Here is a 112,652-nt window from a genome sequence, read left to right as displayed (position 1 = left end):
CCAGCACGTGCCGCGCCCGCTGGCGGCGATGGCCCGCGACCTGCCCGACGGGCACCACATCCCCCCGCACCACCACCGCCGGGCCCAACTGATCTACGGCACCAGCGGGGCGATCACCGTCGTCACCGACCGGGGGACATGGGTGGTGCCGACGACCCGGGGCGTCTGGGTCCCGGCCGGTGTCGTGCACGCGATGACCTGCACCGGGCCGGTCCGGATGCGGACCCTGTACATCGAGCCCGGCGCCGCACCCGGCCTGCCCGACACACCCACGGTCGTCGCGGTGCCCCCGCTGCTCCGGGAACTCGTCGACGCCGCCACCCGCATCCCGCTCGACTACCGGGTCGACGGCCGCGACGGCCGCCTCGTCGACCTCCTGCTCCTCGAACTCCGGGCAGCGCCCGGGCGCGACCACGGAGGAGTCCGCGCAGATCAAGGCGATGAAGAAGGAGATCGCCGAACTCAAGCGCGCCAACGAGATCCTCAAGGCGGCGGCGAGTTTCTTCGCGGCCGAGCTCGACCGGCCGCACCTGCGCTCGTAGCGTTCGTCGACGAGCACCGGGGCCGCTTCGGCGGCGTCGAGCCGATCTGCCGCGTGCTCACCGAGCACGGGTGCAGCATCGCCCCCTCCACCTACTGCGCTCACCGCAAGCGCCTGGCCCCGCCTTCCGCCCGCACTGTGCGCGACGAGGAACTCAAGGAGCTCATCAAGGAGGTCTACGACGCCAACTACCGTGTCTACGGGGCCCGGAAGGTCTGGCGGGAGCCGGGACGGCAGGGCCGCTCGGTGGCCCGCTGCACCGTGGAGCGCCTGATGCGCGAACTCGGCATCTCCGGTGCCGTGCGCGGCAAGAAGGTCATCACCACCATCGCGGACCCAACCGCCGAACGCGCCCCGGACCTGGTGGACCGCCAGTTCGTCGCCAACGCGCCGAACCGCTGCCGGGTCGCCGACTTCACCCACATCGCCACCTGGGCCGGCGTCGTCTGCGTCGCCTTCGTCGTGGACACCTTCTCCCGGCGCATCGTCGGCTGGTCGGCCGCGACCTCCAAGGGGACGCGGCTCGTCCTGGATGCGCTGGAGATGGCGCTGTGGCAACGCGACCGCGACGGATTCCCCTACCAGCGAGGCGAGTTGATACACCACTCGGATGCCGGGTCGCAGTACACGAGCTTCCGGCTCGCCGAGCACCTGGACGCCGCCGGCATCGCAGCCTCGATCGGATCCGTCGGCGACGCCTACGACAACGCCCTGATGGAATCCGCCATCGGCCTCTACAAAACGGAGCTGATCAAGCCCGGCCGGCCCTGGAAGACCCTCTCCCAGATCGAGCTCGCCACAGCCGAGTGGACCGACCGGTACTGCCACCGGCGACTCCACGGTGAGATAGGCCACGTCCCACCCGCCGAATACGAGACCGCCTACCACCTCACAACCACAAAGACCCAGGTCAAAGCCACAACCTGAGATCTCTACCGAACCCGGGGCGGTTCAGACGAAGATGCCGGCCGCCTGGAGGCCGCGGGCGGCGAGGGCGATCTCGTGCCCGAACGGGAGCGGCACGCGGCTGGCGAGTTCCTGGGCGAAGACCTGCTCGATGCGGGGGCGGCCCAGCGCGGCCAGCAGGGCGCCGACGAGGCTGCCGACCACGCCGTGCAGGGACTTCTTGCCGTCCAGCAGCGCGCGGGCGAAAGCGGCGAACGCGTCGCAGCCCTTGCCGCGGTGTCGCTCGACGAGGGCACTCCAGGTCTCTGGGGCCACGTAGCGGACGGCCTGGGCGGCGATGACGTCGCCGCCGCCTCCGCCGACGAGTTGCGCGCATGCCCGGACGGCGCTGTCCGTCTCGGCGCGGCTCACGACCCGTGGCGGGCTCGGAGCCTGACGGGAGGCGGTGCGCTGGGCCGGGATCCGGGGTGTCCTCGACGGCGGTGCGGGGCGTGCGCTCGAAGAGGGGCGGTTCACCGCGGAAGCGGGCCGGCCAGGCCTCCGGCCCGCCTGCCTCGCGGGTGCGCCGCTCGCTGCCCGCCTGCGTGGGGACGGACCGATGGGTCGCGGGCCGGCGGGAAGTCCATGATGCAGATGGCAGCGGATCCCGGGACGGGAGACCCGGTTCCTGCAGAGCTTCCTGTCCTTCTTCATCGCACGGCACCTGTTGACCATCCACAGAGAGTGACCAACACTGCACCTTCAGGAAAGAGGACGAGGACCGTACCGGTTCGATCGGGTCATCCCGGGCAGCCCTGTGACCTCCGGGGTCGGTCGCTCCCGGGCTGCGGGGCAGGTCATGGGTGTACCTCTGCCGCGGGAGGTTGCCCCGATCCGTTCGGTCACCCGTTCACCCTGCGGCGCCGCACCTGGACCGGGCCGAGCGCCGGCCCGGAGACTGTCGTCGGCGGTCCTTCTCCGGCCGGGAGCAGAGTGGTGGGGCCGGGGCGCTTCGTACCCGGCCCCACTGCTCTGTGCGGCGCGGGGATCGTTCAGCGGCGGAAGCCGCGGTGCGGGTCGCGGGTCTTCACGTTCCCGAACGGGTCGAACCAGGCCGCCACGCGCAGGTCGCCCATGCCGATCTGCTGGTTGGTTTCGCCGTCCGGGTCCTCGATGCCGTCGAAGCGGGCGTTGTAGAGCATGAGGACGTCGGTGTCCTGGAAGAACATGTCCGTGCAGGCGTCGAAGTCGTAGTCGTCGCGATGGACCGGCAGTGGCGTGTGGGCGGCGTCGTCCGTGTCGTCGAGTTCGTCCTGGAGGTCGCGGGCGTCGTCGAGGGCGAAGTGGAGGGCGAGTTCCTCTGCGGTGCAGGTCGGCTGCGGCCACCGGCCGTGTTCGAGGTCGTCGGCGAGGTCGTCGGCGGCGCGGGCGAACCGGCGGCGCCATTGGAGGTCCGCGGCGAAGGTCAGCTTCGGCATCCGTGCGAACACGCCCCAGTTGCCTTCGTGTTCGCCTTTCACCAGGCGCTTGTCGCCGAGTTCCTCGGCGTCGTCGTACGCCTCGTCGGCGAGGACCGTGAGCGCGGTGTGGAGCAGGTCGGCGGTGCGGGGGGTCAGCTGCCACAGGCAGCCCTCGTCCTCGCACTCGGGGTCGTCGCAGTGGAGCGGCTCCGCCGCGAACAGGGCGGCGAAGTCCACGCGCTCCTCAGACGGGTCGCTGTCGCCGGGCTGGTCCGCGGCCCGGTGCAGCCAGCCCTTGCCGAAGTCCTCCACGACGGGCTCCGGGCTCCACTGGGCCACCTCGTGGCCCTCGTCCGACCGCAGCCGGTGCGCCTTGCCGAGGTCGAGGAGGCTGTCGGCGCCCTCGACCTCGACTCCGGAGTCGGCGAGCCACATCACCGCTCCGACCACGTCGTGCGGGTCGTCCTCGTCCAGTTCCTCGGCCGGCAGCGGGTTCCAGCCCTGGTCGGTGGCGGCGTCCAACAGGGCCTTCCGGTCGTGGACGTGGAACTCCCTCAGCACGGCGAGGCGGACGACCGGGCCGACGAGATCGCGCAGCCGGGCATCATGGGGCGTCCGCATGGCCCGGCCGCCGCTCTCTTCCTCCTCCGCGCCGTCCAGGTCGACATCCCGGTCGTCGACGGGCTTCCGGCCGCCGAAGCCGGCCGAGTGCTCGGGCCAGTCGAGGAGTGATCCCACGGCGGCCGGCCAGGTTCCGGCGCTCACGTGGGCCACCGCCTGCCGCAGGGAGGCCGCCGGCGCATCGGGGAGCCGTCCGCACAGGTCCTCGACGTGTTCCTCCGACGGGGTGTCGGAGCCCGGACGCAGAGCGCGGAGCAGTTCGGCGGCACGGTGGGCGAGTTCGGGCTCGCGGCAGGTGAGGACGGCCTGGAGCGAGTCCGGTCCGCCCTGGTGGCCGACGAGGACCAGGACGCGGCTCTTGCTGGGGGTGTGCTCGCAGAAGAAGTCGCGGAGCACAGCGGTGGGACGGTGCTGGGGCATGCGGAGGACTCCGGAGGACGGGGGTGGGCAGGTGGTGCCGCACAGGCGTGGAGTTCCGCTGGTGGACGCGCTGCTGGCGCGTCCCCGGACGGTGGTGAAGACGATCGGCCTCGGCTGGTTCCGCCGATGCTGTCGGCGGCCCGGACCCGGCTCTGTCCGACACCGTACCCGAGGGGCCGAGTCGTTGTCCTCGACCGGCGAGGATTCCATGGGCGGACCAGCCGCGCAGCTGGGACGGGATCCGCGCAGGGGCGCGGGCGTGGGGGTCCCTGTCAGGACGGCAGGGCGAACACCCCGATCCCGATGATGCTGCCGACGACCAGAGCGGTCGCGGCGGGAAGCCCGAAGCGGGTGTCGGTACTGCTCTGTCTCCGGGCGGCCCTGGCGGCCCGTCGGTTCCCGCGGTCGGGTGCGGACATGAGGGTGCTCCTCTACCGGGCCGGAAGTCCCTGGCGGGGGTGCCCTTGCCGACCGCTCACTGTGGAGGATCCTGGGCCGGCCGGGCCGGTCCGTCCGAGGGGCCGACGGTCCCCGTCCCCGTGCCGACGGTCCCGGTCCACCCGGCCGGGAGTCCCGGGTCCCGGGCCCGGCCCCGCTGCGAGGGCCCGGGCCCGTCGCGGCCGGCTCGTGCGCGAACCGCGCGGGCCGGATCCCCGAAGCCGGTCGGGGCCGGGACCACCGGCCCGTCGCCGGGTCCTTCGGTCCCTTCCGGAAGCGGGTGCCCGGACGGGAGATTCAGGGCACGCCCCGGCGCCGGATCCCCGGCCCGAGCCCTCGGCGTCACGAAGGGAAGCCACGATGACCCGCTCCGTCCTTGCCGGAATCGACGGATCACCGCAGAGCGAGGCCGCGGCCCTGTGGGCGGCCGCCGAGGCCCACCGCCGGGGCTCCGCGCTCCGGCTGCTGCATGCCTGGCCCTGGCTCGACGCCGGGGACGGCAATGCCTCGTGGCCCGGCGACCTGCGGTCGAAGGCCTTGGACGCCGTCCGAGAGCTCGCCGACCGGATCCGGCGCGACCGGCCGGGCCTGCCGGTGGAGACCGCGATGATCTCGGACGACCCCGTCGACGGGCTGGTGGCCGCGGCGAAGGAGCAGGATCTGCTGGTGCTCGGTTCCCGCGGGCTCGGCGGGTTCGCCGGCCTCCTGGTCGGCTCGGTGGGACTCGCGGTGACGGCACGCGCCACCATCCCCACGGTGCTGGTCCGCTTCGGGCAGGCGCCTGTCGAGCGGCCCGCGACAGCGGCGGCCGCCCGCGAGGTGCTGGTCGGTCTCGACGCGGGTGAACCCGCTGACGCCGTCCTCGAATTCGCCACCGCCGAGGCCGAGCTGCGCGGCTGCCGGCTGCGCGCCGTCCACGGCCGGAGCCTGCCGCCCTCCTGGTCCCTCGCGGGCCCGGTACCGCCTCAGGCCTACCTCATGGAGCAGGAATCCGCCGAGGGGGCCCTGGTCTCCCGGTCCCTCGCCGGGCTGCGGGCGAAGCACCCGGGCATCGACACCATTGCCGACGTCCGCCTCGGCGGCGGCGCCCAGGCGCTGTTGGACGCCTCGGTCCACGCCGAGTTGGTCGTCGTCGGCCGGCGGGAGCGCCGACACCACTTGGGACCGCACCTCGGTCCGGTGGCCCATGCCGTCCTGCACCACTGCGCCGCCCCGGTCGTCGTCGTCCCCCACCCGTGAGCCGAGCGCTCCCCTCACCACGGCCCGCCCGAGCAGCGACAAGGAGCACCGCCATGAACAGCACCCACCGGGCCGAGGGCCCGCCCGCGCCGCCGTGCGGCCACCTGCGCCGTGCCCTGGGACGGGAGCGCAACCCGCTCAGCAGGCCCATCGACCGGGCCCGGAGCCTGGCCCTGGTCCTCACGGCTCTCGGAGTCGTGCTCGCCGCGCTGCTCGGGGTCGGAGCCTCCGCCCTCCGCCTCGCCGCCGAACAACAGCGGACCGCGGTCGCGACCGCGGTCCTGCACCACGTCGAGGCCCTGGTGGAGGGCTCCGTCCGGAAGGCGGAGGCCACCGTCCTCGGCGGGAAGACCGCCTACCGCGCGGACGCCGCGTGGAACTACCCCACTGGGCGGAGCAACACCGGCACCATCGATGTCCCGCGGAACACCGAGCCGGGCGCCACCGTCGGGATCTGGGTCGACCGGGACGGCCACGTGGCGGCCACGCCTCCGAGCACCGCCGACCTCGTCGCCGACACCGTGTGCGTGGGCCTGGTCCTCTTCGGCCTGCTCGGTGTTCTCGCCGCCGCCGGGCTCTGTGCACGGCTGGGTGCCCTCGACCGTCGGGCCGACCGGGCGTGGACGCGGGCCTGGGCCCGGCTGGAGCCGGTGTGGAGCGGCCGCACCCCGCGCGACAGCCACCAGGACTGATCCGGGGCGGTACCACGGCCCCTTCGGTACCGGCCGCTGCCCCCGGCGGAACTCGCCGAGTTCGCCCACAAGAGAGGTGCGGGGCGCTCCTGCCCATCCGGATTCCCCGTGCGTCTCCCGTCCCAACCCCTTGCCGCTCCCGGTGCCCCAGACGAAACAGGGCCGTCCGGCCCTATCGCAACCGCCCCCGGTCACGCCAGACTTCGCGGTGGTTCCACACGACCCGCCACCGGGGCGGGCCCACGGGGTTGGAGTGGTGATGACGGAGAGTCCGGCGGGCGGGGCGCGCGGCCCGGTCAAGGTGTTCCTGATGGACGACCACGAGGTGGTCCGCCGGGGCGTTCACGACCTGCTTGACGCGGAGCCCGACCTCCAGGTGGTCGGCGAGGCCGGCACCGTCGAGCAGACGCTCGCCCGTGTCCCCGCGCTGCGGCCGGACGTCGCGATTCTCGACATGCGGCTGCCGGACGGCGACGGGGTGACGGTCTGCCGCGAACTGCGCTCACGGATGCCCGACCTGGCCTGCCTGATCCTCACCTCCTTCGACGACGAGGAGGCGCTCCTGGACGCCATCATGGCCGGGGCCTCCGGCTACGTCCTCAAACAGATCAGCGGCACCGACCTCGTCTCCGCCGTACGCACCGTCGCCTCCGGCCAGTCGATGCTCGACCCCGGCGCCACGACCCGGCTGATGGCCCGCCTGCGCGGCGAAGCCGCCCCCGCGCCGAGCTCCGACCTGCCCCAGCTGACCGACCGCGAGCGCGAGGTCCTGGCCCTGGTCGGCGAGGGACTCACCAATCGCCAGATCGGCCAGCGGCTCTACCTCGCCGAGAAGACCGTCAAGAACCACATCTCGCGTCTGCTGGCCAAACTCGGCGTGGAACGGCGCGTCCAGGCCGCCCTGATCGCCACCCGGCCCCCGGCCGACCCCACCCGTCCCACCGGGCCGGCCGGCCGCTGAACCGGCCGGACCGGGAGACCCGGCCGGGCAGGTCCGGTCGGCAGCGTGACCGGGGACCAACGGCCTCTCCCCCGACGCCGGGCGCGGCGGCACCATCGGTGTCATGACACCTCACTCCACGACGCTGGACGAGTGGGAATGCCGACGACGCCTCGCCGGCCTCACGGTCGGCCGGGTCGTCTACACCGTCGACGCGCTGCCCGCCGTCCAGCCTGCCCGTTACAGCCTCGGCGCCGATGGCAGCGTGCTGCTGAACGCCGGTGCCGGGTCCGAGCTGGTCCGCGCGGTGTCCGGCGCGATCGTCGCCTTCGAGGCAGGAGAACTCGACGCCACCGAGGGCAGCGGCTGGAGCGTGACCGTCCTCGGCCGCGCCGATGTGATGCCGGACCGGGTGGCAGCGAACGGTCCGACCGACACGGTCACCGTCCGCATCCTTCCCGAACTGGTGAGCGGCCGCCTGTTCGCGTCGACACGCCCGGACAGGCTCTGACCGGACCTCGGCATTCCGGGCCCCGAACGCCCCGCACCGGGAACTGGCTCAGTGAACCAGGGGCACCGACCAGGCCAGCCTGGTACCGCCGGACTCGGGGCTCGCCAGCTCGAACGCTCCCCCAGGCTCTCGGCGCGCTCGGCGAGGTTGCGCAGCCCGCTTCGCCGCCCCTGCTCCGCGATGCCCACTCCGTCGGTCCGTGAACGCCGCCTCCGCCGTCCACCGCGCCAGCAGTAGCACGCCGTCCACCGGACCGCCCGCCCGGCCCAACGGCACGGCCACCGCCGGTCCGAGACCGTCGTACCGCCACGGCCCGGCCGGGAACCGCGGATCGCCGGCCAGGTCCACCGTGGCCGCCGGAGTGCCCTGCACGCACGCCTCACCCGCCAGCGTGCCCTCCAGCGGCACGTCCAGGCCCAGCCTCCCGGCCGCGTTCCCGCCCAGCGCCAGCTCCACCCCGCATCGTCCCGGTCCCCGGAACGGGCACCGGGACGTCCGAGAGCTCGGCGACGGTGATCTCCCGAGCCCGACGCGCGATCAGCTCGACCACCTCCGAACGGGACCCTCCCGACAGCAGACCGCGGGTGATCTCCGTACTGGTACCGAGCCAGCGCTGCTGACGCTGCGCCTCCTCGCACAGCCGGGCGTTGTCGATCGCCCCCCCGGCCGCCACCGCCGGCGTGGAGATCACCGACTCGTCGTCGGTGTCGAACTCCTCGCCGGAGCGCTTGTCGGTCAGGTACAGGTTGCCGAACACCTCGTCACGCACCCGCACCGGCACCATATCGCGGCCGCTTCCACGATGCGCCGGAGCGCCTGCGTCAGGTCCAGCTCCCGGCCCACCGACAGCACGACCTCCAGCAGGCTGTGCACCCGGTCCCGGGTACCCCGGGCCGCGTCGATCCTCGCCTGCAACTCCTCCAGCAGCTCGTCCAACCGCAGCTGCAGGATCCGCGACCGAACCTCGTCCCCACCACGCGAGCCTCCTCGTCCCCTGCCATCGGCCGGTCGATTCTGGCCGACGACGGTTACGGCGTGACAGCGCCCAAGCCCCGCTTCCGGTCACCCGGCGACACCTGTCCGGTCCGGCACCGGGTCCGGGCAGGTCGACGACCGCCGTCCGGACGGGGCGGGCTGCTCCGTCGGACCTGCCCCCGACGCTCCTGGGTGACCCGGCCGGGCCAGGCGGGGCACCCGGCTTGCGTCCGGTCCACCACGCCGCAGGCTGGGTGGTGGCCGGCGTGTCACGTGGCGCAGGACACCAGTTCCTAGCGTCGCCCCCGGCCCTCCCCCCTCCACGCCCCGAAGAGGTGTACCCCGATGCTTCGTCGCCCAGCCTTCGTTCTCGCCGCAACCGGCCTCACCACCGCGCTGCTCCTGCCCGTCTCGGCCACGGGAAGCGCCGTGGCGGCGCCGCTCCTCACTGCGGTGACCTGCACCGGGCAGTCGCAGATCAGCTACTCGCCTCCCCTCACGAACACGGCCAAGCCCACGGCCATCACCGCGCACGGTGACTTCGGCGCCCTGGCGAGCCCGGGGCTGTGTCTCGGCGTCGGCACCTCCGTCACCTCCGCCCACTACGACGAGAGCTTCAGCAACCCGTCCCAGTCCTGTTCCTCCGGCATCGCTACCCAGAGCGGGACCCGGGTCTTCACCTGGAACGACGGACAGACCAGCACCTTCCCGTACACGACGACCCTGACCAGCATCGGCGGGCAGAGCGCGTCGGTCCGCACGGGCACGATCTCGGCCGGGCGCTTCGCCGGCCTGGCCGCCGAGCAGATCACCATCGTGCCGAGTCTCGACCCACTGGCGTGCGACGGCGACGGCATCGCCCACACCACCTCCCGGACGACTCTCAGCATCGGCCCCTGACCGAACCCGCACGCGACGGCCGCCGTCCGCCGGCTCCGAACCGTGGACGGGAGCCTCTCCGGAGCACGGCGGCCGGTCGGCCGACGACGTCTCACCGGGCACCCGGCAAACGGGCGGGCCGGCCGCGACGGAGGTCGCGGCCGGCCCGGGGGCGGTGGTGGTGCACGGACGTCAGCGGAGCCAGGCGTTGTCGCGGACCACCGGCAGCTCCGCCCAGCGGCGACCCAGGCCCCAGGTGGCGCCGGAGCCGGTCACGGCCAGGACGACCAGGACCAGGGCGTAGAGGACGTGGTAGTCGAGCAGCGGATTGGTGGATCCGCTCGCGGCGCCGTCGGCCAGGTGGCGGGCGGGCGGCCACTCGGCGGCCCACATCAGGGCGAGCAGGGCGGTGCCCCCCACCGCGGCGATCCGCAGCCCGACGCCGCCGATCAGCGCGAGACCGAGGCCGAGGAGGCTCAGCATGAACATCCAGTCCACCCAGGCCTGGCCGGCCATGGCGTGGAAGGTCCCGCGGAACGGCCCCGCCGCGACGTGGCTCAGGAAGCCCTTGGCGGGTGAGGCTCCGTCGATCCAGGCGCGGCCGTCGGCGGTGGAGTAGCCGAGGCCGAAGGTCTTGTCGAGGAAGGCCCAGAGGAAGAGCGCCCCGAGCGCGATCCGGACGGTCGCGAGAGCTGCGGCCGTGGCCGACACGGTGTGTGCGGCGCTCTGCCGGGCGGCGGTGCGACGGAGGGTGGCGCGGCGGGGCGTCAGGGGCGTGTGGGCGTGCTGGGTGGCCATGATCGGTTCTCCTCCGGTGGGGGTGGTTCGTCGGTGGTGGTCCGTTCGAGCCGGTGCGCCTGTGCGCCCGGTTCCGACTCGGGTCGAGCAGAATTTCGGGGTGGTCCGGGCCGAGCGCCCGTGGCAGTGCCGCCTGCGGTGAGGAGGGCGGCGCGGACGACCGTTTCGATCGCGGTCCCGGCATCTGCTCAAAGCGTGCACCGTCGGTGACGCGCCGGTCTGCGGGCCGTTGGTCCCGGCTGCCGGAACGACGGTCCCGGTGCGGCCGGCACTCCCCGGGAGCACCGGCCGCCCCGGGACCTTCGGTACCGAGGTGGGGCTGCTCGGCCCCTGTGGCCGGGCCATGGGCCGGCGGGACTCTGGTCGCCGGACGGGACCGTGCGCACCGGCGCCACGGCCGGCCGGGGACCAGGGAGGTCGTAGTCATGTCGCACGGTGTGGTGGTGGGGATCGACGGTTCGGCGCAGAGCGCGGCGGCGGCCGCGTGGGCGGCCGGGGAGGCCGAGCGCAGGGGGCTCGGGCTGCACATCGTCCACGTCGCGGGTACGGAGTTCGACGCCCTGGAGCGCGACCTCGGCGGTGACACCGTGGTCCCGCAACCGATCGCGGAGATCCGCGACCGCGTCGCGGCCGCGCTGCCCGGGTTGGCGGTGTCCTTCGAGATCTGGCCCGGGAATCCGGCGGAGACGCTCGCCGCCGTCGGCGGGCGGGCGGAGCTGCTGGTCCTCGGGTCGCGCGGCCTCGGCGGCTTCACCGGCCTGCTGGTCGGCTCCGTGGGACTGCGGACCGCCGCCCGCACCGGCTGCCCCGTCGTGCTGGTCCGCGCCGGGGAGGACGGACCGGGGGGACCGTCCTCCGACGTAGTCGTGGGCGTGGCGGGCGACCGGCCGTGCGACGCCGTGCTCGAATTCGCCTTCCGGCACGCGGCCGACACCGGTTCCGCAGTGCGGGTGGTCGAGAGCCGGACCACGTCGCACGGCCCGTACTCGACCGAGGCCCCCGTCGACCAGCAGCAGATCAGGGAGTCGCTGGCGGCCGCCGAGCAGCTGCGCCTGCGGGACGCCCTGTCCCGTTGGCGGGAGAAGTACCCCGACGTCCGTACGGAAGCGGAGGTCTGCGCCTGGAGCCCCGCGCGGGCCCTGGTGGAAGCCTCCCGCAGCGCCTCCCTGGTCGTGCTCGGACGGCGTACACCCAAGCACCAGGTGGCGGCGCCCCGGCTGGGATCGGTGACGCAGTCGGTGCTGCACCACGCGCACAGCCCCGTCGCCGTCGTACCGCACGACTGAACGACTGAACGACTGAACGACTGAACGACTGAACGACTGAACGACCGTGTCGGCGTCGGCGGTGCCGCGTCACCGTGGCGGCACCACCGCCGACGCCGTCCCGGAGACCGCACCACTTCCCGCGACGGACGGCCGGGCCGGCACCGACTGCGTTCCGCAGCAGGGACCTTCGGACCGGATCCGGGTCCCGAAGGGCCGGTCCGCCCCCCGCCCCGCACGAGCAACCCTTGAACAGAAGGCGCCCGCGGTCCCGCCGGCGCCCGGCAGTCGGACGATGACCCGGAGAGGCAGTCCACCATGTCCCCTCGCCCCACGAACGAGGCCGAACAGTCCCCCGCGAGCAACCCGCCCACCCGTCCCGGCGCAGTCGAACTGCTGGTCGCGGACGCCCTGACGGCCCTGCGGGAGTACGCCTCCTTCACCCAGGAGCAGGTCGACCACATCGTCAAGAAGGCTTCGCTGGCCGCGCTGGCCCGGCACACGGCGCTCGCGGTCCTGGCCGTCGAGGAGACCGGGCGCGGGATCTTCGAGGACAAGGCGGTCAAGAACGTCTTCGCCTGCGAGAACGTCACCCACGTGATGGCCCGGACGAAGACGGTCGGGGTGGTGTACCGGGACGAGATCGACGGCATCGTGGAGATCGCCGAACCGGTCGGCGTCGTCGCGGGCATCACTCCCGTGACCAACCCGACCTCGACCGTGATCTTCAAGTGCCTGCTGGCGCTGAAGACCCGCAACCCGATCGTCTTCTCCTTCCACCCCTCGGCGCAGCGCTGCTCCGCCGAGGCGGCCCGGACGGTCCGGGACGCGGCGGTCGCGGCGGGGGCTCCGGCGCACTGCATCCAGTGGATCGAGAAGCCGTCGATGGCGGCCACCGCCGAACTGATGAAGCATCCGGACGTCGCCACCGTCCTGGCCACCGGCGGCAACGCGATGGTGCGGGCCGCGTACTCCTGCGGGAAGCCGGCCCTGGGTGTCGGTGCGGGCAACGTCCCCGCGTACGTCGAACGGAGCGCGGACCTCCAGCAGGCGGTGAACGACATCGTGCTGTCGAAGACCTTCGACAACGGCATGATCTGCGCCTCCGAGCAGGCGGTGGTCCTGGACGCGGAGATCCGCGACGCGGCGCTCGCCGAGTTCCACAAGCTCAAGGCCCACCACGCGAGTGCCGAGGAGAAGGCGCTGCTGGAGCGCTACCTGTTCGGCGTCGAGGGCGGCGAGGCCTGCTCCGGCGGACGGCTGAACGCGGCGGTGGTGGGCCGCTCGGCCGCGCAGATCGCGGAGGCGGCGGGCTTCGGGGTGCCGGCCGACACCTCGGTGATCCTGGCCGACTGCGAGCGGGTGGGCCCCGCCGAGCCCCTGACCCGGGAGAAGCTCTGCCCCGTGCTGGCCGTCCTGACCGCGGGCTCACGCGAGGAGGGCGTCGAACTGGCGGCCTCGATGGTGGAGTTCGACGGGCTCGGCCACTCGGCTGCGGTGCACACCCGGGACGCGGCGTTCGTCGAGGAGTTCGGGCACGCGGTCAAGGCCTGCCGGATCATCTGGAACGCGCCCAGCTCGCAGGGCGGCATCGGCGACGTCTACAACGCCTTCACCCCCTCGCTGACCCTGGGCTGCGGCAGCTACGGGCACAACTCCGTGGCCGGGAACGTCTCGGCGCTGAACCTCCTCAACATCAAGCGGGTCGGGCGGCGCAACACCAACATGCAGTGGTTCAAGGTCCCGCCGAAGATCTACTTCGAGCGCAACTCCGTCAAGTACCTGGCGAGCATGCCGAACGCGCACCGGATCGTCGTCGTCACCGACCACACCATGGTGGCGATCGGCCACCTGGAGCGGATCCGGGGCGTGCTCGACCGCCGCCGGGAGCCGGTCGAGGTGCGGGTGATCGACTACGTCGAGCCCAACCCCAGCATCGACACGGTGCGCAGGGGCGCCGAGCTGATGCGGGAGTTCGAGCCGGACACCATCGTCGCGCTCGGCGGCGGCTCGCCGATGGACGCCGCCAAGGTGATGTGGCTGATGTACGAGCACCCCGAGGTCGAGTTCGCCGACCTCAAGGAGAAGTTCTTCGACATCCGCAAGCGCGCCTTCACCTTCCCCGATCTGGGTGAGAGGGCGAAGCTGGTCTGCGTCCCCACCACCTCGGGCACCGGCAGCGAGGTCACCCCCTTCGCGGTGATCACCGACACCGCCACCGGCCAGAAGTACCCGCTGGCCGACTACGCGCTGACCCCGAGCGTGGCCATCGTCGACCCCGCGCTCACCACCCTGCTGCCGGCAGACGTGACCGCCGACACCGGCTTCGACGCCCTGACGCACTGCGTCGAGACCTATGTCTCGGTCTACGCCAACGACTTCACCGACGGACTGGCTCTCCAGGGCATCCGGCTGATCTTCGAGAACCTGGAGCGGGCCGTCACCGACGGCCCGGACGACCCGCAGGCCCGGGAGAGGATGCACAACGCCGGGACCATCGCCGGCATGGCCTTCGGCTCGGCCTTCCTCGGCGCCGTCCACGCCATGGCGCACACCCTGGGCGCCACCTTCCACGTCGCCCACGGCCGCACCAACGCGCTGCTGCTGCCGCACGTCATCCGCTGGAACGGCTCCGCACCGACCAAGGTCACCGGCTGGCCGAAGTACCGCAGTTACGTGGCCCCCGAACGCTACCGGGCGATCGCCCGGATGCTCGGCCTGCCCGCCGCCACCCCGGAGCAGGGCGTCGAGTCCCTCGCGGCCGCGGTCGAGGACCTGCGCGACCGGGCCGGCATCCCCCGCTCGTTCAAGGCGGCCGGCGTCGACGAGGCGGCCTTCCTGGCCGCCCTGCCGCAGCAGGCGATGAACGCCTACGAGGACCAGTGCGCCCCCGCCAACCCCCGGATGCCGATGCTCGCCGACATGCAGCGGCTGATGCGCCAGGCCTACTACGGCGACCAGGCCTGAGAAGGGAAACCGAGATGACCACCGCACCGCACACGCAGCCCGCGCCCGCCCCGGCCTGGGAGGGCTTCCGCGGTGAAGCCTGGCGGGACGCGATCGACGTCCGCGACTTCATCCAGCACAACTACACCCCCTACGAGGGCGACGCCGGCTTCCTGACCGGCCCCACCGAGCGGACCACCGAGGTGTGGCGGCGGATCACCGACCGCCTCCCCGAGGAGCGCGCCAAGGGCGTGTACGACGTCGCGCACGACATCCCGTCCACCATCACCGCACACGCCCCGGGATGGATCGACCGGGAGCGGGAGCTGATCGTCGGGCTCCAGACCGACGCCCCGCTCAAGCGCGCGATCATGCCCAACGGCGGCTGGCGGATGGTCGCGGGAGCGCTGAGGACGTACGGCTACCCGGTCGACCCGCAGTTGGAGAAGACCTTCACCGAGTACCGCAAGACCCACAACGCGGGGGTCTTCGACGCCTACACCCCCGACATCCGGGCCGCCCGCCGGGCCGGCGTCATCACCGGCCTGCCCGACTCCTACGGCCGCGGCCGGATCATCGGCGACTACCGCCGGGTCGCCCTGTACGGCGTGGACCGGCTGATCGACGCCAAGCTCGCCGAGAAGGCGGAGCTGGACGCCGCTCCGCGCGATCCGGCGCGGCTGGAGGAGACGATCCGCGAGCGCGAGGAACTCGCCGAGCAGATCCGGGCCCTGGGCGAGCTCAAGGAGATGGCCTCGGCCTACGGGTACGACCTCTCCGGTCCGGCCCGCACCGGCCGGGAGGCGGTCCAGTGGCTGTACTTCGCCTACCTGGCGGCGGTCAAGGAGCAGAACGGCGCCGCCATGTCGCTGGGCCGCACCTCGACCTTCCTGGACGTCTACCTCCAGCGCGACCTGGAGGCCGGACTCCTGACCGAGCAGCAGGCCCAGGAGCTGATCGACGACTTCGTCGTCAAGCTGCGGATCGTCCGCTTCCTGCGCACCCCCGAGTACGACGAGCTGTTCTCCGGGGACCCGACCTGGGTCACCGAGTCGATCGGCGGCATGGGCACGGACGGCCGCACCCTGGTCACCCGGACGTCGTTCCGCTACCTGCAGACCCTGTACAACCTCGGCCCGGCCCCCGAGCCGAACATGACCGTCTTCTGGTCCCCGCGACTTCCCCGGGGGTTCAAGGAGTTCTGCGCGCGGGTGTCGATCGACACCTCCTCGGTGCAGTACGAGTCGGACGACCTGATGCGCCCGCGCTTCGGCGACGACACCGCGATCGCCTGCTGCGTCTCCGCCATGGAGGTCGGCAAGCAGATGCAGTTCTTCGGCGCCCGGGTCAACCTCGCCAAGACACTGCTCTACGCGATCAACGGCGGCCGCGACGAGAAGTCCGGCGAGCAGGTCGGCCCGGCCACCGCCCCGGTCGGCGGCGACGTGCTCGACCACGAGGAGGTGCTGGCCCGCTTCGACGAGCAACTGGACTGGCTCGCCGAGACGTACGTCCACGCGTTGAACGTCATCCACTACATGCACGACAGGTACGCCTACGAGCGGCTCGAAATGGCCCTGCACGACCGGGACGTCCGGCGCACCATGGCCTGCGGCATCGCCGGGCTCGCGGTGGCCGCCGACTCGCTCGCCGCGATCGAGTACGCGAAGGTGACCCCGGTGCGGGACGCCACCGGGCTGGTCACCGACTACCTGGTCGAAGGCGACCACCCCACCTACGGCAACAACGACGACCGCGTGGACGCGATCGCGGTCCGGCTGGTCGAGGACTTCATGGGCAAGGTCCGCAAGCACCCCACCTACCGCGGCGCCGAACACACCCAGTCCGTGCTGACCATCACCTCCAACGTGGTCTACGGCCGGAAGACCGGCAACACCCCGGACGGGCGCAGGGCCGGCGAGCCGTTCTCCCCCGGCGCCAACCCGATGAACGGGCGCGACCGACACGGCTACGTGGCCAGCGCGCTGTCCGTCGCCAAGCTGCCGTACGAGCACGCCGAGGACGGCATCTCGCTCACCAACACCGTCGCCCCGGACGCCCTGGGCCGCACCGCGGCGGAGCGGATCACCAACCTGGTCGGCGTACTGGACGGCTACGTCGCCTGCCACGGCTTCCACATGAACGTCAACGTCCTCAACCGGGACACCCTCGTGGACGCCATGGCCCACCCGGAGAAGTACCCGCAGCTGACGATCCGGGTCAGCGGCTACGCGGTCAACTTCGTCCGCCTCACCCGCGAACAGCAGCTCGACGTGATCGGCCGCACCTTCCACGACGCGCTGTAGCCCCGACCGCGCCCTGTCGAAGGAGCACACCCCATGGCCGAGCCCACCCCCGCCGACCGGGCAGCCACCCGGCGCCCGGTGACCGGCACGCTGCACTCCTGGGACCTGTCGACGGGCGTCGACGGCCCCGGCACCCGCTTCGTCGCCTTCCTCGCCGGCTGCCCGCTGCGCTGCCTGTACTGCCACAACCCCGACACCCGCCACATGCGCGACGGACAGCCCTCCTCCGCCGACGGGATCGTCCAGGAGGCCGCCAAGTACACCGCGTTCATCCGCGCCTCCGGCGGCGGCGCGACCGTCAGCGGCGGCGAGCCGCTCCTCCAGCCCGAGCTCACCGGCGAGCTGCTGCACCGCTTCAAGCACGAACTCGGCCTGCACACCGCGCTGGACACCTCGGGCTTCCTCGGCGCCCGCGCCACCGACGCGCTGCTCGCCGACACCGACCTCGTCCTGCTCGACATCAAGTCCTGGGACAACGCGCTCCACCGGCACCTGACCGGGCAGGAACTCGCCCCCACCCTGGAGTTCGCCCGCCGTCTGGCCGGCCTCGGCACCGAGGTCTGGGTCCGCTTCGTCCTCGTCCCCGGCCTGACCGACGCCGCCGGAAACATCGAGGGCGTCGCCGCGTTCACGGCTTCGCTCGGCAACGTCACCCGGGTCGACGTGCTGCCCTTCCACAAACTCGGCGCCGCCAAGTGGCGCGCCCTCGGCCTCGACTTCCCCCTCGCCGACACCCCGGTGCCCACACCCGACCGGACCGCCGAGGCCCGCGCCGTCTTCGAGGCGCACGGCCTGCACTCCGTCTGACCCGTGCCGGGACCGCTCGCAGGGCCCCTCGGACCGGTTCGCGTGCCTGCCGGTCGGGTCGCTCGTTATGATCACGGCCTCGCTGAGCCGAGCAGGGGCCCTACGACGACGAAAGGCCCCCGCTCCACCATGACCCACCCTTTGCGTGAGCCGTGTCCGACCCGGTTCACCGAAACCTTTCTGCCGAAGGATCAGCTGCCGCCCGCGGTCCACCCGAAGGTGCTGCGCGACGAACTCGTCGCCGCGGCGGAGTGGGTGTCCGGCTACCTGAGCGGGCTGCCCTCGGGCCCGGTGGTCAGTCCGATGCCGCCGGGGCAGCGGGCGCGGCTGCGTGCGGGGAAGCTGGGCACCCGGGCCGGGAACCTGGGCGGGGTACTCGACTTCGTACGGGAAGAGATCGCCCCCTTCCCCACCGGGAACGGCCACCCGGCCTTCTTCGCCTGGGTCAACTCGCCGCCCGCACCGGCCGGCGTCATCGCCGAACTGCTGGCCGGCGCCGTCAACGCGACCTGCGGCATGGGCGAGAACGCCCTCATGGACCTGGAACGCGGCACCGTGCGCATGCTCGCCGACCTGGCCGGACTCCCCGACGGCACCGGCGGGGTGCTGACAAGCGGCGGCTCCATGGCCAACCTGCTCGCCCTGGCCGCCGCCCGCACCTGGTTCCTCACCCGCCGCGGCTCCTCCGACGGCCCCGCCTACGACCGCGACCACGCCCGGCTCACCCTCTACTGCAGCGCCCAGGCCCACATGTCCGTCGCCAGGGCCGCGGCCTGCATCGGCCTGCCCGCCCACCGGCTGCGCCCCGTCGCCACCGATGCGCACGACCGCCTGGACCCGGCCGCCCTGCGTGCCGCGGTCACCGCGGACCTGGACGCGGGCCTGCTGCCGTTCTGCACCGTCAGCACCCTGGGCACCACCGCGACCGGCGCCGTCGACCCGCTCGGACCCGTCACGCGGCTGTGCCGGAGCATCGGCATGTGGCACCACGCGGACGGCGCCTGGGGCGGGCTGGGAGCCGCGGTGCCGGCCCTGGCACACCTCTACCAGGGGGTCGACGAGCTCGACTCGATGACCGTGGACCCGCACAAGACGCTCAGCGTGCCGGTGGGTTGCGGAGCCCTGCTCGTCCCGGACCCCGAGCACCTGCACACCGCCTTCGCGCACCGGGCCTCCTACCTCGCCGCCGACGAACCGGACGCGCTGCCCTGGCTGTCCCACACCACGATCGAGCTGACCCGCCCCGGTACCCGGGCGCTGGCCCTCTGGGCGACCCTGCAGCACCTGGGCCGCGACGGCGTCACCGACCTCATCGAGCACTACCTGCGCCTCGCCGAGCAGTTGCGCACCCGGATCACGAGCGAGCCCCGGCTGGAACTGCTGGCAGGCGGCCCGTGGCCCGTCGCCTGCTTCCGGGTGACCGACCCGGGCAGCGGCGACCCGGACGCCTTCCACACCCGCGTGGCCCGCCGTGTGCAGGACAGCGGACGCGCCTACCTCGCCACCGTCGCCGTGCGCGGGCGCACCGTCCTGCGCGCCTGCCTGTGCAACTACCGCACCACCGAGGACGACCTCGACCTGCTGATCCGCGAGGTCCTCCACGCCGCCGACACCGGCGGCCGCCCGGCCACCACCGCGACCGGGCGGCCGCCGGACCCTCGGTGACCCTCGGTGACCCTCGGGCCCACCGACGCCGCGCAGCCCGGAAGCCGGCGCGCGAGGACGGCTGCCGCTCATCCCCCGCCGATGCGGCGACCGGTGACCTCGTCCGGAACGACGCGGACCCACAGGGGACGGCTGCCGCCCGCCCACGGGGTGGCCCCCGGAAGCCCGAGCAGCCGTTCCTGCTCGTCCACGTCCTCGACGTGTTGCGCGGTGCCGACCATCAGCACGCTCCACCCCTCGCTCAGCCGGTCGTCGAGGTGGTCGATCTGGAACGACGCCGGTGAGTTCTCCGGCGGTGCGGCCGCACCGCCGGACGAGGTGCGGTAGACGACCGTCCGCCGGTCGACGGCGTAGTTGACCGGGTAGACCGACGGAGCCGGATCGGCGGGCAGGCCCACCCGGCCCACGCCGTGGGTGCCGACCAGGTCCCAGCACTCGGGCTCGGTGAGGTGCCTCAGCAGCGGCCTCACCCCGGCCGCGGGCTCCGACTGCCCCGGCGGGGCGTCCGGCCGGTCCTCCAGGAGGTCCGTCCAGGTCATGCGAAGGGCGGCCGCCACCCGGACGAATCCGGCGGCGTCGAAACCGGGCCCGACCTCCAGCAGGTGCCGCAGGTAGGCGGGCGCCATGGCGGCCTCGCGGGCGAGGGTCTCGTCGTCGACACCGAGTTGGCGGCGGCGTTCGTCGATCCGGCGCGCCACGTCGGCGGCGTTCGCCCGCCGGACGGCTTCGAGATCGGGATTGCGGGTCACGGTGGGCTCCTCGCCTCGTGGTCCGTACGGGTCAGGTCCGGAAGAGCGCGACCTTGAGGGCGCCGTTGTCCCCGGCGGCGGCGAAGACGTCGTACGCCTCCTGCATCTCGTCGAGGCCGAACCGGTGGGTGACCAGGCCGGAGACGTCCAGGCGGCCGGCGGCGAGCATGTCGAGCAGCATCGGGGTGCTGTGGGTGTCGACCAGGCCGGTGGTGATGGTGACGTCCCGGATCCAGAGGTCCTCCAGGTGGAGGACGGCCGCCTTGCCGTGCACGCCGACGTTGGCGACCCGCCCGCCGGGGCGGACCACGGCGGTGCAGAGTTCGAAGGATTCAGGGACGCCGACGGCCTCGATCGCGACATCGGCTCCCAGGCCGTCCCGACTCAGCCCCCGCAGCGCCTCCGGGGTGGCGTCGGCGACCGTGAGCGTGGTGTCGGCGCCGAACCGCTCGGCCGCGTCGAGGCGGCTCTGCGCAAGGTCGACGACGATGATCCGGGCCGGACCGCAGAGACGGGCGGTGAGGATCGCGGCGAGTCCGATCGGCCCGGCGCCCACGATCACCACGGTGTCGCCCGGCCCGACCCGGCCGTTGCGGACCCCGACCTCGTAGGACGTCGGGAGGATGTCGGCGAGCAGCAGGGCGTCCTCGTCGGTCACGTCCTCGGGCAGCCTGTGCAGGGAGGAGTCGGCGAACGGGGTACGGACGTACTCGGCCTGGCAGCCGTCGACCAGGTGGCCGAGGATCCAGCCGCCGCCTCCGGTGCACTGGCCGTAGCGCGCCGCCCGGCAGTAGCCGCAGCGGCCGCAGGCGGAGATGCAGGAGACCAGGACGCGGTCGCCGACGGCGACGGTGCGCACGCCGGGGCCGGTCCCGGTGACGGTGCCGACGGCTTCGTGGCCCAGCACGCGCCCCTCGGTGACCTCGGGGACGTCGCCCTTGAGAATGTGCAGGTCGGTGCCGCAGATGGTGACCGCGTCGACGCGAACGATCGCGTCCTCGGGGTCTCGGACGGCCGGTTCGGGGACTTCGCCCCAGGTCCGGCGGCCCGGTCCGTGGTAGGTCAGCGCCTTCATTTCCCGGTCACTCCTCTCGGGCAGCGGAGCGGCGGTGCCGGTTCCGCTGCCCCTCCAGCGTTGCGCCCTGCCGGAGTCCCCGCCATCGGTCGGCGGGCCCGCGCGGGCGGATGGGGCTCGGCGCCCCACCTCCACCGTGCGACCGGGGCCCGGCCGGCGCTTGGGCCGGTCGGCCCCGAACGCGGGTACGAACGGCCGCGACCCGCTTCGGTCGGGGTCAGCGCGGATGCGGGTGAGGATACTGCTCGGGTTCGGCGTGCGCGGCGAGGACGGCGGCCCGCAGATGTCGTTCGCCGCCGAGCTCGGCGAGCAGCCGCAGGAGGCGGTGCGCAGACTGGGAGACGACCGCTCGGGCTGGGAGGTGATCCGGTGGAAGCCCCTCGGCCTGTCGGCCGCCCTGTCATGCCGGACCCGTGGATCCTCCGCTACGAGGGCTTCGACCCCGCCGAGGAGGGGCTGCGGGAAGCGCTGTGCGCGGTCGGCAACGGGTATCTGGTCACCCGGGGCGCGGCTCCGGAGGCGGTCGCCGACGGCGTGCACTACCCGGGCACCTACCTGGCCGGCTGCTACCACCGTGCCGCCTCCACCGTGGCGGGCCGGACCGTCACCAACGAGGACCTGGTCAACGGCCCGAACTGGCTGCCGTTGACCTTCCGGCCGCCCGGCGGCGACTGGTTCACCGGTCCCCCGGCCGAACAGACCCTGGAGCTGGATCTGCGCCGGGGTGTGCTGACCCGCACCGCCCTGGTGGTGGACGGGCAGGGACGCCGGACCCGGCTGGTGCAGCGGCGTTTCGCCAGCCAGGCGAGGCCGCACCTGGTGGCCCTGGAGAGCACTTTCACGGCGGAGAACTGGTCCGGGCCGCTGGAGGTCCGCTCGGGCCTGGACGGGGTCGTCGCGAACACCGGCGTCGCCCGATACCGGGGGCTCAACGCCCACCACCTCGTCCCGACGGCCCAGGGCGCGGACGAGGACGGGGACGGTTCGTACTGGGTGGAGGTCACCGCCACGGACTCACCGCTGCGGATCGCCCTCGCCGCGCGGACCGGACCACGCCCGGAAGCGCTCGCCGTCGCGCGGGAGTGCCGCCGGGGGTGGGCGGCCGAGATCCGCACGCTGGAGCTTTCGCCCGGCCGGCCCGTCACCGTCGAGAAGGTCGTGGCGCTGCACACCTCCCGTGACCCGGTGGCCGGCAGCCCGCTGGCCGCCTCCCGGCGCCTCGCCGCCGGGGCCGGGAGCTTCACGGAGCTGCTCGCCGAGCACGAGCAGCACTGGGCCCAGCTGTGGCGCCGCTGCCGGGTCGAGGCCGACTTCGACGGTGCGGGAGCGCTGAACCTGGCGCTGTTCCATGTGCTGCAGACCTGCTCGGAACACTCGGCCGCCCTGGACGTCGGTGTCCCCGCCCGGGGCCTGCACGGGGAGGCCTACCGGGGCCATGTCTTCTGGGACGAGCTGTTCGTACTGCGACTGCTCGACCTGCGACTCCCGGAGCTGGCACGCGCCGTGCTCCAGTACCGCCACCGTCGGCTGGACGCCGCCCGGCGGGCCGCGCGGGAAGCCGGGTTCCGCGGCGCGATGTACCCGTGGCAGAGCGCGAGCGACGGTCGCGAGGAGTCCCAGCAGCTTCACCTCAACCCGCTCTCGGGCCGCTGGCTGCCCGACCACAGCCATCTGCAGCGCCACGTCGGCTCGGCGGTGGCGTACAACGTGTGGAAGTACTTCGAGTCCACGGGTGATCTGGACTTCCTCTCCTCGGCCGGAGCCGAGACGATCCTGGAGATCGCCCGCTTCTGGTCCTCCGCGGCCGGGTTCGACCACGACCGGGCCCGCTGGTCGATCCGCGGCGTCCTCGGCCCCGACGAGTACCACGACGCCTACCCCGGCGCCGACCGCCCCGGACTGGACGACAACGCCTACACCAACGTCCTGGCGTCCTGGGTGCTGGCCCGGGCGCAGGACGCGCTCCGGGCGCTGCCGGGACGCCGCAGCGGCGAGCTGCGGGAGCGGCTCGCCCTGGACGACACGGAGCTCGCCCGCTGGGAGGAGGTCGGCCGACGGCTCCACGTCCCCTTCCACGAGGGGGTGCTGAGCCAGTTCGACGGCTACGAGCGCCTCGCCGAGCTCGACTGGGCGGCCTACCGGCGCCGCTACCCCGACCTGCGCCGACTCGACCGGATCCTGGAGGCCGAGGGCGACACCGTCAACCGGTACAAGGCCTCCAAACAGGCCGACGCGCTGATGCTCTGGTACCTGTTCTCCGCCCGCGAGGTCCGTGACCTGCTGCGGCGGCTGGGCCACCCCGCGCCGCACGAACTGTTCCGGCGCACCACCGGCTACTACCTCCGGCGCACAGTGCACGGCTCGACCCTGAGCTCGGTCGTCCACGCCTGGGTGCTCACCCGGGCGGACCGCAGGGCGTCCTGGCGCTACTTCCGCGACGCCCTGGTGGCCGACCTCCAGGACTCCCAGCACGGGACCACCGCGGAAGGCATCCACCTCGGCGCGATGGCGGGGGCGGTCGACCTGCTGCAGCGCTGCTACACCGGGCTGGAGGTCCGGGAGGACGGTCTGCGGCTGGACCCGCACCTGCCGTCGGCGCTCGGCCGCCTGGAACTGGAGCTGTGCTACCGGGGGCACCGGGGTGTGGTGATCACTGTCGGCCGACGCACCGCCACCGTGGCGCTACCGGCGGACGGGCCCGGGCCGGTCCGGATCCACTGCCGCGGCACCACGGCCACCCTGGGCCCCGGCGGGACCCGCGTCTTCCGACTCTGACATCCACGGACCCCGGCCCGGCGGTGGCTCACCGCCGCCCCGATCACTGGACTCGCAGCCCCCATTCACCGATTCACCGGCCACGGGTTCGAGGCGTCGGTCGGTGGAGGCAAGGTGCCAGTACGAGAGTGGGTACCGCAGCACTGTTCGCTGGGCCGGCCCCGGGACCGCCGGGGTCGGCCCGTGGTACTCGGGCGGCGGTTCAGAAGCTGCAGACGACCATGCCCGCGCTCGCTCCGCCGATCATGCCGAGGACACCGCCGGCGAGGGCGCCGACGCCGGCTGCCGGGGCGCCGGCCACGGCTCCGGTGATCGCGGTGCCGACGGTCCACTGGGCCACGCACTTGTCCCACGCGGCGGCCTTCTTGAGCTTCTCGTCGTACGCCTTCTTCTCCGCGTCCGAGCACGTGTGGCCCTGGGCACGGGCGCAGGCGTCACCGCTGTCGTCCCGCGTCAGCTGCATCCCCGTCGCCTTCGTCGCGGCGGAGGCACCGGCCCGCGCCGTCCCTGCGGGGAACGCGCCCGGGCCCACAATGATCGCGGAGGGTGCCTCGGTCCCGTCGACCGTCGGGCCCGGGGCGCCTTCGACGGTCTGGGTCAGCGTGTTCCCGTCGACGGCCAGCTTGTAGGCGTGCTTGATACCCCGGGTGTCGGTCACGCTGCCCGGCTGCATCCGCATGACGGGGCTGCCGGTCGCATCGGTGATCTCGGCGCCGTTCGCGGTGGCCGTGAGGTGGGTTCCGGCCGGGAGGTCGAGCTTCGCGCTGGTGGTGGTGGCGAAGGTCTGCACGGCCGGGGCCGGGGCCGGTGCCGGGGTGGTGGTGCTGCCGGGAACGTCCGCGCTGGTGTGGGCGATGTACATCGTGGAGCCCGCCGGGGAGTCCACGACGGGGACGGTCACCGTCGCGTCGGCGGTCCACGGCTGGTTGTCGGTGTCGAAGGTCCAGGTGCCGGTGACCTTCTTGCCGACGGCCGCGAAGTCGACCCAGCCGTAGTTCTTGGCGGGGACGGTGACGACCACGCCGTTGATGGTGGTCGAGTCCGAGGTGTAGGTGACACCCGACGTCAACTGGGCGGAGACCATGGCCTGGAACGGGACGGAGACACCGAAGGAGGTGCCGACGCTCGCGGAGAACGACTGCGCCCAGCCGGAGTGGTAGACCGTGGTGAAGACCTGGCTGACCTTGTCGGCGGTGTCGTTGTACCAGACCGAAGAGGCCTTCACCCGGGGCAGGGCCTCGGGCGGCCCTTCGGACTTCTGGGTCCACGAACAGGTGGAGGTCTTCCTGGAACACAGGTCCGCGTAGTAGTCGAGGGCGAGGCTCCTCGCTTCGGCCGCCTTCGACGCGGGGACCTTCCACTGCTGGCCGGCGCTGCCGTTGCAGGGGTTCGGCTGCGCGAGGATGCCCCAGAGGTGGAGGCCGCCCCGGTTGTCCATGCAGTACTCGGCGCCGCTGGTGTCGTCGCGGCGGACGATGCCGAAGGTGTCGGGCTTGCCGTCCACGGGGCGGAAGTGCCACTGCTGGCCGTCCTTGCCGCAGGACTGCTGGACGGCGGGTTGGGAGGCGTAGACGCATTTCCCGGACGAGGCGTTGGCGAGGTTGAAGGTGCCGGGTTCGCCGAGCCTGATCAGGCGCCAGTTCGTGAAGTTGGTGCCGTCGGGGGTGACGGAGATCTGGTTCCCGTCGCCGGTGCCGGTGGCGTTGAGGGTGCCGTCGGGGTTCGTGAACGTGTAGGCGTCGGTGGTCGCGGCGCCGGCCGGGCCGGCGGCGAGGACGGGTGCCGAGAGGCACAGGGCGAGGACCGGTGCGGTGAGGAGTTTCGCGATCTTCGTCATGGTTCCGTGCATGATGCTCCTGTACGGGTCGGCCGATGAGTGCCTGTCATGTCCATGTAGCACTTCGTGAGCGTAGGACAGCGAGGACCGACGAACGGGAGACTTGACGGAATTTGATCCGGACCGCGCGATCTGATCGAAGCAGCACCGGGTCCGGCCGGTGAAGCCCGCCGGAAGTGGGCTCAGTCGACGTACTGCATCGCGATCCGGCAGTGCGCGGCCCGCCCGCGCAGGGCCGGGTCGGCGCCCGCAATCGGCACGGACCCGTCCTCGCCGGCCTGCTCGACGCGGGTCGGCCGGGGCACGGGAAGCGGCGCTGTCCGGGCCCCGGTCTCATGGCCCAGCTCTCGTCACCTCCGCGTCCGGAGTCACATCCGTATCCGGAGCCGGCAGACCACCGCGTCGATGTGCCGGCGCAGGGCCCGGTCGAGGACCGGCCCGCAGTCACCGGGCATGCCGCGGCCCCCGGAGGCCGGCCGGCCGCCGCAGTTTCGGACGGGGGCCTCCGGGGGCCGCTGCGATCTCACCCGGTGCCGGTGGCACGCGGCACCGGGTGGGTCTTCGGGTTACTGGCTCGGCTTGCGGCCGTGGTTGGCCTTCTTCTTCCGCCGGGCCTTCTTCTTGCGGGCGCGCTTGGACACGGTCGTTCTCGCTCCGATCCGAGGAGTGGGTGGTTCGGGTTCAGGCGGCCTTGGCGACCAGCTGGTCCGCGAGCTTGGCGAGGCGCTTCTGCGAGCGCTCCTCCTGCACGACGGCCGCCGTCGGAGCCAGCTCGCCGCCGTCGTAGTACTCGCCGTTGATCAGCGTCGTGGTGGGCAGGCAGAGCCGGACCACGGCCGCCGCACCCTCGGCAGCCGGTGCGCCGACCCGCCCGTACAGCGGGAGCAGCGCGGTGTCGCACAGGCCGGGGTTGAGGCTGACGGCGGTGATGCCGGAGCCGGCCGGGGCCATGTCGGCGGTGGCCATGGTCAGGGCGAGCTGGGACTGGGCGTAGGCGGCGACGCGGGAGTACTTCTTCACGCGGTGCGGGTCGGTCCAGTTCATGGAGGCGGTGCGGTGGAGGGAGGAGGAGACGTTGACGATCCGGGCGTCGCCGGCGGCGGAGAGCGGGGCGCGCAGGAGTTTGGCGAGCAGGTGGGCGGCGAGGAAGTTGACCTGGAGCGAGACCTCGTTGCCGTCGTCGGTGAGGGTGCAGCGCTCGGGGGCCATCGCGGCGGCGTTGTTGACCAGCAGGTCCAGTGCCGGATAGTGCTTGACCACGGTGCCGGCGAGCACGGCGACCTCCGAGAGACGGGTGAAGTCGGCTGCCAGTTCCACGAGTTGGTCCCGTCGGGCGCCGGCGGCGACCAGCCGCTCGACGGCGTCCTCGGCCTCGGCGGTGGTGCGGGCGTGCACCAGCACGGTGGCGCCGAGCCCGGCGAGCAGGCGGGCACTCTCCCAGCCGATGCCGGAGGAGGCGCCGGTGACGAGAACCGTGCGGGCGGACAGCGTGGACAGAACAGCGTCGGACATGACCCATCCAAGGGTGGCGGGCACCGCCGGGGTGCCGAAGGACGTGACGGGTCACGCCCCCGGGGGCCGGCGGTGCGGAGAAGGTGGAACGGTGGGAGAGCACGTCCGCCTCCCCGCGAACGGCGGCGGGGAGGCGGACGTCCTTGAGCGGCACACGCCGGAGGCCGAGCGGGGAGGCAGGGACCTACCGGACGGTGGCGACCGCGACAGCGACGACGCGCGGCCGCGGATGCGGCGGGCGGTCGTGGTGGCGTGTCGAGCGGTTCATGTCCACCATCCAACGCGACCCCGCCGCTCCCCGGCAAGCCCCACCCGCCGCCCTGACGCAGCCCTGACGACTCCCTGACGGGCCCTTGGCGCCCGGTCCGATCAGCAGTCCGGTCGACACGCCGCGGCAGCATCGGGGCAGGTCAGATCCGGTCGGACCGGGTCGGGTCGGCCGGGGCACGGTCACCGGGCCGGGGGTGCCGACGCGTTCGTGGCCACCAGGCCGGGGGCCGGACGGAGCACGGCCACCACAGCACGGACGGACCCCAGCACCTCGTCCGCCGACGACCAGCCGTCCGAGCGCCAGAGCATCGCGTCCCGCCCGTGCACCCGCCAGCTGAACGGCACCGGCGCCGCCGGCAGGGTCTCGGTCTCGGCCACCGACAGCCCTGTCCGGCGGTACGGATCGGAGGTGTAGACCTCGTACCGGGCGTCGAACGCGGCCATGCCCGTGCGCACCCGGCCGCCCGGATCCGGTTCGACGACCAGGGTGGAGCGGAACGCCGGCTCGTGCCGCACCTCGATCTGGGAGAGCGGCTCCGGCAGTGACACCATGACGAGTCCGTAGGCATGGGTCGAGCCGTTGTCCCGGCAACTGTAGCCGGCCACGGTGACGGTCAGGCCGTCCACGGCGCCACCGACCTGGCCGGAGAACGTCCGGGCGGTCCCGTAGTGGAACGGCGGGCCGCCGAGAGACCGTCGGCCGATTGCGAACTCGGGCCTCGACCTCGGCCGCCCCGCACTCGACGTCTCGACCACCGTGCTCTCCGACGTCGGCACGGCCGCGCCGGAGCTGGTCGCCGCCGCCTTCGACGGTTCCTCCCACGTCATCGCCGCCGACGGCCTGCTGCTGCACCCCGCGGAGCGGCCGGCCGGCACACCGCGCCGCAGCACCGACCTCTGCGTCCTGGCCGTGATGTCCGGCGGCGCCGCCGACGACCCGGCCGGCGAGGACAGCGCCGAGGCACCGGGCGAGGGCGGCACCCAACTGCTGCCCGACGACCGCTGATGCAGCTCACCGCGGGCCTCGCCGGACTGCTCTTCCTCCCCGTCCTGCTGGCCGCCGTGCTCGACGCCATGGGCGCCTTCCGCGCCGCCTCCACCATGCTCCGGCCACCGCGCGAGCTCTCGGACCACGTGGTCGTGGTCGGCCTGGGCAAGTTGGGTACCCGCGTCCTCGGCGTGATGCCGGTGGAACGCGGTGTCCTGCTGTTCACCGCCGTCGACGTCCGGGACCACCCCGAACTGGTGGGCCGGACCGTCGCCGCCGCGTTCCACCCCGGCCAGTGGCGGGTGATCGCCCGCGACACCACCGCCCCAGGGAACCGGCGCTCGGCCGTCTACGGCTCGTCCACGAGCTCCTACGGTTCGCTGCGGCTCTTCCAGCCCGAACTGGACTGGCACCTGCACCCCGGCTACCTGCTCCGTCCCGAGGACCGCGTCGTGCTCGCCACCACCAGGGCCGGCTTCAACATCCTGCTCGGCCGCGACCGACGCAGGGCCCCGGGCCCCCGGGGCCGGTGACGGTCCGGTTCCGGGGCCGGCACGCGGGTGCCGCTGCCGCCTCCGTCCGGGGCGGCACCGGCACCCGCGACGATCGGGCGAACGGCGGGCTACCCCTTCGTCCGGAGCAGCTCGGGCGCCGAGTCGAGCGGCAGGTGCCAGTGGTTGCGACGGTGCAGTGTCTCCAGGTCGTGCTGGAGCTCCGGCCGCGGGACGGTGAGGACGGCGCAGCCGGCCTTCCGCGTGCAGTGGGCCGTCACCGACGGCCTCAGTCGGCGACGCAGCGGGCCGCCGCTACGACCGACCACAAGGAGGTCGTCGGGGCGGTCGGCGATGTGCACCAGCGACGGCCCGGGCTCGCCTCGGACCACCAGCGGCTGCATCGGCACATCGGGGTCGACGGCGGCGAAGGCCGTGTCCAGGGCGTCGCGCAGGCGCTGGTCGGCGTCGTCCCGGACGACCGCGAGCAGCGGCGGGCACGGGGAGCGGCGGTAGCCCAGCTCTCCGCCGGGCGGCTCCCAGGCGAGGACGGGGAGAAGTTCGGCCCCCGTGCGGCGGGCCTCGGCGACCGCGCGGTGCAGGGCGGCCAGGCTGCCCAGGGAGCCGCTGACGCCGACCACCACACGGCCCAGGGGCCGCTCGTCGTTCAGGTGGCTGCCGTTCATGTCCTGCTCCTCGCTCCGCCGTGGTTGACGTGGCTCGTTCGTTCGTCCCCGGCTGTCTCCAGCCGGGTTCCAGCCAAGCCCCACCGGGCGGTAGGTCCGGCCGGCCTTGACGGGTTTCTGACGGGGCCGACCATGATCCGAACGCGGTCTTGACGCGTGCCGCGGCCGACCGCACCCCGGCCGCCGCCAAGGCCGCGTCAGCGCCGTGGCGCTCACCGTCAGACTTCCGTCAACAACCGGCCGGGGTGGCCGTCCGGTGCGCGGTACTGGGCGGGTGCCCGCTTCCGTGACCGCCCCCGCCACTGTCCTCCGGTCCACCGACCGGTCCACCGAACCGTCCACCGACCGGTTCTCCCCCGAGCGTCCGGGGGCCACCGTCCTCGCCGCCCATGTCGAGCAGAGCGGCCACGGCGGCCGATGGGTGGACGATCCCGGTGCGGTCGGCGCGATGCTGGTGCACTGCGGGTCGGAACGGCTGCTGCACGGCGACCCGGCCCGGCTCGACCCGGCCGTCCTGGCCGGGTTCGGGCGCGGCCAGTTCCACGCCCCGGACCGTTTCCTCCCGCTGCTGGGCCGTACCTTCACCCATGTCACCCCGTGGGTGCGGGTGGTGTACGTCGGGCGGGAGCGCCCGCGCACCGTGTCGCCGCACATCCGCGGCTGGGTCCGCCCGATCGGCCCGGGCGACCTGGGCAGGATCGACCGCTTCGCGCTGCGCTCCGGCGCCGCGGCCCGCGGCGGCGAGCCGCACTGGACCGCCGGGACCTGGGGCGGCCACCGCGGACTCGCGGCGAGCGGGTTCGCCCGAGGCGCCTTCGACGGCTACCCCGCCGACCTCGTCATCCACCCCCTCACCGTCCGGGGCAACGCCGGACCCGCCCTGGTCGCCGCCGTCACCGGACCGGAGGACCGGCTGGTGATCGGCACCGGCCGGCACGGCCGCATCGGCCGACTGCTGCCCGGCTCCGTCCTCGGCCACTGCCAAGCGCACGCGACCTGCCCCGTCGTCGCCGTCTCCCCCTCCGAGCTGCTGGAGCGGCTGGAGTTCAGCGCCCGCAGCGGCGCACCGCTCCCCTTCGCGGTCGGCCACCCCGGCACCCGACACATCCACCCCCGGCCCGTCGGCGTGCGCTGATCATCCTCGTCCGCCCGCCCGGCCGAGAGTGATCACGAAGGACGTCCCTCCTCCGGAGGCCTCGTCCACGGTCAGCTCACCGTTCATCGCCTCGACGAACCCCTCTGCGACCATCGGCCCCGGTCACCACGGACGTCGGCCGCCTCCGCCTGCCGACGTCCACGAAGCCGACCCGCGACGGCGGGTGCTCGGTGGCCGAATGGCATAGCCTGAGTCTGGGCACGGCTGCGGAGCACGGAGGTGCCGACGATGAACCGTTCCGTCGTGGTGGGCGTGGATCCGTCGGGACCCAATCGGGCGGCTGTCGACTGGGCCGCCGCCGAGGCTCTGGCCCGGAAGGCCGTTCTACGACTCTTCCACGCCCGGTCCGGAGGCGCCTCCGAGGACGAGGCACAGGTCCTGGACCGGGAGTGGACCCGGGTCACAGGCGAGCACCCCGGACTCACCGTCGTGGCCGAGCTGGTCGACGGGGCGGCGCGCGAAGCACTGACCGACGCCGCAACGGATGCCGCACTTCTCGTGGTCGGTTCCCGAGGGTCCGGTGGGTTCGCCGGCCTGCTCGTCGGCTCGACCACTCTGTACGCGGCCGCCCATGCGCCCTGCCCGGTGGCCGTGGTCCGCGACGCCGCACCCGTGGAGCGCGGAGTGGTGGTGGGAGCGGAAGGCAAGGACGGCGAGGGCCCGGTGCTCGAGTACGCCTTCGAAACGGCCCGGCGGCAGTCCTGGCCACTGCTGGTGCTGCACACCTGGAGCTACCCGCTGGTCCTGGTCTCCGGACACGACGTTCCCCCGGTGTACGAGAAGGCACACGTCGGGGCCGAACACGAACGACTGCTGGCCGAGGTCCTGGCGGGCCGGCGCGAGCGCTTCCCGGACGTGCCGGTCACCACCTCGGTCGTCCACTCCGGGGCCGCGAAGGAACTGGTGGCGCTGTCGGAGCGGCACGGACTCGTCGTGGTGGGCCGCCGGGGGGAGCCCGGTGGTGCGATCGGCCGGCTCGGATCGACCAGCCAGGCGGTCGTCCAGCACGCGCGGGGCCCGGTGGTGGTCGTACCGGTGTGAGGTCACCCACCATCAGCGCCGCCGCGGCCCGGCGCCGGCGGCTCGGCCGCGCCCGACGCGGCGGCCGGTGATCGGCCCCGTTCCGCGGGCGACAGCGGTCGGCAGGCCGAGGACGGGATGTCTACGCTGGTGAGGGGATTCGGGCGACACCCGTGGAGGAATGCCGTGGACGCCGATCCGGTGGGTGCCACGCAGGTACCCCGGCTGCGACTGGACGAACTCCTCGACGAGCTCCAGGCGCGGCTGGACGCGGCGCGCGGGACCCGCGACCGGATCCACAGCCTCCTGGAGGCGGTCCTCGCGGTCGGCCGCGACCTGGAGCTCTCCCAGGCCCTGCGGCACATCGTGGAGGCGGCCGTGACCCTGGTGGACGCCGAGTACGGCGCGCTGGGAGTCGTCGGGGACGACCGGCGACTGTCGCAGTTCATCCCGGTCGGGGTCAGCGAGGACCAGGTGAAGCGGATCGGGGACCTCCCGTCCGGACACGGTGTGCTGGGTGAGCTGATCCGCCACCCCGAACCACTGCGGCTCGACCGGATCGCCGACCATCCGGCCTCCTACGGCTTCCCGGCCGACCATCCGCCCATGAGCACCTTCCTCGGCGTGCCGATCCGGATCCGCGGCAAGGTGTTCGGCAACCTCTACCTGACCGAGAAGCGCGGAGGCGCCGGCTTCGACGCGGAGGACGAATCGGTGCTGGCGACCCTCGCTGTCGCAGCCGGGGTGGCCATCGACAACGCCCGGCTCTACGCGCAGGGCCGACTGCGCGAGCGATGGCTGGCGGCGAGTGCGGAGGTCACCAGCAAGCTGCTGTCCGGCAGCCCGGAGCCCGAGGTGCTCGACCTCCTGGTGTCGCAAGCCACCGAGATCTCCGGTGCGGACCTGGCCGTGGTCGCCCGGCCGCTCCCGGCGACCGACGAGCTGGAGGTCCGGATCGCCGTCGGTCTGGGCGAGCGTCAGCACCAGGACCTCGTGGTCCCGGTGCGGGGCTCCTTCGTCGGGGCCGCGATCCTCACGGGTGGGCTGGTCACGAGCGCGGACGTGCAGACGGATCCGAGGATCACGGCCAGTCCCCCGCGCTGGGAGGGCCTGGGTCCGGCCGTCGCGGTGCCGATCGGCACGGACGAGCACGGCGTCCGGGGTGTGCTGATGCTCGCCCGGGCGGCCGGCTCCCCGCTGTTCGGCGAAGACGAGTCCGGGCCGCTGCTGGGCTTCGCCGGCCAGGCCGCGGTGGCGATGGAACTCGCCGAACGGCGCCGTGACTCCGAGCAGATCGCCCTGCTCCAGGACCGCGACAGGATCGCCCGGGACCTCCACGACCTGGCCGTCCAGCGGCTCTTCGCGACCGGCATGACCCTCCAGGGAGCGACCCGCTTCATCGAGCACCCCGAGGCCGCCGACCGTGTCCTGCGGGCCATCGACGACCTGGACGAGACGGCCCGGACCATCCGCGCCACCATCTTCGGCCTGCGCCTGCGGACCACCGGCCCGGCCGCCTCGGGTCTGCGCGGGCGGGTGACGGAGACGGTCGAGCGGGCGGCGCGGACGCTCGGCTTCACTCCGGCCGTGCGGATGACCGGTCTGCTCGACGTCACCGTTCCCGGACCTGTCGCCGACGCCGCGGTGGCGGTCCTGGAGGAAGCGCTCTCCAACGCCGCCCGGCACGCGAGCGCCGGTTCCGTGCAGGTCTCCCTCACCGCCGGGGCGGACCTCACGCTCACCGTCACCGACGACGGGGTCGGGCTGCCTGAGGGCGGACGGCGCAGCGGCCTGACGAACCTCGCCGAACGGGCCACGGCCCTGGGCGGTACCTTCACCGCCGACCGCCGACCCGGGGGCGGCACCGAACTGGTCTGGCGGGTGCCGCTGCCGACGCCCTAGGCGCCCGGCTCCAGGACATCGCGGACGGCCAGGCGCGGCGTGGGGGTGCCCTCGGGGCCGTAACCGAGGCGGATCAGCATCTGGACGTGGCCGGGGCCACGGTGCGGCTCACGGGTGGCCCATCGCAGGTACGGCCACTCCATCGCCTGGTGGAACAGGGACGCGCGGACGCCGCGCACGGTGGCCGCCAGCAGCACGTGCTCCAGGGCGAGTCCGGCACGCAGCCAGTCCGCGCGCGCGTCGCGATCGGTGACCAGCACGGCGATCCGCGGTTCACGCTCGAAGGTGGCGGCGGTGCGGTGCTCCAGGGGACGCAGGGCGGTGAAGTCGCGCATGGGCAGGTGCCCGTCCCGGTCCTTCGGGCCGAGTGCCCGGGCGGGGATGCCGTAGGGCAGCAGTTCACCGCTGTGGACCCAGTTCCGGCTCTCGGCCCGCCGGCCGGCGTCGCCGGTGCCGCGCCGCTCGGCCTCCGCGGTGAGGCTCAGGAGGCGGGCCGTCTCCTCGTGTCCGGGCAGTTCGAGGTGGGCGTCCTCCTCCCGGGCCGCCACCACGAGTTCGTCGAGCACCGCCGGCGGGACTGGGTCGCCGGAGAAGGGCGTCCGGATCGAGTGGCGGCGCCAGATCGCCGTGTAGAGCGCTTCGGCACCGGGCACCTGGACCCGTGCCGAGGTGTCCAGACGGACTGCGGCCAGGAGGTCGGGATCGGCCGGATCCGGCAGCAACCGCACCTCCGGGGCCCAACCGAGGTGCCTGGCCGCGACCCTCAGGTTGAGCACGGCCGCGCCGACGGAGATGTGCAGGGCCCGTCCTGTCGGGTCCGTCGCCGGAACGGCCCGCTCCCCGGCGGCCCAGACCTCCAGCGTCGAGGTCTCCGGCCGGAGCCCGAAGCGCCACGGCTGGCTGTTGTGGATCGAGGGCGCGGCGACCGCCGCGGAGACGAGGCTCTCCAAAGCGGCGGCATCGAGGGCGATGGTGGACATGGCCGCCTCCGGAAGGTTGACACCGGCTCGGTGGCCGGTCCGGGCTGTGAGGCTCTTCGCCTCGTCTCCACCCTGCTTCGGCGGCCCGACGGGCGCTTGGGCCGGTCGGCCCTCGCCCGTGGCCCGACCGGCTCCCCGGGGTCAGGCCGAATTCGAGTGCGGCTGCCCGGATTCGGGGGGCGGGTCCGCGTGTGCCGCGAGGACGGCGGCCTGGAGGCGTCGCTCCACGCCCAGCTTGGCGAGCAGCCGCGAGACGTGGTTCTTCACCGTCTTCTCCGCGAGGTAGAGCTCCCGGCCGATCTCGCGGTTGGTCTTCCCCTCGCCCACCAGGACGAGGATCTCGTGTTCCCGGGGGGTGAGCTGAGCCAGCGCCGCCTCGGTCGGGGACTGCTCGTGGTGGCGCAGGCTCTCCATCAGTTTGCGGGTGGTGGCGGGGTCGAGCATGGACTGGCCGGAGGCGACCGTCCGGACCGCGCTGAGCAGGTCGGTGCCCTTGACCTGTTTCAGAACGTAGCCGGCGGCGCCGGCCATGATCGCGTCGAGCAGCGCGTCGTCGTCGTCGAACGAGGTCAGCATCAGGCACGCCAGCCCGGGCATTCCGTCCCGCAGCTCCCGGCAGACGGTCACACCGTCGCCGTCCGGCAGCCGCACGTCGAGGACCGCCACGTCCGGACGCAGTGCCGGCACCCGGGCGAGGGCCTGGGCACACGTGGCCGCCTCCCCGACGACTTCGAGGTCCGGCTCGGCGTCCAGCAGGTCGCGCACGCCGCGCCGGACCACCTCGTGGTCGTCGAGCAGGAAGACCTGGACGGGCCGCGGCGCCCGGGCGGCATCGGTCGTGTCCATCGGGCTGCTCCCTCGCCACGCCCGGCCGCCCGGTGGCGGAACCGGTCATGTCACCGATTCTCGGTCCTGCGGCCGGACTCCGCAGCGGGGAGCGGCGGGAGCACCGTGCCCGGTCGGGTCACGCCGGGGCGCCCAGCCGGACCTCGACCCCGACGACGCCGGGCACGGACCGTACCAGCCGTTCCAGCACCGGTACCGACAGCGCGTCCGGCAGGGTTCCGGAGAGCGTGATCCGGCCGTCCTCGGCGTGGACACCGGCTTCGACGGCGGTGGCCGGGCCGAGGGCGGCGGCCAGTTCGAACCGCACCCGGTCCGCGAGGTCCCGGTCGTCCGCGAGATGGACCTTGAGCAGGTCGCCGCGGCTGACGACGCCGACCAGGTAGTCCTCGCCGTCGACCACCGGGAGCCGCTTGAGGTGGCCGCGGGCCATCACCCGGCCCGCCTCGGCGAGCGGGCTGCCCGGGTGCACGGTGACAGCGGGGACGGACATCATCCGTCCGGCTGTCAGGGCATCGGCCCGTTCGCCGTCGCGGTCCCGGGCGATGAGCAGATCCGCCTCCGAGACGACGCCGATGACCCTGCCGTCCCCGGTCAGCACCGGGACGGCGCTGACCTGCCAGCGTCGCAGGGTCTCGGCGACCTCGCGGAAGTCGGCGTCGCGGCCGACGGCGACGACCGCGCGGGTCATGACGTCGGCGACGGTGTCCGGTGTGCGGGTCATGACGGCCTCCTAGGTTGCCGCGCGGTAGGCGCGGGGGTGTTCGAGCCGGGGGTCGGTGTCGTCCTCGGTCCAGTCGAGCGTGCGGTGGACGGCGACGACGCCGTCCACGGCGCGGCAGAGCCGCTCCGCGACGGGTATCAGGCTGCGTCGGGGCAGGCGTCCGGTCAGCGAGACGACCCCGTCCGTGACGGTCACCCGGACGGCGTCGGGCGCGAGCCCGAGGGTCCGGTCGAGGATGTCGTGGACGATCTCCTCCCGGACGGCCGCGTCGTGCCGCAGGAACACCTGCAGCAGGTCGCGGCGGCTCACGATGCCGACCAGGCGCCCGGCCTCGTCGACCACCGCGAGGCGCTTGACCCGGTGCTTGTCCATCGCCCGGGCGGCCTCGGCGACCGTCCAGCCGGCGCGGGCGGTGACGGCCGGGCTCGTCATCAGCCCACCGGCCGTCTCCGCCTCGGCCCGGGCCCGGTCCGCGGCGTCGAGCCAGCGGCCCGGGTAGTGCCCCTCGGGGTCGGGCAGCACGGCCGCCTTGCGGATCAGGTCGGCCTCGGAGACCACCCCGAGCGGCCGGCCCTGGTCGTCCAGTACCGGGATCGCGGTGATGTCGTTGCGGTGGAACAGCTCCGCGATCTCCTTGAACGGCGTGCCGGGCCGGGCGGTGACGACCTCACGGGTCATCACGTCGTTGACGCTGCGGTGCTGCATCGTCCTCATTCCTCCTCGGAGTCCGCGGTCGGGCCCCGACCGGGGCCTGCCTTCACTGTCCGCCTGCGCGCCACCGCCGGACAGGGCCGGACGGTCCCCGCCGGCAGGGCCGGTTCGGCCCAGGACCGCAGGGCCGGTTCGGCCCAGGACCGCAGGGCCGGTTCGGCCCAGGACCGCAGGGCCGGTTCGGCCCGGCGGAGATCGTCGACTGGCTGCGCCAAGCACCCCCGCCCAGCGCGGTGTACCTCGTCCACGGCGAGCCCGACGGCTCGGCGGAACTGCGCGACCGCATCGACCGCGAACTCGACTGGACGGCTGCCGTCCCACGCCCCGGTGAACGGGTACTCGTCCAGTAGGGCGGCCGACTGCACCACCGGCGACCGGACGGAACCGGATCGTTGTCGGAGTGAACGGCTCCCCCGCCTCCCGGACCGCACTGGCCCGGGCGGTCCGCTCAGCCGGGGCTGTGCTCGAACAACCGCCCTGGCGACCCGACGTGGGAAGGAAAACGCGATGAACAGCACCGCGGCACTGCATGCGGACACCGGTGCCTGGGTCGTCGATCGGCCAGGCCCGGTGAACGACGCCACCACCGGGCCGCTGGTGTGGGAGCGCCGACCACTGGAGGCACTCGGGCCGCACGAGATCCTGGTGGAGGTCGAGGCGTGCGGGGTGTGCCGCACGGACCTCCACCTCGCGGAGGGGGATCTTCCGCCCAGAGCGACCCGGTGCACGCCCGGACACGAGGCCGTCGGGCGCGTACGGGCGGTCGGCACCGGCGTCGACGGGTTCGCCGTCGGGGAGCGGGCCGGAGTGGCCTGGCTCGCGGGCACCTGCGGCGCCTGCGGCCACTGCCGGAACGGCCGCGAGAACCTCTGCCCCGACTCGCGCTACACCGGTTGGGACCGGCCCGGTGGTTACGCCGACCGCCTGACCGCCGATGCCGACTACGCCTACCACCTCGACGAGGACCGGCCCGCCGAGGAGCTCGCTCCGCTGTTGTGCGCCGGAATCATCGGCTATCGGGCGCTGGAGCGGGCCGAACTGCCGCCGGGCGGTCTCCTGGGCATCTACGGTTTCGGCGCTTCCGCGCACCTGACCGCCCAACTCGCCCTCGCCCGGGGAGGCCGGGTGGCCGTGTTCACCCGCGCCCCCGCAGCCCGGCGACTGGCCCTCGACCTGGGCGCCGAGTTCGCCGGCGACTCCTACGATCCCTCCCCGGAACCGCTGGCCGCCGCCGTCCTCTTCGCGCCGGTGGGCGGACTGGTGCCGGTCGCCCTGGCGGCACTCGACCGCGGTGGAACGCTCTCCGTGGCCGGGATCCACCTCACCGACATCCCGGCGCTGAACTACCGGCGGCACCTGTTCCAGGAACGCACGCTGCGCAGCGTCACCGCCAACACGCGCGCCGACGGGGCGGCCTACCTGGCGGAGGCGGCCCGGACCCGTCCGGTCGTCCGAGTCCGCCGGTACCCGCTGCGGCAGGCGGACACGGCGCTCGCGGACCTCGCCGCCGACCGCGTCACCGGAGTCGCCGTGCTGGTCCCGGGGTAGCCGGACCGGCGGGAGGAGGGGGGTGGCGCGCGGGCGCATCGACGGGCGCGTCCTCCGAGTCACGGCCTTCGGCCGCGTCGATGCCGGTAACGGGGACGGTGTCGCCCGTCCGGGGCACCGTGCGTCACCGCGCCGACCTCTCCGCGACGGGTGCCGGGCGGCGCAACCGCCGCAGGTAGGGGTCGTAGGAGGGCCGGGGTTCGAGGCGGATCCGGGCGTCGACGCACACGGCGCCGTCGGGGCGGGCGATTACCGGGTTGAGGTCGGCCTCGACGAGTTCGGGGAGGTCGGTGGCCAGCCGGGACAGCCTGGCGAGTACGGACCGTACGGCGGCGAGGTCGACCGGCGGCGTGCCTCCGCGGCCCGCCAGCAGGCGCTCCGTACGGAGGTCGGTGACCATCGTGGTGAGGTCGCGCTCGGTGAGCGGGGCCAGTCGGGCCGTGCGGTCGGCCAGGACCTCGGTGGCGGTGCCGCCCGCGCCGAGGACGACGAGCGGGCCGAAGATCCGGTCCTGGACCACGCCCGCGAGCAGTTCGACTCCGGGTGCGGCCATCGGCTGGACCACGGCACCGGCCAGCCTCGCACCGAAGGAACGGGCGAACTCCCGGTAGGTGGAACGCACTTCGCTCTCCCCGGCGAGGCCGGTGCGGACCGCCCCGGCCTCGCTCTTGTGCACCTGCCCCGGCCAGTACGCCTTGAGCACGGCCTTGCCCTCGTGCCCGAGCCGGCCGAGGCCCGCCGCGGTGACGACCGCGGTGTGCTCGTCGCGCGCCCAGACCGAGGTGATCAGCGGGAGTCCGTAGCTCTCCAGCAGGTCGGCGGTGGTGAGCGGGTCCGGCCAGCCGCCCTCCGGATGCGCGTCGAGGTACCCGTCGACGAGGCTGCGGGCGACAGCCCGGTCGCAGCCCGGAGCATCGGCCTCGGGTGACGGCGGTTCGGCCAGCAGGCGGGCGCGGTCGCGAGCGTGGGCGAGGGCCCGGGCCGCGGCGGCGACGTCCGAGTAGGCCGGGAGCACGCCTCCGTCCGCACAGGTCAGGTAGCTGATCGGCACCTGCTGGTCGAGCAGCACGGCTGCCAGCGGGACGGGCCTGGAGGCCGGGCCCTCCAGCAGGGCACGCAACGGATCGCGACCCTGGGCGGTTCCGAGGGCCGTCGGCACCAGGCAGACCAGGATCGCGTCGATGGCCTCCTCCCGTTCCAGTGCGCGGAGGAACAGGGTGAGTTCGGCCGGAAGCACCGCCGCCGTGGTGTCCACCGGGTTGCGCACACTGGCGCCCGGCGGGAGCAACCTCGCGAGCTCGCCCGGGAGTTCCGGAAGTTCGAGTCCGGCGTCGGCGCAGGCGTCGGCCGCGAGGATGCCGATGCCGCCTGCGTTGGAGACCACCGCGATCGCACCGCGCGGCGCCGGGAGCGGCTGGGCGTGCAACAGGCCCGCGGTCGCCACGAGTTCGTCGATGCTGCGGGTGGCGGTGATGCCGGCCTGGTGGAACAGGGTCTCGCGGACGACGGTGGGTGTGGCGGCGGCCGCGGTGTGCGAGGCGGCTCCGCGGCGCCCGGCCTCCGAGCGGCCCGCGTCGACCGTCAGCACCGGCATCCGCCGGGTGACCCGGCGGGCCGTGCGGGCGAAGGCCCGCGGGTTGCCGAAGGACTCCAGGTGCAGCAGCGCGAGGTCGGTGCGGCCGTCCTGCTCCCACCACCGGAGCAGGTCGTTGCCGCTGACGTCGTACTTGTCGCCGAGGGACACGAAGTCGGACACGCCGACGCCCAGCCAGGCCAGCCGTTCCAGCAGGGCGATCCCCACCCCGCCGCTCTGCACGGCCACCCCGGCGGTACCCGGCAACGGGAAGGCCCCGCCGAACTCGGCGTCCAGCCGGACGGCGGGGTCGGTGTGCGCGATGCCGAGGCTGTTCGGCCCGACCAGGCGCATGCTGTGGCGTCGGCAGCTGTGCAGCAGTTGCCCGGCCTGTTCGGCGCCGAGCCCGGCGGTGAGGACCAGCAGCGCGCGAACGCCGGCCCGGCCGCACTCCTCGGCGACGGCGGGTACGGCGGCGGCCGGGACGGCGAGCACCGCGAGATCCGGAACCCCGGGGAGCGCTCCGACGGACGGGTACGCCGGCTCGCCCGCGATCGAGTCGGCGGCGGGGTTGACCGCCCAGGCGGGACCGGTGAATCCGCCGTTCCGGATCCGGTCCAGGACAGCCCGGCCGACCGATCCCTCCCTGCGGGACACGCCGACCACGGCGACCGAGGCCGGGCGCAGCAGCGCGGCGAGGCTGGCCACGTCGGCCCGGCGCCCCCGTTCGTCGACAGCCTCGCGGTAGTGCTCGTCGGACTCGTCCAGGGGGACCCGGACCCGGACCTCGCCCTGTTCGTAGCGACGCCGGACGGGAAGGCCGAGGTCCGCGAAGACCTTGTGCACGGAGCGGTTGCCGGTCAGGGCGTCGGCCTCGAAGAAGCGCACCCCGCGTTGCCGGGCGGCGTGGATCAGGTGTTCCAGGAGGAGTGTGGCAACACCCCGGTGGTGCCAGTGGTCGGCGACCACCAGGGCCAGTTCCGCGGTCTGCGGCGGCTCGTCCAGCAGCTCGCAGTCCGCTTCGCCGACGAGTACGTCGCCGACCCAGGCTCCGAGTGTCAGCAGGCCGTCGCGCGGCGGCCCGCACAGGCGGTCGGTGGCCGTCCGGGGTGCGGTGCGGCTGACGCCGAAGAAGCGCATCCGCCGGCTCTCGTCCGAGAGGCCGGTGGTGTAGAGGCCGAGGACGGCCTTCCGGTCGTCGGCCGTGATCGTGCGGATCCGGACGGTGGTCCCGTCGGCGAGCAGAGCCGCCTCGGTCCCGGCGCGCGGGACAGGAGCAGTGGACATGGCAGCCTCCTCGGGCCTTCGTCGAACCATTCCAGCCTCCGCGCGCGCCGCCGCCCGGGGCCAGGGCCGACCGGCCCCGGCGGGCGGGCCGGGTGGGAGTGCCGGGGTCGCAAGCGGCCGGCCGCAGGAACAGGGTTCCGAAGTCCTGCTCGGCGAGCACGGTGTGTTCGCGCCCGATGACGGGCACGGACAGGGCGAGGGAGCGCGGAGGGCCACGTGTACGGAGAACGGGTCGACGTCGAGGAGTCGGAGACCGAATCATGATCGGCTCCGGCCCGGCCCACACGCCACAAGAACCGTATCGTCCGTGTCACATGGTGTCCCGGGCCGCCGGATCGAGACTGCCCTGGTCCAGCCGGAACGGCGGGTAGGAGTCGGTCATCAGGGCCGCGTACGCCGCCACCCTGAACACCCAGCGGTTGAGGCCGACGACGAGGTCGAAGAGGCCCGGCGGGTAACGCCTGGTGGCGGCGAGCGCCAGCCCCGCGAACAGTGTCAGCAGTCCGATCAGCCCGCCACCGCCCCAGCCTTCGTGGTATCCGCCCACGAAGAGTCCGACGACGAGGTACTGCGGCAGAGCCAGCAGCCACCACTTCACCAGTACCAGCCCTCTGGAGAGCTCGCCCGGCCGGGCGACGTACAGCGTGGCCGGGTAGTCGGGCTCCTCACCGAGGCTGAACGGCGGATACCGGTCGGTGCCCAGGCCTCCGCAGGCGTAGTAGGACACCCGCCACGACCAGCGCAACACGCCCAGGTTGAAGTCGAACACCCCGCGCGGGTACCGACCGGTGAACAGGATCGCGAAGAACGCGACCACGGTGAGCAGCACGAAGCCCACCCACAGGAAACAGAGGACGATCCAGTGCGGGACGGCCAGGATCCACTTGACGAGCCAGAGCCAGCGCGAGAGCGGCAGGTCGAGCCGGGCTTCCACCCGAACGGGCGGCGGGGTGGCGGTGGCCACGGCGATCACCTCCGGAGTGACGCGCCGCCGTCAGCGGGTGCCGGAGCGGTGCGTTCTCGGACACCTTCATCGTCCCTCCGGGGCGGGAAGTCCGCGAGAGTCGACCGGCCGTGCACGAGGCACGTGGAGGGCGGAGAGTGGAACAGACAGGGCGCCGTACCTTCGGCGGCTTCGGCTGCTCGGCACAGTCGGTGAGCGAGGTGAGCCATGGATCAGGGCACTCCGGTGGCGGGCGGCATCGTGGTCGGAGTGGACGGGTCGCCCTCGTCGCAGAAGGCGCTGCGGTGGGCCGTCGAGCAGGCGCGGCTGACCGGTGCCACGGTGGAGGCGGTCCTCTGCTGGACGCTCCCGACGGTGTACGGGCGCGCTCCGATGTCGGTCGACCGGGAACTCGGCCATGCCGCCGAGAAGGTACTCGCGAAAGCCGTCGGCGAGGCGACCGGCGACGTCCGACCGGTGCGGATCCGGGAGACAGCCGTCCTCGGCAACGCCTCCGAGGTGCTGGTGGAGAGGTCGCACGGGGCCGATCTGCTCGTGGTGGGCAGTCGGGGCCGCGGCGGTTTCGCCGGAGCGCTTCTCGGATCGGTCGGCCAGCACTGCGTACAGCACGCGCGGTGCCCGGTCGTCGTGGTCCGCGCCGACACGGTCTGAGGGACACGGTGACAGGACTGACCCGCCGGCCCTGTCAGCTGTCGTGTCCCTCACCGACCGGTCGGCCCAGTCACTTCGCATGCCGCGTCGCCGAGATCCCACATCGCCATTGGAGGTTCGCACCATGGAGACCACGCAGGAGAACACCCGGGCCGTCGTCGTCGGCGTCGACGGATCGCCGTCCTCGGCGGCGGCACTGCGCTGGGCCCTGGAATTCGCCCGCCTGAGCGGCTCGCCGGTGGAGGCCCTGGCCGCCTGGGACTACCCCCCGCTGAGCGGCTGGGGACTGTCGATCCCCGGCCCGGAGATCGAGGAGGCGGCCCGCCTCGCCCTGGCGGACGCGGTCAAGAAGGAAACCGACACCACACGCCCTCCGGTACCGGTCCGGCAACGGACCGAGTACGGCCACCCCGCCGACGTCCTCCTGGAGGCCTCCCGCCGGGCCCGCCTCCTGGTCGTCGGAACAAGGGGCCTGGGAGGCTTTGCGGGCACCCTGCTCGGTTCCGTGAGCAGGCACTGTGTGGAACACGCCCACTGCCCTGTGGTCGTCGTCCGCGGCACACCCGCCTGAGGCACTGCCCCACCGACCAGCGCCGACCTTGTGCCGCCCGGCCCGGCCCGCCGTTCAAGAAGGTCGCCAGGCCATGCCGCCGCGCATCGCCTGCCCCACCATGGAAGGAGGGACCACGCTCCACATCGGCTCAGGACCATGACGGCCCCGGCCGGGAGCGGTCGTCGGCCCGCGCGAGGGCCGGGCCCGTGTCGGACCGACCGCCGCCGTCCCCGATGACCCACGCCCCGACCCTGGAGGGCCCTGTGAACGGACCGATCGTGGTGGGCTTCGACGGCTCGCCCGAGAGCGTGGCCGCGGCCGCTTGGGGAGCCCGCGAGGCGCTCCTCCGCGGACTGCCGCTCGAACTCGTCCAGGCCTGGCCGTGGCCGAGGACCGACGTCCTCGGTAGCGACGACGCGATCAGCTGGAGCCGGAAGAAGCTGGCCGCGAAGGAAACGGAGCTCCGGGCCGTCCTCACCGCCGGCGCCGGAATCACCTCGGCCCACGTCCACCAGGATCCGGCCGAGGCTCTCGAAGCGGCCGGACGGAACGCCACCGTGCTGGTCCTCGGCTCGCGCGGGCTGAGCACCGTCCGCGGCTTCCTGGTCGGCTCGGTGAGCCAGGAGGTGCTGCGCCGGGCGCGGTGCCCGGTCGTGCTGGTCCGGGCGGAGGAGGACGGAGAGGCGACCGCGCCGCCGGATGCCGCCGACGGCGACGTCGTCCTCGGTCTCGACCTCAAGCACCCCTGCGACGACGTCATCGCCTTCGCCTTCGAGGCCGCCGGGCTCCGCTCGGCGCACCTCCGGGTCGTCCACACCTGGGTGCCACCGATCAGCAGCGAGTACACGGCGCTCGCCGCCGTCGGCAGCATGTACGGGGAGCTGGCCGCCGTCGAGCAGCGACGGCTCACGGACACGCTCGCCCCGTGGAGGTCGCGCTGTGCCCAGGTGACCGTGAACGCGACGCTCGTCCGCGACAACGCGGCGGCCGGTGTCGTCGAGGCCTCGGCCGGCGCCGCCCTCCTCGTGGTCGGCCGCCGGATCCGGCGCTCACCGATCGGCGCCCACATCGGCCCGGTGGCACACGCCGCCATCCACCACGTGAAGTGCCCGGTCGCGGTCGTCCCCTACGACTGAGCCGGACGCCCAACAGGCCGTACTCCATGGGTCGGCGTTCGGGCGTCGCCCGCCTGCCTCCTCGCGGCCGCCGGCCTGGTACCGCGCCGAGGAGGCCGACGCGCGGTCACGGCGGCGAACACCCGCACGGAGAAGAAGCCGGCGCGTGATCAGATGTGAAGCCGCGCCCGTACCGGGCGAACGGCGGTCACGACCGCACTCCGGCGGTCGGGCGTGGTCGGACTTCGCGGTGGGAGGAGATCCATGGCGCGCCACGGCGACGGCACGGGCCGGTCCCGGCGCCGTTTCGTGCCCGCGGCGCCGGGAGCGACCGTGCTCAGGGGTTACCGGCGGGGTCGGCTGCGTGGCGACGTGGTGGCCGGTCTGACGGTCGCGGCGTACCTGGTTCCACAGGTCATGGCCTACGCCGGGGTCGCGGGCCTGCCGCCGGTCGCGGGCCTGTGGGCGATCCTGCCGGCGATCGGGGTGTACGCGCTTCTCGGCTCGTCCCGGCTGCTGTCGGTCGGACCCGAGTCGACGACCGCGCTGATGACTGCCACCGTGGTCGGACCGCTCGCGAGCGGGGACCCCGGACGTTACGCCGTCCTCGCCGCGACGCTGGCCGTCGTGGTCGGAGGCCTGTGTCTGATGGCGTGGGCGCTGCGGCTCGGCTTCGTCGCCGACCTGCTCTCGAAGCCCGTCCTGATCGGCTATCTGGCCGGGGTCGCCCTGATCATGATGGGTGATCAGCTGAAGCGACTCACAGGTGTCCCTGTGACGGGTGAGCGCTTCCTTCCACAGCTGTGGTCCTTCGCCCGGCACCTGCCCGAGGCGAACGCGGCCACCACCGCTCTGAGCGCCGTCACCCTGCTCTTCCTGTTCACCGCGGCGCACCACGTCCCTCGGCTGCCCGCGCCCCTGCTGGCAGTCGTCCTGGGTACGGCGGCGGTGGCCGCGTTCGACCTGGAGCAGCACGGCATCGACACGATCGGAGCGATCCCCGGCGGGCTCCCCCGCTTCTCCTGGCCGGACCTGGGCGAGCTGGACCGGCTGGTGCTGCCCGCCGTCGGCGTCCTCCTGGTCGGCTACACCGACATGATCCTCACCGCGCGGGCCTTCGCGTCAGAGGGCAGCGGGGAGCGCCTCGACGCCGACCAGGAGCTGCTCGCCCTGGGCAGCGCGAATCTCGGCACAGGTTTCCTTTCCGGGTTCCCCGTCAGCAGCAGCGCCAGCCGGACCGCGCTCGCCAGGTCGACGGGCGGACGCACCCAGGTCTACTCGCTGGCCGCCGGCGCGTGCGTCCTCGCGGTGCTCCTCTTCCTCGGCCCGCTGCTGGGAGACCTGCCGGTGCCTGTGCTCGGTGCCGTCGTGGTGTTCGCCGCCGTGCGGATGATCGACCTGGCGGGTTTCCGCAGGCTGGCCTCCTTCCGCCGACGGGAACTGGTGCTGGCGATCGCCTGTACGGCCGGCGTCCTCGCCCTGGACATCCTCTACGGCGTGCTGGTGGCCGTGGCGCTGTCGGTGACCGAACTGCTGAGCCGGGTGGCGCGACCGCACGACGCGGTCCAGGGACTGGTACCCGGTCTGGCCGGCATGCACGACGTCGACGACTACTCGAAGGCCCGCACCATTTCCGGCCTGGTGGTGTACCGCTACGACTCCCCGCTGTTCTTCGCCAACGCCGAGGACTTCCGCCGCAGGGCGTTGGCCGCCGCCGACGGGACGGCCCCGGTGCGGTGGTTCGTCCTCAACACCGAGGCCAACGTCGAGGTCGACATCACCGCGCTGGACTCGGTGGACGCGCTGCGCCGGGAACTCGACCGGCGTGGCATCGTCTTCGCCATGGCACGCGTCAAACAGGACCTGCGCGACCAACTGGACGCGTACGGCCTGACCGAGTCCGTCGGTCAGGGGCGTATCTTCCCCACACTGCCCACCGCGGTGGAGGCGTACCGGCTCTGGTGCGACTACCACGGAGGCAGTGCGGACGCCTGACCTGGGGACGGCCGATCCGATCCTCCCGCTCCGGCTCCCGGAGGTCCGGCCCGCCCCGGGGCGGGTTCACCGGCGCTGGGACCAGAGGGGCTCCACCCGCTCCCAGTCCGGTTCCCAGCTCCGCTCGGCCCGGCGGTCCAGGGTGCGGCGGTGCACCGTGTATCCGACGACGGCGAGGGAGACGAGGCCGGTGGCCGTTCCGACGCCGAGGACACCGGCATCCGAGAGGACTGCGGCGGTGGTCCGGGCCCCGGCTGCCGGAACGCCGCTGTCGTCCAGCCGGATCGCCACCGTCGAACCGACCGGGGTCCCCGCGGCCACCTGGACGGTGCCGGTGCCGGGCCCGACCGGGTAGGCCCATCGGGCCGGGGCATGGGCACGGGCGCTTCCTGTCCGGAGGTCGTCGGTCACCGCGGGGCCGACGGTCGTCGCGGTGACGGCGTGCCGGTGCCTCGCCGTCACCTGTTCGGCCTGCGTCTCCACCCGGAAGACCAGCACCGCCACGGCCGCGCCGACGGCGATCAGCAGCGCGAGGACGAGCGGCAGGGCGAGTGCCGTGCGGCTCCGGGCCCGGTCGACCGGGCGGCACAGCGGATTGCGGTCGAGGCCGGAGGCGCGGCGGACCTGGGTGCGGAGCGACGTGTGCGCGGCCGTTCGCTGCTGCGTGGTCATGGCGCACCTCCTCGGAGCGGGGCCGCCCGGTCGTCGGCCGTACCCCCAGTCTTCCGACGCCGCCACCGGACGACCCAGGGTCCGGCGGGCCCGCCACCGGGGCCGATCGGCCCCTGCCCCGTGGGGCCGAAGGTGGTGCCATGGAAAGCAGGGGAGGGGGAAGCGCAGCTTGGGCTCGCGTCCGAGGAGGACGAGATGAACGGCAACACGAGAGCGGCGGTCGGCGACCGCGTCATCGTCCGCGGGACCCGGCCGGGCGCGGTGCGGCGGGACGGCGAGATCGTCGGCCTGCACCACGCCGACGGAAGCCCGCCGTACGACGTGCGCTGGTCGGACACCGGCCGGGTGACCGAGTACCTCCCGGGACCGGACGCACAGATCCACCACTACCGGCACGACGAGGACGGCCCTGCCACGGTGCTCGCCCGCCATCTCTTCACGGACTGAGGACCGTCGGTGAACACCGTCGCACGGGAGCACCGGACCCCGGCGGGACCGACCTCGGCCGAGGCCGCACGGCTGCTGGCGGAGTACGGCCCTAACGAGGTGGCCGCGCAACCGCGCGTCCCGCTGTGGGCCCGGGTGGCGGCGCAGCTGCGGGATCCGCTGATCACCGTGCTGCTCGCGGCCGTGGTGCTCACGCTCGCGATCGGCGACCGTCCGGATGCGGTGGTCATCGCCCTGGTCGTCGTCGTCAACACCACCGTCGGGGTGGTCCAGGAGGTCCGGGCCGAGGAGTCCGTCGCGGCACTCTCCGCGCTCTCCACGCCGCGCGCGCGGGTGATGCGCGACGGCGGACCCCGTGAGGTGCCGTCCGCGGCCGTGGTCCCGCACGACGTGCTCGTGCTCGGCGAGGGGGACGTGGTCGCCGCGGACGCGCGCCTGACCGAATCGGCGGGCCTGCTGGTGGACGAGTCCGCGCTCACCGGGGAGTCCGTGCCCGTGGACAAGGCGGTCTCGGCAGCGGACCCCGACGGCAGGACGGTCCGGTCCGGAACCGTCGTGCTTCGGGGAAGGGCGCTCGCGGTCGTCACCGCCACCGGGGCCGACAGCGCCCTCGGCCGGATCGCCGCGCTGATGCGGCCGAGGCCGGACCCCACCCCACTGCAGCGCCGCCTGGCCGACCTGGGACGGGTCCTGGCCGTGGTGGCGCTCTCGCTGTGCGCCGCGGTATTCGTCCTGGGACTGCTGCAGGGCCAGCCCGCCGGCAGGATGGGCGTGACGGCGATCAGCCTGGCGGTCGCCGCCGTCCCCGAGTCGTTGCCCGCGGTCGTCACCATGGCACTCGCCCTCGGCGCCCGGCACATGGCGTCCCGCCACGCCCTTGTCCGGCGGCTGCCCGCCGTCGAGACACTGGGTTCGGTCACCGTCCTGGCGACGGACAAGACCGGCACCCTGACCGAGGGCCGGATGGTGGTGGAACGGCTGTGGACACCCGGTTGCACGGCAAGCGTCGACGGCCACGGCTACGACCCCTCGGGCCGGCTCCTGGTCGACGGAAGCCCGCCCGGCCCCGCGGAGGCGGAGGAGCTCCGGGCCCTCCTGACCGCGACGGCGCTGTGCAACGACGCCGCCCTCCGCCCGCCGACCGAGGCCGGCGGTCCGTGGACAGCCTTGGGCGACCCCACCGAGGCAGCGCTGCTCGCGGCTGCCGCGAAGGCCGGCCTCGACCCCGTGGACCTGGGCGCGGCCTTCCCCCGGATCACCGAGCTGCCGTTCGACAGCGTCCGCAAACGGATGACGACGGTCCATCGGACAGCAGGGGGCGGCACGCTGGTCTGCCTCAAGGGCGCGCCTGAGGCCGTCCTGACCGCAGCGGTCCTCGACGAGACCGAGGAAGTCCTGGAACGCGCCCGGGCGGCCTCCACCCGGCTCGCTGCGGAGGGCTTCCGGGTGCTGGCCGCGGCCCGGGGCACGCGGCACGGATTCCCCGCCCCGGCCGCCGACGCCGAGCACGGCCTGCGGCTGCTCGGCCTGGCCGCACTCGCCGACCCTCCGAAGTCCGCCGCCTCCGCCGTCCTCGCCGACTGCGTCCGGGCCGGCATCCGGCCCGTCCTGATCACGGGCGACCACCCTGCCACGGCACGGGCACTGGCGGTCCGGGTCGGCCTGCTGGAGCCGGACGCCCGGTCGGCGGACGTGGTCCGAGGAGCGGATCTGGGATCCGGCACGGTGACCGACCTCACCCGGCCGACGGTCTTCGCCCGGACGGATCCCGGGCAGAAGCTGGAGATCGTCCAGGCCTGGCGCGACCGCGGCGCGGTCACGGCGATGACCGGTGACGGCGTCAACGACGGACCCGCCCTCCGGCGGGCGGACATCGGTGTCGCCATGGGCCGCCGCGGCACGGAGGTCGCCCGGCAGGCCGCCGACCTCGTACTCACCGACGACTCGCTCGCCACCGTGGTCGGAGCCGTGGAGGAAGGGCGGCGCGTCTACGACAACATCCGGCGCTTCCTGCTCTACGGTCTGGCCGGCGGCGCGGCGGAGATCCTCGTGATGCTGGCCGGGCCGCTGTTCGGGCTGGCCCTGCCCCTGCGGGCGGGCCAGATCCTCTGGATCAACCTGCTCACCCACGGCCTGACGGGTGTCGCCATGGGGGCCGAGCCCGTCTCCCCCGGGGCGATGTCCCGTCCGCCGCGCCCACCGGAACAGCACGTGCTAGGTTCCGGCCTGTGGCAACGGGTCCTGCTGCTCGGGACGGTGGTCACCGCGGTGAGCCTCGGCGCGGCCCTCTGGGCCCGGTCCGACGGACGGCCCTGGCAGAGCATCCTGTTCACCGCGTTGCTGGCCGCGCAGCTCGGGGTCGTGCTCGGCCTGCGCGAGCGCCTGCTGACCCGGGCCAACCCCTTCCTTCCCGCAGCCGTCCTCGCCTCCGCAGGACTCGCCGCCGCGGCCCTGTACCTGCCGTTCCTCCGCTCCGTCCTGGAGACCGAACCACTGTCCTGGGGCGACCTCGTCGGCCCCGTCCTCGCGGGCCTCGCCGGATTCGTCGCGGCACGGACCCAGCGGGCGGTCGCCCGGCCCCGGTGGACGGCCCGGGCATCGGGCCGCACCCCCGCCCGGCCCGCCGAGCGGCCGGTGAAGAGGGCCGGTGGAACCTCTCTCCGGCCCAGGGCCGGAACCGGCATGGAACCGCCGCCCGACGACGACGCCGGGTAGCGGTGAACCCAACCCATGGAGGAAACCATGACCGCCACCAGCCCGGACCGCGGCAACGGTCCGATCGTCCTCGGCGTCGACACCGAACCCGGGCCCCTGGCCACAGCCTGGGCGGCCGACGAGGCCGACCGTCGCGGCCTGCAGCTCCGGCTGGTCCACGCCCTCCCCTCGGTGGCCCGGGAGTTCCGCCCGTTCGACGAAGGCCAGTACCACAAGGCACTGCGCGAGCGCGCCGACCAGGCTCTGACCCGGGCGGCTGCCGAGGCCCGCGCGCGGCACCCGGACCTGACGATCACCACGGCGGTCACCGAGGACGTACCCGCGCCCGCCCTCTGCCGGGAGTCGGCACAGGCCACCCTGGTGGTCCTCGGAACTCGGCGTCTGAACCGGATCGAGGAGGTCCTGAGCCTCTCCTCGGTGACCGTGCCCGTGAGCGCCCAGGCCCACTGCCCGGTGGCCGTGGTGCCCGGGCCCGAGCACATCACCCAGGCGCCGCCGTACGTCGTGGTCGGCGTGGACGGCAGCCCCGCCTCGGAGGCCGCCGTCCGCTTCGCCCTCGACCTCGCCGCGCGCCGGGGCGCGGACGTGCGCGCCGTGCTGGTCCGCCGCCGCGGACTGCTCGGCCCGTTCGACCCGCACACCGCCGAGGCACACCTGCGGGAGCTGCTGATCGGCGCCACCGCGCGCCCGCAGGCACTGCACGCCGGAGTCCGCCTCACCCACGAGGTCCTGCACGGCCACCCCGTCGAGGACCTGGCGCGAGCGGCCGAACACGCGCTCGCCGTCGTGGTCGGACGGCGGGGCGGCGGCGGATTCACCGGCATGCGGCTCGGGTCGGTCCCGCACGGACTCCTCCACCGCGCCGACTGCCCGGTCGTCACCGTCCCCGGCCCGTCCGAGAAGGGCACCGACCACCGCGCATCCCCAGGGAGGCTCCTGTGAACGGACCCGTCGTCGTCGGGTTCGACGGCTCACCCGAAAGCCTCGCCGCCACCGACTGGGCGGCCCGCGAGGCGCAGCGCCGCGGACTGCCGCTGGAACTGCTCCAGGCCTGGCCCTGGCCGAAGACCGACGTGCTCGGCACCGACGAGGCGATCAGCTGGAGCCGCCAGCGGCTGGCCGCCCGGGAGGCGGAGCTGCGAGCGGCACTCACCGGGACCGACGTGACCTCGGCACACGTGCCGAAGGACCCGGTCGAGGCTTTGGAAGCCGCCGGCCGCTCCGCCACCCTGCTGGTGCTCGGTTCCCGGGGTCTGGGCATCGTGCGCGGTTTCCTGGTCGGTTCGGTGAGCCACCAGCTGCTGCGCCGGGCAGCATGCCCCGTCGTCCTGGTGCGCGCCGACACGCCCCCGTCCCCGGGCGGCGCGGCCGGGGACATCGTGGTGGGCGTCGACCTGAACCACCCGTGCGACGACCTCCTCGCCTTCGCGTTCGAGGTCGCCGGCCTGCGCGCGGCGCCGTTGCGGATCGTCCACGGCTGGGAGCCACCGGTCGGCAGCGAGTACCTCTCGCCCACCGCGGCCGACGGCACTGCGCGTGACCTGTCGGCCGTCGACCGGGACCGCCTGGACGCCCTCCTGGCCGACTGGCGGAGCCGGTGCCCGGACGTCGACGCCGCAGCTCGCCTGGTGAAGGCCTCGCCCGCCGCCGCCCTGGTCGACGCCTCGGAGACGGCCGACCTGGTCGTCGTGGGCCGGCACGTGCGACACCGACCGCTCGGCACGCACCTCGGCCCGGTCGCGCACGCCGCCGTCCACCACATCGGCTGTCCCGTGGCCGTCGTCCCGCACGAATGAGCACACCGTCGTCCGCGGGCCGTTCGGCCGGGGACCCGGACCGAACGGCCCACGCCCGGGCACCCGCCGCCGGGCCAGCCTGGTGATGACGACCGGTGAGAACCGACGAGAGGTGACAGCCATGCACACCGTGATCGTGTACGAGAGCATGTACGGCAACACCCGGGAGATCGCCGAGGCCATCGCCGACGGCATCCACCGGGCCGACCCCACCGCGGCCGTCGACTGCCTGCCGGTGGCCGATGCCGATGCCGGACTCACCCGCTCCGCGGACCTGCTGGTGGTCGGCGGCCCCACCCACATGCACGGGATGTCCTCCGGGATGAGCCGCCGGATGGCCGCGTCGGCCGAGGCGAAGCGGGAGGGCCACGAGGAGGCCGCCCGGGAGGCCCGCGAGACCGCCGGCGGCGAGGGCCTGCGCACGTGGTTCCGCCACCTGTCCGACACCGAGCACGGCACCCACGCGGCCGCCTTCGACACCCGGGGCGCCGCCGCGAGCAGCGGAGGCGCCGCACCCGGCATCGCCCGCCGTCTCGAGCACCACCACTACGACGTCGTCGCCGAGCCCGAGGGCTTCGTCGTCGAAGGCATCGACGGCCCGCTCCGCACGGGCGAGCTGGACCGTGCCCGCGCCTGGGGCGCCGCCCTCCTCTAGTGCCCCCTCGCGGACGCCCGGAGGAGGCCCGGCGCCACCGTGAAGCCACGGCCTGCCGGGCGCGTCCCGTCCGGCAGGCCCGGGTCGCCGGCCTCCGCACGCCGTCCGGCCGTCCGGCACCCTCCTGAGAACCCCGTACCCGGAAGGACAGAACGGTGATGAGCACCCACACCACGACGCCGATGCGCACCAAGCGCTGGACCTTGCGGCTCGACCTCTTCGAGGAGGGCGACGTGACGAAGGTCCACGCCGTCCTCGACACCGGCGACAACACCCTCGACAGCCGTACCGAGTCCCACCGCAACCCCCATGACACCCCGGTCCCGGAGATCGGCGACGAGTACGCGGCCGCCCGGGCCCTGCTCGACCTCGGACAGCAACTGCTGCGCGCGGGCCGGACCGATGCCGCCGCCAACGAGCCCCCCGGTCACGGCCCGACACCGGCCGGTGTCCGGGCCCGATGACGGGCTCGGACACCGGCCGCCCGCTCAGGCCGCGAGGTCCCGGCGCTCCAGCAGGACGAACGCGGCCGCCAGCCCGGTCAGGCCCACGGCGGAGAGGACGGCGAGGGAGTCCCAGGGCACGGCACCATGGGCGAGCGCGTCGCCGGGCGTGTAGTAGTGGAAGGGGCTCAGGTACCGCAGTGGCGCGGCCGGTTCCCAGGCGAGGGCCACGAAGTTGAGCGCGAAGCCCACCGCACCGAGGACCACGGTGGCCCCCACCACGGACGCCCGGCGCCGACCCGCGGCCGAGACCGCCAGCACGGGCCCGGTCAGGCAGAGCGTGAAGCCGCACCCCAGCAGCCCGGCGGCGAGCACCCCACCGACCGGGACGGCGGCCCGCAGGTCCGGCGAGAGGGCGACGCCGAGCGCGAGCGTCGCGGTGGCCGCGGCGTTCAGCAGGACGGACACGGCGGCAAGGGCGGCGGTCCGCTCCGCCAGCAGGCGTCGGCGGGAGACCGGGCGGGTCATCAGCAGCTCGATGGTGCCGGACTCCACGTCGGCGGCGACGGCGGCCGCCCCCAGCGAGCCGATGGCGGTCAGCTGGAGCGCGATCCAGAAGGGGTGGGTGAGTCCGGCGCCGAGCAGTCCGGCGTAGCTGGCGATGGAGACGTCGCCGTTGGAGCCGCTGAACGCCTTGAAGGCATCCGGTGGGGTCCGCCCGGCGCCGAACAGGTCGGTGGGCGGGACGGCCCCGGTGATCACGACGATCAGGGCCTCGAAGACGATCATGCCGAGCACCAGGCCCAGCAGCATCCGGCGCCGGCGCTGCAGCGCGAGCCCGAACAGCGGGAACCGTCGGCCGACGGCGCCACTGCTCATGACCTCGCCTCCGGTCCGGCGCCGGGCTCGGTCGACGTCTCCCCGCCGGTCCGGTAGAGGTCGAGGAAGGCCTCGTCCAGGCCCGCCTCCTCCACGGTGAGGTCACCGACCGGCAGGGTCGCGAGCAGTTCGCGGACCGCGGGCACCACTTCGTCCGGCGGTACCAGGAGTTCCACCCGGTCGCCCTCCCAGTGCGGCGACCACCGTTCGGCCGCACCGAGCGACCGCTCGCCCCGCCCGTCCGCCAGCACCAGCCGGATCCGCCGGGCCCGGGCCCGGCGCAGGGCGGAGACCGACTGGACCGCCACCAGCCGCCCGCCGCGGATGATCGCCACCCGTCCGCAGGCACGCTGCACCTCGGGCAGGACATGGCTGGAGAGGAGCACGGTGCGGCCGGCCTCCTTCTCCTCGGCGAGGAGCTCGAAGAAGACCTCCTGGACCAGCGGGTCCAGTCCCTCCGTGGGTTCGTCCAGCACGCTGAGGGACGGCCGGTGCTGCAGGGCCTGGACCAGCCCCAGCTTCTGCTTCGTGCCCCGCGAGTACGCGGCGACCCGCTTGTCCAGGTCCGCGCGGGACAGGCGCAGCCGGGCGCAGAGTTCGGCCTGCCTGGACGCGGGCGCTCCCTGGAGATCCGCCAGCAGGTCGAGCGTCTGCCGTCCGGTGAGCTCGGGGTAGAGCCGCAGCTCTCCCGGGAGGTAGCCGATCGACGGCGCCACCCGCCGGTGGTCCGCGACCGGGTCCAGGCCGAGGACCCGGACCGCGCCCGCACTCGGCCGGAGCAGCCCCACCAGGCAGCGCAGGGTCGTGGTCTTCCCCGCTCCGTTCGGTCCGAGCAGTCCGAAGACCTCGCCTCCGCCGACGTCGAGGTCCAGGCCGTCGACGCCGACACTGCGGCCGTACCTCTTGGTGAGCGATCTGAGCTCGATCACCGCCGTACCGTCAGCGGACATGCTCCACCTCCCGTGGTGAGCGCGGCTCCATGGTTCCCGCACCGGCCCGCCGCGAACCTGCCTGCCGCTCCCACCCTGGCGCGGATGCTCCACGCGCGCACGGGGCCGAACGGCCCTGTACGGCGGACCGGTCGGTCTCTGCCCCCCTGGCCGACGCCACCGGGCTGAGGCCAAAGTGATGGCCGAGGCGGCGGGGTGAGGCGGCTGCTGCGATGACGGGCCTGCCACGACGGAAGGTGATCATGCACGGAAGCCCTCCGGTCCGCCGGGTCGCTGTACCCATCCCCCGGCGGTGTCCGTACACAGGACGACGTACGCCGGTCGGGCATGCCCGTGCGGTCACCCGCACCGCGCGGGTGACCGCACGGCCGTCGCCCAGGGACTCCTGGCAGACGTTTCGGTCACACGACCTCGGCGCCTGCCAGTACGACCCCCTCGGGGACGACCGCCACCGGGCAGTCGGCGTGGTGCAGGACGGCGTGGGCCACCGGGCCGAGCAGGCCGACCCGCTCCGCCGGGCGGCGCCCGAGCACCAGCAACCGGGCCTTGGCGGACGCCTCCACCAGCGCCCGGCCCGGTGCGGCGCCCTCGGTGTCCGCGACCACCTCGACCTCGGGATGGGCCGCCTTCCAGGGCTCCAGGACCCGGGCGAGCAGCTCTGCCTCGCCGGTGCGGGCCTCGCCCGCCCCCGCCGAACCCGCCTCGGCATGCACGACCCGCAGCGGCAGGCCGTAACTCCGGGCGGCCAGGAAGGCGAAGAGCAGCGCTGCCTCGGCGGGGCGGCGGGCGTCCAGCCCCACCACCACCTGCTCGCGCGGATGCGCGCCCGGCCCGTCGGCCGGGAGCAGCACGGTGGGGCTGGCGGCCCGGGCGGCGATGTGCAGCGCGGTGGAGCCGACGCGGAGCTCCGGGAATCCGCCGCCGCCGCGTGCCCCGAGGACCAGCAGCTCGGCGTCCTCGCCTGCGGCGACCAGCGCCGTGGTGACGGCGTCGTGGACCTCGTCGGTGCGGACCAGCAGCTGCGGGTGGCGCACCGCGAGGACGTGCCGGACCTCGTGGAGCAGGTCACCGGCGGGCCGGGTCTGCCGGCTCCAGCTGGGGAGGAGGTGCGGCATCAGGGGCAGGGCGTGCAGGACGCGCAGTGGGCGGCCGCGCAGGAGTGCCTCGCGTGCGGCCCAGTCGGCGGCCGCCAGGCTGGCCTGGGAGCCGTCGACGCCGACGGTGACGGGCAGGTCCATGGTGATCGTCTCCTTCAGGTGGGGCGCCTTCGGGTCCGGGTCAGCTGCCCGGCTGCCAGTCGGTGACCTCGGGCAGGTCGGTGCCGTGTTCGCGGATCCAGTCGTGGTGCCGGCTGCGCTGGTCGGCCATCTGCTGGCGGACGCCGGCGGCTCGGACGGCGAGGCCGGGGACGCGGTCGATGACGTCCATGACCAGGCGGTAGCGGTCGAGGTCGTTGCGGACGACCATGTCGAAGGGTGTGGTGGTGGTGCCGGACTCCTTGTAGCCGCGTACGTGCAGGTGCGGGTGGACGGTGCGGCGGTAGGCGAGGCGGTGGATCAGCCAGGGGTAGCCGTGGTAGGCGAAGATCACCGGCTTGTCGCGGGTGAACAGGGCGTCGAACTCGGTGTCGGGCATGCCGTGCGGGTGCTCCTCGGCGGGCATCAGCCGGGCCAGGTCGACCACGTTCACCACGCGCACCCGCAGGTCCGGCAGGTGGCGGCGCAGCAGCTGCGCGGCGGCGATGACCTCCTGGGTCGGCACGTCGCCGGCGCAGGCGAGCACCACGTCCGGCTCGCCGCCGGCGTCGTCGGTGCCGGCCCACTCCCAGATGCCGGCGCCGCGGGCGCAGTGGGCGCGGGCCTCCTCCAGGCTCAGCCAGTCGAAGCAGGGCTGCTTGCCGGCGACGACGACGTTGACGTAGTCGCGGCTGCGCAGTACGTGGTCGGCGGTGGCGAGCAGGGTGTTGGCGTCCGGCGGGAAGTAGACGCGCACCGCTTCGGGGCTCTTGCTGAGGACGTGGTCGACGAAGCCGGGGTCCTGGTGCGAGAAGCCGTTGTGGTCCTGGCGCCAGACGTGGGAGGTGAGCAGGTAGTTGAGGGAGGCGATCGGGGCGCGCCAGGGGATCGTGCGGGTGGTGCGCAGCCACTTGATGTGCTGGTTGACCATCGAGTCGACGATGTGGACGAACGCCTCGTAGCAGGAGAACAGGCCGTGGCGGCCGGTGAGGAGGTAGCCCTCCAGCCAGCCCTGGCAGGTGTGTTCGGAGAGGATCTCCATGACGCGGCCGTCGCGGGCCAGGTGTTCGTCGGTGGGCAGGGTGTCGGCCTGCCAGGCCTTGCCGGTGGCGGCGTAGACGGCCTGGAGCCGGTTGGAGGCGGTCTCGTCAGGTCCGACGATCCGGAAGTCGCGGCGCTCTGCGGTGTCGGCCATCACCTGTTCGAGCAGGTCGCCGAGGACACGGGTGGGTTCGTGGAGGGTGGCTCCGGGCTTGTCGACCGGGACGGCGTAGCGCTCCAGGGCGGGCAGGGGCAGGTCGCGCAGCAGCAGGCCGCCGTTGGTGTGCGGGTTGGCGCCGAGACGGCGGAGGCCCTCGGGCAGGCAGGCGAGGACCTGTTCGGTGGGCCTGCCGTGCTCGTCGAACAGCTCCTCCGGGCGGTAGGAGCGCAGCCAGGCTTCCAGCTGGGCGAGGTGGGCGGGGTTGGTGCGGACCTGGTCGAGCGGGACCTGGTGGGCGCGCCAGGTGCCCTCGACCGGCACGCCGTCCACCTCGTGCGGGCCGGTCCAGCCCTTGGGGGTGCGCAGGGCGATCATCGGCCAGTGCGGGCGCCGGGTGGAGCCGTCGGTGCGGGCCTCGTTTTGGATGGTGGCGATCCTGTCGAGGGCGGTGTCCATGGCTGTGGCCATCGCGCGGTGCACGGCCATCGGGTCCGCGCCGGTGACGTACAGCGGGTCGTGGCCGTAGCCGCGCAGCAGGGCGTCCGGCTCCGCCTCGGGCAGGCGGGAGAGCACCGTCGGGTTGGCGATCTTGTAGCCGTTCAGGTGCAGGATCGGCAGCACCGCCCCGTCGTGCACCGGGTCCAGGAACTTGTCGCTGTGCCAGGAGGCGGCGAGCGGGCCGGTCTCCGCCTCGCCGTCGCCGATCACGCAGGCGACCAGCAGGGCGGGGTTGTCGAAGGCGGCGCCGTAGGCGTGCGAGAGGGCGTATCCGAGTTCGCCGCCCTCGTGGATGGAGCCGGGGGTCTCGGGGGCGACGTGGCTGGGCACGCCGCCGGGGAAGGAGAACTGCCGGAAGAGCTTCGCCATGCCCTCGGTGTCCCGGGTGACGGACGGGTAGGTGTCGGTGTAGCTGCCGTCCAGCCAGGAGCCGGCCAGCACGGCCGGGCCGCCGTGGCCGGGGCCCCAGACGCAGATGGCGTCCAGGTCGCGCCCGGAGACCACCCGGTTGAGGTGGGTGTACACGAGGTTCAGGCCCGGCGAGGTCCCCCAGTGGCCCAGCAGCCGGGGCTTGATGTGCTCAGGGCGCAGCGGCTCGTGCAGCAGCGGGTTGGCCATCAGGTAGATCTGACCGGCCGCGAGGTAGTTGGCGGCCCGCCAGTGGGCGTCGAGCGCCCGCAGCTCGGCCTCGGTGGGCTCTGCGGGCGTTGAGGCGGTCACGGTCATGGCGGCGGTCTCCTCGGGAATCGGTCGACTTCGCTGGCCGCCGACGGCGGGCCGTACCCATCGTCACGCCGCGCACCCGCCTGAACACAGGGCCGACCGGGTCATGGCCCAGCGGCCGGAAGAGGGACTTGCGGCCCAGCCGAACTTCCTGCGTGCCGCGGGCGGGGCGTGACGGGCCGCGATGCGGACCTCCTCGTGGTGGGCCGCCGACGCCGCCCGCACCACCACCCCGGCATGCGGCTCGGGCCGGTCGCCCACGCCGTACTCCACCACGCGCAGCCACCGGTCGCCGTCGTCCCGCACGACTGACCGCCCACCGCATCGAGGGTGGTGGACCCCGGCAGGCCCGGGCGTCCACCACCCTCTTCGCGTGCCCTGGCCTGTACCGGTCGTCCGACGTGGTTCGCCGGCCCCGGCACCCGACGGTGATCCGTCCCCGCGCGATCCGCGCCGGCCCCCCGACGAACACGGGCCTGCCCCGGCCGAGGCAGCAGCGGCGCTGCTCCTTCGGGGAGACCGGAGCTGCGCCACCGAGACGCGGCGAAATCAGCGCGCCGGCCTACGAGGCCGGACCACCGGGCAAGTTCACCGACCCGGTCGTGCAGTGGGTACGCGAAAGCCGGGGACGGCCCCGCACCGTCCCCGGCTCCGCATTTCGTGCCCGGCCGGACGCCCACGGCCGCCGGGCCTGACCCGTGCCCCCTAGAGCACGGGAGTGATGAGGCCGTAGTGGCCGTCGTAGCGGTGGTACAGCACGTTGCCGCGGCCGGTGGCGGCGTCGGTGAAGAACACGAACGGCAGGCCGCTCAGGTCCAGGCGCGCGACCGCGGCGGCCACGGCGAGCTGCGGCACGGCGAGCGTGCTCACCGTCAGGCCGGGCACCGGTTCGGCCTGGGGGTCGGTGGTGGCCAGCCTGTAGCGTTCGTCGGCCGGGTCGCGGTGGACCACGCTGTCGCGGCCGCTCGCCGCGTCGGTGAACAGGTGGAAGTCGTAGTCCATGGCTTCCAGTTCGAGCACTGCCTCCCAGGGCGTCTGCCGGGCCAGGCTGTAGGACTTGTGCCGCACGATCCGCCGCTCCTGCCCGGTGCGGGCGTGGAGCTGCGGGCGGTGCTCGTGCCGGGCGCCGTCCGGCGGGCCGACCGGCGCGGTCGCGTGGTGGCGGTGGTGCTCCCGGTGGTCGCGGACACGGGCGATCCGGGTGTTCAGGCGGTCCTGGAGGAGGTCGAGGGCCTCCTGCATGGTGGCGGCGGCCACGTGGGCGCGCACCGGCCTGCCGTTCAGGTCGACGACGGCCTGGGCGAGCGAGGGCCTGGCCATCGCGTGGTTGGGCTCCTGGGTGAGTTTCACCCTGGCGGCGAGGACCGGCTCGTCGAGCCGCCCGAGCACGGCGAGCATCTTCGTCCGGGCGTAGTCGGGCGCGGCCAGGGTGACCTCGCCGCGGGTCTCCACCAGGATCTCGGTGGCGGACCCGGTCTGCAGACGGTTCATCTCAGTTCCCTTTCCTGGTGGGTTCAGGCTGCCGGGTGCGGTGAGGCCGGGCCGTGGGCCGAAGGTCCCGCCGTCAGAGCCGCAGGTCCTCGGTCACCCGGTTCGGGCAGTGCGCGGACGGTGGTGCCGGTGGTGCCGAGGAGTGCGCCGAGGGCGTCGTCCAGCGGGCCGATGGCGGCGAGGTTTCCGGTGTGCTCGGCGAAGGCGGCGACGGCCTCGACCTTGGGGCGCATCGAGCCGGCCGGCAGGTCGAGTTCGAGCAGCTGCTCGGGGGTGGCGGTGACCAGCGGCCCGGGGTGGGCGGCGCCGAAGCGGGTGAACACGTGGGTGACGTCGGTGAGCATCAGCAGGGCGTCGGCGTCGAGCTGTTCGGCGAGCAGGGCGGCGGTGCGGTCCTTGTCGACCACGGCCTCCACGCCCCGTACCTGGCCGGTGTCCGGGTTGTGGACGACCGGGATGCCGCCGCCGCCGGCGGCGATCACGACGGCTCCGGTCGCCAGCAGGGCGCGGATGGCGGGGACCTCGGTGATCGCCTTCGGCAGGGGCGAGGGGACCGTGCGGCGCAGGTGGTCGCCGTCGCGGCCGGTGGTCCAGCCGCGGTCGAGCTCCATCATCCTGGCCTGGTGGTCGGTGAGTCGGCCGCCGATGAACTTGTCGGGGTGGTGGAAGGCGGGGTCGTGGGGGTCGACCTCGGTGTGGGTGACCAGGGCGGTGACGGCGCGGCCGGGCAGGCGGCCGGTGAGTTCGCGGGCGAGCAGGGTGCCGATCATGCCCTGGGTCTGCGCGCCGAGGACATCCAGCGGGTAGGGGGCGGTCAGGGCCGGGTCGCTCTCGCTCTCGACGGCGAGCAGGCCGATCTGCGGGCCGTTGCCGTGGGTGATCACGAGTTCGTGTCCGGCGAGGACGAGTTCGGCCAGTGATCGGGCGGCGTCGTGGACATGGCGCTGCTGGACGGCGGCGTCGGGGTGTTCGCCCCGCTGGAGGAGGGCGTTTCCGCCGAGGGCGGCGACGATGCGCATGGTCAGTCCCTCCCGAGGGTGGCGACGAGGATCGCCTTGATGGTGTGCATGCGGTTCTCGGCCTGGGTGAAGACCAGGGAGGCGGGCGACTCGAAGACCTCGTCGGTGACCTCCAGGCCGTCCAGGCCGTGTTCGGCGGCGAGGTCGGCGCCGAGGTCGGTGCTCCGGTCGTGCAGGGCCGGCAGGCAGTGCACGAGGGCGGTGTCCGGGTTGCCGGTGGCGGCCATGGTCCCGGCGTTGATCTGGTACGGGAGCAGCAGGTCGATGCGCTCCTTCCACCGGTCGTGGTCCTCGCCCATCGAGACCCAGACGTCGGTGTAGAGGTAGTCCGCGCCGCGCACGGCGTCCTCGACCTGGTCGGTGAGGGTGAAGCGGGCGCCGCTCTCCTGCCCGAGCAGCAGGCACTCGGAGACCAGCAGCGGGTCGGGCCACAGCTCGCGCGGGGCGGCGATCCGCACGTCCATGCCGAGCAGGCTTCCCATCACCATGAGGGAGTTGGCGGTGTTGTTGCGGGCGTCGCCCAGGTAGCAGAAGGAGATCTGCTCCAGCGGCTTGCGGCTGTGCTCTCGCATGGTGAACACGTCGCACAGGCTCTGGGTGGGGTGGCACTCGTCGGTCAGGCCGTTGTAGACGGGCACGCCGGCGTGGGCGGCGAGTTCGGTGACGGTGTCCTGGGCGAAGCCGCGGTACTCGATGCCGTCGTACATCCGCCCGAGCACCCGGGCGGTGTCGGCCACCGACTCCTTGTGGCCGATGTGGGAGCTGTCGGGGCCGAGGTAGGTGGTGGTGGCGCCCTGGTCGGCGGCGGCGACCTCGAAGGCGCAGCGGGTGCGGGTGGAGTTCTTCTCGAAGATCAGCGCGAGGCGCCTGCCGGTGAGGTGCTGGCGCTCGGTGCCGGCGGCTCGGGCGGCCTTGAGGTCGGCGGCGAGGTCGAGCAGGTGGTGGATCTCGGCAGTGGTGAAGTCGAGTTCGCGCAGGTAGTGGCGGCCGTGCAGGGTGGCGGTCATGGCAGTGTTCCTCCTGGTGGGGTGGCTAGTCGGCGGGGTCGCGCTGGATGGGGCAGCTCATGCAGCGCGGGCCGCCGCGGCCGCGGCCGAGCTCGGAGCCGGCGATGGTGACGATCTCGATGCCCTGCTTGCGCAGGTGGGTGTTGGTGGTGGTGTTGCGCTCGTAGCCGACGACCACGCCCGGTTCCAGGGTGAGGAAGTTGCTGCCGTCGTCCCACTGCTCGCGTTCGGCGGCCCGTGCGTCCTGATCGGCGGACAGGAGGCGGACCTTGTCCAGGGCGAGCGCCTCGGCGAGGGAGGCGGCGAGGTCGGTGTCGGGGGTGACGTCGAAGCCGGCGGGGCGCTCGGGGGCGGGGGTGAGGGTCCAGGAGCGCAGCCGGTCGGCCAGGCCGGGATGGACGGCGAAGGTGTCGCGGTCGATCATCGTCATGACGGTGTCCAGGTGCATGAACGCGCGGCTCTCGGGAAGCCGAACCGCGATCAGCCGGTGCGCGGTGTTGGTCAGGAACAGCTGCTGGGCGAGGGCTTCGACGGCCTGGGCGGTGGTGCGCTCCCCCATTCCGACCATGACCACACCGGGGGCGAGGACGTGCACGTCGCCGCCCTCCAGGCTCAGGCCGGGGGCCGTGGTGGTGCCGTCGAGCAGCGGGGGCGCCGTCTCGGTGAACAGCGGGTGGAAGCGGTAGATCGCCGCGGTGTGCAGGGTCTCCCGGCGGCGGGCGGGCCTGGCCATCGGGTTGAGGCTGTAACGTCCGCCGATCCAGCAGGAGTTGTCGCGGGGGAAGAGGTGGTTGGGCAGGGGCGGCAGCGCGAAGTCCTGCTCGCCGAGCGTGTGCCAGGCCAGGCTGTGCGGGTCGTGCAACGGCAGGTCGGTCTTGAGGACGCCGCCGATCAGGTACTCGGCCAGGGTGTGGCCGTCGAGTTGCAGGCACAGCTCGTGGAGCGGCTCCACCAGGGCGGGGCCGACGGTGGCGGGGGTGAGGACCTGGCCGAGCAGCCAGGACCGGGCCGGTGCCAGGTCGAGGGTATCGGCGAGCAGGTCGGCGTAGTGGTGGACGCGGACACCGTGGTCGCGCAGCACCTGGGCGAAGGCGTCGTGCTCCTCGCGGGCCCGCTTGGCCCACAGGATGTCGTCGAAGAGCAGGTCGTCGACGTTGCGCGGGGTGAGCCGGGACAGCTCCAGACCCGGGCGGTGCACGATCACCTGGCGCAGGCGGCCGGCCTCGGATTCGACACGAAGGGTGGACATGGGGGGCTCCTCGGGGGTTCAGTGCTGGTGACGCGTGGTCAGTGCGCGGCGCAGGATGGCCGGCAGGCCCACCGGGCGGGCGGGGCCGGCCGCCTTCGGCAGAGGCGCCGCGGCGGGGACTGCGGGCTCGGTCCCGGCGGGTCCGGTCGAGGCCGCGGCGCGCGGGCGCTTCAGCCAGATGTAGACGGGGATGCCGAGCAGGATGGTGAACAGGCCGTAGTAGACGGTCTGGTAGCCGCTGCCCTGGATCGACCAGTACGAGAAGGCGAGGGCGAGCAGCGCGACGGTGACGTCGCGGACGAAGCGCCGCCGATCCAGCTCCTGACGGCCGCGCACCACCAGCCAGTACAGCTGGGCCGCCGCCGAGACCAGGTACGGGACGACGGCGGTGAGCACGCTCAGCAGGACGATCTCGGTGAAGACCTTGGTGAAGCTGGTGTAGCTGACGACGGTGAGGACCGAGGCCAGGACGGTGGCCGAGACGATGCCGAATGCGGGTACCTCGCTCCGGCCCCGGGTGCCGGTGAAGGCGGCGGGGAAGAGCCCGTCCCGGGCCGCCGCCATCGGCATCTCGGCGCAGATCAGGGTCCAGCCGTTCAGTGCGCCGAGGCCGGAGATGATCGCCGCGACCGCGACCAGGTTGCCGGCCCAGTGGCCGCCCGCGATGTTGTTCATGGCGTCGGTGAACGGCGCGACGGAGGAGCCGAGTTGGGCGTGCGGGACGGTGCCGAAGACCGCCAGGGTGCCGAGCAGGTAGATCGCCGCGCAGGCCAGCGTGCCGTACACGGTCGCCCGCGGGACGTTGCGCTTCGGCTCCCGGACCCGGCCGGCAGCCACCGAGGCGGTCTCCAGCCCGATGTAGCTGAACAGCGCGATCGCGCCGGCCGCCGACACGGCGCCCAGCGCCGAGCCGCCGCTCGCGTTGAAGGCGCCGAAGTTCCCCGCCTTGACGAAGAGCAGGCCGGCGGTGGCCATGAACGCCAGCGGCAGGAACTTCAGCACCGTGGTGACCACCTGGAAGGTGCCGATGTTGCGCACCCCGGTCAGGTTGACGATCGCCGGAACCCACAGGCCCGCCAACGCTGTCCCGACCGAACCCCAGGTGTGGTGGCCCTTGTTGACGAACACCTCGACGTAGCCGACCCAGGCGACCGCGATGGCCGCGTTCCCGGCCCAGGCGGTGATCCAGTACGACCAGGCGGTCAGGAATCCGGCGAACTCGCCGAACGCCTCCCGGGCGTAGACGTACGGTCCACCGCTGCCCGGCACCCGCTGCGACAACCGCCCGAATACCATCGCCAACGCCAGCGCGCCGATCGTCACCAGCACGAACGCCACCAGCGCGATCGGCCCGTAGGGCGCGAGCGCGGACGGCAGGGCGAACACCCCGGTGCCGATGACGCTGCCGACCACCAGCGCGGTCGCGGCGGGCAGCCCGAACCCGCCGCCTGCTCCTCCGGTGCCGTCAACCGGCTTGCCCTGCTGTGGTCTTCCGCGACCGTGTGCGGACATCTGGTGCTCCTCTGCCATGTGTTCCGGGGAGACGAACACCGGTGCGTCCGTCGCTCACGGTGACGATCCTGCGGTCGCGGCCGGCGGTCACCCCAGGGACCATCGGGCCCCGGTCCCGGCGCCACCGGTCCCTTCCCCGTGTCCCACTGGTCCCGGGGTTCCCCGCCGCCCGGTGCCCGGTGCGGACAGGGACCACTGGCCCACTCCTCGGCACCTCGGTCCCTGGGCCCGGGGGGATCGTCACCGACAGAGTTCTCTCAGCGAAGGGCCGAGCAGACGTCCCGCCCGCGAACGAGCCGGAGACTCCGGAGGAGAGCGCTGATGACCGGCCATGTCCGTTCCCGGCCGCTCACCCATCACCGAAGGGCAGTCCGACCATGACCCGCACGCCCCAGCCCCGCCCCCGTCCCGTCCGTCCCTGGCGCCAGCGCCTGCGCCGGGCACTCGACGCCGAGACCAACGAGCTCGCCCGGCCGGAGGACCGGGCCCGCAGCCGAGCCGGACTCCTCGCCGCCTTCGCCACCACCCTGGCCCTCGTGCTCGGCGCTACCGCCGCGTGGACCGACTTCGACTCGGCCGAGCACCGCGCAGCTGCGAAGGCGACCCGCCTGCACCACCTGGACGCCCTCCTGCTCACCTCGACCAGCACCACGACCGACAGAATCGACACCGCGACCAGCCGCTACCACGCCACGGCCACCTGGACGTACCCCGCCGGGCAACAGCAGAGCGGCACCGTGGGCCTCGGCCGACAGGCCCAGGCGGGCTCCACCGTCGGCGTCTGGGTCGCCGACACCGGCCGCCTGACCGCCGCCCCGGCCGGCACCGCCGACCTCGTCTCCGACGCCGTCGTCGTCGGCGTGCTCGCCACGGGCCTCCTGCTCGTCCTCATCGCCGGCGGCCTGGGCCTGCGCCTGCGGTCACTGGACCACCGTGCCGACACCGCCTGGCAGCGTTCCTGGGCGGAACTGGAACCCGTGTGGACCGGACGGGCCTCCCGCCGGCACGGCACCGACGGCCCCCGGCCCAGCTGAACCCGGCGCCCTCCGAACACCCCTGTCTCCCTCTGCGCCCCGGCCCACACCCCGCAGGAAGGACACCTCCCTCGTGACGTCCGCGCCCCTCGACAACGAGTCCGGCCAGGCACTCATCGCCGCAGCAGGCGCTGCGCCCTCCCTCCACAACTGCCAGCCGTGGCGGTTCCGTCTCGACTGCGCCACCCGCACCGTCTTCGTTCACGCCTTACCGCAACGGGCCCCGGCGCTCACCGACCCGGACACCCGAGCTGTGCACATCTCGATCGGCGCCGCGCTCGGCAATCTCCAGGCCGCCGCTGTCCACCTCGGCCGGGAACCCGTCGTCCGCCTGTTGCCCCGGACAGAGCGGCCCGACCTGTTGGCCACCGTGCGTCTCGCCGGGCCACCCCGTGCGGCCCTGCTGCGCCGCCCCGACCTCTACGAGGCCATCTGGCGCCGACGCAGCAGCCGCCTGCCGTTCTCCGCCGAGCCGGTACCCCGCGCCGTCCTCGCCGAACTCGCCGAAGCCACCCGACTCGACGGCGCCGACCTGTATCGGCCGGGCCCCTGCGAGCGCCGCGCCCTGCTCGACCTCACCGCACAGGCCGAGCAGCGGAACATCCACCACCCCGGAAGGCATGCCGAGAACCTGGCCGCCATCGCCGCCCCCGGTACCCACGTCGGCATCCCCCTCTACGCACTCGGCCCCCAGGACTCCACCGGCGTGGTGCCGTTGCGCACCTTCGCCGGCCCCACCGACGGACTGCCCCGGGAACGCGCCGCGTTCGAGACCGACCCCCAGCTGCTCATGCTCACCACCCGGCACGACCGCCGGGCCGACTGGCTGCGCGCCGGCCAGGCACTGCAGCACGTCCTGCTCCTGCTCACTCTGCACGGTCTGCGCGCCTCAGTGCTCCACCAGGCCCTGGAATGGCCGGACCTGCGTGCTCGGATGGTCGGCCCGGAACACGGCCGCTGCGCCCCGCAGATGCTGCTGCGCATCGGATACGGGCCTGCCGGCTGCCCCACCCCCCGGGTCGGCACCGAGCCACCGGAGGCCGACGGCCAGGAGCCCGCTGCGGCCCCGTCGGCCGGCTCCACTCGCCCGTGACCGGCAGAACAGGGCCGTCCGGCCCTGTCGCGCATGCCGAAGCGGCAGGCAGACTGCCCCGACGATCCCACTCGTCCCGTTCCGGCGGCGGGTCCAGAGGCACGGAGATGTGACGGCGGACAGCACGGCGGACCGGGCGAGCGGCCCGGTGAAGGTGTTCCTGCTCGACGACCACGAGGTGGTCCGCCGCGGCGTGCACGACCTGCTGGACGCCGAACCCGACCTGACCGTGATCGGCGAAGCCGGAACGGTCGAGCAGGCACTCGCCCGCGTCCCCGCGCTACGCCCCGACGTGGCGATCCTCGACATGCGGCTGCCGGACGGAGACGGCGTGACCGTCTGCCGTGAGCTGCGCTCGCGCATGCCCGAGCTCGCCTGCCTGATCCTCACCTCCTTCGACGACGAGGAGGCACTGCTGGACACGATCATGGCCGGAGCGGCCGGATACGTGCTGAAGCAGATCAGCGGCACCGACCTCGTCTCCGCGGTGCGCACGCTCGCCGCCGGGCAGTCCATGCTCGACCCCGGCGCCACCACCCGCCTGATGGCCCGCCTGCGCGGCGACACCTCCCCGCCCGCCTCCGACCTCCCACAGCTCACCGACCGCGAGCGGGAGATCCTCGCCCTGATCGGCGAAGGCCTGACCAACCGGCAGATCGGCCAGCGCCTCTACCTCGCCGAGAAGACCGTCAAGAACCACGTCTCCCGCCTGCTGGCCAAGCTCGGTGCGGAGCGCCGGGTCCAGGCCGCCATCATCGCCACCCAGGCCCCGGCCGCGCACGACCAGGCGTCCGGCAAGCGCGTCCACTGACGCCTGCCCTGACAGCGGTCCGCCCGACCACCGGCCGGGGGACCGAAAGCCCCTCTCGCACCCGCCGATGCCGGACGACCACCGATGCCACGGCACCAGGCACCGCGCTGCTCGGCGAGCGGCACTGCCTGCGCCTGCCGGCCGGGGCACCGGGCTGGAGCGTCACCGTCCTCGGTACCGCCGAGGCCACCGGGGCAGGTGCTGCCGCCAGGGGCACCGCCCGCCGGCCGGTCGGCCATCCGGATCCACCCAGGGTGGGTGGCCGGCCGTCTCCTGCCCGCTGCCGCCATCGCCCCGCACGGCCCACACCGAGAACGCGCGGCCGCGTTCCCCCCGGCAGCGATCAGCCCTCCAACGGTGCCGCCCAGACGAGCCGGGCCCCGCCTTCGGAGGGACTCGACACCTCCAGCGTCCCGCCCAGACTCTCGGCACGGTCCGCCAAGTTGCGCAGCCCACTGCGCCGCCCCTGCTCCGGGATGCCGACGCCGTTGTCCTGCACGATCAGCACCACCTCGGCCCCGGTCGCCCGCAACGCCACCTCAACCCGGCCGGCCTTCGCGTGCCGGGCCGTGTTGCTCAGCGCCTCGCCCAGCACAGCCACCACGTGATCGGCCACCTGGCCCGGAACGTCCGTGTCGAGCAGGCCTTCCATGCTCAGCCTCGGTGCGAAGCCCAGCGCCGCCTGCGCCTCCTCGACCACCCGCACCACCCGCGAACGCAGTCCGTCGGCGACCGAATCCTCGCGCGCCCTCAGGCCGAAGATCGTCGACCGAATGATCTTGATCGTCTCGTCCAGGTCCCCGACCGCCCGCAGCACCCGGTCCGAAGCTCCGGAGTGCTCGATGAACCGGGCCGCGCTCTGCAAGGTCATCCCGGTCGCGAACAGCCGCTGGATCGCCAGGTCGTGCAGGTCACGGGCGATCCGGTCGCGGTCCTCCAGCATCGCGAGCTGCTCGGCGTCCCGGCGCCGCTCCGCCAGCTCCAGCGCCAGCGCGGCCTGGCCGGCGAATCCGAGCAGCGGGTCGATCTCGCGCTCGGTGAAGGCACGCTCCGCTGTCCGCCTGGCCAGCAGCAGCACCCCGTCGGTCTGCCCGTCCGCCCGACCCAACGGCACCGCCACCGCCGGCCCCAGACCGGAGAACCGGCGCGGCCCGCCGGTCAGCCGAGGGTCCTCCGCCAGATCCAGAGTCGTGACCGGGGACCCGAGGCTGAACGCCTCGCCCGACAGCGTCCCGGTCAGCGGCAGGTGGATTCCCGTCCGCGCGGACGGATCGCCCCCCAGCGCCAGTTCGACCCGCAGCCCCTCGCCGTCGCCCTCGCGCACCGACAGGTCGACCAGCTCGGCACCGGTGATCTCCAGCGCCCGCCGTGCGATCAGCTCCATCACCTCGCCACGCGTGGCACCCGACAGCAGGCCACGGGTGATCTCCGCGCTCGCACTCAGCCACCGCTGCTGGCTCTGCGCCTCCTCGTAGAGGCGCGCGTTGTCGATCGCCACCCCCGCGGCCACCGCCAGCGTCGCGATCACCGACTCGTCGTCGGCGTCGAACTGCTCCCCGTTCCTCTTGTCCGTCAGGTAGAGGTTGCCGAACGCCTCCTCCCGCACCCTCACCGGCACCCCGAGGAAGGTCCGCATCACCGGGTGGTGCGCCGGGCAGCCGTGCGAGGCCGGGTGCGCGGCCAGATCCTCCAGCCGCAACGCCTCAGGGTGGTGGATCAGCTCGCCGAGGATCCCCTTGCCGGTCGGGTAGGGCCCGATCCGGCCGATCTCCTCCTCGTCCAGGCCCACGGTCAGGAACTGGGACAACGACTCGCCGTCCGGACCGATCACCCCCAGCGCCGCATACCGTGCGTCCACCAGCACCGCCGCGGCCTCCACGATCCGCCGCAGCACCTGCGTCAGATCCAGCTCCCGGCCCACCGACAGCACCGCCTCCAGCAGGCTGTGCACCCGGTCCCGGGTACCCCGGGCCGCGTCGATCCGCGCCTGCAACTCCTCCAGCAGCTCGTCCAACCGCAGCTGCGGAATCCGCGACCGCATCTCGCCCTCGCTCACGCGAGCCTCCTCGTCTCCGGCCACCGACCGGTCGAATTCTGGCAGACACGTGTCCGGACGTGACAGTGGCCGGCCGCCGAGGTCACCGGCGAAGCCACCCGCCCGCTCCCCCACCACACTCCTCCTCGAGGCCGACGACATCGAAGCCCTCCCCCACGAGACCCCGACCCTCGTCCTCGGCTTCCTCGAAGCCGGCGCCTCCCCGTACGACACGGTCACCGGCCTCGTACGCCACGCCCTCCACGTCGCCGACGGCCTCCTCCCCGACCCCGCAGACCTGCGCCAGCATCTCGAAGGAGGTGGCCCGCGACGTCTACCTGGAGCCGGTGCGCGGCCTGCAGCTGGAGTCGCTGCTGAACGACGACGACAACCCCGTCAACGCGGAGAAGATCGCGGACTCGCGGCCCGCACCGGCCTGGTCCTGGACACCGCGTGAGCGGGCGCGGCCGCAGGGCGGCGCTGCCGCCGACCGGCTACCGCAGGGCGCCGGTGATCGACGCGGACGGCCTGGTGGTGCGCCCGGTCAGCGGCGCCGGCGCCGAACTGGGGGTGTGGGACTTCCGCGACTGCCCCGGCCCGGAGGACTTCCGCCGTCCGCTGGTGGCGGCGCTCGTCGAGCAGGGCCGCGACTGGGACAGCGCGGACACCTGGCGCTCCCAAGCCCGGATGCTGCGGATGTTCTTCAGGGAAGCGGCAGCGGCCGACCCGCCGATCGCCTCGGCCGGGCAGGTCACCACCGACTGGTGGAAGGCATGGGTCGGGGACGCGCACAACCGCCGGGTGCTGGCGGCGGTGCTGCGCCGGGTGCCGGACCTCCCGGAGGTGACCCGGGTGTTCATGGAGAAGCCGCAGCGGCAGTCGGCAGCCCGGCGCGTCAGGGGCAGCAAGCAGGCCCACACCAGGGCCGAGCTGACCACCGTGCGGGCCGCGGCCGCCGCCACCGTGCGCGCGGGCCGCCTGCGGATCGCAGCGAACACCGCACTGCTGGAACGCTGGCGCACGGGCCGGATCGACCGGGGTGATCCCGACCGGGTATTGGGGGAACTGCTGGACGTCCTCGCCCGCACTGGGGACCTGCCCCGGGAACAGGGCAAGGGCCAGCAGGTGACCAGGCTGGTCGAGCGGGCCTTCGGCTACCAGGGCACCCCGGCAGCGCTGACCCGAACTGCGTGCCCTGGTCGCCAACCCCCGCCTCCAGGTCCACGAGGACCCGAAGGCGTTCCTGACCTGCAACCATGACGCCTTCACCGCGCTGTGCAACCCGGACCGCGGCCGCCCGCGCGAGGCGGGCCGGGCCACCCCCGACCACTCCCGCTGCCAGGCGGCATGCCCGAACATCAGCCGCACCGACACCCCGATCGACGGCCTACGCCGCGAAATCGCCCGGATCGACGCCGACGCCACGGCCAGCCTCGACCCCTACCCCATTGCCGTCCGGGAACAGCAGCGCAAGGCCCGACTTGCCGACATCATCCACCGCCACCAAGTACAGCCGCCCGCTGGACCCGACGTTCAGGAACCGCGATGACCGCCCCCGCCCCCGACACCGGAGCAGCACGCGTGGCTGGCCTCGCACGGATCGTGGGCGAGGCCCTCGCGCTCACATCCGGCGATGCCCGGCCGGAGGAGGCCAAGGAGATCCGCGCGATCACCGACGCCATGGTCCGCCTGCTCATCGGCACCCCGCTGCGCTCCGAAGGCCAGCTGACCATCGTCTCCCTCGCCACCGAGGCCGGATTGCGGCGCAACAAGCTCACCCACAAGTACACCGGCCTCAAAGACCTGTTCTACGCCCTGGCCAAGGCCAATGGCGACCGCCCTGGGCCGGCCGCCGAGTCCGCGCGGACCCGTAGGCAGCAGGCGGACCTGGTGCGAGTCCGCGCCGAGCGCGACGAACTGCGCGCCCAAACCCAGCTCCTGGCCCGCGTGGTCCAGGTGCTGGAAATCGAGAACCATCGACTCAAGGAGACCAACGCGGTTCTGCAACGGCACCGCACCGCCCAAGCGGGCATCCCCGACCTCGCCAGCCGCGGGCGGCCGACCCTCTGACGATCCTGCCTCGGCGCCGTCGCGGGGCAGGCGCCACTGGTGGGAGCGGCGGCTGAGGCTGGCCACCCCTTGGCTTCCGGCGGCTGCGGAAACCAAGGGGCGGCGCCGGTGGTAGCGCTTCCCTGGTTTCAAGGCCGCGCCGGTGCCGGTCCTGCTGTCAGCCGATGTTGGTGTCGATCCAGTTGCGGTAGTAGCTGACCCCGCTGCTGACGCCGGGGGAGAGGAGCAGGGCAGTCCCGCCGTCCCAGAGCGCCACTCACGCAGGGTCCGCGCTAACACACGAAGGGGAAGAGATGAGCGCACCGAACTACGACGAGTTGCTGAAGGCCGTCGCCTCGCAGACCGAGGGCCTGGCCGCGTCCCTCGGCGCGCTGAAGGGTGCTCCGGCTCCGGTCAAGGCCCAGGCCCGGGCGTCCATCACCTCGAACCTGGCGGCCTACGAGGTGACCATCGGCGACAAGTACCTCAACGACGACATCGTCTACGCGGTCGGCAAGTCACTCGGCGCCAAGTAGGGAAGCCACCTTCACGGTCCGCAGATCCGGACCGTGCAGCCATCGCCGTCGCCGCCGCCTCCGGCCTTCTGCAACCGAGGGAGCCGGAGGCGGCCGAACGCGGGGCGGGCCCGCTGCCCTCGCTGTCCGCCGCCCCGGGTCAGAGACGGCAGCAGGTCCCCCGGGAGTCCGGGCGGCCTCGTGGCCGTCAGTGCTTGACGTCGATCTTTCCCTGCCCGCCCATGGCGCCGACACCCATCTGCGCTCCGCCGCCGACGAAGGAGCCGATGTACTCGCCGTCCAGGCCCCACAGGTTGATGTTGAACATGGCCGCAGTGGTGGTCGTCTCGAAGCGGGTGGTCCAGCCCGCGTAGTCACGCAGGTGACCGTTGGTCCACAGAGTGCCCCAGACGTCGCCGCCTCCGATGCTGAGGCCGCCTCCAGCACCGGTGATCTCGTACTCGACGCCCTGCTCGTCGGTGAAGTCCCCGGAGAACCCGCCTCCGAGGACGGAGAAGGAGTGCACGGACCCGGAGTAGGTGTACTTCTTGGGGACGATCACCGCCTGCCCAGCGATCAGGTCGGGGTCGATGGCCCGCTGGGCCGTGATCAGGTCGAGGTGGGACTCGGCGACCCGGCTGTAGTGGGCGGCCAGCTGCGGGTGCGCGATGTCGGGGGTGCTCATGGCGAGAGGTCCTCAGGTCGCTTCACGGAACGGTCCGTGCGCCGTTGCGCACGGCGGTTCGATCATCCCAGCCCCCATCCGGGCCTACTGCACCGACGTGTGTGAACAGGCCATCGAACAACCGAAGTTGGCTTCAACAACACGTGGCCGACTGTCCGCAACGGCCCTCGTTCCCGGCCATGCGTACGACCGGCCCTCTTCACGGTAGTTGGCACTCTCAGAACCGAGCCGAGAACGGAAACACCGCGGCGGACTGCACGGATCACGGCGAACCAGCCCGACCGCTACCCGAGGCAGGAGGGTTCGGGTCGAGCCCTACACGGTGCAGCAGGTGCCGGCGACGCCAGCCAGGCGGTTGAGCAGGAGTGGCAACTCTCGGTCTGCTGAGGGCCCGTCCCGATCACCGCAGCACCGCAGTGAGATCCGGTGACGAGCCTCCCCGGACGCGGTGCACGCCTGACCCGACCTCATCTGATCCTTCGAGGAGCTGGCCGCCGATCCCCTCCGGCCAGATTGTGGTGCGAACATCCCAAATCACCAAAGCCGGGTCGACCCGGTCAGGTCGGCATCGGTTAGGTCGGCCCCGCGAAAGTTGGTCTCGATCAGGGTGACGCCGGTCGGCTCGGCCTCGGTCGGGATGACCCGGTGCGGGTCAGTTCCGTGCAGAGGGGCACTGAGCCATCGGGGTGGACAGGCTCAGGGCCGTGCCTTGACCGGTACGAGCACTGGATACACCCCTGTGGAAGACTTCCGCCCACCCGGGGCGGGTCCTACTTCCCGGAGCGTGCCCACATGCCTGACCTCGATCGTCGTTCGGTGCTGAAGGCCGGCCTCGCCACACTCGCCGCCGCGGCCCCGGCACTGAGCAACAGCGCCGCCTGCGCGGCGCCCGCCCGCGCCGCGAGCGGCGTCACCGACCTGCTGAGCCCGGTGACGGACCTGCTCCTGGGCGACCTTCTCCCGGCGGGCCTGCCCAGCCCCTCCTGGGTGGCGCAGGCCGCGCCGGTGGCGCTGCGCGCGTTCGGCAACGCGCAGGCGGTCACGCAGTCGGGCCGCTGGACGTTCGAGCGGTCGGTGGGCAACGCGCCGGCGTGGGTGAGCGGCGTGGGTGCGCCGACCGGGCTGGCCGACCTGCTCGGTCTCTACCCCGGACCCGTTGTCGGCGGCGACGTCATCAAGACCCTGGACGGCTACCGGGCGGTGTTCACGCCCCCGCAGCTGGACCTGCCTGCGATCGCCGACACGTTCACCACGGAGGAGACCTTCGCGGAGGGGTTCGTCGCAGGCCCCGACCCCACACGCCTGGTGCGTCTGGACGCTGTCCCGGAAAAGTTCCCGCTCACCAGTGAGCACCTGGCGTCGGTGCCCGAGCTCGGCGGCGGGGAACTGTCGACCGCGATCGCGGCCGGACGGGTCTACTGGGTCGACTACGCGCTGACGGCCGACCTGGTCAGCGGCAGGCACGGCGACGGCACCCCCAAGTACGTCTACTCACCCATGATCGCCTTCTGCGTGGCCGTGACCGGCGGCGCACCGCGGGCGTTCGCGATCCAGTGCGGCCAGGACCCGGCGGGCCGCCGGATCTACACCCCCGCCGACGGATACAGCTGGCGCCTGGCCCGCAACTGCGTGCAGGCCACCCACCACAGCGTCCACGAAGCCCTCACCCACCTCGCCTTCACCCACCTGGTGATCGGCCGGCTCATGGAGGCCGCCGCCCCGACCCTGACCTCCGCCCACCCGCTCAGCCCGCTCCTCAAGCACCACTTCGACGGCACCCCCTTCATCAACAGCCAGGTCCCCGTGCTGCTGACCGCCCCGGGCGCCTGGTTCGACGTCCTCGCCGCCCCCACCCAGCCGAGCATGAACGCCTGGATCGAGGGGCAGCTCGACGCCTTCTCCTTCCGCGCCGCTGCCCTGCCCGCCCGGCTGGCCGCCCACGGAACCGGCGACACCCGCGCGCTCGGCCACTACCCCTACCGGGACGACGGCCTGCTGATCTGGAACGCGACCAGCGCGTGGGTCACCGACTTCGTCGGCGCGTTCTACGCCTCCGACGCCCAGGTCCGCGCCGACACAGCCCTCCAGGCCTTCGCTGCCCGCGTACGCCTGGCCGACTTCGGCCGCTCGCCAGGACACGTCGAGGACCGCCAGGACCTGGTCGAGATCCTCACCACCCTGGTGTGGATCGCCGGACCGCAGCACGCCGCCGTCAACTTCTCCCAGAACGACTGGATGTCCTACCTCCCCGCCGCGCCGCTCGCCGGCTTCACCCCGGAACCGACGGGCACCGGCCACACCGAGCAGGACTGGCTCGACAACCTCCCGCCCGCCGACGTCGCCCTCCTCCAAGCAGGGGTCGGCAACCTGCTCACGGCCGTCCACAACACCCCGCTCGGTGACTACGGCCTCGACTTCACCCTCACCCGCGCCTCCACCGCCGCCGGACGCTTCACCCAGAGCCTGATCGCGGCCGAACGCGAGATCAACAGCCGCAACCGGCTCCGCGCCCGCCCCTACACCTACCTGCTGCCCTCCCAGATCCCCAAGAGCATCAGCATCTGAGGCGCGCCCCAACGAGCCACTCTCGGAACCGGCGGGCCACGGACGGGGCAGCGCCGTCAAAGGCGTGGTCACAGATCCCCTAGTACCAACGCCGTTCAGTTAGGCGTGGGGTCCGTTCGTCAAGACCGGTGAACGAGACAGCGGAGCTGCTGTAGAAGAGGTCTGTCACTCCAAGACATCCTCACCACAGGAGCTCCGCTGTTGGAACAGGCTGCCATATCAAGGACGTTCGGGGTAGCGGCCGGGGTGTTCGCCCCAGGCCATCTTGGTGAATTGACCCGGATCGTGCCGTTCGAGATGGTCGACGAGGTGCTGGTGGCGACCCGGGCGGTCGAGCGGCGGATCCGGCTGGTGCCGGCGCGGGTCACCGTGTATCTCCTGCTGGCCGGGGCGTTGTTCGCCGAACTCGGCTACCAGCAGGTCTTCGACCGGTTGCGCGCCGGTCTGGCAGGCCTGGCGCCCGCCCGGCCGAGCGGCAGCGCGTTGCGGCAGGCCCGCCAGCGCCTGGGGCCAGCGCCGCTGAAGGCACTGTTCGACCTGGTGCGCGGCCCGGCGGCCACGACCGCGGCCCAGGCGCGGTGGCGCGGGCTGCTGGTGGTCGCGGTCGACGGCACGCTCCTGCCCGTGCCGGACGCCCCGGCCAACCTGGCCGTCTTCACCAAGCAGCGGTGCAACAACGGGTCCGGCGGCTACCCGCAGATCCGGCTGACAGCACTGGTGGCCTGCGGAACGAGGGCGGTGGTAGGAGCCGTGTTCGGCCCGGCCACCACCGGCGAGCTGGAATACGCCGGCCGCCTGGCAGGTGATCTGCGCGCAGGGATGCTGCTGCTGGGCGACCGCAACTTCGCCGCCGCCGACCTGCTGAACCGCCTGGCCGCCACCGGCGCCGACCTGCTGGTGCGGTGCAAGTCCGGCCGCAGGCTGCCGCCGGTGGCCCGCTGCGGCGACGGCTCGTTCCTGGCCCGGCTCGGCACGCTGACCGTCCGGATCATCGACGCCGAGATCAGCATCGTCACGTCCCGAGGGGCCCGCACCGGCCACTACCGGCTGCTGACCACCCTCACCGATCCGTCGGAGCACCCCGCCCGCGAACTCGTCCGGCTCTACCACGAACGCTGGGAGATCGAGACGGCCTACGCGGAGCTCAAGTCCACGATCCTGGGCGGCCGGGTCCTGCGCGCCCGCACCCCGGCCGGGGTCGAGCAGGAGGTCTGGGCCCTGCTGGTCGCCTACCAGGCGCTGCGGACCGCAATGACCGACGCCACCGACAGCATCCCGGGCACCGACCCCGACCGGGCCGGCTTCACCGTCGCCCTGTCCGCCGCCCGCGACCAGCTGATCCTGGCCACAGGCCTCATCGCCGACACCACGATCGACCTGGTCGGAGCCATCGGCCGCAACGTGCTCGCCCACCTCCTGCCCCAGCGGCGGGTCCGCACCAAGGACCGCATCGTCAAACGCGCGATCTCCAAGTACAACGCACGCGGACCCGCCATCGACCGCGCCACCTACAAGGCCACCATCAGCATCAACATGCTCACAACCGACCCTTGACACGGTCCCGACCGCCCTAACTGAACAGCGTTGCCCCTAGTACTCCAGCAGGACTTCTCCATTTCTGCTGGTCAACGGTTTGGGAGTGGGAGTGTAGCGGGCGGGCGTCAGGTCAGGGGCGGTCTTCATGGGGCCGCCCCTCGATCGTGTGCAGCCGTCGTTGGTAGTGGCAGCGGCGGGGCAGCCTCCAGTCGTGATCAACGCCTCAGAACCCGCACCGTGGGACCGTGAACTCGAAGAGCTTCTCCTCCGTGTCGGCGTGCACTTCGGCCGCGTGGAACCGCGCCGTCGGATGCGCGACTACGTCCGCGGCCTGCTCGGCCCGGTGGGTCGCAAGAACGGCTGGCAGCTGGCCGAATACGCCGGCCACTCCACCCCCGGTGGCCTCCAGCACCTGCTCGCCGGCGCCCGCTGGAACGCGGACGAGATCCGCGACGAGATCCAGCGCTACGTCGCCGAACACCTCGGCGAAGCCGACGGAGTTCTGATCATCGACGACACCGGCTTCGTCAAGAAGGGCACCACCTCTGCGGGAGTGCAGCGCCAGTACTCCGGAACCGCGGGGGCTCGTATCTGAATAACTGTCAGGTTTGATCTCCCTTGTCGGCGGACTCGGGCAGAAGGGCTTGGAGCTGTTCGAGGGTTCGGGCGGGCGGTCCGGGCAGCGGTGTGACGTCGATGCGGTGTAGGTCAAGGAGCCGGTGGCCGTCCTGGAACTGGTTGGAGAGGTTGGTGCGGGTGACGCCCAGCAGCTGGGCCAGGAGGGTGCTGGTGATCGCCCGGCGACGGCGCAACAGCGCTGCCAGGAGGCGGTGGTAGTGGTCGATGCTGCTGGTCTGCGGGTGGAGGTAGCTGCGGGGACGGTGGAAGCGCCGCTGGAAGGCGGCCTCGGCGAGGGCGTCCCAGTACGGCTCCGAGACTGCCACCAGGCGCTCGAAGTCGGACCGTGGCATGCCGCTCAGGGCCGGATCGCTGAGCATCGCGGTCAGGGCGGGGTCGATCCGCCGGGCGGCCGCCGGCACCTCCGGGGGGCGGGGTGGAACGGGGGCGAGGGTGTAGTTCCAGTCGCCGTGGAATGCATCGGGCGTGATCGGCAGGGCCTGGAACTCGGCAGCGGCAACCGTGGAACCCAGGCGGTAGCTGCCGGTGTCCAGCTCGGCGCCGATGGTCAGGCCGGTTCGGGTGGTCGTCGCGGCTATCGTCTCGATGACGACCTCGTAGCTGGTCAGCGGTCGGCCGCGCCAGTTCGCGGTGATGTGGCAGAACATTCGGTGTTCGATCTTGTTCCAGTGTGTCCTGAATGCAGAGGGGAATTCGATGTAGGACGAGTTCTTGAGGCAGTGCTGCGTGACCGATGAAGGAATGGCCCTTCGAAGTCGCCCTGCGGGGGGAGGCTTCAAACCGCCTCATGCTGCGTTAGCCGAAGACTGTCGTGGTGAGCGATGAGGAAAAGGCGTCCAAGAGGCGTCAGGTGGGGATCAGGGAGACGAACGCAAGTGAATCGTTGCTGACGTGTCGAAAAGATTCCGACGACATCAAAACCGGGAAGCTTGGAACCGTCCCGGGATAAGCCTGGCGGGAGCCCGCCGACTGGCCAGGCGGTGTCCGGCATGGAGACGACGTGAACCTGGTCTGCTGCGGTCGCGTGGAACAGGAGAAGGCGCGGACCGATACAGCCCGTCCTGGTAGGGGCGGGCGAGAGGGAGCACCCCGAGCGGTAGTGCCGTGAAGGGGCCGAGTACCGATGCGGACGCGCCGGCGGACCGGCTCGTAGTAGTGAAGAAGCTCCTGTAATGGGGGTCGAGCGAAGGGGCCGGGTTGTTCGTGACTGAGCTGATCGCATCAACCGGAACATGTCCGGGAGGAGTTCGGTGAGCCAGTTGAAGTCACGGGCCAAACCGTTTGAGATTTCCAAGTGGGAAGTCAAGGAAGCATGGGAGGAAGTGAGGGCCAACAAGGGAGCACCGGGGGTGGATGGACAGAGTGTCGCCGACTTCGAGAAAGACCTGAAGAACAACCTCTACAAGGTCTGGAACAGGATGTCGTCGGGCTCCTATTTTCCTCCACCGGTGCGCGCGGTGGCTATTCCAAAGCCGCATGGCGGCGGCGAGAGAATCCTCGGGATTCCTGCTGTCGCTGACCGTGTGGCCCAAACCGTCGTGGCCCGGCACTTGGTGCGACGGGTGGATCCTGTTTTCCATCCGGACAGCTTCGGGTACCGGCCCGGACGGTCTGCCCTGGATGCCGTGGAGAAGTGTCGGGAACGCAGCTGGAAGCGGGACTGGGTAGTCGAGTTCGACATCTCCAAGTTCTTCGACAGTGTGCCCTGGGACCTCCTGGTCAAGGCAGTGGAAGCGCACACCGACGCCGTTTGGGTGAAGTTGTACGTGCAGCGGTGGCTCGCCGCCCCGCTCAAGATGCCCGACGGCACCCTGCTGGAACGGGAGCGCGGGACGCCGCAAGGCGCCCCGGTTTCTCCTGTCTTGGCGAACCTGTTCCTGCACTACGCGTTCGACGTCTGGATGGCCCGGGAGTTCCCGACCGTCCCCTTCGAACGCTACGCGGATGACGCGGTCGTGCACTGCGTCACTGAGCGTCAGGCCCGCCAGGTGCTGGCCGCGCTCTCGGACAGGATGGCCGAAGTCGGGCTGCATCTGCACCCGGCCAAGACCCGGATCGTGTACTGCCAGGACGGCCTGCGGCGTGGCTCGTACGAGCACACGTCGTTCACGTTCCTGGGGTTCACATTCCGCCAGCGCCAGATGCGGGACAAGAACGGCCGCATCAGATGGTCGTTCCGTCCTGCTGTCAGCAACGACGCCCTCAAACGACTCGGCGAGGAAGTCCGCTCCTGGCGGCTCCACCGGCGGGTCGACCTCACCGTGGAAGAGCTCGCGAAGCGGATCAATCCGATCGTCGCGGGCTGGATGCAGTACTACGGCCGGTTCTACCGATCGGCCCTGTATCCGATCCTGATGCGCATCAATGCCTACCTGGTGCGCTGGCTCCGTAACAAGTACAAACGGTTTCGCGCGATGAGGAAGGCCATCGCGGCCTTCCAGAGGGCAGCCAAGCGCCGCCCGGGGACGTTCGCGCAGTGGAGGTGGACCAGTTCCCCCTCCCTGGCCTGGTGATCAGGACGACAGGAGCCGTATGACGGGAGATCGTCACGTACGGATCTGTGGGAGCCGGAGGGTGAGAATCCCTCCGGCTACCCGACCTTCGACGTGCCCGGCGGGAAGTGGCGGACCGTGATCTCCAGGCCGCTCTCCAGGGCGAAGGCGGCGAGGTGCTTCTTCCAGGTCCAGCGGCGGGGATCGTTGGAGCCGCCGGCGTCGGCGGTGATCAGCAACCGGGTGGCGTTCGGGTGGTGCACCCGTCCCCGGTTCCGCCACCAGCGGCGTATGGACTCGACCGCGAACTCGGCGGTGTCGTGGTCGGTCCCGACGTTGACCCAGCCGGTGTTGGTCGCGATGTCGTAGATTCCGTACGGGATGGCGACGGGTTGGTCGCTGGTGGTGAAGGTGTGGCAGTCGACCTCGATCGGATTCTTGCCCGGCCTCCAGGTGCGGCCGGGCCGGTCCCGGCTGCCGAGCCATTCCTTGGCCTTGGTGTCGACGCTGATCACCGGCTGCCGGTCGTCGAGAAAGGCAGCGGCCGTGGCGTTCAAGTGGCCGAACTGGGCGTCGCGGTCCGGATGGCCGGCGCCTTCGGTGGTCTTGACGGTGCCCTGCAGGCTGTAGCCCCGGCCGTGCAGCAGACGCCCGACGGTTGCGGCACTGACCGGATGGCCCTGCGACGTGAGGGTCGAGGCCAGGCTCCGCAGCGACAAGGTGGTCCACCGCAGCGGCGAGACGGGATCACCCCGGGTGTGCGGCTCGATCAGCGCCTCGAGCGCCGCCGACAGCCCGGGGTCGGTGATCGTCAACGGCTTACGGCCGGCTCCCGCAGCCCTGACCCTCCGCGTCGGCACAGGGTCCCCGGTCAGCTCGGTCACGCCACGCGAGACGGTGGAAGCACTGGTCCCGGAGGCGGCGGCTACCAGTGAGATCCCTCCGTGGCCGATCGCCACAGCTTCGCTGGCCAGGTAGAGCCGACGGCGCCGCTCGTCGAGATGCGGCAGGATCCGATCGAACTTGGCCCGTAATGCGGTGACGGGCGGACGCACAGGCATGGTCCACCCTCCCACCAACTCCACAAGAGCAAGCAGTAATTGAAATACAAGCCCCGGCGGTGCCGGAGTACTGGCGCTGCACTCCCGCAGAGGTGGTGCCCTTCTTGACGAAGCCGGTGTCGTCGATGATCAGGACACCGGCGTCGTCGCCAAGCCGTTCGGCGACGTAGTGCTGGAGGTCGTCGCGGAGGTCGTCCGCATCCCAGCAAGAGCCGGCGAGGAGGTGCTGGAGTCCGTCAGGCGTGGCGTGGCCCGCGTATTCGGCCAGTTGCCAGCCGTTCTTGCGACCGACCGGGCCCAGCAAGCCGGCGGCCTTCAGCGCCACTGCGGCGCCAGGAGGGAACCCGCCCATTCTCTCACTGCCTTCCACTCGCAAGGAACGCGCTCGAAGACGTGCGACGGACCGACTCGGCCTCCACTGCACGGGCCCGCCTTTCAGGGCGGGCCTTCATGTCTCGGGCAGGGCTCGTCCGCCACCCGGAGGAGCGAGCCCTCCGCGAAGCGTCCGGTCAGGCGAAGTCCTCCTCGGAGACTGAGACTTGGGCTTCGCCCTCCGGCGTGTCCGGACCGCCTTCGCCTTCGAAGTCGGCTTCTACTGGCTCAGCCCGGTGTTTGAACATCGCCGACGCCGCGACTGCGGCCAGGGCTGCGGCTCCGGCCACAGCTCCGGCCACTGCGGGAGTGCGGTTCTTCTTGGGGTTGGTCTCTGCCATGGTTCGCAGGGTAGCCCCAGGAGAAGTGAGACGGCGGCAGGCCCGAAGCTTCGCCGTACCCGGCGGTTCGGACCGTACCGGTGCACCTATTGCGGCAACGCCTGGTGAACGAGGCGCCTCAGCAGCACCTCGCGGTGGACAACCTCCGTGGAGCTTCCGACTATCTCGACGTAGCGGTTCGCACTCGCCGCCTCCCGGCCCTGCGCGCCCGGAGCGTTCAGCAATGAAAGATCAACGTTGTCCGGGGGCGGACGGCGTCGAGGCCCGGTCCGGTGGGATCACCGGGCCGGGCCTCGACGTGCTGGCTGGCGTGGTCAGGCCTGCCAGTGGGGCTTGCCGCTGACCATGCGGCAGGTGATCACGCGGCCGCCGGCCTCGTGGGTGGTGCGGCCGAGGTCGGCGTCGCGGCAGAACTGGCCGGCCTTGTAGCAGTTGCCCGCGTTGGACTTGATCTCGCAGTCACCGGCGGCGGCCGCGGGCTTGGTCTCGGCCGGGGTCGGGTCGGTGGGCGGCTGGGCGGTGGTCGCCTTGGGCTGGGGCGCGGCCTTGGTGGGGGTCGGCTGGGCGGCCTTGGGCGGGGCGGTGGTCGGCACAACCGGCGCGACCGGGGCCACCGGTGCGACCGGGGCGGGTTCGGCCGCCGGCTTGGTCGGCTCGGGTACGACGGCGGTCGGCGCGGGCGCCGGGGGCGGCGTCTGGACAGGTGCGGCGGCCGGGGTGGTGGCGGCCGGGGGCGGGGTGGTGACCGCTGCCGGGGTGACCGGGGCCGCCGGGGTGGTGACCGCGACGGTGGCGGTGTCGGCCGCCGTCGGGTCGCAGCCCGTGAGGGCGAGACCGACCGTGAAGACGAGTCCGGCGACAGCGGCCAGGCCGCGACGACCGCCGCGCATCCGTGAAGGCATGGACGTGAACGCTCCGTTCCACTTGAAAGAGGATCGCGAGTCAACCAGACCTTTCACACCATCTGTCCATCGTTCAAGCACTTGTAAGCAGATCGAGATCCAGCCATCACGGAGAGTGGCCGGACTCGCCAGTACGATCACCCACCGCCCACGGCCGCTACGGAGTCACGGCGATGTTGGTCAGTCCGGCCGTCGCGCCGGTGACGGTGTTGGACGCGTACACCACGTTGGGCCGCCCCGCGCAGGCCGAGACCGAGGTGATCCGGATCGCGTACGCGCCGGTGCCGCCGAGGTCCGAGGTGTTGCCGCGCCAGGTGTTCCCGCAGCCGTTCGGGAAGGACGGGGAGGTGACCGGATTGTGCGTCTCGTAACCGTTGGCGAAGGTGCCGGGCGCGGCGAAGGTGCCGCGGTTGCCCTCGACGAGGTAGCCGCTGCCCTTGACGTCCACCCACGAATCGGCGGAGTTCTCGCCACTGATGCCGCGCCCGTCGAAGGTGTTGCCCCGGATGGTGCCGCCCGAGGTGCCCTCCTTCACGTCGATGCCCTCGGCGGCGACGTACGGGCCGATCCGGTTGTTCTCGACCAGGACCCGGTCCGAACGGTCGGCGCCGCCGGTGTTGCCGTGGCAGCCCCAGTTGGAGTTCGCCGAGCCCAGGTAGACGCCCTCGCCGTACCCGGGCTGGGCCTGCCCGGTGTACTCGACGACCGAGTTGCGCAGCACGCCGTCGGCGGAGGAGCGGCGGAAGTGCACACCCTCGTCCTCGACATGGTGCACGTACAGGCCGTCGGCCACCACGTGCGGCGAACTGTCCAGCACGACGCCCTTCTTGGAGTCCTTCACGGTGAATCCGGTGAGGTTCCAGTAGGGCGCGCCGTACAGCCAGAGGCCGTAGCCGGAGTCCCAACCGGAGGTCGGGACCGGGCAGGAGGGAGCGGAGCCCGACGGGCCGTCGTTCACGAGGACGGCGGTGCGCGGTCCGGTGAGCGTCACCGGCTGGGCGGCCGTCCCGGCCCGCTGGGCGACGAACGAGCCGCGGTACTCGCCGGGCGCGAGCCTGATCGTCTGCCCGGGAGCGGCCGCCGCCAGCGCGGCCCGCAACTGGGCGGCGGTGGACACGTCCACGGTCTGTGCGACGGGCCGGACGGCCGCAGCGGCGGGGGCGGCGGCAGCGAGCAGCAGGGCCGCAGCGGTGGCGGCGGCCAGGACGGCGGGGTTCGGGGACACGGGACCTCCGGGGCGGCGGTGGCGGAGTCGATCAAGTTAAGGTCCCTTACTTTCTTCCCCGGCCCGCCCGCCGCCACGCCTGCGCCCCGTCCGGCCCGACCCTGCCCCGTCCGGCCCGACCCTGCCCCGCCCTGCCCCGGCAAGACCTCAGTCCGTCGGCGACGAGCGGCGCTCGAAGACCTCGGGGCGGGCGAGGTCGAGCGCCGTGGCGACGGCCCCGAGCAGGACCGCCTCCTCGCCGAGGCGGCTGGCGGCGAGGGTGGGCCGCATCGGCGTGAGGCGGTGCAGGGCCTGGCCGAGGGGTTCGAGCAGGAGGTCCGCGCTGCCGCCTATGCCGCCGCCGAGCACGATCAGGTCCGGGTCGAGGACGGCGGACACCACGGCGAGCGCGTAGGCGAGCTGCCCGGCCGTGCGGTGCACGGCGGCGGCGGCCAGCGGGTCACCGGCGCGGGCCTCGTCGAAGACCTGCTTCGCCGTCAACGGGCCCGTCATGCCGAGGTCCAGCGCCGTCCGGACGACCGCCTCCGCCGCGGCGACCTGCTCGACGGTGCCGCCCGGGGTGCCGTCGGGGTGCGGCGGGAGCGGGACCATGCCCACCTCGCCGAGCGCGCCGTGGGCGCCGAGCAGTGGCTCGCCGTCCTTGACCACGCCGACACCGAGGCCCGTCCCGGCCACCAGGTAGACGAACATCCGGCTGCCGCTCCCCCGCCCGGCACCGAGGGTGTACTCGCCGAGCGCGGCCAGGTTGGCGTCGTTGCCGACGGTGATCGTGGTCTCCAGCCCGGCCGCGATCCGGTCGAACAGCCCGGGTCTGCCCCAGCCCGGCAGGCTGGTGGCGTACCGCACACCGCGCCGCTCCTCGTCCCAGACGCCCGGGGTGGCGATCACGGCGTGCACGATGTCGGCCGCCGCGACCCCGGCCTCGGCGGTGGTCTCCCGGGCCGCGGCCACCACGGCGTCGGCCACCGCGTTCGCCGTCCGCCCCTTGTTCGGGATGTCGCGGCGGGCCACGATGTCCCCGGCGAGGTCGGCGACGGCGACCCTCAGCCGGGCCCGGCCGATGTCGACGCCGAGCACGTGCCCGGCGAGCGGGTCGGGCTCGTACAGGACGGCGGTCCGCCCGCGCTCGGGGACGAAGCGCCCGGCCTCGCGGGCCAGCCCGGCCTGTTCCAGGGCGGCCAGCGCGGCGGAGACGGTGGGCTTGGACAGACCGGTGTCACGGGCGAGTTGGGCGCGCGAGGACGGGCCCCCGAGGCGCAGCCGTTCGAGCAGCAGCCACTCGTTGTTGCTGCGCAGCCGCTGCCGGTTCCACGGCTGCGCCGGCGTGGGGCCCGGCGGAACAGTGGTCGGCAGGTCGCGGCTCATCAAGTCCTCCGGTCCGGTTGCTTCTCCCGGGCACGACACCGCCCTGGGCACCAGCCAGTATGACCCGTTGTCACACCGCCCACCGGCGGGGTTCCCGGCCGGCACCGGCACCGGCAGGACGCGGCACGGAGGAGGGCGGAACGCCGCGAGGAGGCGGACGGGACGCACCGGGGAGCGCGGAAGGGGAACCGGGGAGGACGGAGGACCGGGAGGAAGGGCGGCGGGAGCGGTAGTTCGTCACACTCCTCTTGCCAGCTCTAACCTATACCGCAAGGGGGGCCTTGCCGCAAGGCCCCCGTCCTGCCGCACAATCAACGGTCTGTACCCGGAACGAGCCCCCTCGGAGTTTTGCTCAGTGCACCAGCCCCAGTCGGAACAACGGATCGGAACCGCTGCCATGACCACCCCCACCACCAGCGTGTTCGACCTTCCCGACCGTCTCTCCGCCAAGGCGGACCCGGCCCTGGTCGGCCCGGACGAGCGGCACTTCGCGGCCGTCACGGAGAGCCTTGACCGGACGATCGCCGAGGCCTCCGACGGCCTCGACGCCGCCCTCCGCGCTCCCGGCGGCTCCGGCCGGGCCTCGATGGACCGGGACCTGGAGGTCCACCGGCTGACCGGCCGGCTGCGCGCCCTGCGCCGCTTCGGGCTGGACCTGTGCCTGGGGCGGATCGTCCCGGCGGACGGCGACGAGCCGGTGTACATCGGGCGCCTCGGCCTGACCGACCCCGAGGGCCGCCGGCTGCTGATCGACTGGCGTTCGCCCGCCGCCGAACCGTTCTTCGCCGCGACCCACGCCGGCCCGATGGGCCTGGCCAGCCGCCGCCGCTACCGCTGGACCAGGGGTCGGATCACCGACTACTGGGACGAGGTGTTCGCCGCCGAGGGCCTCGACGGGCACGCCGCCCTGGACGACCAGTCGGCGTTCATCGCCACGCTGGGCACCAGCCGCTCGGCGAAGATGCGGGACGTGCTGGCCACCATCCAGGCCGACCAGGACGCCATCGTCCGGGCCGGCTCGCGCGGTGCGCTGGTCGTCGACGGCGGTCCCGGCACGGGCAAGACCGTGGTCGCCCTGCACCGCTCCGCGTACCTGCTCTACTCCGACCCGCGCCTGGGGCACCGGCGCGGCGGCCTGCTGTTCGTCGGCCCGCACCAGCCCTACCTGGACTACGTCGCCGACGTGCTGCCCAGCCTCGGCGAGGAGGGGGTGCAGACCTGCACCGTGCGGGACCTGGTCGCCGAAGGCGCGGGCGCGGCGGCCGAGCCCGACCCGGAGGTGGCCCGGCTGAAGTCCTCGGCGGGCATGGTGCGGGCGGTGGACCAGGCCGTGCGGATCTACGAGGAGCCGCCCACCGAGGGCATGACGGTCACGACCGACTGGGCGGACGTCCGGCTGGACCCCGACGACTGGGCCGAGGCCTTCTCGGCCACCGACCCGGGCACGCCGCACAACGAGGCGCGCGAGGAGGTGTGGGCGGAGCTGGCGGAGATCCTGCTGGCGAAGCTGAAGGGCGGCGAGGACATCCCGGTCGAGCTGTTCCAGCGCTCGCTGCGGCGGGACCGGGAGCTGGTCGCGGCCCTGCACCGGGCCTGGCCGCTGCTGGAGGCCGCCGACGTGGTCGGCGATCTGTGGACGGTGCCCGCCTACCTGCGGCTGTGCGCCCCCTGGCTCGCCCCCGAGGAGGTCCGGCTGCTGCAGCGCGCCGAGCCGCAGGCGTGGACGGTGTCGGACCTGCCGATCCTGGACGCGGCCCGGCAGCGGCTCGGCGACCCGGCGGACGCCCGCCGCAAGCGCCGGGAGCAGGTCGCCCTGGCCGCCGAACGCGACCGGATGGCCGATGTCATCACCGCCATCATCGACTCCGACCACGACGGCGAGGGGGCCGTCGCCATGCTGCGCGGCCAGGACCTCAAGGACACCCTGGTCGACGGCAGTTCCCTGCCCACCGTGGCCCCGGACCGGTTGGCCGGGCCGTTCGCTCACATCGTGGTCGACGAGGCGCAGGAACTCACCGACGCCGAGTGGCAGATGCTGCTGTCGCGCTGCCCGTCCCGGAGCTTCACCATCGTCGGCGACCGGGCCCAGGCCCGGGACGGTTTCACCGAGTCCTGGCAGGAGCGGCTGGCCCGGATCGGTCTCGACCGCGCCCAGGTGGCCTCGCTGAGCGTCAACTACCGGACGCCGGAGGAGGTCATGGCGGAGGCCGAGCCGGTGATCCGGGCCGCCCTGCCGGACGCCAACGTCCCCACCTCGGTGCGCAGCAGCGGGGTGCCGGTCACCCGCGGTCCGCTCGCCGATCTGGACGGCATGCTGGCCGACTGGCTGGCGGCGCACGCCGAGGGCACGGCCTGCGTCATCGGCGACGCGGCCTTCGCGGCGGAGTTCGGCGCGAGCGGCCGCGAGGAGTTCCGGGCGAGCGGCCGGATCCGGGCGCTCACGCCGCGGCTGGCGAAGGGGCTGGAGTTCGACCTGGTCGTCCTGGTCGACCCGGCGGGCTTCGGCGAGGGCGTCGGCGGCGCCGTGGACCGCTATGTCGCGATGACCCGGGCGACCCGGCAGCTGGTCGTGCTCACCGGGGCCTGACCGGTGCGCGTCCCCGGCGGCGTCCCGTGACCGTCACCGCCGCCGGGGACCGGGGCCGCCCCGGCCGAGCCCGGGCTCAGGCCACCCAGCCGGCCGTGATGCCCTGGACGGCGGACCCGTCCAGGTCCGCGAGCTTGGCCGCGACGAAGGCGCGGGCCCGGTCCGAGGTCTGGACGCGGAACGGCGGCCGCTCGGCGGTGAGCGCGGCGACGATGCCCGCCGCGGCCCCCTCCGCGCTCTGCGCCTGGTCGAAGGCCGTCCGGGTGCGGGCCGCGTAGGCGTCCAGCGCGGGCGCGTACGGACCGGCGGCGGCCAGCAGGGCCGGCAGGTCGATGCCCTGGCTGGCGACGAACTCGCTGGCCACGGCGCCCGGTTCGACGACCGTGACGGTGACGCCGACGGTCGCGGCGACCGGGGCGAGCGACTCCATGAAGCCCTCGACGGCGAACTTGGCCGCGCAGTAGGCCTCGTTGAAGGGCTGGCCGACCACGCCGCCGACGCTGGTGACGGTGACGACCCGGCCGCCGCTCGCCCGCAGGTGCGGCAGCGCGGCCCGGGTCACGTCGACCACGCCGAAGAAGTTGACCTCCATCACCTCGCGGACGTGGGCGAGTCCGTCCTGCTCGACGGTGCCGACCCGGCCGGCGCCCGCGTTGTTGACCACGGCGTCGAGGCGGCCGTGCCGGGCGACGACGTCCGCCAGGCACCCGGCCACGGAGTCGGCGTCGGTGACGTCGAGCCGGGCGATCTCGATCCGGTCCGCGACGCCGGCCGCCTCGGCGGCCTTCGTCAGCGGGCCGGAGCGGCCGGTGTCGCGCATGGTGGCGACGACGCGCAGGCCCGCGCCGGCCGCGGCGACGGCGGCGGCCAGGCCGATGCCGCTGGAGGTGCCGGTGATGAGAACGATCCGGTCACTGGTGGTCACGGGGACTCCTTGGATCTGCAGACGTCATTTGTGTGCGTGCACACACACTATAGCAGGGATGCGTGCGCACACACGCAAAAAGGTAGGCTTCCCGGTATGTCGCAGCGCACCGACCTCACCCTGGGGGACCTCACCGCCCGCGACCACGCCTTCTACGGCCTGGTCTGGGCGGGCACGACCCTGAGCGCCCGGGTCGACCAGGCCCTCGCCCGGGCCCACGACCTGCCGCTCTCCTGGTTCGAGGTGATGCTCTGGCTGCGCGGCCAGAGCGAACCGGTCGCCGCCTCCGACCTCGGCGCCAAGACCCTGCTCAGCCGCAGCCAGGTCTCCCGGGTCGTCGACGCCCTGCAGGCCCGCGGCCTGGTCGAGCGCGCCCCCTCCCCCACCGACGCCCGCTCGGTGCGGATCGCGCTCACCGCGGAGGGCCGGCGGCTGTTCACCGAGGCCGACGCCACCCGCCGGGCGGCACTCGCCGAGGCCTTCGACGACCGCCTCGACGACGGCGACATCGCCGCGCTGGAGGCCGTCTGGGCCAAGCTCAAGCGACCCGCCGGGGCCTGAGCGGCCGGGCGCGGGCCGTCGCCCCGTCCCCCCGCGACCCGATACCGGAATCCCGCCGACCGGTCAAGGATGCGCGACTCCCTGGGCGAGCCGCGCCGCAGGGCGTGATCATGGACCTATGCGGTTCCGGCACGAGGACGGAGGAGACGGCGGCACCCCCACGAACGCGGACACCACCGCGCTCACGGCGGCGGCCGCGGCGCTCTCCGGGAGCGGCCCGGGCACTACCGACAGCGACAACCCCGACCTCCTGCGTGAACTGCTCGACGCCCTGCCGACCGGCGTCGCCCTGCTCGACACCGAACTGCGCTGGTCGTACCTGAACGCCGCCTTCGCCACCGTCACCGGTCTGCACCCGACGGACCTGCTGGGCCGCCCGGCCCCGGACACCGCCTTCGCCGAGGCCGTCGGCACGCTGCGCAGGGTCCTGGACGACGGCCGCGACCGCGAGCACGTCACCGGCGGCCCGGACGGCCCGGGCACGCCCGTCCCGGTCGGCCTGCGGGTCCGCTACCGGCCGCTCACCACCGGCGGCCGCGTCATCGGCGTGATCGTGGCCGTCCTGGACGATCCCGATCCGGTCCAGGAGCTGCGCCGCGAACTCACCCGGGCGCGGACCAGGCTCGCCCTCCTGGAGGCCGCCGCCGAGCGGATCGGCACCACCCTCGACATCGACACCACCGGCGCCGAACTCGCCGCGTTCGCCGTGCCCCGGCTGGCCGAGCTCGCCACCGTCGACGTCCTGCCGCCGGACACCGCCGCCCGGCCCGGCGGGGCACCCGGCCTGCGGTTCCACCGGGCCGGACTCGCCGCCGCGGCCGCGCTGCGCCCGGACGTCGGAGCGCTGGCCCGCCCCGGCGAGTCGGTGCGCCACCGCGAGGGGTCGGTGGCGGCCCGCGCCCTGGCCTCCGGGGTCGCCGTGCTGCTCGCCCCGCAGGGCGCCGAGGAACTCGCCGCTGCGGCGCCCGATCCGCACACCGCCGCCGCCTTCCGCTCCGCCGGGGTCACCTCGCTGCTGGTGCTGCCGCTCACCGCGCGCGGTGAGATGGTCGGCCTGCTGACCCTGGCCCGCACCGCCGCCTCCCCCGGCTTCGGCCCGGACGATGCGGTGCTGGTCGGCGACCTCGCCGCCCGGGCCGCGTCCGGCATCGACAACGCCCGCCGCTACAGCCGCTCCCAGGGCATCGCGCTCGACCTCCAGCGCGCCCTGCTCAGCGAGCCGGGCAACCCGCACCAGAACCTCGAACTCGCCTCCCGCTACCTGCCGTCCGGCAGCAGCTCGGTGGTCGGCGGCGACTGGTACGAGACCGTCCGGCTGCCGTTCGGCCGGACCCTGCTGGTCATGGGCGACGTGATGGGCCACGGCGTCGAGGCCGCCGTCGACATGAGCAACTACCGCTCCACCCTGCGCGACGTCGCGGGCATGGACCTGCCGCCGCACCGGATCCTGCGCCAGCTGGACACCGTCATCGCCGCCAACGAGTCCGCCCGCCCCGCGACCTGCCTGCTCGCGCTCGCCGACCCCGGCCGGGGCCGGTGGACCTTCTCCTGCGCCGGGCACCTCCCGCCCGCCATGATCGCGCCCGGTCGGCCCACCGAACTGCTGCGGATCCCGACCGGCCCGCCGCTCGGCACCGGGGTCGGCGGCTACGAGCAGACCACCCGGACCCTGCTGCCGGGCGAGACCCTGCTGCTGTACACGGACGGGCTGGTGGAGCGGCGCGGCGAGGACATCGACGTCTCGCTGGCCCGGCTGGCCGCCCTGCGGCTGCCGGTCACCGGCCCGCTGGACGACCTGCTCGACGCCGCGCTGCACGCCCTCGGCCCGGCCTCGGGGCACCCGGCGGAGGATGACATCGCCGTCCTGGCGGCCCGGCCGAGGCTCCGGCCGCCGCCCCGGGCGCAGCAGGGCCGGGCGTAGCGGAGCCCGGGCGCAGCGGGGCCGGGCGCAGTGGGGCCGGGCTCAGCGGGGCCGGGCGCAGCGGGCGCGGGCTCGGCAGCCCCGGGCGGCCGGGTTCGGCGTCCGCCCGGGGCTCGGGCTCAGAGCTTGCCCAGGGCCTGTTCCAGATCGGCCCAGAGGTCCTCGGGGTGCTCGATGCCGACGGCGAGCCGAACGGTGCCGGGGCCGATCCCGGCCGCCGCCAACTCCTCGTCCGAGAGCTGGCGGTGCGAGGTGCTGGCCGGGTGCATGACGAGGGTGTGGACCCCGCCGAGCGAGGGCGCGAGCGAGGCGAGGCGGAGCGCGCCGACGAAGGCACCCGCGGCCTCGCGCCCGCCGGCCAGGTCGACGGCGAACACCCCGCCCTGGCCCTCCGGCAGCAGTCGGCGGGCCAGCTCGTGGTCCGGGTGGCCCGGCAGACCCGGGTGGTGCACGGTGGTGACCGCCGGGTGGGCGGCGAGCCGTCCGGCCAGGTCGAGCGCGGACTCGCAGTGCCGACGCATCCGCAGGCCCAGGGTCTGCATCCCGCGCAGGGTAAGCCAGGCGGCGAACGGGTCCAGGGAGGCACCGAGTTCGACGCCGTGCTCCCAGACCCGGTGGTGCAGGTCGGCGTCGGCGAAAACGGCGACCCCGGCCAGCACGTCGGAGTGGCCGCCCAGGTACTTGGTGGCCGAGTGGACCACGACGTCCGCCCCGTGCTCGATCGGGCGGCAGAGCAGCGGGGTGGTGAAGGTGTTGTCCACCACGCTCAGCACCCCCGCCTCCCGGGCGACGCCGATCAGGGCCGGCAGGTCGGTGACCCGCGCGGTCGGGTTGGAGACCGTCTCCAGGTACAGCAGCCGGGTGGTGGGCCGCAGGGCGGCTCGGACCTCCTCCGGGTCGTCGCCCCGGACGTGGGTGACCTCCACGCCCCAGCGCGCGGCCAGATCGGCCAGGGCCGCGAAGGTGCCGCCGTACAGGCTCTCCTGGGCGATCACGTGGTCCCCGGAGCGGAGCAGCGCGAGCAGCACGGTGTTGATCGCGCCCATCCCGGAGGAGGCGGCCAGCGCACCGCTGCCGCCCTCCAGCCCGGCCACCGCGTGCTCCAGCGAACGGACCGTCGGATTGCCCAGCCGGTTGTAGAGGAAGGCCCGGTCGGGCCCGGCGAAGGCCTCCGCCAGCGCGTCGCCGTCGGGGAACGCGAAGACGTGGCCCTGATGGATCGGCACGCCCAGCGGCCGGCTTCCGGTCACCTCGGTCACGGGCGGGTGGACGATCCGGCTCTCGGGCCGCAGCCCGTCGTGGAAGTCGCTCATCCCCCCATCCTGACCGCGTCCGCCACCACCGGGCCAGGGCCAATCCCACCCGGGTGGCCCCGGATCCCCGGTCGCCGGGGTGCCCGCCGTCCGTCCGTCCCTCCGTACCCCTGTCACGGAGGGACGGACGGGTCCCTGGGCACCCGGCGACCGGGCGCCGCCCGGCCCTGGTCGGAGCCGGACGGCCCGATCAGGGGTCGGTGGCCCGACCGGAGCCGGCGGCCTGATCAGACCCGGCGGCCGGGGCGGTACCAGATCGGCGCGGCGACTCCCGGACCGGGCCCGGTGTGCGCGGCGGGGCCGCTCAGAGCGACTCGGCGACGCCCGGGGTCAGCAGGCGCAGCCGGCCGGTCAGGTCGGGGGCCGAGAAGGCCCCGGTGATGGCGGCCGGGTCCTCGCCGAGGTGCTCCCAGGACTCGTAGTGGACCGGGACCACGGTGCGGGCGCCCAGGAGCCGGGCGAGTTCGGCCCCCTCGCGGGCGCTCATCGAGAACGCCCGGTCGCCGGTGGACGGGAAGTGGGCGTCGCCCAGGTGCAGGAAGGCGGTGTCCACGGCGAAGCGTTCGGCGATGCCCGCCAGCGCGTCGTGGCGGACGGTGTCCCCGGAGAGGTAGAGGGTGCCGCCCTCGTACTCGACGACGAAGCCGGTGACCGGGCCGGTGGCCTCCTCGGTACCGGGCGGGCCGTGCCGGGCGGGCGTGGCCGTCACGGTGACGGTCGTGGCGCCGGCGGTGATGCGACGGCTCTCCCAGGTCGCCAGCCCCTCGGCCGCTCCCCCGAGCCGTTCGGCGGCCTCGGGTGTGGTGAGCACGGTGGTGGCGCGGGCCAGCACGGTCCGGCCGGTCGGGTCGAGGTTGTCGGCGTGCTGGTCGTGGGAGAGCAGGACCAGGTCGATCGGCGGCAGCTGGTCGGCGGCGAGCGCCGGGCCGGCCGTGCGGCGCAGCGGGCGGGCCGCCGGGTAGTCGGCCGGGCCGGGGTCGAGGGCCGGGTCGGTGAGGACGGTCAGGTCGCCGATCCGCAGCAGGACGGTGGCGGTGCCCAGGTGGGCCGCGGTGACGGTGACCGGGGCCGTGGGCGTCGGCGTGGGCGTCGGCGTGGTCGTGGTTGTGGTTGTGGTGGTGGTCGTGTTCTGTGCTGGTGCGCTGTGGTCGGACATCTCTCTGCTTCCCCCGTCGTACGTGCGGTGCTGCTGCCGGGGCGTCAGCCGCGGGCCGCGCGCTCCGCCTTGGCGTCGATCTTCTCCTGGAGCGCGGTCAGCAGGCCCTGGAGCAGGCCGATGGTGATCTCGTCGGTGAGGTTGCCCTCCTCGTCGAAGCGCTCGTGCGCCCGGAAGACGATGACCTCGGGCTTCACCACGACGTCGGTCTCGGTCCAGACGAAGACCTGGCGGAGCGCCAGCTGGGCGCGGACGGTGCCGAAGTTGGTCGGCGCGGCGCCGAGGATGGCGGCCGGCTTGCGGTGCAGCGGCAGGCCCTCGGTGCGGGTCCAGTCGGTGCTCAGCCAGTCGATGGCGTTCTTGAGCACGCCGGGGATGGAGTAGTTGAACTCGGGGGTGGCGATCAGCAGGCCGTCGGCCTCGGCGACCCGGCGGCGCAGGTCCTCGACGACGGCCGGGCGCAGCTCGGGGGTGTCGAGGTCCAGGTCGTACGGCGGGATCTCGCGCAGGCCCTCGTAGATCTCGATCTCCTGGCCGCCCGGGTTGAACTTCTGGGCGGCCTTCAGCAGCCGGGTGTTGTGCGAGTCGGCGCGCAGCGAACCGGAGATGGCGAAGATCTTGGACGCGGTCATGACGTACTCCTCGATGGGGATGTGACGGCCTGTGTGACACGAGTGTGACTGCCGGTGCGGTGGTGACTGCCGGGGTCGACACCGAGAAAACTAGACGGACCAGTTCATCCTGTCAACTGAACTGTTCAGTCTTGACACTGAACTGAATGGTGTAGTTCAGTCGACCCATGACCACGACACCCGTGCACACCGCCCCGGCGACCGTCCGCTCCGTCGCCCGCGTCGTCCCCCCGTTCCACACCTTCGAGGGCGCGGGCTTCCCCGTCCGCCGCCCCTTCCCCACCGCCGAGCTGCCCTTCCTCGACCCCTTCCTGATGGTCGACCAGGTCGGCCCGGTGGACCTCGCCCCCGGCGAGGCCAAGGGGGCTCCCCCGCACCCGCACCGGGGCTTCGAGACCATCCAGTACGTCATCGACGGCGACATCGCGAACGCCGACTCCCGGGGCCACCGGGCCGTGGTCCGCGGCGGCGGCGTCCAGTGGCTGACCGCCGGCTCGGGCATCGTGCACGAGGCCCTGCCCACCCCGGAGTTCCTCGCCGCCGGCGGCCGCCAGCACATGCTGCAGATCTGGGTGAACCTGCCCGCGCGGCTCAAGGGGGTGCCGCCGCGCAGTCAGAACGCCGAGGCCGCCGACCTGCCCGTGGTCCGCACCGCCGAGGGCGCCGAGCTGATCGTCCTCGCCGGGACCACCCACGGCGCGACCGCGCCCTTCGGGACCCACACCCCGCTCCTGGTGGTGCACGCCCGGCTCGCCGCCGGCGGCTCGGCGACGTTCACCGCTCCGGCCCACCACACCGCCGCGTTCCACACCCTGACCGGCCGGGCCGAGACCGCCGGCGTCCCGCTGCCCGACGGCCACCTCGCCGTCCTCGACCACGACGGCGAGGGCTTCACGGTCCGGGCCGTGGACGGGCCGGCCGAGGTCCTCGTCCTGGCCGGCGAGCCGATCGGCGAACCGGTCGCCCGTAGCGGGCCCTTCGTGATGAACACGGTGGCCGAGCTCCACCGCGCCCAGCAGGACTTCTCGCGCGGTCTGATGGGCCGGATGCCGGTATGAGCGCCTTCCCGGCCCGGCTCGCCGCCCGGCCCACCCCCGCCCTCGGTCCCGCCCCCACCGCATCCCGCCACCCCGCCGCCTCGCGCACCCCCGCCGCCCGCCACCGGGGTGCCACCACCGCGCCGGGCCGGCGGGCGCCGGGCACGACGGCTGCGGCGCTGCTGATCGCCGCCGCCGCGAGCGGGATCTCCGGGCCGAGCCTGGCCCTGCCCACCGCCGCCCACGCCCTGCGCGTCCCGACCGCCTCGGCGGCCTGGCTGATGACCGCCTACGGCCTCGGCCTGCTGGCCGGCACCCCGCTGCTCTCCGGCACCGCCGGGCGGCGCGGCCCCGCCGCCCTGGTCCGGGCCGGCGCGGCGCTGGTCGCCCTCGGCGCCGCGATCGTGCTGGCCTCGCCCTCCGCCCTGCTGCCGCTGGCGGCGGGGCGGGCGGTGGAGGCCGCCGGGGCGGCGGGGCTGACCGTCGCGGCGTTCCGGATCGCCGGCCGCGACCGCACCGGCCGCTCCACCGGCCTGGTCGCGATCGGCAACGCGGCCGGCGGCACGCTCGGCCTGTTCGTCGGCGCGGGCGCCGCGCAACTTCTCGGCTGGCGGGCCGCGCTGGTCATGCCGCTGCTCGCCCTCGCGGTGCTCCCCGCCGTGCTGCGCCCGGCCGGACCGGCCGGACGGGCAGCGCAGGCACTGCAGGCAGGAGAGGCAGGAGAGGCCGGAAGCCCTCGGCCGCGCTTGCGCGAGGCCCTGCCGCTGGGCCTGCTGCGGCGGCCCGGCTTCCGCCGCCCGGCGCTGCTCATGCTCGCGCTCGCCACCGTCAACTTCGCCCTGGTGTACGGCGCCCCGCGCCGGGTGACCGCGCTCACCGGCTGGGGCCCGCTGCCCACCGGCGCCGCAGTCGCGTCCGCGGCGCTCGCCGGCGCGCTGCTCTCCTGGCAACTGGTACGGCTCGCCCCGGCCCTGGGGACGGGACGGGTCCGGGTCCTGCTCGCGGCGGGTTCGACGGCGGCCGCCGCCGCGGCGGCCTTCGCACCGTGGCCCCCGGTCGTGCTGCTCGGCTCGGCGCTCAGCGCACTGGTCACGGCCCGCGGGCAGGGGGTGCTCACGGGTTCGGCGGTCGGCGGGCTCGCACCGGAGCGGCAGGGCGGCGCGATCGGCCTGTTCAATCTGGCCTTCCCGGCCGGCGTCGCCGCAGGTCCGGCGCTCGCGGGCTTTGCGGACCAAACGGTTCAGTTCCTATACTGAACGGTCCAATCACCCGGACCGGTCACTACCACCCCAATCGGTCGGTACCATCCCGTCGCAGTAGCCCACCCCCGCCAGGGAAGCCCCCTTCCCACCCCCGACGAAGGACGAAGGACGGACGCATGGGAGCCGAGCGCCAGGACGCCACCGACGAGTACGGGATGCCGATCATCCCGGCACCGGGCGACGCCGCGGCCCGCAAGCGCCAGGCGATCATCAACGCCGCCCTCGCGGAATTCCTCGCCGAGGGGTACTCGGCCGCCTCGATGGACGTCATCACCAACCGGTCCGGCGTCTCCAAGGCCACCATCTACAAGCACTTCGGCAGCAAGGAACGCCTGTTCCTGGCCGTCGTCAGCGGTGTGCTGCCCAAGACCTACGCCGACCTGACGCCGCCCGCCCGCGCCCTCGCCGACGCCCCGGACGTGCGCACCGCCCTCGTCCGGCACAGCACCGAGCTCGCCCGCATCCTGCTGCGCCCCGAGATCATGCTGCTGCGCCGCCTGGTGATCGGCGAGATCGACCGTTTCCCGCAGCTCGGCCAGCTCTGGTACCTGGTCACCTACGACATGAACAACGGCCCGCTGGTCGAGATGCTCACCGACCTCACCGCCAAGGGCGAGCTGCACGTGCCGGACCCGAAGCTGGCCGTCCAGCAGCTGGTGGCCTGTACCGTCGGCATCCCGCAGCTGGTGCACACCTTCGCGCCCGCCACTCCGGTGGACGACGACGAACTCGCCCGCACCATCGGGTCCGGCGTCGACCTCTTCCTCGCCCGCTACGGCCGTCCCCCCGGCTGGCACGGCCCGGCCTGACCGGCCCCCCGGCCGCCCCCACGGCCTCCCTCCCCCACAAAGCGGTCCGCCGCCGGCCCCGGCCCCGGGAGGACCGGGGCGGAGACGGCGGCGGAGTTGTTCGACGGGCACCGGACCCGGCACCCTCAGCGGTCGGCGTCCCCCGCCCGCTCCGTCCGCTCCACCCGCTCGGACTGCTCCGCCCTTCCCGCCCGGCGGCGCTGCCGCAGGACGAACGGAACGGCTGCGGCCACCAGGGCGGCCTCCGGCGCCGAAGGCTCGGCCGGACCCTCCCCGCCACGCCCACCGAGGCCGTCCGGAGCCCCCGCCGCGAGGCCCTTCTGGTCGAAGGTGTCCGGCACCGGCAGGGTGTCCCAGCGCGACAGCGGCCAGGCGACCACGAAGGCCCGGCCGATCACGTTCTTCACCGGGACGAACCCGCCGCCGGGCTCGTTGACGTGGAAGCGCGAGTCGCGCGAGTCGTTGCGGTGGTCCCCCATCACCCACAGATGGTCCTTGGGCACCGTCACCGTGCCCACCGGCGCGTCACCGCACGGCGTCGCGCCCGGGTACAGGTACGGCTCGTCCAGCGCCGCGCCGTTGACCTTGACCGGGCTGCCCTCCCGGCACTCGACGGTGTCGCCGCCGACCGCGATCACCCGCTTGATGAGGTCCTTCTCGTTGTCGGAGGGCAGCAGGCCGACCGTGCCGAGCGCCGTCCGGATCCCCTCGACGAACGCGTTGCCCTTCACCCGGGGAACCGAGTCCAGCCAGCCGCCCGGATCCTTGAAGACCACCACCTCACCGCGCTCCGGCTCGGCGCCGAACCACGGGGTGAACTTGTCGACCAGGACCCGGTCGTCCTTCTCCAGCGTGTGCTGCATCGAACCCGAGGGGATGGAGAAGGCCTGGACGAAGAAGGTCTTGATGCCCAGTGAGAGCAGCAGGGCGATGCCGATCAGGATCGGCAGTTCCTGCCAGAACGGCCGTTTCTTCTTCACCTTCCCGCGCTTGCCCCTGCCGTCCTCGTCCGCACCGCCGCCCGCACCGGCGTCGGGGGAGCTGTCCCCGCCGTCGTCCCTGCCGCCGTCCTTGCCGCCGTCCGCGCCTCCAGCGGCGGCACGGTCCCCGGTGGCCGTGGCCGTGGCCGCCACCTCCGGGGTCTCCCCGTCGCCCCGACCGCTGCCCGCCGAACCGGCGGTATCCTCCACGCTCATCCCTGGCCCCCTCCGGACGGCCCGGCGGGCCCCCGTGCGGGACCCCCCGTTGTCAGCTAACGATCGACGGTTCCCGCGACCGGGGAGGGCCGGCCCCCGACCACCCCCGCCCGCCACCGACCCGTCAGAACGTACACCCCGGGCCCCGCCGCTACGACACCCCACCGCCCAGCATGATCCGCGCGACCAGCTCCCGCCGGCTGGCCACACCGGCCTTGGCGAACACCGACTTCAGATGGTCCTGCACCGTGTACGGCTTCATCGCCAGCAGCCGCGACACGTCCCGGGTGTCGCACCCCCGCACCAGCAGCAGCGCCACCTCCTGCTCCCGCGCCGTCAGCCCGTACGCCGAGAGGTACAGCGGCATCGCGTCGGCGGGCGTCGCCGGTGCCGCCACCACCGTCACCAGGTCCTCGGCGCCGCCCTTCAACGCCGAACCGTGCAGCACGTACCAGCGGCCGTCGCCGTCCTGCACCCGGATCTTCGACTGCGGCACGGGCAGGCCGTGGGCCACCCGGCGGGCCTGCTCGGCGGCCATCGCGACCGCCGTCGGGACCCGCAGCGAAGTCCGGCTCGGGTCGGAGAGCCGGCCGAGCAGTTCCTCCGCCGGGCCGGAGATCGCGATCGGCCGGTTCCCCCGACCGAGCACCACCACCGCCGGCCCCGCGTCCGCCGCCCGGCCCGGCCCCACGTCGGCCGTCGGGACATGACAGGCCCTCAGCGCATTGCCGAGGTGCCGCGCGGCGAGGTCCGCGAGCTCCCGGTGCCGGGCCAGGAACGGCCCCCGGCCGGGCACCCGCATGAAGACCGCGCACCCCCACATCCCGCCGTGCGCGTCGAACACGGCCCGCAGTTCGTCGCCGAACCCCGCCGGCCGGATCTGCTCCCGGAACCGCACGCTCTCCATCAGCCGCCCCCGGGTCGCCCGGCTCAGCGTCTCCGCCCGCACCCCGCTGCGCCGGATCGCCGAGAACGTCGCCACATCGTCCGCCCACACCTCCAGGCGCACCGCGTTCTCGAACCCGTCCAGACTGAGGTCGTCGCTCAGCACCGAGTTCACCAGCCCGGTCGCCGGATCCGCCGAGTGCCAGCAGACCGCGTCGTACTCCAGGACACCCCGCAAAAGCTCGTCCGCTCTGCGGAACACCCGCTCGGCCCCCAACCCCGCTCCGGCCAGCTCCCGAAGCCCCTCGATCGCCTGCTGCGCCGCCACCCCACGTGCCCCACGTGATCCCATGTGCCGGAAGTTAACACGCACACCGACCACCCGCCCATGCCCCGCCAGACGGATCCGCCCTCCCCCTCCGGGCGGTCCCCGACCCCCCTCCCCTCATCCTCCGGTCGCGCTCCGACCCCGACAACCACCCCGACGACAACCCCGGCGCCGGACACCGCGGGGGCGGAGCCGGACACCCGGCGCCGCCCCCGTCGGAGGGTCCCGACCGCCCTGCCGCTACAGCCAGTTGCGGCGCTTGAAGATGAGGTAGAGGCTCGTGCAGACGAGGGCCATGAGGGCGATCGCGAACGGGTAGCCGTAGGCCCACTTGAGTTCGGGCATGTCGGTGAAGTTCATGCCGTAGACGGTGCCGATCAGGGTCGGGGCGAAGAGGATGGCGGCCCAGGAGGAGATCTTCTTGATCTCGTCGTTCTGGACGTGGCCGGCCTCGGCGAGTTGCTTCATCTCCTCGTTCTGGCGCTGGGAGACCAGGGTGGCGTTGACGGTGAGGATGTTCTGGAGCATCTGGCGGAAGCCGTCGACGCGCTCGGCCGCGTAGGTGGCGTGGTCGGCGACGTCGCGCAGGTAGCGGCGGAGTTCCTCGTCGGTGCCGTACTTCTCGAAGCCGGCCTCCAGGCTCTGCATGATCTCCAGCAGTGGCCGGGTGGCCCGCTGGAACTCGATGACCTCGCGGGAGAGTTCGTAGATGCGCCGGGAGACCTGCGGGTCGCCGCCGAAGACCTCGGTCTCGATCTCGTCGATGTCGTGCTGGAGGCCGGCGATGACCGGGGCGTAGCCGTCCACCACGGCGTCCAGGACGGCGTAGAGCACAGCCTCCGGGCCGAGGGCCAGGAGTTCGGGGTCGGCCTCCAGGCGGCGGCGGACCGCGGAGAGGTCGGGGGCCTGGGAGTGGCGGACGGTGAGGACGAAGTCGGGGCCGACGAAGAGGTGGATCTCGCCGAAGTCGACCTCCTCCACGTCGTCCAGGTAGCGGGCGGCGCGCAGCACCACGAAGAGGGTGTCGCCGTAGCGCTCCAGCTTGGGGCGCTGGTGGGCCACGATGGCGTCCTCGACGGCCAGTTCGTGCAGGTTGAACCGCTCGGCGGCCTCCAGCAGCTGGGCCTCGGCGGGGCGGTAGAGGCCGATCCAGGCCATGGTGCCGGGCTTGCCGGGCAGTTCGCGGTAGACGCCGGCGAGATCGGTGGCGGAGGCGAGTCGGCGGCCGTCGAAGTAGACGCCGGCGTCGACGACGGAGCGCTCCAGGCTCACGTGCTCGACCTGCTGGTCCGGGCGCGGGTCCATCGAGTGCTCGGGGGCGGGCTGGGCGGGCGTGGTGCCGCCGGCCGGGTTGGTGGGACGGGTGAAGGGGAGCTTGCTCGCACGCACTGCGCGCACACGCCAGTCGGACATGACGGGGTACCTCCGCGGTTCGGGGGCCACCGCACCGGACACAGCAGGTCGGGGGTGCGGGGCAGGCGGGGGGCGCCCGGTCGTCCTCCACCGCGCACGGCGCCCTGGCCGCGCGGCGCGCCGGGTCAGCGGCGGGCGGTACGACGGCGTGGGTCGGGAGCGGTACGGGAGGAGGGGCACCGGGTGCCGGAAGAAATGAGGGACGTCCTGGGGAGGGGCCTACTTCGACCCGGACTACTACTGCACTCCATCGCTCTCACCTCCTCGCCGTCGGGGCGCCCGCGCGGGGTCGCCGTAACCGGGCCATCAGGAGGGTCCACACCGGCGAGCGGGCGCGCACGGGCGCCGCAGCGTCGGGTGGGCACCCCTTGATCTCGTCAGAGCTTTGGCACGCCACGGCGTAGCACCCGGGATGGTCCCGAGGGGTGCAGCCACTTGGGGTCACCCCTTAGGCCGGGGAGACCTGTCCTGACCCTGGGCGTCTCTCGACGTCGTGGGGTCAGTGGCCTGTGTCCATGGCGACGCCTCACCGAACGAGGTGCCTTCACAACCTCTCCGAGTCTAGTACCCCCCGGAGGGGTGCTTCGACCAGGGGTGCGGCCACGACTCGGCGCGGAGCGCGCCCCGGTCGATGCGCGGGCCCCGCGGAGGGCTCGTGCGTGCGCCTCGCGCCCCGGGTGCACTCCGGCGCGTGCCGGGTCGACGAAGCGTCAATTCGCGCGCCGGAGAAGGGCCCCGGTCAGGCCGCCGGCCCGAGGTGGGCGGCCACGTACGGCAGGGCGACCGCCTCCAGTGCGCCGGGCGAGCCGAACGCCGGGTGGACGTTGACCTCGAAGACCGCCCCTCCGCTCTCCCCCGCGAGGTCGACCGCAGCGAACGGCAGCCCCACCGAGCGGGTGGCCGCGACCGCCAGCTCCGCCAGCCCGGCGGGCAGCGCGTCGACGGGCAGCGGGGTGAAGACGGCGCCCCGGGCGAGGTTGCACGGCTGGTCCGGGTCGTCCTGCACGTGTTCGACGGCGCGGAGCGCCCGGCCGGCGAGAACGGTCACCCGGTACTGGTGCCGCCGTCCGTCCGGGGCGAAGTTGCGGGCGTCGGCGGCGAGCAGCCAGGCGGTACCGGCCTCGGCGTAGCGCTCGGCCGCCTCGGCGAGCTGGGCGCGGGTGGTGACGTGGAAGACGTCCTCCCCGCTCATGCCGAGGGCCGGGCGGGCCCAGACGTCGCCGCCGAGCCGTTCGAACACCTCGGCGGCCTCGGCCCGGGTGGGCCGGTCGAGCGTGACCGTGGGCATCTGGCGGACGCCGTCCCGGGCGAAGCACTCGACGGTGAGCCGCTTGTCGGTGGCCGCCCGCCAGCCGTCGGCGGCGGTGCCGAGCGAGCGGACCCCGTTGTCGCGCAGCAGCCGCTGGAAGTCGGTGAGTTCGTGGCGGCGGTGCGGCGGTATCTCGTACAGGAGCACCGTCCGAGCGGTCAGCGCGAGACCTTCGGCGGGGACTTCGAGGGCAAGCCCGTCGCCGGTGCCCCGCACCCGTCCGCCGCCGGCGGGGCCGACCGCGCCGCCGGTCATGAAGTGCCGCGCGTCGAGCAGGAACGGTGCCTGCCCGGTCAGCCGCCGCACCGCGGTGGCCAGCGTTTCCCGACTGCCCTCGGTCGAGCCGTGGTCGGTCATCAGAACGAGCTCGCTACGCCCCATGGCCCCATGGAACATGTCACGGACATGTCCAGGCAAGGGATTCCCGGAACTTGCCCGGGGAAGGTGCCCCGGGAGGATTCGCGTGTACCCGAACGGTGCCGCGCGTTCACCGCTGCGCCATGTCGGCGCCCCGCACCTCCCGGCCGGGGGCCTCACCACCGCACCGCTCCGGGAAAACCGTTTGGCGGGCCGGGGCGGCCACTGCTAGATTCCCGGTGGCCGTGCGAGAGAACGAGGAGGTGGTACCCGTGAACGCAGTATCGACATGGGTGCTCCCCTCCGGAGTCATGGTCGGGCGATAGGTCGTCCGGGAGCGCCGTTCAAGAGCACTCCCGAAAGGCACGACCATGCGATTCACCTCCGAGCAGCGCCTCGACGACGGCGTCCTCGAACGCGGATTCATCCTCGACGGGATCCCCGGCATCCTCTGGACGCCCGCGTCCGTCTCCCCCTCCGCACCGGTGCCGCTGATCCTGCTCGGCCACCCCGGCGGACTGGAGCGGATGTACCCCCGGTTGCTGGACCGGGCCCGGCAGTCCGCGGCGGACGGCTTCGCCTCGGCCACCCTCGAACTCCCCGGCAGCGGCGACCGGCCCCGTTCCGCCGTCACCGAGCAGGCCCGTGCCGATCTGCGCCGGGCCATGGCGGCCGGCGAACCGGTCGGCCCCGAGATCGTGGACCGGCTCGTCCTCCCCCTCGTCGATCAGGCCGTCCCGGAGTGGCGGGCGGCCCTGGACGCTCTCCTCGCACTGCCGGGGATCGGCGGCCCGGTCGGGTACTCGGGCGGAGTGATCGCCATCGGCACCCGGCTGGCGCTCGTCGAGCCGCGCATCGCGGCCGCCGTCCTGTTCGCGGGCAGTTTCGTGCCCGCCGCCACGTTCGAGGAGGCCCGCCGGGTCACCGTTCCGCTGCACGTCCTGCTGCAGTGGGACGACGAGGGGAACGACCGGCAGGCGTCCCTGGACCTCTTCGACGCGTTCGGCTCCGCGGAGAAGACACTGAACGCCAATCTCGGCGGGCACACCGGAGTCCCCCGGTTCGCGGGGGACGCCGCGGCGCAGTTCTTCGGCCGGCACCTGAGGTGAGGCCGGGCCGTCGGGCCGAGCCGGCGGGCGCTGAGCGCGGCGCCCGCCGGCTCGGCCCGCGTACCTGAAGGCTTGCGGCCCTCAGGGCCTCAGGGCTTGCGGGCCTCGACCAGGAACCGGGCGGAGTGGGCGACGAACGGCCCCTCCGCCCGGATCCGGGCGTCCAGCTCGCGCAGCCGCTCCCGGTGGGCGTCGACGGTGAACCCCGGCACCATCCAGATCACCTTGCGCAGGAACCACACCACCGCGCCGATGTCCCGGAACTCGATCCGCAGCCGCTCCGAACGCAGGTCGACCACGTCGAGGCCGGCGGCCCGGGCGGCGTCCGCGTCGTCCTCCGGCCGCCGGGCCCGGCGCGCCTCCGGCTGCGGCCCGAGGAAGTACTCGACCAGCTCGAACACCGAGGCCGGCCCCACGTGCTGGGCCAGGTAGCTGCCGCCGGGGCGCAGCACCCGGGCGATCTCGGACCACCACACGGTCACCGGATGACGGCTGGTCACCAGGTCGAAGGAACCGTCGGCGAAGGGCAGCGGAGGCTCGTCCGGGTCGGCCACCACGGCCGCGCCGAGCGGGTGCAGCAGGGCCGCCGCCTTGGCCACGTTCGGCGGCCACGCCTCGGTGGCGACCATCGTCCGCGGGAAGCTCGCGGCTACGCCCGCCAGCACCTCGCCGCCCCCGGTCTGCACGTCCAGCGCCGCCGACGCGTGCGCCAGCCGCGCGCCGAGCAGCCGCTGGTAGCCCCAGGACGGGCGTTCCTCGCTCGCCCGGCCGTCCAGCCAGGAGAAGTCCCAGCCGTCGACCGCTTCCTCGGCCGCCTCGGCCACCAGCTCCTCGAACGTTCGCTCCATGCCGTTCATCCTCCTTCACCGGTCACCGGTCCGCCGCTGCGGAGCGCCTGCCCCCGGACTCCGCCGAGGGGGTCGGGGCGGGTCAGTCGCCGGTGGTGCCGTCGAGCAGTTCGCGCAGGATGTCGAGGTGGCCGTTGTGACGGGCGGTCTCCTCGGTGAGGTGGAGCAGGATCCAGCGCAGGTCCACGTGCAGGCCGTCGCGGATCGGCCGCTTCGCCCGGTCGGCCAGGTCGCTCGCGGCCACCAGCTCGCGGTAGCGGGCGCTCTGTTCCGTGTACTCGTCGAGCAGCTGCGCGAGCGGGAAGTCGACGCCGATCCGCATCTCGCGGTCCGGGTCCTCCTCCGTCCAGGGGCCCTGGTCCTCCTCGCCGAGGAAGACCACCTGGAACCAGTAGTACTCGACCCAGCGGAGGTGGTTCACCAGCCCGCTCAGGGTCATCAGCGGTGAACCCGGCAGGAGTGCCCTGCGCGCGTTCTCCGGGGAGACGCCCTCGCACTTGGCGCGGGTGGTGTCCCGGGCGTAGTCGAGGAACGTGGTCAGCTGTGTGCGCTCGTCCCAGGCGGGAGGCGTGTCATTGATTCTGGTCATCGTGGGACAGCATTGCCAATCGCACGACCGCTGTCGACGGATTTACGGACGGGTCGCTTCCGGTCCGTGCCCGGCGGCGGTGTGCCCGGCGGCGGTGCGGTGGGCCGCGGCGTGCCGGCTGGCGGCCGCCCAGGCGGCGGTGACGGCCTGGTGCGCGCGGGCGGTCGCCTCGGCGGTGTCGGCGGGGAGGTGGAGCGGGGCACCGAGGTGGACGTGGAGGCCGGGGCGGCGGACCGGGGCGGTGGCGAGACCGGCGAGCTGCTTGGCCGTACCGCCCGAGGTGAGGCGGCGGGAACCGGCCTGGCCGAGCGGGACGACGGGGGCGCCGGTGGCGTGCGCGAGGCGGGCCAGGCCGCTGCGGAAGGGGCCGGGCGGCAGTTCGCCGGAGTCCCGGCGGCGGGGCAGCCGGCCCTCGCCGTAGATCAGCACGACCCGCCCGGCCGCCAGGGCCTCGGCCGCCGCGTCGAGCGACTCCGCGGCCCGCGCGGTGCCCCGGTGGACGGCGATGTGCCCCTCGTGGCGCAGCAGTGTGCCGAGCAGGGGGATCCGCCACAGGCCGGCGGTGGCCAGCACGACCGGCCGGGCGCCGAGCCGGTGCAGGGCGGCGAGCACCACGACGGGGTCGGAGAGCGAGGTGTGGTTGGCCGCGACGATGCTGCCCGGGGCGACGGTGGGGGCCGGGGCCGCGCTGCCGGGAGCCGCGATGGTGGTGGTGGCCGTGTCGGGGGCGGTGCCCGGCGCCGGGTCGGCGGTGATGCGGAGACGGCCGAAGGCGGGCAGCAGGAGGGCGGCGGTGCGGCTCAGCATGGTGTGGGGTGCGTCCTCGTGACGGTGGAACGGGGTTGCTGTCGGCGCCAGTCTGCTCGGTCCGCGCCCGGCGACGCTTGAGTACCCGTACTCAAGCCGGGCCCGGGTGCTCGTGGCGACCGGGAACCGGTGGGGCGCCGACCGCTCGCCGCGCGCCCGGCGCCGACGGGGGCTAGGCTCGCTCGGATGAGGCGACTGGACGACATCGACCAGGCACTGTTCCATCGGATCGCCGTGTCCGAGCACCCTTTCGGGGCCGGATCACGGGTCGGCGAACTGCTGCGCCGGGCCAGCCGCGCCGCGGACCACGGGAAACTGTGGTTCGGCACGGCCGCCGTGCTCGGGGCCGTCGGCGGGCGGAGCGGACGGCGGGCGGCACTGCGCGGGGTCAGCGCGCTGGCACTCGCCTCGTTCACGGCCAACGTGGCCGCCAAACAGCTCACCCGGCGCCCGCGGCCCCTGCTCGACGCGGTTCCGGCCGCCCGTCGGCTGCTGCGCCAGCCGGTCACCACCTCCTTCCCCTCGGGGCACTCGGCCTCGGCGGCGGCCTTCGCGACGGCGGTGGCGATCGAGTCCCCGGTGGCGGCGGCCGTCGTGGCGCCGGTCGCGCTGATCGTGGGCGCCTCCCGGGTGTACACCGGCGCGCACCACCCGAGCGATGTCCTGGCCGGGTTCGCGCTGGGCTCGGCCGTCGCCGCGCTGATGCTGCGCTGGTGGCCCCGCTCGTCCGACCTGCGGCCGGCCGCCGGGCCCGCGCGCCGCCCCGCCCCGGCGCTGCCTGAGGGGCAGGGCCTGTCGGTGGTGGTCAACTCGGGCTCCGGCAGCGGCGCGTTGAGCACCTACGGCCCGGAGGAGACGGTCACCGTGCTGCGCGACCTGTTGCCCCGGGCCGAGATCCGCCTCTGCGGGCCCGACGACGATCTGCCCGCCCTGCTCACCGAGGCCGCCGACCGGGCGTCGGCCGAGGGCGGGGCGCTCGGGGTCTGCGGCGGCGACGGCAGCGTCAATCTGGCGGCCGGGCTGGCCGTGGAGCGGGACCTGCCGCTGGCGGTGTTCCCCGGCGGCACGCTCAACCACTTCGCGGTGGATCTCGGCATCGAGGACTTCGAGGCGACGGCGACGGCCGTGACCTCCGGCACTGCGTGCGGGGTGGACCTCGGGCTGGCCGCCGACGGTACCGGGCAGCGGTACTTCCTCAACACCTTCAGCCTCGGCGTCTATCCCGAACTGGTCAAGCTGCGGGAGTCGTTGGAGGGCCGATTGGGCAAGTGGCCGGCCCTCGCGGTGGCCACCGCGAAGGTGCTGGTGAACGGTGAGCCGGTCACCGTCCGGTCCGGCGGGCGGGACCGGCAGCTGTGGCTGCTGTTCGCCGGGAACGGCGCCTACGACCCGCCGGGCTTCGCCCCGACCCACCGGACCGGGCTCGCCGACGGCCTGCTGGACGTCCGGGTGGTCGACGGGGGCCGGCCGTTCGCCAGGACCAGGCTCGCCGCCGCGTTCCTGTCCGGCACGCTCGCCCGGTCCCGGGTGTACCACTCGGCCCGGCTCCGGGCGCTCGACCTGGAGCGGCTGGGCGACGCCGACCGAATGGCTGTCGACGGGGAGTCGGTCCCCGCGGCGGGCCGGCTCCGGCTGTCCAAGTCCGGGCGGGCGCTGACGGTCTACCGGCCCGCCGAGGGCTGAGCGCCGGCCGGGCACTCCGGCCGACCGCACCCGCCCCCCGCCGCCCCCGGAGTGCCCGGCCGGCGGACTCAGCCGGTGTGCAGGACCCGGAAGCGGGCGGGGTCCGCCGGGTCGCGGTCGGCCACCTGGACCGGGGCCCAGGCCCACTGCCACACACCGATGCCCGCCGCCCGGGAGAACCGGACCGTCCCCCGGGTGCCCTCGACCGCGACCGACGGCCAGGCCCCGGCGAGCCGGGCCCGGTCGGCGCCGTGCGAACGCAGTACCTCGGCGAGGACGGTGACGGTGTCGTAGCCCTCGAAGGCGACGAAGGAGGGCTCCTCGCCCAGCCGTTCGCGCAGCGCCGCCCCGACGCGGGCGCCGAGCGGGCCGAGGTGTTCGGGCAGGTAGCGCAGGAACGGGACCCCGGCGCCGTCCTCGCCCAGCAGCGTCGCCCAGTCGGCGAGTTCGGGCTGCCCGGCCGGAGCACCGATCAGGATCCCGGCGAGGCGCCGGTCCCGGCGGACGGCCCGGACGATCGGGACCGCCGGGTCGGGGTGGCCGGCCAGGAGCAGAAGGGCGGTCGCGCCATCGGCGGCCAGCGCCTCGCAGACGCCCTCGGGGGTGAGGGTGCGCAGGTCAAGTTCGACGAGGGTGCCGCCGCTCGCCGTGATCCGGTCCCGGAGGACGCCGGTCCCGGAGGCCCAGTAGAGGCTCGGGTCGGCCGCCACGGCGATCCGGCGGTGGCCCGCGCCGAGGAGGAAGTCGGCGTAGACGGACCACCCGTGCGACTGGGCCGGGGCGATGCGGGCGACCTGTTCGGCCGGCCCGTCGGTGAGCGCGTCGAGCACCGCCGAGGAGCACAGGAAGGGCAGACCGAGGGCCTCGGCCCGGGCGGCCGCGGCGCGCGCGACCACGCTGTGGTACTCCCCCGCCAGGGCGGCCACCCCCAGGCCGGCCAGTTCCTCCACGGCCGCCCCGGCCCGCGCGGGATCGGCGGCGGTGTCGCGGACCACGAGCTCGACGGGCCGGCCCGCGATCCCCCCGGCCTCGTTGACCTCGCGCGCGGCCAGGTCGAGTCCGGCGAGCAGGTGCCTGCCCGCCGCGACCCAGCCGGGCTGGCTCAGCGGCACGAGCGCGCCGATCCGGACCGACGGCCCGTCGGCGGGCGACGCCCGGTGCGGCCCGTCCGCCCCGTGCTGCGCGTGCTGCCCGTTCGGGTCCGGTGGTGTGTTCATGCGGCGGCCTCTCCCCGTGATCAGCTCGGCGGTCCATGATCAGGACGCGCGCGCAGCCTACCCAGGCGCGATCCGGTGGAGGCCGCCGCGCCCCACGACGCAGCCGCCCCGGCGACACGCACGTCACCCCGTTCGGGTGACATTCCCCCCTTTCGCACCGGACCGCTCCCTAGGGTTCGAAGCACCGTTTGTCTACGAAGGGATTTACGCCATGTACCGCACCATCCGCACGTTCGCCGTCCTCATCGCCGCCATCGGCGCCATTTCCGTCCCCACCCAGGCCTTCGCCGACGACACGGTGACCGTGAACACCACCACCATCACCGTGATCGGCACCGGCAACCAGCTCGCCGGCGGCGAGATCACCAACGTCGGCGGTGACGCCATCATCGGTTCCTTCGACGGCATCGACGTCCACTGACCCCGACCCTTCTGTCCCCCGGTTCCACCGCGGAACCGCACCGCCCGCGCCAGTCCCCGGCGCGGGCGGTGCCGTGTCTCCGGCCCCCGCCCCGCCCCGGTCCACCGGCGCGCCCCGTGCTCAGGTCTCGCGCTGCGGGTGGTACTCCGCCTCGGTGGTGCCGAACGTCCAGGCCACGCCGGCGCGGGCGGTGCGGGTGTCCGGCGGCACCCGCAGCCAGTAGGTCCGGAAGGTGCCGTCCGGCTCGGCGGTCGAATTGACCACCTCGACCATCACCACCGGCTCGTCGTCCGGCAGTTGGATCCGCCAGAGCACACCGGTCTCGTCCCGGTGCAGCGGCTCGGCGCCGGAGTCGGCGAGGTAGCGCTCGTAGCCGTAGTGCTCCAGCAGGACGCGGCGCAGCTCGGCGTTCTCCTCGGAGCGGATCCGCTCGACGGTGACGGTGCCGAGCCCGGCCAGGAACTCGGCGGGGACAGGCATGCCCCGCCAGGCGTGGAGGGCGAAGCCGTCGGAGTACTCGAGGGCCGGTCCGTCGGCGCGGTCCAGCCGGCCGGCCTCGTCGCGGTGCAGGGCGGTCGGGCGCTCGCTGATCAGCACCGTGTCCGCGTAGGGCCACCACCAGCCGGTGGTGCGCGCCACCTCGGCCAGCGCGGCGATCCCCTCGCCGCCGGCGGCCACCGCGCCCGGCGCGCCGTCCGGCGCCGTGGCCAGCACCCCGGCGGCCTCGAAGGCGGCGAACCAGGGTGCGTCGTGCTGGCCCCGGACGGCGTCGAGCAGCGCGAGCCTGGCGGTGGTGCGGCGCTCGCGGGCCACCCCGGTGTCCCCCGGCGGGACGTCCCCGACGGCCGGATCGGGGGCGAGCCGGTCGAGCACGGCACTGCGGATCCGGTCGGCGAGCGCGTTGGTCACCGGGCCGAGCTCACCGCCGGTCAGCGCCCAGAGCGGCGGCCAGCCGGCCGCTCCGGTCCGCTCGACGGCCTGTCGGCGGGCCGCCTCCCACGGCAGGGTCCTGACCGCCTCCCGGACGGTCGAGGCCCCGGCCGCGCGCAGCTCCAGGGCCGCCTCCGTCGCCGCCAGCGGCGAGCCGAACCACCTGATGTCGGCCGGTTCGGCCAGGCCGGCGGCCCGGTACGCCGCCCGTACCGCTCGCTCGACGCCGGCCCGGTCGGCCGGGCCGGTGGAAGCTGCGGTCGTCCGCCAGCGGGCCGTCACCTCGGCCGTCACCACAGCTGTCGCCCCGTCCGGTGCCGCCGCACCGGCCACCGCCACGTCCGGCGTCGCCTGTCCCGTCCCCATGCCCATCACCCTCTCCGTTCCCGGCCGGGCTCCCCGCCCGGCCGTGGTGCGGACGCCGTGCGCCCGCCCCGCCTCGTCGTACTTCCCCACCTCGTGCTGCGCCGCTCCGCGCGCACCCGCGCGCGGCCGCCGTCAGTCGGCGACGATCCGCACCGCGCCCGGCGCGTACTCACGCTGACGCACCACCCGGAACCAGCCCTTGGGCAGCGGTATCGCCGCGTGCTCCTCGTGCACCACCCGGCCGCCCTCCGGCAGGTGCAGCCACGCCACCCCGAACGGACCCGCCTCGCGCCGCAGCTCCCCGGGCCCGACCACGGCGTGCGCGTGCCCGGTCACCTCGCCCAGGGCCAGCACCAGCCGGCCCCGCGCGTCCCTGGGCTGCCCGGCCAGCGAGGCCACCCGGGCCGGGACGGCCTCCTTCTCCACCGGTACCAGCAGCACGTCACCCTGACGGAACATCAGCTCTCCCTCGCCGAATCGACGGCGCATCGGATTCCCACACCACGGACCATAGGGCAGGGGTCCGACAACGGCCCCGGCACCCGGGTGACCTCAGTGGTTGCCGGGACTGCCGGGGCAGGTGGTCCCGGGCGGTCGCTAGTCTGTGCGACCGTCGGCCTGCGGGGCCGACCAGCACATGTACCAACAGGGGGATCTGTCACCGTGTCGTCCCGTCGTACCGTCCGCACCGCCCTCGCCGCGGCCACCGCCGTCCTGGCCCTCGCCTCCTGCGGCCCCGACAACGAATCCGGGACCGGGGCCGCGCCCGCCGGTTCCTCCGCAGCCCGGCCGCCCGCCGCCAAGTCCTCGGACGCCCGGCCGACGGCGACCGGGTCCTCGGCCGCCCAGACTTCCGCCGACGCACCGGCGAGCGCCTGTGCCCCGCCGAAGCCCGTCGGCCTCCGCCGGGTGATCCACCCGGTCAAGCAGCCGCGCCAGGACACCGTGACCTACCAGGAGACCGGCTACACCTGCACCGCCGACGT

General features: G+C 73.6%; 98 protein-coding genes, 6 pseudogenes and 1 riboswitch (2 of these 105 cut by a window edge). Of the genes and pseudogenes, 50 read left to right on the top strand and 54 right to left on the bottom strand.

Features of this window, described 5'->3' with window-relative positions; translation table 11 throughout:
* Window positions 1-1,468: the 3' portion of an IS3 family transposase gene (locus OG715_RS39050; RefSeq protein ID WP_266272481.1), read on the top strand. The gene continues 32 nt to the left of window position 1, outside the view; the window shows 1,468 of its 1,500 coding nt (coding positions 33-1,500); the start codon falls outside the window, past its left edge; it ends in the stop codon at window positions 1,466-1,468.
* A 24-nt stretch (window positions 1,469-1,492) separates the two neighbouring features.
* On the opposite strand, the gene OG715_RS39045 is transcribed toward OG715_RS39050, so the two are convergent.
* The 3 genes from OG715_RS39045 to OG715_RS39035 form a co-directional block, all read right to left on the bottom strand.
* Window positions 1,493-1,858: a hypothetical protein gene (locus OG715_RS39045; RefSeq protein WP_266272482.1), complete on the bottom strand. Its 366-nt coding sequence runs from the start codon at window positions 1,856-1,858 to the stop codon at window positions 1,493-1,495.
* Between the two features lie 620 nt (window positions 1,859-2,478).
* A complete protein-coding gene (locus OG715_RS39040) occupies window positions 2,479-3,927 on the bottom strand; it encodes a hypothetical protein (protein WP_266272484.1) in 1,449 nt (482 codons plus the stop codon).
* 272 nt (window positions 3,928-4,199) lie between these two features.
* Window positions 4,200-4,346: a hypothetical protein gene (locus OG715_RS39035; protein ID WP_266272485.1), complete on the bottom strand. Its 147-nt coding sequence runs from the start codon at window positions 4,344-4,346 to the stop codon at window positions 4,200-4,202.
* 379 nt (window positions 4,347-4,725) lie between these two features.
* Here OG715_RS39035 and OG715_RS39030 point away from each other — a divergent pair, with 379 nt between their 5' ends.
* The 4 genes from OG715_RS39030 (at window position 4,726) to OG715_RS39015 (ending at window position 7,747) form a co-directional block, all read left to right on the top strand.
* The gene (locus tag OG715_RS39030) at window positions 4,726-5,604 is read left to right on the top strand and encodes a universal stress protein (protein ID WP_266272486.1); all 879 of its coding nucleotides are present in this window, start codon (window positions 4,726-4,728) and stop codon (window positions 5,602-5,604) included.
* A 53-nt stretch (window positions 5,605-5,657) separates the two neighbouring features.
* On the top strand, window positions 5,658-6,296 hold the full coding sequence (locus OG715_RS39025) for an Rv1733c family protein (RefSeq protein WP_266272487.1): 639 nt from the start codon (window positions 5,658-5,660) through the stop codon (window positions 6,294-6,296).
* A 259-nt stretch (window positions 6,297-6,555) separates the two neighbouring features.
* Window positions 6,556-7,257 carry a response regulator gene (locus tag OG715_RS39020; RefSeq protein ID WP_266272488.1) on the top strand — a complete coding sequence of 234 codons (702 nt, stop codon included), beginning with the start codon at window positions 6,556-6,558 and terminating at the stop codon, window positions 7,255-7,257.
* A gap of 103 nt (window positions 7,258-7,360) precedes the next feature.
* A complete protein-coding gene (locus tag OG715_RS39015; protein ID WP_266272489.1) occupies window positions 7,361-7,747 on the top strand; it encodes a pyridoxamine 5'-phosphate oxidase family protein in 387 nt (128 codons plus the stop codon).
* 192 nt (window positions 7,748-7,939) lie between these two features.
* On the opposite strand, the pseudogene OG715_RS39010 reads toward OG715_RS39015, so the two are convergent.
* Window positions 7,940-8,698 (bottom strand): annotated as a pseudogene (locus OG715_RS39010) (hypothetical protein); the annotation flags it as partial.
* Between the two features lie 369 nt (window positions 8,699-9,067).
* Here OG715_RS39010 and OG715_RS39005 point away from each other — a divergent pair.
* Window positions 9,068-9,622: a hypothetical protein gene (locus tag OG715_RS39005; protein ID WP_266272490.1), complete on the top strand. Its 555-nt coding sequence runs from the start codon at window positions 9,068-9,070 to the stop codon at window positions 9,620-9,622.
* Window positions 9,623-9,793: 171 nt separating this feature from the next.
* Here OG715_RS39005 and OG715_RS39000 read toward each other — a convergent pair whose 3' ends face one another.
* Window positions 9,794-10,399: a hypothetical protein gene (locus OG715_RS39000; RefSeq protein ID WP_266272491.1), complete on the bottom strand. Its 606-nt coding sequence runs from the start codon at window positions 10,397-10,399 to the stop codon at window positions 9,794-9,796.
* Between the two features lie 425 nt (window positions 10,400-10,824).
* On the opposite strand from OG715_RS39000, the gene OG715_RS38995 reads away from it, so the two are divergent.
* The 5 genes from OG715_RS38995 to OG715_RS38975 all read left to right on the top strand — a co-directional run bounded on the left by OG715_RS38995 (window position 10,825) and on the right by OG715_RS38975 (window position 19,388).
* Entirely contained in the window at window positions 10,825-11,685 is an 861-nt protein-coding gene (locus tag OG715_RS38995; protein WP_266272492.1) for a universal stress protein, read from the top strand.
* Between the two features lie 297 nt (window positions 11,686-11,982).
* Window positions 11,983-14,631 carry a bifunctional acetaldehyde-CoA/alcohol dehydrogenase gene (adhE, locus tag OG715_RS38990; protein WP_266272493.1) on the top strand — a complete coding sequence of 883 codons (2,649 nt, stop codon included), beginning with the start codon at window positions 11,983-11,985 and terminating at the stop codon, window positions 14,629-14,631.
* 14 nt (window positions 14,632-14,645) lie between these two features.
* Complete coding sequence (gene pflB, locus OG715_RS38985) at window positions 14,646-16,916, top strand: formate C-acetyltransferase (RefSeq protein ID WP_266272494.1); 2,271 nt, start codon at window positions 14,646-14,648, stop codon at window positions 16,914-16,916.
* A gap of 33 nt (window positions 16,917-16,949) precedes the next feature.
* Window positions 16,950-17,723, top strand: a complete 774-nt coding sequence (gene pflA / locus OG715_RS38980; RefSeq protein WP_266272495.1) for a pyruvate formate-lyase-activating protein — start codon at window positions 16,950-16,952, stop codon at window positions 17,721-17,723.
* Between the two features lie 141 nt (window positions 17,724-17,864).
* Entirely contained in the window at window positions 17,865-19,388 is a 1,524-nt protein-coding gene (locus OG715_RS38975) for a pyridoxal phosphate-dependent decarboxylase family protein (RefSeq protein ID WP_266272496.1), read from the top strand.
* A 68-nt stretch (window positions 19,389-19,456) separates the two neighbouring features.
* Here the strand turns inward: OG715_RS38975 and OG715_RS38970 are convergent, their stop codons facing one another.
* Window positions 19,457-20,137, bottom strand: coding sequence for a pyridoxamine 5'-phosphate oxidase family protein (locus OG715_RS38970; protein ID WP_266272497.1), 681 nt, complete (start codon window positions 20,135-20,137; stop codon window positions 19,457-19,459).
* Window positions 20,138-20,168: 31 nt separating this feature from the next.
* Complete coding sequence (locus tag OG715_RS38965) at window positions 20,169-21,212, bottom strand: zinc-dependent alcohol dehydrogenase family protein (protein ID WP_266272498.1); 1,044 nt, start codon at window positions 21,210-21,212, stop codon at window positions 20,169-20,171.
* 402 nt (window positions 21,213-21,614) lie between these two features.
* Here OG715_RS38965 and OG715_RS38960 point away from each other — a divergent pair, with 402 nt between their 5' ends.
* Window positions 21,615-23,987, top strand: a complete 2,373-nt coding sequence (locus OG715_RS38960; RefSeq protein WP_266272499.1) for a glycoside hydrolase family 65 protein — start codon at window positions 21,615-21,617, stop codon at window positions 23,985-23,987.
* Window positions 23,988-24,189: 202 nt separating this feature from the next.
* Here the strand turns inward: OG715_RS38960 and OG715_RS38955 are convergent, their stop codons facing one another.
* The 5 genes from OG715_RS38955 to OG715_RS38940 all read right to left on the bottom strand — a co-directional run bounded on the left by OG715_RS38955 (window position 24,190) and on the right by OG715_RS38940 (window position 28,233).
* Window positions 24,190-25,824 carry an RICIN domain-containing protein gene (locus OG715_RS38955; RefSeq protein WP_266272500.1) on the bottom strand — a complete coding sequence of 545 codons (1,635 nt, stop codon included), beginning with the start codon at window positions 25,822-25,824 and terminating at the stop codon, window positions 24,190-24,192.
* 182 nt (window positions 25,825-26,006) lie between these two features.
* The gene (locus OG715_RS38950) at window positions 26,007-26,129 is read right to left on the bottom strand and encodes a hypothetical protein (RefSeq protein ID WP_266272501.1); all 123 of its coding nucleotides are present in this window, start codon (window positions 26,127-26,129) and stop codon (window positions 26,007-26,009) included.
* 261 nt (window positions 26,130-26,390) lie between these two features.
* Window positions 26,391-26,465: a 50S ribosomal protein bL37 gene (locus OG715_RS42560; RefSeq protein WP_407661156.1), complete on the bottom strand. Its 75-nt coding sequence runs from the start codon at window positions 26,463-26,465 to the stop codon at window positions 26,391-26,393.
* Window positions 26,466-26,505: 40 nt separating this feature from the next.
* Complete coding sequence (locus tag OG715_RS38945) at window positions 26,506-27,336, bottom strand: SDR family NAD(P)-dependent oxidoreductase (RefSeq protein WP_266272502.1); 831 nt, start codon at window positions 27,334-27,336, stop codon at window positions 26,506-26,508.
* A 450-nt stretch (window positions 27,337-27,786) separates the two neighbouring features.
* Window positions 27,787-28,233, bottom strand: a complete 447-nt coding sequence (locus tag OG715_RS38940) for a hypothetical protein (protein ID WP_266272503.1) — start codon at window positions 28,231-28,233, stop codon at window positions 27,787-27,789.
* Between the two features lie 130 nt (window positions 28,234-28,363).
* Here OG715_RS38940 and OG715_RS38935 point away from each other — a divergent pair, with 130 nt between their 5' ends.
* Complete coding sequence (locus OG715_RS38935; RefSeq protein ID WP_266272504.1) at window positions 28,364-28,612, top strand: hypothetical protein; 249 nt, start codon at window positions 28,364-28,366, stop codon at window positions 28,610-28,612.
* The gene (locus OG715_RS38930; protein WP_266272505.1) at window positions 28,612-29,127 is read left to right on the top strand and encodes a hypothetical protein; all 516 of its coding nucleotides are present in this window, start codon (window positions 28,612-28,614) and stop codon (window positions 29,125-29,127) included. The genes OG715_RS38935 and OG715_RS38930 overlap by 1 nt, the downstream gene beginning before the upstream one ends.
* A gap of 89 nt (window positions 29,128-29,216) precedes the next feature.
* Here OG715_RS38930 and OG715_RS38925 read toward each other — a convergent pair whose 3' ends face one another.
* Window positions 29,217-29,771 carry a universal stress protein gene (locus tag OG715_RS38925; RefSeq protein WP_266272506.1) on the bottom strand — a complete coding sequence of 185 codons (555 nt, stop codon included), beginning with the start codon at window positions 29,769-29,771 and terminating at the stop codon, window positions 29,217-29,219.
* 274 nt (window positions 29,772-30,045) lie between these two features.
* Between OG715_RS38925 and OG715_RS38920 the strand changes: the two genes are divergently transcribed.
* From OG715_RS38920 to OG715_RS38910, 3 genes are all read left to right on the top strand, one after another.
* On the top strand, window positions 30,046-30,906 hold the full coding sequence (locus tag OG715_RS38920) for a universal stress protein (protein ID WP_266272507.1): 861 nt from the start codon (window positions 30,046-30,048) through the stop codon (window positions 30,904-30,906).
* A gap of 249 nt (window positions 30,907-31,155) precedes the next feature.
* Window positions 31,156-31,968, top strand: coding sequence for a universal stress protein (locus tag OG715_RS38915; protein ID WP_266272508.1), 813 nt, complete (start codon window positions 31,156-31,158; stop codon window positions 31,966-31,968).
* A 117-nt stretch (window positions 31,969-32,085) separates the two neighbouring features.
* A complete protein-coding gene (locus tag OG715_RS38910; RefSeq protein ID WP_407661067.1) occupies window positions 32,086-33,849 on the top strand; it encodes a GAF domain-containing sensor histidine kinase in 1,764 nt (587 codons plus the stop codon).
* Here OG715_RS38910 and OG715_RS38905 read toward each other — a convergent pair.
* The 4 genes from OG715_RS38905 to OG715_RS38890 form a co-directional block, all read right to left on the bottom strand.
* A complete protein-coding gene (locus OG715_RS38905; protein ID WP_266272510.1) occupies window positions 33,846-34,829 on the bottom strand; it encodes an Acg family FMN-binding oxidoreductase in 984 nt (327 codons plus the stop codon). The two genes, OG715_RS38910 and OG715_RS38905, sit on opposite strands and share 4 nt — an antisense overlap.
* Before the next feature lie 141 nt (window positions 34,830-34,970).
* Complete coding sequence (locus OG715_RS38900; RefSeq protein WP_266272511.1) at window positions 34,971-35,675, bottom strand: response regulator; 705 nt, start codon at window positions 35,673-35,675, stop codon at window positions 34,971-34,973.
* 118 nt (window positions 35,676-35,793) lie between these two features.
* The gene (locus OG715_RS38895) at window positions 35,794-36,396 is read right to left on the bottom strand and encodes a CBS domain-containing protein (protein WP_266272512.1); all 603 of its coding nucleotides are present in this window, start codon (window positions 36,394-36,396) and stop codon (window positions 35,794-35,796) included.
* 9 nt (window positions 36,397-36,405) lie between these two features.
* Window positions 36,406-37,101: a CBS domain-containing protein gene (locus OG715_RS38890; protein ID WP_266272513.1), complete on the bottom strand. Its 696-nt coding sequence runs from the start codon at window positions 37,099-37,101 to the stop codon at window positions 36,406-36,408.
* Window positions 37,102-37,301: 200 nt separating this feature from the next.
* Between OG715_RS38890 and OG715_RS38885 the strand changes: the two genes are divergently transcribed.
* Both OG715_RS38885 and OG715_RS38880 read left to right on the top strand, forming a co-directional pair.
* Window positions 37,302-37,457 carry an MBL fold metallo-hydrolase RNA specificity domain-containing protein gene (locus OG715_RS38885; protein ID WP_266274548.1) on the top strand — a complete coding sequence of 52 codons (156 nt, stop codon included), beginning with the start codon at window positions 37,302-37,304 and terminating at the stop codon, window positions 37,455-37,457.
* A 157-nt stretch (window positions 37,458-37,614) separates the two neighbouring features.
* Entirely contained in the window at window positions 37,615-38,655 is a 1,041-nt protein-coding gene (locus OG715_RS38880; protein ID WP_266272514.1) for a zinc-binding alcohol dehydrogenase family protein, read from the top strand.
* A 124-nt stretch (window positions 38,656-38,779) separates the two neighbouring features.
* Here the strand turns inward: OG715_RS38880 and OG715_RS38875 are convergent, their stop codons facing one another.
* Window positions 38,780-41,515: a bifunctional acetate--CoA ligase family protein/GNAT family N-acetyltransferase gene (locus tag OG715_RS38875; RefSeq protein ID WP_266272515.1), complete on the bottom strand. Its 2,736-nt coding sequence runs from the start codon at window positions 41,513-41,515 to the stop codon at window positions 38,780-38,782.
* Window positions 41,516-41,825: 310 nt separating this feature from the next.
* Window positions 41,826-42,479 carry a DUF4389 domain-containing protein gene (locus OG715_RS38870; protein ID WP_266272516.1) on the bottom strand — a complete coding sequence of 218 codons (654 nt, stop codon included), beginning with the start codon at window positions 42,477-42,479 and terminating at the stop codon, window positions 41,826-41,828.
* A gap of 207 nt (window positions 42,480-42,686) precedes the next feature.
* Here OG715_RS38870 and OG715_RS38865 point away from each other — a divergent pair, with 207 nt between their 5' ends.
* From OG715_RS38865 to OG715_RS38850, 4 genes are all read left to right on the top strand, one after another.
* Window positions 42,687-43,130, top strand: a complete 444-nt coding sequence (locus OG715_RS38865) for a universal stress protein (RefSeq protein WP_266272517.1) — start codon at window positions 42,687-42,689, stop codon at window positions 43,128-43,130.
* Window positions 43,131-43,254: 124 nt separating this feature from the next.
* Window positions 43,255-43,701: a universal stress protein gene (locus OG715_RS38860; RefSeq protein WP_266272518.1), complete on the top strand. Its 447-nt coding sequence runs from the start codon at window positions 43,255-43,257 to the stop codon at window positions 43,699-43,701.
* 245 nt (window positions 43,702-43,946) lie between these two features.
* Window positions 43,947-44,819 (top strand): universal stress protein, encoded by an 873-nt coding sequence (locus tag OG715_RS38855; RefSeq protein WP_266272519.1) that lies wholly within the window; start codon window positions 43,947-43,949, stop codon window positions 44,817-44,819.
* Between the two features lie 243 nt (window positions 44,820-45,062).
* Window positions 45,063-46,793: a SulP family inorganic anion transporter gene (locus OG715_RS38850; protein ID WP_266272520.1), complete on the top strand. Its 1,731-nt coding sequence runs from the start codon at window positions 45,063-45,065 to the stop codon at window positions 46,791-46,793.
* A gap of 66 nt (window positions 46,794-46,859) precedes the next feature.
* Here the strand turns inward: OG715_RS38850 and OG715_RS38845 are convergent, their stop codons facing one another.
* The gene (locus tag OG715_RS38845; protein ID WP_266272521.1) at window positions 46,860-47,465 is read right to left on the bottom strand and encodes an Rv1733c family protein; all 606 of its coding nucleotides are present in this window, start codon (window positions 47,463-47,465) and stop codon (window positions 46,860-46,862) included.
* 195 nt (window positions 47,466-47,660) lie between these two features.
* On the opposite strand from OG715_RS38845, the gene OG715_RS38840 reads away from it, so the two are divergent.
* The 6 genes from OG715_RS38840 (at window position 47,661) to OG715_RS38815 (ending at window position 53,542) form a co-directional block, all read left to right on the top strand.
* Window positions 47,661-47,912 carry a DUF1918 domain-containing protein gene (locus OG715_RS38840; RefSeq protein ID WP_323182192.1) on the top strand — a complete coding sequence of 84 codons (252 nt, stop codon included), beginning with the start codon at window positions 47,661-47,663 and terminating at the stop codon, window positions 47,910-47,912.
* A gap of 9 nt (window positions 47,913-47,921) precedes the next feature.
* Window positions 47,922-50,627 (top strand): cation-translocating P-type ATPase, encoded by a 2,706-nt coding sequence (locus tag OG715_RS38835; RefSeq protein ID WP_266272522.1) that lies wholly within the window; start codon window positions 47,922-47,924, stop codon window positions 50,625-50,627.
* Between the two features lie 27 nt (window positions 50,628-50,654).
* Window positions 50,655-51,569, top strand: coding sequence for a universal stress protein (locus tag OG715_RS38830; protein ID WP_266272525.1), 915 nt, complete (start codon window positions 50,655-50,657; stop codon window positions 51,567-51,569).
* A complete protein-coding gene (locus OG715_RS38825; RefSeq protein ID WP_266272527.1) occupies window positions 51,566-52,423 on the top strand; it encodes a universal stress protein in 858 nt (285 codons plus the stop codon). Before OG715_RS38830 ends, OG715_RS38825 begins: the two co-directional genes overlap by 4 nt.
* Window positions 52,424-52,544: 121 nt before the next feature.
* A complete protein-coding gene (locus OG715_RS38820) occupies window positions 52,545-53,078 on the top strand; it encodes a flavodoxin family protein (RefSeq protein ID WP_266272529.1) in 534 nt (177 codons plus the stop codon).
* Window positions 53,079-53,236: 158 nt separating this feature from the next.
* Complete coding sequence (locus tag OG715_RS38815) at window positions 53,237-53,542, top strand: dsRBD fold-containing protein (protein ID WP_266272530.1); 306 nt, start codon at window positions 53,237-53,239, stop codon at window positions 53,540-53,542.
* Between the two features lie 24 nt (window positions 53,543-53,566).
* On the opposite strand, the gene OG715_RS38810 is transcribed toward OG715_RS38815, so the two are convergent.
* From OG715_RS38810 to OG715_RS38795, 4 genes are all read right to left on the bottom strand, one after another.
* The gene (locus OG715_RS38810; RefSeq protein ID WP_266272532.1) at window positions 53,567-54,400 is read right to left on the bottom strand and encodes an ABC transporter permease subunit; all 834 of its coding nucleotides are present in this window, start codon (window positions 54,398-54,400) and stop codon (window positions 53,567-53,569) included.
* Window positions 54,397-55,350 carry an ABC transporter ATP-binding protein gene (locus tag OG715_RS38805; RefSeq protein ID WP_266272534.1) on the bottom strand — a complete coding sequence of 318 codons (954 nt, stop codon included), beginning with the start codon at window positions 55,348-55,350 and terminating at the stop codon, window positions 54,397-54,399. Before OG715_RS38805 ends, OG715_RS38810 begins: the two co-directional genes overlap by 4 nt.
* 401 nt (window positions 55,351-55,751) lie before the next feature.
* Window positions 55,752-56,588, bottom strand: a complete 837-nt coding sequence (locus OG715_RS38800; RefSeq protein ID WP_266272535.1) for a universal stress protein — start codon at window positions 56,586-56,588, stop codon at window positions 55,752-55,754.
* Window positions 56,589-56,628: 40 nt separating this feature from the next.
* Window positions 56,629-59,010, bottom strand: coding sequence for a phosphoketolase family protein (locus tag OG715_RS38795; RefSeq protein WP_266272536.1), 2,382 nt, complete (start codon window positions 59,008-59,010; stop codon window positions 56,629-56,631).
* A 177-nt stretch (window positions 59,011-59,187) separates the two neighbouring features.
* Here OG715_RS38795 and OG715_RS38790 point away from each other — a divergent pair.
* Window positions 59,188-59,319, top strand: a pseudogene (locus tag OG715_RS38790) (universal stress protein); the annotation flags it as partial.
* 393 nt (window positions 59,320-59,712) lie between these two features.
* On the opposite strand, the gene OG715_RS38785 reads toward OG715_RS38790, so the two are convergent.
* The 5 genes from OG715_RS38785 to OG715_RS38765 are packed head-to-tail and all read right to left on the bottom strand — an operon-like array spanning window position 59,713 to window position 65,186.
* Window positions 59,713-60,498 (bottom strand): ribosome hibernation promotion factor, encoded by a 786-nt coding sequence (locus tag OG715_RS38785; protein WP_266272537.1) that lies wholly within the window; start codon window positions 60,496-60,498, stop codon window positions 59,713-59,715.
* A gap of 23 nt (window positions 60,499-60,521) precedes the next feature.
* The gene (locus OG715_RS38780) at window positions 60,522-61,517 is read right to left on the bottom strand and encodes a carbamate kinase (RefSeq protein ID WP_266272538.1); all 996 of its coding nucleotides are present in this window, start codon (window positions 61,515-61,517) and stop codon (window positions 60,522-60,524) included.
* 2 nt (window positions 61,518-61,519) lie between these two features.
* Window positions 61,520-62,524: an ornithine carbamoyltransferase gene (gene argF / locus OG715_RS38775; protein WP_266272539.1), complete on the bottom strand. Its 1,005-nt coding sequence runs from the start codon at window positions 62,522-62,524 to the stop codon at window positions 61,520-61,522.
* Between the two features lie 25 nt (window positions 62,525-62,549).
* Window positions 62,550-63,773, bottom strand: coding sequence for an arginine deiminase (locus tag OG715_RS38770; protein ID WP_266272541.1), 1,224 nt, complete (start codon window positions 63,771-63,773; stop codon window positions 62,550-62,552).
* An 18-nt stretch (window positions 63,774-63,791) separates the two neighbouring features.
* Window positions 63,792-65,186, bottom strand: coding sequence for an amino acid permease (locus OG715_RS38765; RefSeq protein WP_407661155.1), 1,395 nt, complete (start codon window positions 65,184-65,186; stop codon window positions 63,792-63,794).
* Between the two features lie 476 nt (window positions 65,187-65,662).
* Between OG715_RS38765 and OG715_RS38760 the strand changes: the two genes are divergently transcribed.
* The 3 genes from OG715_RS38760 (at window position 65,663) to OG715_RS38750 (ending at window position 68,223) form a co-directional block, all read left to right on the top strand.
* A complete protein-coding gene (locus OG715_RS38760) occupies window positions 65,663-66,319 on the top strand; it encodes an Rv1733c family protein (RefSeq protein ID WP_266272543.1) in 657 nt (218 codons plus the stop codon).
* A gap of 73 nt (window positions 66,320-66,392) precedes the next feature.
* Entirely contained in the window at window positions 66,393-67,412 is a 1,020-nt protein-coding gene (locus OG715_RS38755; RefSeq protein ID WP_266272544.1) for an Acg family FMN-binding oxidoreductase, read from the top strand.
* Window positions 67,413-67,521: 109 nt separating this feature from the next.
* Window positions 67,522-68,223 carry a response regulator transcription factor gene (locus OG715_RS38750; RefSeq protein WP_323182193.1) on the top strand — a complete coding sequence of 234 codons (702 nt, stop codon included), beginning with the start codon at window positions 67,522-67,524 and terminating at the stop codon, window positions 68,221-68,223.
* A gap of 343 nt (window positions 68,224-68,566) precedes the next feature.
* Here OG715_RS38750 and OG715_RS38745 read toward each other — a convergent pair whose 3' ends face one another.
* A complete protein-coding gene (locus OG715_RS38745; protein WP_266274550.1) occupies window positions 68,567-70,264 on the bottom strand; it encodes a GAF domain-containing sensor histidine kinase in 1,698 nt (565 codons plus the stop codon).
* 97 nt (window positions 70,265-70,361) lie between these two features.
* Window positions 70,362-70,568: a hypothetical protein gene (locus OG715_RS38740; protein WP_266272545.1), complete on the bottom strand. Its 207-nt coding sequence runs from the start codon at window positions 70,566-70,568 to the stop codon at window positions 70,362-70,364.
* 143 nt (window positions 70,569-70,711) lie between these two features.
* Here OG715_RS38740 and OG715_RS38735 point away from each other — a divergent pair, with 143 nt between their 5' ends.
* The 3 genes from OG715_RS38735 (at window position 70,712) to OG715_RS38725 (ending at window position 72,843) form a co-directional block, all read left to right on the top strand.
* A complete protein-coding gene (locus OG715_RS38735) occupies window positions 70,712-71,518 on the top strand; it encodes a hypothetical protein (RefSeq protein ID WP_266272546.1) in 807 nt (268 codons plus the stop codon).
* Window positions 71,519-71,803: 285 nt separating this feature from the next.
* Window positions 71,804-72,328 carry a hypothetical protein gene (locus tag OG715_RS38730; RefSeq protein ID WP_266272547.1) on the top strand — a complete coding sequence of 175 codons (525 nt, stop codon included), beginning with the start codon at window positions 71,804-71,806 and terminating at the stop codon, window positions 72,326-72,328.
* A gap of 293 nt (window positions 72,329-72,621) precedes the next feature.
* On the top strand, window positions 72,622-72,843 hold the full coding sequence (locus OG715_RS38725; RefSeq protein WP_266272548.1) for a hypothetical protein: 222 nt from the start codon (window positions 72,622-72,624) through the stop codon (window positions 72,841-72,843).
* A 187-nt stretch (window positions 72,844-73,030) separates the two neighbouring features.
* Here OG715_RS38725 and OG715_RS38720 read toward each other — a convergent pair whose 3' ends face one another.
* A complete protein-coding gene (locus OG715_RS38720) occupies window positions 73,031-73,507 on the bottom strand; it encodes a VapA/VapB family virulence-associated protein (RefSeq protein WP_266272549.1) in 477 nt (158 codons plus the stop codon).
* A 534-nt stretch (window positions 73,508-74,041) separates the two neighbouring features.
* The gene (locus OG715_RS42555; protein WP_407661154.1) at window positions 74,042-74,146 is read right to left on the bottom strand and encodes a pentapeptide repeat-containing protein; all 105 of its coding nucleotides are present in this window, start codon (window positions 74,144-74,146) and stop codon (window positions 74,042-74,044) included.
* Between the two features lie 153 nt (window positions 74,147-74,299).
* Between OG715_RS42555 and OG715_RS38715 the strand changes: the two genes are divergently transcribed.
* From OG715_RS38715 to OG715_RS38705, 3 genes and pseudogenes are all read left to right on the top strand, one after another.
* The gene (locus OG715_RS38715) at window positions 74,300-76,072 is read left to right on the top strand and encodes a lipoxygenase family protein (protein WP_266272550.1); all 1,773 of its coding nucleotides are present in this window, start codon (window positions 74,300-74,302) and stop codon (window positions 76,070-76,072) included.
* 246 nt (window positions 76,073-76,318) lie between these two features.
* On the top strand, window positions 76,319-77,626 hold the full coding sequence (locus OG715_RS38710; RefSeq protein WP_266272551.1) for an IS4 family transposase: 1,308 nt from the start codon (window positions 76,319-76,321) through the stop codon (window positions 77,624-77,626).
* 196 nt (window positions 77,627-77,822) lie between these two features.
* A pseudogene (locus tag OG715_RS38705) lies at window positions 77,823-78,191 on the top strand (transposase); the annotation flags it as partial.
* On the opposite strand, the pseudogene OG715_RS38700 reads toward OG715_RS38705, so the two are convergent.
* Window positions 78,074-78,915: pseudogene (locus OG715_RS38700) on the bottom strand (ISAzo13-like element transposase-related protein); the annotation flags it as partial. The pseudogenes OG715_RS38705 and OG715_RS38700 overlap by 118 nt on opposite strands.
* A gap of 582 nt (window positions 78,916-79,497) precedes the next feature.
* Here OG715_RS38700 and ltrA point away from each other — a divergent pair.
* Window positions 79,498-80,760, top strand: a complete 1,263-nt coding sequence (gene ltrA, locus OG715_RS38695; protein ID WP_266272552.1) for a group II intron reverse transcriptase/maturase — start codon at window positions 79,498-79,500, stop codon at window positions 80,758-80,760.
* Between the two features lie 86 nt (window positions 80,761-80,846).
* Here ltrA and OG715_RS38690 read toward each other — a convergent pair.
* The 6 genes and pseudogenes from OG715_RS38690 to OG715_RS38665 all read right to left on the bottom strand — a co-directional run.
* Window positions 80,847-81,800: pseudogene (locus OG715_RS38690) on the bottom strand (ISAzo13 family transposase); the annotation flags it as partial.
* 16 nt (window positions 81,801-81,816) lie between these two features.
* Window positions 81,817-82,152, bottom strand: a pseudogene (locus OG715_RS38685) (transposase); the annotation flags it as partial.
* A gap of 157 nt (window positions 82,153-82,309) precedes the next feature.
* Complete coding sequence (locus OG715_RS38680; RefSeq protein WP_266272553.1) at window positions 82,310-82,513, bottom strand: hypothetical protein; 204 nt, start codon at window positions 82,511-82,513, stop codon at window positions 82,310-82,312.
* Between the two features lie 314 nt (window positions 82,514-82,827).
* The gene (locus tag OG715_RS38675; protein ID WP_266272554.1) at window positions 82,828-83,415 is read right to left on the bottom strand and encodes a hypothetical protein; all 588 of its coding nucleotides are present in this window, start codon (window positions 83,413-83,415) and stop codon (window positions 82,828-82,830) included.
* A gap of 157 nt (window positions 83,416-83,572) precedes the next feature.
* A complete protein-coding gene (locus OG715_RS38670; protein WP_266272556.1) occupies window positions 83,573-84,640 on the bottom strand; it encodes a right-handed parallel beta-helix repeat-containing protein in 1,068 nt (355 codons plus the stop codon).
* A 147-nt stretch (window positions 84,641-84,787) separates the two neighbouring features.
* Window positions 84,788-86,005 (bottom strand): ROK family transcriptional regulator, encoded by a 1,218-nt coding sequence (locus OG715_RS38665; RefSeq protein ID WP_266272558.1) that lies wholly within the window; start codon window positions 86,003-86,005, stop codon window positions 84,788-84,790.
* 397 nt (window positions 86,006-86,402) lie between these two features.
* On the opposite strand from OG715_RS38665, the gene helR reads away from it, so the two are divergent.
* Window positions 86,403-88,592: an RNA polymerase recycling motor ATPase HelR gene (helR, locus tag OG715_RS38660; RefSeq protein ID WP_266272559.1), complete on the top strand. Its 2,190-nt coding sequence runs from the start codon at window positions 86,403-86,405 to the stop codon at window positions 88,590-88,592.
* A gap of 76 nt (window positions 88,593-88,668) precedes the next feature.
* On the opposite strand, the gene OG715_RS38655 is transcribed toward helR, so the two are convergent.
* Window positions 88,669-89,517, bottom strand: a complete 849-nt coding sequence (locus OG715_RS38655) for an SDR family NAD(P)-dependent oxidoreductase (RefSeq protein WP_266272560.1) — start codon at window positions 89,515-89,517, stop codon at window positions 88,669-88,671.
* A 96-nt stretch (window positions 89,518-89,613) separates the two neighbouring features.
* Here OG715_RS38655 and OG715_RS38650 point away from each other — a divergent pair, with 96 nt between their 5' ends.
* Together OG715_RS38650 and OG715_RS38645 are read left to right on the top strand one after the other, a co-directional pair.
* Window positions 89,614-90,078, top strand: a complete 465-nt coding sequence (locus tag OG715_RS38650; protein ID WP_266272561.1) for a MarR family winged helix-turn-helix transcriptional regulator — start codon at window positions 89,614-89,616, stop codon at window positions 90,076-90,078.
* 118 nt (window positions 90,079-90,196) lie between these two features.
* A complete protein-coding gene (locus OG715_RS38645; protein ID WP_266272562.1) occupies window positions 90,197-91,999 on the top strand; it encodes a SpoIIE family protein phosphatase in 1,803 nt (600 codons plus the stop codon).
* 119 nt (window positions 92,000-92,118) lie between these two features.
* Here OG715_RS38645 and OG715_RS38640 read toward each other — a convergent pair whose 3' ends face one another.
* The 3 genes from OG715_RS38640 to OG715_RS38630 all read right to left on the bottom strand — a co-directional run bounded on the left by OG715_RS38640 (window position 92,119) and on the right by OG715_RS38630 (window position 95,100).
* The gene (locus tag OG715_RS38640; RefSeq protein WP_266272563.1) at window positions 92,119-93,312 is read right to left on the bottom strand and encodes a trans-sulfuration enzyme family protein; all 1,194 of its coding nucleotides are present in this window, start codon (window positions 93,310-93,312) and stop codon (window positions 92,119-92,121) included.
* A 304-nt stretch (window positions 93,313-93,616) separates the two neighbouring features.
* Window positions 93,617-94,468: an MBL fold metallo-hydrolase gene (locus tag OG715_RS38635; protein ID WP_266272564.1), complete on the bottom strand. Its 852-nt coding sequence runs from the start codon at window positions 94,466-94,468 to the stop codon at window positions 93,617-93,619.
* Between the two features lie 44 nt (window positions 94,469-94,512).
* Window positions 94,513-95,100, bottom strand: coding sequence for an NADPH-dependent FMN reductase (locus OG715_RS38630; protein ID WP_266272565.1), 588 nt, complete (start codon window positions 95,098-95,100; stop codon window positions 94,513-94,515).
* 167 nt (window positions 95,101-95,267) lie between these two features.
* Here OG715_RS38630 and OG715_RS38625 point away from each other — a divergent pair, with 167 nt between their 5' ends.
* The 3 genes from OG715_RS38625 to OG715_RS38615 all read left to right on the top strand — a co-directional run bounded on the left by OG715_RS38625 (window position 95,268) and on the right by OG715_RS38615 (window position 98,208).
* A complete protein-coding gene (locus OG715_RS38625; RefSeq protein WP_266272566.1) occupies window positions 95,268-96,158 on the top strand; it encodes a pirin family protein in 891 nt (296 codons plus the stop codon).
* Entirely contained in the window at window positions 96,155-97,393 is a 1,239-nt protein-coding gene (locus tag OG715_RS38620; RefSeq protein ID WP_266272567.1) for an MFS transporter, read from the top strand. The genes OG715_RS38625 and OG715_RS38620 overlap by 4 nt, the downstream gene beginning before the upstream one ends.
* Window positions 97,394-97,515: 122 nt before the next feature.
* Window positions 97,516-98,208: a TetR/AcrR family transcriptional regulator gene (locus OG715_RS38615; RefSeq protein ID WP_266272568.1), complete on the top strand. Its 693-nt coding sequence runs from the start codon at window positions 97,516-97,518 to the stop codon at window positions 98,206-98,208.
* 125 nt (window positions 98,209-98,333) lie between these two features.
* Here the strand turns inward: OG715_RS38615 and lepB are convergent, their stop codons facing one another.
* The 4 genes from lepB to OG715_RS38595 all read right to left on the bottom strand — a co-directional run bounded on the left by lepB (window position 98,334) and on the right by OG715_RS38595 (window position 103,720).
* Window positions 98,334-99,404, bottom strand: coding sequence for a signal peptidase I (gene lepB / locus OG715_RS38610; RefSeq protein WP_266272570.1), 1,071 nt, complete (start codon window positions 99,402-99,404; stop codon window positions 98,334-98,336).
* A gap of 151 nt (window positions 99,405-99,555) precedes the next feature.
* The gene (locus OG715_RS38605) at window positions 99,556-100,641 is read right to left on the bottom strand and encodes a helix-turn-helix transcriptional regulator (protein WP_266272571.1); all 1,086 of its coding nucleotides are present in this window, start codon (window positions 100,639-100,641) and stop codon (window positions 99,556-99,558) included.
* 216 nt (window positions 100,642-100,857) lie between these two features.
* Entirely contained in the window at window positions 100,858-102,030 is a 1,173-nt protein-coding gene (locus tag OG715_RS38600; protein WP_266272572.1) for a magnesium and cobalt transport protein CorA, read from the bottom strand.
* A gap of 358 nt (window positions 102,031-102,388) precedes the next feature.
* Window positions 102,389-102,575: riboswitch (M-box (ykoK) riboswitch) on the bottom strand.
* A gap of 194 nt (window positions 102,576-102,769) precedes the next feature.
* The gene (locus OG715_RS38595; protein ID WP_266272573.1) at window positions 102,770-103,720 is read right to left on the bottom strand and encodes an ATP-grasp domain-containing protein; all 951 of its coding nucleotides are present in this window, start codon (window positions 103,718-103,720) and stop codon (window positions 102,770-102,772) included.
* Between the two features lie 347 nt (window positions 103,721-104,067).
* Here OG715_RS38595 and OG715_RS38590 point away from each other — a divergent pair, with 347 nt between their 5' ends.
* Complete coding sequence (locus OG715_RS38590) at window positions 104,068-104,805, top strand: dienelactone hydrolase family protein (protein ID WP_266272574.1); 738 nt, start codon at window positions 104,068-104,070, stop codon at window positions 104,803-104,805.
* Between the two features lie 89 nt (window positions 104,806-104,894).
* Here the strand turns inward: OG715_RS38590 and OG715_RS38585 are convergent, their stop codons facing one another.
* From OG715_RS38585 to OG715_RS38575, 3 genes are all read right to left on the bottom strand, one after another.
* A complete protein-coding gene (locus OG715_RS38585) occupies window positions 104,895-105,653 on the bottom strand; it encodes a class I SAM-dependent methyltransferase (RefSeq protein ID WP_266272575.1) in 759 nt (252 codons plus the stop codon).
* An 82-nt stretch (window positions 105,654-105,735) separates the two neighbouring features.
* Entirely contained in the window at window positions 105,736-106,242 is a 507-nt protein-coding gene (locus tag OG715_RS38580; protein ID WP_266272576.1) for a DinB family protein, read from the bottom strand.
* A gap of 42 nt (window positions 106,243-106,284) precedes the next feature.
* Window positions 106,285-107,049 (bottom strand): lysophospholipid acyltransferase family protein, encoded by a 765-nt coding sequence (locus OG715_RS38575; RefSeq protein WP_266272577.1) that lies wholly within the window; start codon window positions 107,047-107,049, stop codon window positions 106,285-106,287.
* Window positions 107,050-107,235: 186 nt separating this feature from the next.
* On the opposite strand from OG715_RS38575, the gene OG715_RS38570 reads away from it, so the two are divergent.
* Window positions 107,236-108,732: a bifunctional phosphatase PAP2/diacylglycerol kinase family protein gene (locus OG715_RS38570; RefSeq protein ID WP_266272578.1), complete on the top strand. Its 1,497-nt coding sequence runs from the start codon at window positions 107,236-107,238 to the stop codon at window positions 108,730-108,732.
* A gap of 68 nt (window positions 108,733-108,800) precedes the next feature.
* Here OG715_RS38570 and OG715_RS38565 read toward each other — a convergent pair whose 3' ends face one another.
* A complete protein-coding gene (locus tag OG715_RS38565; RefSeq protein ID WP_266272579.1) occupies window positions 108,801-109,949 on the bottom strand; it encodes an ABC transporter substrate-binding protein in 1,149 nt (382 codons plus the stop codon).
* Between the two features lie 211 nt (window positions 109,950-110,160).
* Here OG715_RS38565 and OG715_RS38560 point away from each other — a divergent pair, with 211 nt between their 5' ends.
* Entirely contained in the window at window positions 110,161-110,370 is a 210-nt protein-coding gene (locus OG715_RS38560; RefSeq protein WP_266272580.1) for a hypothetical protein, read from the top strand.
* 120 nt (window positions 110,371-110,490) lie between these two features.
* On the opposite strand, the gene OG715_RS38555 is transcribed toward OG715_RS38560, so the two are convergent.
* Together OG715_RS38555 and OG715_RS38550 are read right to left on the bottom strand one after the other, a co-directional pair.
* Window positions 110,491-111,666 (bottom strand): DUF6745 domain-containing protein, encoded by a 1,176-nt coding sequence (locus OG715_RS38555; RefSeq protein WP_266272581.1) that lies wholly within the window; start codon window positions 111,664-111,666, stop codon window positions 110,491-110,493.
* 132 nt (window positions 111,667-111,798) lie between these two features.
* Complete coding sequence (locus tag OG715_RS38550; RefSeq protein WP_266272582.1) at window positions 111,799-112,125, bottom strand: hypothetical protein; 327 nt, start codon at window positions 112,123-112,125, stop codon at window positions 111,799-111,801.
* A gap of 204 nt (window positions 112,126-112,329) precedes the next feature.
* Between OG715_RS38550 and OG715_RS38545 the strand changes: the two genes are divergently transcribed.
* Window positions 112,330-112,652, top strand: the 5' portion of a protein-coding gene (locus tag OG715_RS38545) for a hypothetical protein (RefSeq protein ID WP_266272583.1). It continues 241 nt past the right edge of the window; 323 of the gene's 564 nt are visible here — the first part of the coding sequence; the start codon lies at window positions 112,330-112,332; its stop codon lies off the right edge, out of view.

Source organism: Kitasatospora purpeofusca, from assembly GCF_036010405.1.
GTDB classification, from domain to species: Bacteria; Actinomycetota; Actinomycetes; order Streptomycetales; family Streptomycetaceae; genus Kitasatospora; species Kitasatospora purpeofusca.
The sequence above is the reverse complement of the archived record's forward strand: the minus strand, read 5'-3'. Positions and strand labels throughout refer to the sequence as shown.

Excerpts from the sequence above, each read along its gene's own strand:
- OG715_RS39040 (WP_266272484.1), bottom strand. The coding sequence starts at position 3,927 with ATGCCCCAGCACCGTCCCACCGCTGTGCTCCGCGACTTCTTCTGCGAG.
- OG715_RS39035 (WP_266272485.1), bottom strand. The coding sequence starts at position 4,346 with ATGTCCGCACCCGACCGCGGGAACCGACGGGCCGCCAGGGCCGCCCGG.
- OG715_RS39030 (WP_266272486.1), top strand. The coding sequence starts at position 4,726 with ATGACCCGCTCCGTCCTTGCCGGAATCGACGGATCACCGCAGAGCGAG.
- OG715_RS39025 (WP_266272487.1), top strand. The coding sequence starts at position 5,658 with ATGAACAGCACCCACCGGGCCGAGGGCCCGCCCGCGCCGCCGTGCGGC.
- OG715_RS39020 (WP_266272488.1), top strand. The coding sequence starts at position 6,556 with ATGACGGAGAGTCCGGCGGGCGGGGCGCGCGGCCCGGTCAAGGTGTTC.
- OG715_RS39015 (WP_266272489.1), top strand. The coding sequence starts at position 7,361 with ATGACACCTCACTCCACGACGCTGGACGAGTGGGAATGCCGACGACGC.
- OG715_RS39005 (WP_266272490.1), top strand. The coding sequence starts at position 9,068 with ATGCTTCGTCGCCCAGCCTTCGTTCTCGCCGCAACCGGCCTCACCACC.
- OG715_RS39000 (WP_266272491.1), bottom strand. The coding sequence starts at position 10,399 with ATGGCCACCCAGCACGCCCACACGCCCCTGACGCCCCGCCGCGCCACC.
- OG715_RS38995 (WP_266272492.1), top strand. The coding sequence starts at position 10,825 with ATGTCGCACGGTGTGGTGGTGGGGATCGACGGTTCGGCGCAGAGCGCG.
- adhE (WP_266272493.1), top strand. The coding sequence starts at position 11,983 with ATGTCCCCTCGCCCCACGAACGAGGCCGAACAGTCCCCCGCGAGCAAC.
- pflB (WP_266272494.1), top strand. The coding sequence starts at position 14,646 with ATGACCACCGCACCGCACACGCAGCCCGCGCCCGCCCCGGCCTGGGAG.
- pflA (WP_266272495.1), top strand. The coding sequence starts at position 16,950 with ATGGCCGAGCCCACCCCCGCCGACCGGGCAGCCACCCGGCGCCCGGTG.
- OG715_RS38965 (WP_266272498.1), bottom strand. The coding sequence starts at position 21,212 with ATGAAGGCGCTGACCTACCACGGACCGGGCCGCCGGACCTGGGGCGAA.
- OG715_RS38960 (WP_266272499.1), top strand. The coding sequence starts at position 21,615 with ATGCCGGACCCGTGGATCCTCCGCTACGAGGGCTTCGACCCCGCCGAG.
- OG715_RS38955 (WP_266272500.1), bottom strand. The coding sequence starts at position 25,824 with ATGACGAAGATCGCGAAACTCCTCACCGCACCGGTCCTCGCCCTGTGC.
- OG715_RS38945 (WP_266272502.1), bottom strand. The coding sequence starts at position 27,336 with ATGTCCGACGCTGTTCTGTCCACGCTGTCCGCCCGCACGGTTCTCGTC.
- OG715_RS38930 (WP_266272505.1), top strand. The coding sequence starts at position 28,612 with ATGCAGCTCACCGCGGGCCTCGCCGGACTGCTCTTCCTCCCCGTCCTG.
- OG715_RS38925 (WP_266272506.1), bottom strand. The coding sequence starts at position 29,771 with ATGAACGGCAGCCACCTGAACGACGAGCGGCCCCTGGGCCGTGTGGTG.
- OG715_RS38915 (WP_266272508.1), top strand. The coding sequence starts at position 31,156 with ATGAACCGTTCCGTCGTGGTGGGCGTGGATCCGTCGGGACCCAATCGG.
- OG715_RS38910 (WP_407661067.1), top strand. The coding sequence starts at position 32,086 with ATGTCTACGCTGGTGAGGGGATTCGGGCGACACCCGTGGAGGAATGCC.
- OG715_RS38905 (WP_266272510.1), bottom strand. The coding sequence starts at position 34,829 with ATGTCCACCATCGCCCTCGATGCCGCCGCTTTGGAGAGCCTCGTCTCC.
- OG715_RS38900 (WP_266272511.1), bottom strand. The coding sequence starts at position 35,675 with ATGGACACGACCGATGCCGCCCGGGCGCCGCGGCCCGTCCAGGTCTTC.
- OG715_RS38895 (WP_266272512.1), bottom strand. The coding sequence starts at position 36,396 with ATGACCCGCACACCGGACACCGTCGCCGACGTCATGACCCGCGCGGTC.
- OG715_RS38890 (WP_266272513.1), bottom strand. The coding sequence starts at position 37,101 with ATGCAGCACCGCAGCGTCAACGACGTGATGACCCGTGAGGTCGTCACC.
- OG715_RS38880 (WP_266272514.1), top strand. The coding sequence starts at position 37,615 with ATGAACAGCACCGCGGCACTGCATGCGGACACCGGTGCCTGGGTCGTC.
- OG715_RS38875 (WP_266272515.1), bottom strand. The coding sequence starts at position 41,515 with ATGTCCACTGCTCCTGTCCCGCGCGCCGGGACCGAGGCGGCTCTGCTC.
- OG715_RS38865 (WP_266272517.1), top strand. The coding sequence starts at position 42,687 with ATGGATCAGGGCACTCCGGTGGCGGGCGGCATCGTGGTCGGAGTGGAC.
- OG715_RS38860 (WP_266272518.1), top strand. The coding sequence starts at position 43,255 with ATGGAGACCACGCAGGAGAACACCCGGGCCGTCGTCGTCGGCGTCGAC.
- OG715_RS38850 (WP_266272520.1), top strand. The coding sequence starts at position 45,063 with ATGGCGCGCCACGGCGACGGCACGGGCCGGTCCCGGCGCCGTTTCGTG.
- OG715_RS38845 (WP_266272521.1), bottom strand. The coding sequence starts at position 47,465 with ATGACCACGCAGCAGCGAACGGCCGCGCACACGTCGCTCCGCACCCAG.
- OG715_RS38840 (WP_323182192.1), top strand. The coding sequence starts at position 47,661 with ATGAACGGCAACACGAGAGCGGCGGTCGGCGACCGCGTCATCGTCCGC.
- OG715_RS38830 (WP_266272525.1), top strand. The coding sequence starts at position 50,655 with ATGACCGCCACCAGCCCGGACCGCGGCAACGGTCCGATCGTCCTCGGC.
- OG715_RS38820 (WP_266272529.1), top strand. The coding sequence starts at position 52,545 with ATGCACACCGTGATCGTGTACGAGAGCATGTACGGCAACACCCGGGAG.
- OG715_RS38815 (WP_266272530.1), top strand. The coding sequence starts at position 53,237 with ATGAGCACCCACACCACGACGCCGATGCGCACCAAGCGCTGGACCTTG.
- OG715_RS38810 (WP_266272532.1), bottom strand. The coding sequence starts at position 54,400 with ATGAGCAGTGGCGCCGTCGGCCGACGGTTCCCGCTGTTCGGGCTCGCG.
- OG715_RS38805 (WP_266272534.1), bottom strand. The coding sequence starts at position 55,350 with ATGTCCGCTGACGGTACGGCGGTGATCGAGCTCAGATCGCTCACCAAG.
- OG715_RS38800 (WP_266272535.1), bottom strand. The coding sequence starts at position 56,588 with ATGGACCTGCCCGTCACCGTCGGCGTCGACGGCTCCCAGGCCAGCCTG.
- OG715_RS38795 (WP_266272536.1), bottom strand. The coding sequence starts at position 59,010 with ATGACCGTGACCGCCTCAACGCCCGCAGAGCCCACCGAGGCCGAGCTG.
- OG715_RS38785 (WP_266272537.1), bottom strand. The coding sequence starts at position 60,498 with ATGAACCGTCTGCAGACCGGGTCCGCCACCGAGATCCTGGTGGAGACC.
- OG715_RS38780 (WP_266272538.1), bottom strand. The coding sequence starts at position 61,517 with ATGCGCATCGTCGCCGCCCTCGGCGGAAACGCCCTCCTCCAGCGGGGC.
- argF (WP_266272539.1), bottom strand. The coding sequence starts at position 62,524 with ATGACCGCCACCCTGCACGGCCGCCACTACCTGCGCGAACTCGACTTC.
- OG715_RS38770 (WP_266272541.1), bottom strand. The coding sequence starts at position 63,773 with ATGTCCACCCTTCGTGTCGAATCCGAGGCCGGCCGCCTGCGCCAGGTG.
- OG715_RS38760 (WP_266272543.1), top strand. The coding sequence starts at position 65,663 with ATGACCCGCACGCCCCAGCCCCGCCCCCGTCCCGTCCGTCCCTGGCGC.
- OG715_RS38745 (WP_266274550.1), bottom strand. The coding sequence starts at position 70,264 with ATGCGGTCGCGGATTCCGCAGCTGCGGTTGGACGAGCTGCTGGAGGAG.
- OG715_RS38740 (WP_266272545.1), bottom strand. The coding sequence starts at position 70,568 with ATGCTGGCGCAGGTCTGCGGGGTCGGGGAGGAGGCCGTCGGCGACGTG.
- OG715_RS38730 (WP_266272547.1), top strand. The coding sequence starts at position 71,804 with ATGACCGCCCCCGCCCCCGACACCGGAGCAGCACGCGTGGCTGGCCTC.
- OG715_RS38725 (WP_266272548.1), top strand. The coding sequence starts at position 72,622 with ATGAGCGCACCGAACTACGACGAGTTGCTGAAGGCCGTCGCCTCGCAG.
- OG715_RS38720 (WP_266272549.1), bottom strand. The coding sequence starts at position 73,507 with ATGAGCACCCCCGACATCGCGCACCCGCAGCTGGCCGCCCACTACAGC.
- OG715_RS38715 (WP_266272550.1), top strand. The coding sequence starts at position 74,300 with ATGCCTGACCTCGATCGTCGTTCGGTGCTGAAGGCCGGCCTCGCCACA.
- OG715_RS38680 (WP_266272553.1), bottom strand. The coding sequence starts at position 82,513 with ATGGCAGAGACCAACCCCAAGAAGAACCGCACTCCCGCAGTGGCCGGA.
- OG715_RS38675 (WP_266272554.1), bottom strand. The coding sequence starts at position 83,415 with ATGCCTTCACGGATGCGCGGCGGTCGTCGCGGCCTGGCCGCTGTCGCC.
- OG715_RS38665 (WP_266272558.1), bottom strand. The coding sequence starts at position 86,005 with ATGAGCCGCGACCTGCCGACCACTGTTCCGCCGGGCCCCACGCCGGCG.
- helR (WP_266272559.1), top strand. The coding sequence starts at position 86,403 with ATGACCACCCCCACCACCAGCGTGTTCGACCTTCCCGACCGTCTCTCC.
- OG715_RS38650 (WP_266272561.1), top strand. The coding sequence starts at position 89,614 with ATGTCGCAGCGCACCGACCTCACCCTGGGGGACCTCACCGCCCGCGAC.
- OG715_RS38645 (WP_266272562.1), top strand. The coding sequence starts at position 90,197 with ATGCGGTTCCGGCACGAGGACGGAGGAGACGGCGGCACCCCCACGAAC.
- OG715_RS38640 (WP_266272563.1), bottom strand. The coding sequence starts at position 93,312 with ATGAGCGACTTCCACGACGGGCTGCGGCCCGAGAGCCGGATCGTCCAC.
- OG715_RS38635 (WP_266272564.1), bottom strand. The coding sequence starts at position 94,468 with ATGTCCGACCACAGCGCACCAGCACAGAACACGACCACCACCACAACC.
- OG715_RS38630 (WP_266272565.1), bottom strand. The coding sequence starts at position 95,100 with ATGACCGCGTCCAAGATCTTCGCCATCTCCGGTTCGCTGCGCGCCGAC.
- OG715_RS38625 (WP_266272566.1), top strand. The coding sequence starts at position 95,268 with ATGACCACGACACCCGTGCACACCGCCCCGGCGACCGTCCGCTCCGTC.
- OG715_RS38620 (WP_266272567.1), top strand. The coding sequence starts at position 96,155 with ATGAGCGCCTTCCCGGCCCGGCTCGCCGCCCGGCCCACCCCCGCCCTC.
- OG715_RS38615 (WP_266272568.1), top strand. The coding sequence starts at position 97,516 with ATGGGAGCCGAGCGCCAGGACGCCACCGACGAGTACGGGATGCCGATC.
- lepB (WP_266272570.1), bottom strand. The coding sequence starts at position 99,404 with ATGAGCGTGGAGGATACCGCCGGTTCGGCGGGCAGCGGTCGGGGCGAC.
- OG715_RS38605 (WP_266272571.1), bottom strand. The coding sequence starts at position 100,641 with ATGGGATCACGTGGGGCACGTGGGGTGGCGGCGCAGCAGGCGATCGAG.
- OG715_RS38600 (WP_266272572.1), bottom strand. The coding sequence starts at position 102,030 with ATGTCCGACTGGCGTGTGCGCGCAGTGCGTGCGAGCAAGCTCCCCTTC.
- OG715_RS38595 (WP_266272573.1), bottom strand. The coding sequence starts at position 103,720 with ATGGGGCGTAGCGAGCTCGTTCTGATGACCGACCACGGCTCGACCGAG.
- OG715_RS38590 (WP_266272574.1), top strand. The coding sequence starts at position 104,068 with ATGCGATTCACCTCCGAGCAGCGCCTCGACGACGGCGTCCTCGAACGC.
- OG715_RS38585 (WP_266272575.1), bottom strand. The coding sequence starts at position 105,653 with ATGGAGCGAACGTTCGAGGAGCTGGTGGCCGAGGCGGCCGAGGAAGCG.
- OG715_RS38580 (WP_266272576.1), bottom strand. The coding sequence starts at position 106,242 with ATGACCAGAATCAATGACACGCCTCCCGCCTGGGACGAGCGCACACAG.
- OG715_RS38575 (WP_266272577.1), bottom strand. The coding sequence starts at position 107,049 with ATGCTGAGCCGCACCGCCGCCCTCCTGCTGCCCGCCTTCGGCCGTCTC.
- OG715_RS38570 (WP_266272578.1), top strand. The coding sequence starts at position 107,236 with ATGAGGCGACTGGACGACATCGACCAGGCACTGTTCCATCGGATCGCC.
- OG715_RS38565 (WP_266272579.1), bottom strand. The coding sequence starts at position 109,949 with ATGAACACACCACCGGACCCGAACGGGCAGCACGCGCAGCACGGGGCG.
- OG715_RS38560 (WP_266272580.1), top strand. The coding sequence starts at position 110,161 with ATGTACCGCACCATCCGCACGTTCGCCGTCCTCATCGCCGCCATCGGC.
- OG715_RS38555 (WP_266272581.1), bottom strand. The coding sequence starts at position 111,666 with ATGGGGACGGGACAGGCGACGCCGGACGTGGCGGTGGCCGGTGCGGCG.
- OG715_RS38550 (WP_266272582.1), bottom strand. The coding sequence starts at position 112,125 with ATGTTCCGTCAGGGTGACGTGCTGCTGGTACCGGTGGAGAAGGAGGCC.